This window comes from Agrobacterium sp. 22-214-1 (assembly GCF_053522465.1).
Map to the genome: position 1 here is coordinate 110,245 of NZ_JBNWCK010000001.1, position 110,481 is coordinate 220,725.

The following is a 110,481-nucleotide window of genomic DNA, read 5'->3' on the forward strand; positions in this document are numbered from 1 at the left end:
CGGGTTCGAAGACGATGCGGTCGCCCGGCGCGGTCATCGCCGACATCACGCTCATCACCGCCGCATGGGCGCCAAGCGTCGAAACGATGTTTTCCGGCTTCGGCGACCAGCCGTTCTGGGAAAGCCAGCGAACGCCCGCCATGCACCAGTTGTCGGGAAAAGAGCGGGCATAATTGGTAATGTCGTGGGGATGCTCTCTGGTCACCGCCTCGATGTGCCTGGCGATCAGCACGCTCTGGCCGACATCCGGCGCAGCGGTGGTGTTCAACCGGAATTCGGCGCTGGTATCGACGGCATGGCGCGTGCTGCCGAAGGCGGCCGTTGCCGGCTCCATGGGCAATGACGGGGCAGGGGTCTTGCGCTCATTGACATAGGTGCCGCGTCCGACCTCGCCGCTGACGAGGCCGCGCTCATGGATGAGCGCATAGGCCCGGCTGATTGTGCCGATTGTCACACCGAGATCGTAAGCAAGATTGCGCTGCGGCGGCAATTTCGAGCCGGCCTGCAGGATGCCGTCGGAAATCGCGCCTTCGATACTGTCGGCGAGCCGCAGGTAAATCGGGCCGTCGCCCTCGGTAATGTCGGGAAGCCAATTTGTCATGGTGACAATTTATGCATTGTATCTATCCTCAAGTCAATTGTATTTATTGTCTGCATTGAATGAGGCTAAACGCACGGAGACAATAGGTGCAATATGCGCAAGATGGATCAATACCTTTCGACAGCGGATACACTCTATCCTGATGGCTACGAACGGGAACGCGTGTTCCGCGATGCCGGCGACATGGTCGCACCGGCGCCCTTTCCGGCCACGATCGCCCGCACGCTTATTGGTCGCCTGATTGCGGGCGTATCCTCATGGCAGCGGAAACGTCAGGGACGTTTCGCTCTGCGGGAACTTTCGGACGATCTGCTGGACGATATCGGCGTTACGCGGGATGAAGCCTTGAAGGAGGCGGCGAAATCCCGGCTCTTTTCCTGGCCGCCGCGGCCGCTTTGATTTTTTGTCGGAGAGCGGCGCCTTCTTTCCCCGGCGCCAAGCAGCCATTCGGCAACCCGCCACGCCAATCCCAACCGGCGCTGGCGGGTTTTTTTATGCCGGCCGCGTTCTCACGGGGTGCCGGTGCCTGTGGATCAGCAGCCTTTGCCGCCGGTCGCCCAGCGCTTGACGTCGGTTGCGATGCGGCCGGAAAGGGCTTCGTTCATCACGGGGCCGAAAGCATCGAGCTTTGCCGGGTTGCCTTCTGCCTGAACCACCAGCATGGGGCGCGATTCCGGGCTGTTGCGCGGCACGAGCAGGATGCGCGGACGGCCGGAGAAGGAGTTGAGTTCCGGCGCCAGGCGATAGGCCTTGAACGCCGCGTCGCCCGATTTGAACCAGCAGGCATTCGCGCCAAGCGCGATCCGTTCCATGGTCGGCAGGGCCGCGCGGGAGACGGAGGAGGAAGGCTGCGGTTTCGGTTGGCAGGCTGCGAGTGCGGCGGCAGCGAGGATCAGTCCGGTGGCTTTAAAGGCATCGTATCGAAGAATGCGGGGCATCAGGTCATCCAGAAGAAAAGCCGAAACATAGCCGGAAGCCGGCATCAAAAAAGGCGGGCTTGAAACCCGCCTTGGTCTATCAGGCTGCGATGACGCCAAGCGCCGAAGCGAAGAGGCCGCGGCCGTCATTGCCGCCATGGGCGGCTTCGATCAGGTTTTCCGGGTGTGGCATCATGCCGAGAACGTTGCCCTTGGTGTTGATGACGCCTGCAATGTCGTTCAGCGAGCCGTTGGGATTGGTGCCCTCGGCATAACGGAACACCACCTGTCCGTTGCCTTCAACCGACTTCAGCTCATCCGCATCAAGGAAATAGTTGCCATCGTGATGGGCAACGGGGCAGCGCAGGATCTGGCCCTTGTCATAGGCGCGAGTGAAATCGGTGTCGTTATTGGCGACTTCGAGCTTCACTTCGCGGCAGACGAATTTCAGCGAGGCGTTGCGCATCAAAGCGCCCGGCAGCATGCCGGCTTCAACGAGAATCTGGAAGCCATTGCAGACGCCGAGAACCTTGACGCCCTTTTCGGCCTTTTCGCGAATGGCCTGCATGACCGGCATGCGGGCGGCGATGGCGCCGCAACGCAGATAGTCACCATAGGAGAAGCCGCCCGGGATGACGATCAGGTCGACGTCGGGAATATCCGTTTCCGTCTGCCAGATGGTGACGGGCGCGCTTCCGGAGATTTTCGTCAGCGCCGCGATCATGTCGCGGTCGCGGTTGAGGCCGGGAAGTTGGACGACAGCGGATTTCATCGGAGCGGCTCCTGGGCTTCAGAGGATGGCGATGGCGTAGTTTTCGATGACCGTATTGGCCAGAAGCTTTTCGCACATTGCCTTCAGGTCGGTCTCGGCCTTGGCCTTGTCGGCGCCTTCCAGCTCCAGGTCGAAGACCTTGCCCTGACGGACATGGCCGACGCCACCGAAACCGAGGCTGCCGAGCGCGCCTTCGATTGCCTTGCCCTGCGGATCGAGAACGCCGTTCTTCAGCGTAACAGTCACCCGTGCCTTGATCACCTGATCTTCTCCTGATTTTACCCTTGCGGTGTCGATATTATTTCACGAGGCCGATATTACTTCACGAGGACAGGGCCGGTGCCGCGGATCGGTTCGTTTTCATTGATGATGCCGAGACGGCGCGCGACTTCGGAATAGGCTTCGAGAAGCCCGCCCATGTCGCGGCGGAACAGGTCCTTGTCCATCTTTTTCTGGGTTTCGATGTCCCACAGGCGGCAGCTATCGGGCGAAATCTCGTCGGCGAGGATGATGCGCATCATGTCCCCTTCGAAAAGGCGGCCGCATTCGATCTTGAAATCGACGAGCTGGATACCGACACCGAGGAACAGGCCGGAGAGGAAGTCGTTGACGCGGATGGCGAGCGCCATGATGTCGTCAAGCTCGGCGGGATTGGCCCAGCCGAAAGCCGTGATGTGCTCTTCGGAGACCATCGGGTCTTCGAGCTCATCGGACTTGTAATAGAATTCGATGATAGAGCGGGGCAGAACCACGCCTTCCTCGATGCCGAGGCGCTTCGACAGCGAGCCGGCAGCGACATTGCGCACGACGACTTCGAGCGGGATCATCTCCACTTCCTTGATCAACTGCTCGCGCATGTTGAGGCGGCGGATGAAGTGCGTGGGAATGCCGATCTTGTTCAGATGCGTGAAGACGTATTCGCAGATACGGTTGTTCAGCACGCCCTTGCCGTCAATGACTTCATGCTTCTTCTTGTTGAAGGCGGTCGCATCGTCCTTGAAGAACTGGATAAGCGTGCCTGGCTCCGGACCCTCGTAGAGGATCTTGGCCTTGCCTTCGTAAATACGGCGGCGACGGTTCATAATTGCAGGTCTCTTGGTTGACGCCGATTCTGGTGGCGTTGCGTTTGGTCTTTGAAGCGGTCCCATAAAGGAAAAGAGTGCATTCTACAATGCGGCTCGCATATTTCCCTTCAATTCTTGTGACAGGCCGGGGAAACCGCTGCGCCTTGAAATGAGGCTTCCGGGGTTGATCGAAGGGGAGGCGGTCCGCAGTGCCGGCGCCGTCAGGGCTCGACAGCCTTCAGGCGGCTCAAAAACTGCGCGAAGACCATACCGCCTTCCGGCCACGGACCATGGCCCGACTCGGTGTTGATATGGCCGGACATGCCGGCGTCGATCAAAAGCGAGCCCCAGGCGGCGGCAATGTCATCGGCATGTTCATAGGAGCCGAAAGGATCGTTGCGGCTGGCGATGGTGATCGCCGGGAAAGGCAGCGGGTCGCGCGGGTAAGGCCCGAACGTCATCAGGTGCTTCGGCCGGATATCGGGATTGGCGACATCGGGCGGCGCGACGAACAGCGCGCCGGACACCTTCTTGCCGATTTCCGGCAGGGCGTGGATGACGGTCGGCACGCCAAGCGAATGGGCGACGAGGACGATGGGTCTGGTGGAGGCATTGACCTCTTCCACCAGCCGGGCGACCCAGTCTTCCTTCACGGGTTTGGACCATTCGGCCTGCTCGACGCGGCGGGCGGTGGAAAGCTTGCGCTCCCAGCGGCTCTGCCAGTGGTCGGGGCCGGAATTGGTATAACCGGGGACGATCAGGATATCTGCTTCTGAAACTTTCATGCGCCCATATCTGTGTTGTGATGCCGCCGCGATCAAGGTCGCGGCGGCATTAACTTCAAGGTCTCAAACTCAGTTCAAGTCTCAGGCGTTTCCGAAGACGCGGGTGAAGATCGTGTCGACATGCTTGGTGTGGTAACCGAGGTCGAACTTTTCGCGGATCACCTCTTCGGGAAGTGCGGCGCGCACTTCCTCGTCGCCCAGCAGTTCTTCAAGGAAATCGGCGCCCTGTTCCCAGACCTTCATGGCGTTGCGCTGTACCAGACGGTAAGCGTCTTCGCGGGAGACGCCAGCCTGCGTCAGCGCCAGGAGAACGCGCTGCGAATGCACGAGGCCGCGGAACTTGTTCATGTTCTTCAGCATGTTGTCCGGGTAGATCACCAGCTTTTCGATGACGCCGGCCAGACGGTTCAGCGCGAAATCGAGAGTGACAGTGGTGTCGGGGCCGATGGCGCGCTCAACGGAGGAGTGGCTGATATCGCGCTCGTGCCAGAGCGCAACGTTTTCCATTGCCGGGACGACAGACATGCGCACCAGACGGGCAAGGCCGGTCAGGTTTTCGGTCAGAACCGGGTTGCGCTTGTGCGGCATGGCGGACGAGCCCTTCTGGCCCGGCGAGAAGAATTCTTCCGCTTCCAGAACCTCGGTGCGCTGCATGTGGCGGATTTCGATGGCGACGTTTTCGATCGACGAGGCGATGACGCCGAGGGTTGCGAAGAACATGGCGTGGCGGTCGCGCGGGATGACCTGCGTGGAGACTGGCTCGGGAATGAGGCCGAGCTTGGCACAGACATGTTCTTCGACGCGCGGGTCGATATTGGCGAAGGTGCCGACGGCGCCGGAGATCGCGCCCGTGGCGATTTCCGCACGGGCATTAACGAGGCGTTCGCGGTTGCGGTGCATCTCGGCATAGAAGCGGGCGAAGGTCAGGCCCATGGTGGTCGGCTCGGCATGAATGCCGTGGCTGCGGCCGATGCGCACCGTGTTCTTGTGTTCGAAGGCGCGGGTCTTCAGCGCCGCCAACACCCGGTCCACGTCGGCGAGCAGCAGATCGGCGGCGCGCACGAGCTGGATGTTGAGCGTGGTGTCGAGCACGTCCGATGAGGTCATGCCCTGATGCACGAAACGGCTGTCGGGACCGACAAATTCGGCAAGATGGGTGAGGAAGGCGATGACGTCATGCTTGGTGACGGCTTCGATTTCGTCGATGCGGGCGACGTCGAAGGTGGCGCTGCCGCCCTTTTCCCAGATGGTCTGGGCAGCGGACTTCGGGATGACGCCGAGTTCGGCCAGTGCGTCACAGGCATATGCCTCGATCTCGAACCAGATGCGGAACTTTGTTTCCGGCGACCAGATGGCGACCATTTCCGGCCGGGAGTAACGAGGGATCATGGCAATGACTTTCTTTGTGGAGGAATTTTGCTGCCCGTTTAGCAAAGTGTTCCGGTAATCTCAATCTATCAAGCTACATGCCTCTGTTGCTCGTTGCGCACGTCGGCAGAGGATTGCGCCCGCAGGCAGGAGCGGAACGATGGCAAAGGGAAAATATAAGCCAGGGCCGAGAATGCAGAACTGGTAAATCGCGCCGAGCGATGTGAAGAGCTGCTGGAAAAACCAGATGCGGGAGAATGCCGGCGCGTGCCATTGCGCATAGAAAATACGGTACTCGAAAGCGAAAAACGCCGCCGCAACTGCCAGCGTGAAAAAAGCGATGGCAAGACAGGCCGCCGCAAAACGCAGCGGCAGGGCGGCGGAAGCAGGGAGGAAGTGCAGCGCCGCCATGGCCAGCAGCCAGCCGAAAAGGCCGCCCGCGAAGAAAAGCATGATGATGTCGGTGGCATGGTCGGTTTCCAGCCGGTTCCTGACATAGAGGCCGATGGCGGCGGCGGCGCTGGAACAGACGGCCCAGACAAGCGCGCCGAGCAGCGGAAACAGCGCTGCCGAAGCCGTGTCACGGAAACCCCGCCTGTCGCTTTCCATGCCGATCCCCCAACGCCTTGCCGTGCCCCCTTCGGCGGCGGCGATTATGTCCGCGCGGCTTCCGCTGCGTGGCGCAGTTGCGCGACCGTCTTGCGGTAGTCGGCAACGCCGTCGCCCTTGAAGATGGCCGAGCCGGCCACCAGCGCATTCGCACCGGCGGCAACGATCGCGCCTGCGGTTTCAGCCGTCACGCCGCCATCCACTTCGAGTTCGATCGGCCGGTCGCCGATCATGGCCTTTGCCGCGCGGATTTTGTCCAGCATGGCCGGAATGAACTTCTGCCCGCCGAAACCGGGGTTGACGCTCATGATCAGGACGAGATCGACGTCATCAAGCACGTTTTCGATGACCGAAAGCGGTGTTGCGGGGTTGAGCGTCACGCCGGCCTTTCTGCCGAGCCCGCGGATCGTCTGCAGCGAGCGGTGCAGGTGAGGCCCGGCTTCGGCATGCACGGTGATGCTGTCGCAGCCCGCCTTGGCGAAGGCTTCGAGGTACGGGTCGACGGGTGCGATCATCAGATGGCAGTCGAAGAACGCCATACTGTGCGGCCGCAGCGCCTTGATGACATCCGGCCCGAAGGAGATGTTGGGGACGAAATGGCCATCCATCACATCGAGATGAATCCAGTCCGCGCCCGCTTCCGTGACATCGGCGACTTCCTGTCCGAGCTTGGCGAAATCGGCAGCCAGAATGGACGGGGCTATGCGGATGGGCAGGGACATGGGGCAAACTCCTCTCGACGCGTTGCGTAAGCTGCCTTTAACACCAAGTATCGGGGTTTGAAACGGCCGGTCGCGCGGTTGCCGGCGGTTTTCAGCTGCGTTTCCTCGAATTTTCGGCGGCGCGGGTTTCGCCTATTGTCTTTCGGCCTTATCCGCCGGTTCGAAGCGCTGGCCGTTCCATCGCTGCAGGCGATAGGGATTGTCCGAAAGGTCATGCGACGGGTTGAAGCCGAGATCGCCGAGAACGGTTTTGAAAAGGGTGCCGCCCGCCAGTATCTCCGGCGCGCGTTTCGACTGCGCCTGTGTGGCTTCCGCAAGGGCGGCGGTGAGTTCCGCTGCCGCATAGGCCGGCAGGACGTAACCTTCCGGCTCGATACCGGCGCCGCGCAGTTCGCCGGCAACCGCCTGGGCCGATGGCAGGGTATCATAGGCCGGGCGGGTGACCGCCAGCACATTCGCGGCCAAAGGGACCGGATTGTTGGCCGCATTCATGGCATCGCCGCCCATGAGGGTGAGGGGAATGTTCTCCGACCCGGCGTCTCTGGCAATGATGGCGACGTCGTTGCGTTCCGCGCCGACGAAGACATGGGAAATGCCGGTGCGCGCCAGCCGGCGCACCAGCGCGACCTGCTGTTCCTGGTTGGGACGCATCGTATCGGCAAGGGTGGGCTTCAGGCCGTTTTCCTCGAGCGACGAGCGGATGCGGTCGACCAGCTCGCGGCTGTAGATCGTGCCGTCATCCACAAGTCCGATGGAATGTCCCTTCCAGTCGCGCAGGATGATCTCCGCGATCCTGTCCGATTCGGCCCTGTCGGACGGGGCGAGGCGAAAGAGCGGCCAGCCGTATTTCAGGGCGTCTTCCATCAGGATCGGCGCGCGGCTGGAAAGCGTGATGGCGGGAATGGCGGCCGCTTTCAGCGGCGGCAGAACATCCTGAAGCGTTTCGGTGCACAAGAAACCGATTGCGGCGCTGACCTTGGCGGCCACTAGGCCATCGGCAATGGCGCCGCCGCTGCCTTCTTCGCAGCTTTCATGGATTTCGACGACATCCAGCCCGAGCTTTGCCGCCGCCGCCTTCGCACCCTGCCGTACCTGCTGCCCCAGGAGTTCGTAAGGACCGCTCTGGGGCGCAACAATGCCAATCGATGCCGCGCTTGCTGAGCCCGCAAGGGCAAAACCGGCGATGATCGTTAGCAGGCGAAGTGAAAGCATGACGTGATAGAAATCCTGTTGTCCCGGCTTGATGTTTATCGGCAACAACCGGTTTTCCAAAGGAAAAATCGCCGATGCTCCATCATATTCGCATATCGCCATCCGGGGGACGGTGGATTTGCTCTGAAGTTGTCCGATTTGAGAGCGCGGGTCGTCGTCGCAGCTTGTAGTTGTTGCCGTTCGATATAATTGCGCACCATGTTTTTATTGAAGGATTATTTTTGCCGACCAGCAATTCGCTCCTGCGCCGGATGGGTGGAGAAGTATTTCACATCATTGTCGCGGCGGGCGTTACTTCATAAATCCATTACATGTGGCGTGTATAAGCACAGTTTAGAAAAAGTCGGTCCGCGTTTCTGCTTTTTAAAGTGCAGCACAAAAAGATGCACATTTTATTTTCATATTTGTAATTTATTGATATATAACGTAAATATATAAACCTTCCCATCGTTCACCTCTTTTCCGCCATGTTTTTTTCGCATTTGCGAGAAGATTTGCTTGACGGAAAGTAAATGATTGGCTTAGATATAACTGTTTCAGGGGACGACTGAAATTGGCCATAACAGGCCTCGGAAAGTGTTCCGATTATAAGCACTGCCAGACTATATTGAATTTCATATTCTATTTTTTTTATTACGTATAAACCGCTTCGGGAAACTGGGGCGGTTTTTTACATGTAGCTAATTTAAGCAATTTAAAATTGAATTAGAAAAGCCCCGCGCAAAGACGTTCTTTCATTCCTGAATTTACAGAAAAGATATCGCGCTGAGTGGGTGAAGCCGGCTCCGGCATATTGATCGCGTGGCTGTTTGAAAATGCCCGTTGACGGCTGTTGTCACCCGCAAGCGAGTTCGCCCAGCCGCTTTTGCGGCTTTATTTCAGGGCTGCGAGGGCGTCTCTTGCAAAGGCGGAGATGGGTTCGGGAAGCTTATCCGGATCGAACCAGCCGATGGCGGAAAGCTTGTCGGGTTCGGTCAGTGCCGGCTCACCCTGCGCATCGCGCGTGACGAAGATCAGCGAAACCCAGTGGTGACGGTCTTCCGTATCGATGAATTCGCTATGGCAGAGGAATTCGACGGTGCCGATCTTGAGCCCGGTTTCCTCTTCGGCCTCGCGGCGTGCTGCGGCGAGGGAGGTTTCAAGGTGATCGACCTTGCCGCCCGGAATGCTCCAGTATCCGGCTTCCGGCGCCTTCAGGCGCCGGCATAAAAGCACGCGGCCATCACGCATGATGGCGAGGCCGACGCCGACACCCGGAAAATCGAGACCTGGCCTGGCGGTCGGCGTCATGCTGTCCATTCCCGCGGTCAGGCCTTGGCGTTGGCCACGATCAGCATGAAAGCGGGGATGTCGTCGCCGAAACCAACCGGTGTCGGGCCATCGTCGTGGTCACGATAATGGCGGCGGCGGTCCCGGTTGTCGTCATTGGCGTGCAGCGGATTGCGGCTGTTGCGGTCGGAATTGCGCGGGGTCTTTTCCTGCTTGCGTTCTGCTTTCACCTTGTCGTCTCCATGAGCCGCGATGTCCGTGTCCGCAGCGGATTGTGCACCCTGATTGATGTTTTCGACCGGCGCTGCGTCGCGACGGTTGCGGTCGCGGCCCCTGCCGCCCCGTTCCTTGCCCCGGCGGCCGGAGTTGCTTTCAAAGCTTTCCATCGGCGCGGGAAGGGTGGAGAGGTCACCGTTCTGCCACTCGATCTTTTCGCCGATCAGCTTTTCGATCGCGTCGAGATACTTTGTGTCGCTCCTGGTGACGATGGTGAAGGCCTTGCCCGAGCGGCCGGCACGACCGGTACGGCCGATGCGGTGGACATAGTCTTCCGAATGAATGGGAATATCGAAGTTGAAGACGTGGCTGACATCGGGGATGTCCAGGCCGCGTGCGGCAACGTCGGAGGCGACGAGCAGCTTCAGATTGCCGTCCTTGAAGTTCTGCAGCATCGTGGTGCGCGAACGCTGGTCCATGTCGCCATGCAGCGCGCCGACGGAAAAACCGTGACGGTCGAGCGAACGGAAGAGGTCGGCCACATCCTTCTTGCGGTTGCAGAAGATGATGGCGTTCTTCAGTTCGGCTTCTTCGGCGCGGACGAGATCGCGCAGCACGGCGCGCTTTTCATAGTCCTTGTTGTGCGCGGCGACGATGCGCTGGGCAACGGTCTTTGCCGTGGAGGAGGGCTTGGCGACCTCGACACGAACGGGGTTCTGCAGGAACCGGTCGGCCAGCTTCTGGATTTCCGGCGGCATGGTGGCCGAGAAGAACAGCGTCTGCCGGGTGAACGGGATCATCTTGGCGATGCGCTCGATATCGGGAATGAAGCCCATATCCAGCATACGGTCGGCTTCGTCGATGACGAGGATTTCCACGCCGGTCATCAAAAGCTTGCCGCGCTCGCAATGGTCGAGAAGGCGGCCGGGGGTGCAGATCAGCACATCGGCGCCGCGCTCAAGCTTGCGGTCCTGGTCTTCGAAGGAAACACCGCCGATGAGAAGGGCGACGTTCAGCTTGTGATTCTTGCCGTATTTCTCGAAGTTCTCCGCCACCTGCGCTGCCAGCTCACGGGTCGGCTCGAGGATCAGCGTGCGCGGCATTCTGGCGCGCGCACGGCCCTTCTCAAGCAGGGTGAGCATCGGCAGAACGAAGGACGCGGTTTTGCCCGTGCCGGTCTGTGCGATACCGCAGATATCACGCTTTTCCAGCGCCGGCGGAATGGCGCCAGCCTGAATGGGTGTCGGCGTCGTGTAGCCGGCATCTGCAATAGCGGAAAGAACTTTTTGGCTCAGGCCAAGATCAGAGAATGTTGTCAAAGGAAGAACTTTTTCCGTTCTGGTTCGGTAAGAACACCTGCGTGCCGCGACGGCACTTGCAAAGACTTGGCGCGGGGATATGCCCAAATTGCCGGAAAGTCAAGGAAACAACGGGAAAAGCGCGCGAAACAGCGGGGTTCGGGCGGGGCATCTGGGCCTTTGGTGCAGATTTCAGCGATTTATCGTAAAAAGCGCAAAAAAAGCATTAAAATCGGGCTGCTATTTTAAATAGGTTTTGAGTTCCGTTCCGGCGATCAGGAACCGCATCGGATCGACCGGCGTATCGTTGCGGCGCACCTCGTAATGCACATGCGGACCGGTGGAGCGACCGGTGCTGCCGGCGCGGCCGATGACGTCGCCTGCCTCGACCCTGTCGCCGGCTTTCACCAGAATCGCGGAGAGATGGCCGAATCGCGTCGACACGCCCTGGCCGTGATCGATTTCTACCATATTGCCATAGCCGCCGGAATTTTCCGCGACCGTCACCTTGCCCGCGCCGGTGGATTTAACGTCGGCACCGGTTTCGGCGCGAAAATCGATGCCGGTATGCAGGGCCGGGCGGCCGAGAAACGGATCCATCCGGTTGCCGAATCGGCTGCTGATCGCCCGGCCAGGGGCCGGGTTGCCGAAGGGCAGGGTGGTCGCGGTTTCCTTGACGATGTCGAGCCGGTTCAGCGCGTTGTCGAGATTGGTGAGCGAGAGGTTGAAAGGATCGGTGTCACCGCGCTCGGGGTCGGCATAGGGGCCGCCTATGTCGTCATTGCCGTTCTCTTCGATTTTCAGGCCCGCCTGCCGGATGATGTCCTGCATCGCATTCGCCTTGTCCTCGGCGTCGCTGGTCAGTCTGGCGATGCGCGATATTTGCTGGCGTTCGATATCCTTCAGCGACAGGGTCACCTTGGAAAACACCCGGTCGGCCCGGTCGGATGGCGTTTCGCCGGATTCGGGTACATAGGCGGCGTGTCTGTCCGATGCGGTGGGCTTTTCCGTCTGCGGCTTGCGGGGCGTCATCAGCTTTTCAATGGCCGAAAGGCCGCCGGAGAGGTCAGCGCGTTTTTCCGGCGCCATGGCGTTTGAAAGAGACGAGGGCGCGGCCGGGGAGGCGGCGATGCCGGAATTTTCGGCGCGCTCCAGCAATTCGCTCATGCGGCCGTGCCGCGAGGTCAGCGCCGCCTGCTGTTCCAGCAGCTTTTCCACTTTCTTTTCAACGACCTGCTGATCGAGCAACTGCCGGGAGGTGACACGGTCCACCTGAGCTCTCAGCGCTGCAATGCGGTCTTCATAGTCGTTCTGCATGCGGGTCTGGCGGGCCATGGTCGCGCCGATCAGATCGTCGCGTAAAATGAGATAGCCTGTGGCTCCGAGATAACCGAGCGAGAAAAGGCCGATCGTGCAGCCGGCAAGCGCCGCCATCCACGGACGGATGGTCATGTGCCGCACCCTGTCGCCGCGCGCGAGAATGAGCACGTGCGGCTCACGCTTTTTGCCGAATACCCGGTTTTCCGCCGTATCAGTCACAATCTCTCTCCGGACTGGCCGATTTCTTAAGGGAAATCATAATTCGTTAAGGTTAACGAAGTTTTGCCGGAGAGGCCTTTTGGCGATGTCGGCTATTGGCTGACGGATGTGAGCGAGCGATAAAAGGAAGGCGTCAGGCCGGCCTCGGCGCGGGCAATATCGTTGAAGGGCGGTTTCAAAGGGCCGCGGAAATTGGCGCGCACCAGCTGCCTGAAGGTTGCGGCCGGGTCCTTCTTTTCACGCGCGCACAGGAACCGGAACCATTTCGCGCCGATGGCGACATGGCCCTTTTCGTCATTATAGATGATGTCGAGAACGGCGGCGCTTTTGAGATCGCCGGTCTCACGCATCTTCGCCTGCAGGGAAGGGGTGACGTCCAGTCCGCGCGCTTCCAGGATGAGCGGGACGACGGCGAGCCGCGCAGTGAGATCGTTGCGGGTGGAATGCGCGGCCTGCCAGAGCCCGTCATGGGCCGGGAGATCGCCATAGTCGGCGCCGAGGCTTCTCAGCCTGTCCCGTACCAGCCTGAAATGTTTCGCCTCCTCGAAGGCGACCTGCATCCAGCCGTCGAAAAAGGAATGCGGCACCGGCTCGCTGGCATAACGCGCGACGATATCGAGAGCGAGATCGACGGCGTTGAGTTCGATATGGGCTATGGCGTGCAGCAGCGCGATGCGGCCCCTGACGCTGTGTAGGGAGCGGCGTTCCACGGCGGTCGGCGGCACGAGTTCCGGCTTCTCGGGCCTGCCCGGCCGCTCAGGCAGCGGCGGGTCGAGAGGCGAGCGCAGCGACAGGCGGCGCTCGAACCAGCGTGTCGCCGTTTCCTGCGCGAGTGCGGTCTTTCTGTCGAGATCGGCGCTCACGATGGCATCCGTCGCGCCGCCTCGCAGCGAGATGATTTTGAACGGGGGCGTCACGACGGGTTGGTCCCTCAGAGCTTCTTCAGGGCCTCGAGAACGGCCTGGGCGTGGCCCGCGACCTTCACCTTGTTCCAGATTTCCGCGATTTTTCCATCCGGGGCAACGAGGACGGTCGTGCGTTCGACGCCCATGTATTTTTTGCCATACATGCTTTTTTCCTTCCAGACGCCATAGGCTTCCAGAACCTTCCTCTCCTCGTCGGAAGCGAGCATGACGGAAAGCGAATGTTTTGCCGCAAACTTGTCGTGGCTTTTGACGCTGTCGGGCGAAATGCCGATGACGACGGCATTGGCTGCCTCGAATTCGCCCCCCAGCGCGCTGAAGTCGATGGCTTCTGCGGTGCAGCCGGAAGTATCGTCCTTCGGGTAGAAATAGAGGATGACGGCCTTGCCTTGCAGTTTGGACAATGTCACCGTCCCTTCACCGTTGCGGGGCAAAGTAAAATCGGGAGCCGGGCCGCCAATCGTCAAGTCTGTCATAATCTACCTTTCTTTCGCCGGGATGTTGAGGAAAAGTCGCCACATTCGATATATAGCGAAACCGCGCGTCGTCCAGATCACTATTTAGATTTCAGGTCGAAACGATCTTAAATCTCAATCGTTATCCGGGCTAAAGAATTAAAGCGGGATTCCGGACGAAAACCGCTTACACTTTTCGCCATCCCGCTTCGGTGTTGCGGCGAAACAAAGCTATTCAAGGGCAAACACGGGCGTATGGCTGAAGTCAGGGGTGAAAAGGTCAAGTTCGGCAGACGCGATATCATTGCGCTGCACGATCTTCCTTCGGCGCAGGCCGAAGATCCCATCATCGTTCATTGCCCGGCGCCGCGCTCCATGGTGCGTGCCTTCATCAAGATTTTCGCAGCGCTTTTCGTGCTGGCCTTCCTGTCCATCGGCGGCATCATTCTTTCCGTCGAGACGGGATCGATCGATGCGACGCTTTCCAGCCAGGCGCAGCAGGCGCTGGAAAGGGCGCTCGGCCCCCATTACAGCGCGCGGATCGGCTCCTCGGCGATCAGGTTTTCCACCGGGCTGCGCCTTGCGCTGGTGGCGGAGGACGTGGATATCATCGAGAAGGAATCCGGCCAGCATATGAGCCGGGCGCGGGCAATCGGCATGGCGCTCGATCCGCTTGCGCTTCTTACAGGCCGCGTCTCGGTGGAGAGCCTCGAGGCCGACGGGATGGAGCTCGATACGGCGCTTTTGCCCAAGGGTAATGGGTTCGATCTCGCCAGCGTCAAGCTCGACGCCGTGCCGCAGCAATTGCAGGAGGCCTTCGGGCAGCTCGACAAGCTCGCTCAGGCTTTTCTGAGCAGCGGAACCGAGGAAATCGATATTTCCAGCGTTTCGGTTCACCTGCCGCCCGGAGAATTGGGCAAGCCGCGCACCGTCGAAGTGCGCGAATTGTCGCTGACGCCCGATCAGCAGGGCGGATATTCGCTCGATGGAGAAACGCTGTTTAACGGTGAAATTGCCAGCGTGTCGCTGCAGACTTCGGGATCGGGTGGTCGGATAGACGGTTTTGAAGCCCGCATCGACGGTTTCGATATCGGCCCGTTTCTTGAGAAATACGATCCCGACGGAAATCTCCATGAAGGCCTGAACGTCAAGACGGGTATCAATATTGTCGCTCGGCGCGCCATGGAAGGGCAGGAGCCACGGCTGGAGATTTCGCTCGGCCTCGGCAATGGAACGCTGATGATCGGCGGTGAGTCCCAGACCTTTACGGCTGGCAACGTCCATGCGCGTTATGACTTTGCCAAAAGCACCCTTGTCATCGACAATTCGCGGCTGGAGCTCGGGCGGACAATTCTTCCGGTCGCCGGTGAAATCAACGATACGGAGGACGGCTTCGGCCTTTCGCTGCGGATCGACAACGCCGTTGCTTCGTCCGAAGCTTCGGGCGAGGCCCCGGTTCCTTTCAGTCTGAAGGCGGACGGGCATTTTACGGCGGCGACGAAGCAGCTCGACGTTCCCTCGCTTTACGTGACAGGCCCGCTCGGAGACATGGCGGGATCGCTGAAAATCCGGTTCGGCCAGGGGTCGCCGGAAATCAGTTTCGGCGGGCAGATTCCGAAGATGGAGGCTACGGCGGTCAAGCAGCTCTGGCCGTTCTGGATGGCGCACAAGCCGCGCGACTGGGTGGTGTCCAATCTCTACGGCGGCACCGTCACCAATGGTTCAATCGCGATCTTCATTCCGCAGGGACGGATGTGCGGCCCCGGCTGCCCGCTGGTGCTCGGCGAAAGCGAAATGCAGATCCGTTTCGATATCGACGATACGCGTCTCAATACTACCGGCGACATTCCGCCGTTGCGCGATGTCGATGCGCATTTCGATCTCGTCGGCGGCAAGATGGCCGTCGATATCAAGCGGGGGACATCCTATTTCCCGTCGAACCGGTCGCTCGCGCTGGAAAACAGCCGTTTTCTCATTTCCGCTGTTTACGACAAGCCGCTGCTCGGCAATCTCGAACTGAACGTTTCGGGCTCGGCCGATGCCGTGGCCGAACTTGCGGCGCTCAAACCCATCAATGCGCTCAAGGATACGCAGTTCAAGCCTGAGGATTTCACCGGCGATGTCAAAGCCCATGCCAACCTGACCGTTGGCCTGCTTTCCAGCCATAACCCGCCTCCACCGGTGTGGACGGCCGATCTCGATCTGAAGAACCTGTCGCTGACCAAGCCCTTTGCGGGCCACAAGGTGACTGCACTCGACGGTTTCATGACGCTGGACGACCGCCAGCTCAAACTGGAGGGCAGGGGCCGCGTGGACGACGTGCCGATGGACATCGTGATGACGGAGCCGGTGCGCAAGAACAGCGATATCGCACCGACGCTGTCGCTGAAGGCAAGCCTGAACGAAACGCAGGTTGCCAAGCTCGCTCCGGAACTTTCCACGGTCCTCGGCGGCACGACGGCGATTGAAATCGACGGCGCCGACCCGAAACGCCAGGATATCCGGCTCGATCTGACCAAAGCGTCGATCATTCTGCCAGGGCTCGGCTGGAGCAAGGGCATCGGCATTCCCGCCAGCGCCACCTTCACCATGGAAATGGGAGACGGGCGCACGACGATCAGCGACTTTTCGCTCGACGGCGACGGCTTTGGCGCTGCCGGCGATATCGCCTTCAGCAAGAACGGGCTGATTTCAGCCGATCTCAGCCGCGTGCAGCTCTCGCCCTCCGATAATTACGCCGTTTCGGTCGCCGCTTCGAAGAACGGCTATATCATCAATGCATCGGGGAAATCCGCCGATGTCAGGCCTTTCCTCTCGAAGCTTCGCAGCTCTTCCGGCAGCGGCGACGGGACGTCGCGTTCGCAGCCATCCCTTGCCATCAAGACGCAATTCGACAAGGTCTATGGGTTCAACGATGAAATCCTTGCCAATGTCAGTTCCGATGTCAGCGTGCGGGACGGCAAGGTCCGCTCCATCGATTTCCGTGGCGTCACCGGCAACGGCCAGGCGGTGGTGGCGCAGACTACCAATCGCGGGGCGACGGGAACCGTGACGCTGACCAGCAGCGACGCGGGGTCGCTCGCCCGTTTCGCCAATATCTACAGCCGCATTCGCGGCGGCCTTCTCAACCTTGCGCTGACGACCTCCAATGGCAGCGACTGGAGCGGATCGCTCGACCTGCGCAATTTCGCCGTCGTCAACGAAGCCAAGCTGCAGGACATCGTCGCCACGCCGACGGGTGAGGACGGCAGGAGCCTCAACAATGCGGTGCGCCGCAATATCGATGTCAGCTCGGAAAAATTCCAGCGCGGTTTTGCCCGGGTCGTTTACGTCAACGGCTCGGTTGCAGTGGAAAACGGCGTCGTGCGCGGCGAGCAGATCGGCGCGACCTTCCAGGGCCTGCTGAAGGACCAGAGCGGCCGTATGGACATGACCGGCACCTTCATGCCCGCCTATGGCCTGAACCGGCTGTTCGGCGAGCTGCCCTTCATCGGCATCTTCCTCGGCAATGGCCGCGACCGGGGGTTGCTCGGCATCACCTTCAAGCTCTCTGGCCAGACGGACCAGCCGAAGCTGACGATCAATCCGCTGTCGCTGATCGCGCCGGGCGTCTTCCGGCAGATTTTCGAGTTCCAATAAAAAAGGGCCGCTTTCGCGGCCCTTGGTAACGGGTCTGGCGCGGGTGTTACGCCGGGCGAACCAGAACGTGCTTCTTCTTGCCGACCGACAGCTTGATGACGCCGTCGCCGGTGATTTCACCGGAACCAACCGTCTGGCGCTCATCCGAAACGCCGATGTCGTTGATCTTCACCGCACCGCCCTGAACGTGGCGGCGGGCCTCGCCGTTCGAGCCGGCGAGGCCGGCGCGGACGATGAGCGAGAGAACGCCGAGGCCGGTATCGAGTTCGGATGTCGGAACTTCGATGGAGGGCAGGTTTTCAGCGAGTGCGCCTTCCTCGAAAGTCTTGCGCGCCGTCTCGGCCGCTTCTTCCGCCGCCGCACGCCCATGCAGGATGGCCGTCACTTCGGTCGCGAGGATCTTCTTCGCCTCGTTGATCTCCGATCCGCCAAGCGCGGCGAGACGGGCGATCTCATCCATCGGCAGCGTGGTGAAGAGTTTCGCAAAGCGAACCACGTCGGCATCTTCGGTGTTGCGCCAGTATTGCCAGAAATCATAGACCGGCAGCAGGTCCTTGTTCAGCCACACGGCGCCGGAAGCCGACTTGCCCATTTTCGCACCGGAGGAGGTGGTGAGCAGCGGCGAGGTCAGCGCGTAGAGCTGCGGCGTCCCCATGCGGTGACCGAGATCGATACCGTTGATGATATTGCCCCACTGGTCCGAGCCGCCCATCTGCAGGCGGCAGCCGGTGCGCTGGTTCAGCTCCACGAAATCGTAGGCCTGCAGGATCATGTAGTTGAATTCGAGGAAGGACAGCGACTGCTCGCGGTCGAGGCGCGTCTTCACGCTGTCGAAGGACAGCATGCGGTTGACCGAGAAATGGCGGCCGACATCGCGCAGGAATTCGAGGTAGTTGAGGCCGCGCAGCCAGTCGGCATTGTTGATCATCAGCGCCGGATTGTTGGCGCGGTCGTAATCGAGGTAGTTGGCGAAGACATGCTTGAGCGAGGTGATGTTGTCCTCGATCATGTCGATCGTCATCAGCTTGCGGGCTTCTTCCTTGAAGGAGGGATCGCCGACCATGCCGGTACCGCCGCCCATCAGCGAAATCGGCTGGTGGCCGGTCTTCTGCATCCAGTGCAGCATCATGATCTGGGTCAGGTGGCCGACATGCAAACTCGAAGCCGTTGGGTCATAGCCGATATAGGCGGTCACGGTTTCCTTGGCGAACAGTTCGTCGAGACCTGCCTCATCGGAGATCTGGTGAATGAAGCCGCGCTCATCGAGCGTGCGGAGGAAATCGGACTTGAACCTGGACATAACCTTTTACTTTCTGGTTTGATCTTTGCGGCCATCGAAAACCAATGACCGTCGCGGCTTTATCATTGTTTTTTGAAATGTGCACCCGTTTCGGCCATGAATGTCGGGATTCACTTCGTGATGATTCGTGATTGCAGGGGAGCGGCAGGTGGGCGAGGTCAAAACGGCAATCGGGCTGATGAGCGGCACATCGATGGACGGCATCGATATCGCCCTTTTGCGCACGGATGGCGAGAGCGTGGTTCGGCATGGGCCGAGTGGGTATTTCCCCTATGATCCGGGCCTGCGAACCATCTGGCAAAAGGCGCTGACGACAGCCAAGTCCATCCGCGAACGGCGTGAGCGTCCGGGCGATCTTGATGAGGCCGAGCGCAAGCTGACGCTTGCCCATGCGGCAGCGGTGAAATCCTTTCTCCACCGTCACAGGCTTCAGCCCGGTGATATCGATCTCATCGGTTTTCATGGCCAGACGGTGCTGCACCGGCCGGATGAGGCGCTGACGGTGCAGATCGGTGACGGACCTTTGCTGGCCGAGGAAACCGGTATCGATGTGGTCTACGACATGCGTGCCAACGACATGGTGCATGGCGGGCAGGGCGCGCCACTGATCCCCGCCTACCACATGGCACTCTCCGCCAATCTGCCTGACGGGTTTGAGACGCCTGCGGTCTTCGTCAATATCGGCGGCATCTCCAACCTCACCTACATCGGTGAAGCTGGCCAGCTTGCCGCTTTCGACAGCGGTCCCGGCAATATGTTGATCGACCAGTGGATCGAAGCGCATACGGGCAAGGCTTTCGATAAGGGCGGCAGGACGGCGGCGGGCGGCAGTGTCGTTTCCTCGCTGGTGGAGCGATATATGGAAAGCCCGTTCTTTTCCGCCAATATTCGCCGTTCGCTGGATCGCGGCGATTTCGTGCCGCCGCAGAAGGGCGAGGTCTCTCTGGCGGACGGCGCGCGGACGCTGGCGCATCTGACAGGGGCTGCCATTCTGAAGTCGGCAAGTTATCTGCCGGAGGCGGCGAGGACCTACGTGGTCTGTGGCGGCGGGCGGTTGAACCCGGTGATCATGGAAGAGTTTGCTAACCTTGCCGCCAAGGTCGGTGCGCGGGTGATTGCGGCGGAGGAGGCGGGTTTTGATGGCGGCGCGATGGAGGCGGAGGCGTGGGCTTATCTGGCTGTGCGTTCGATGCGGGGGCTGCCGCTGACCTATCCCGGCACGACGGGGGTGCGGGAGCCGGTGACGGGCGGGGTGTTGGTGCGATCGGAATGACGAAGGAGGGTGGGGCTCACCCCCCTCTGCCCTGCCGGGCATCTCCCCCACAAGGAGGGAGATCAGCTAGACGCCTGCTCCTCGCCTGAAACTCTACCGTTGAATATGGCCGAAAGGTCGCCGCGATTCGATCTCCCCACCTGTGGGGGAGATGCCCGGCAGGGCAGAGGGGGGTAAGCCCCACCCGCCGGAGTTATCGAAGGGATATCAAAACTACCCTGCCAATGCTCGGCAAATCACCGAATACGCTTGGCCGCCGGTTCCGGCACCAGTTCACCATTCAGGCGACGATCAAGATAGTCCTCGCATTCGCCCATCAACTCATCCACCTTGCCGTTGAAGAAGTGGTTGGCGCCCGGAAGGGTGCGGTGGGTGATGAGGATGCCTTTCTGGGTCTTGAGCTTCTCAACCAGGCCATTCACATCCTTCTCAGGCGCAACCTTGTCGGCATCGCCATTGATGATGAGGCCGGACGACGGGCAGGGCGCGAGGAAGGAGAAGTCGTAGGTATTCGGCTGCGGCGCAATCGACATGAAACCTTCGATTTCCGGCCGGCGCATCAGAAGCTGCATGCCGATCCAGGCGCCGAAGGAGTAACCCGCCACCCAACAGCTTTTCGAATCGGGATGCAGGCTCTGCACCCAGTCGAGCGCCGAGGCGGCGTCGGAAAGCTCGCCCGCACCGTGATCGAACTCGCCCTGGCTGCGGCCAATCGAGCGGAAATTGAACCGGAGCGTCGTGAAACCGCGCTTCTGGAAAAGATAAAAGAGCTGATAAACGATCTGGTTGTTCATCGTGCCGCCAAACTGCGGGTGCGGATGAAGGATGATCGCTATCGGCGCGCTCTTTTCCTTGGAGGGTTGATAACGGCCTTCGAGGCGACCCGCAGGGCCGTTAAAGATGACTTCGGGCATTGGTACTCCGGTCGTGTTTTTTCATTCTCCAACCGCATTCTACCCATGAGAAGACTTGACGAACTGTGTCATCTTTTCTAGAACGCAGTTTAGAATAATTCGAAACTTTGCGTGTGCTTAAGCACTCGGACCGTGTCATAAGGCAAGCGCAACTGTAATTTCAAGAAAAATGCGTTTTTGCGCATGGAAGATTGGATAAAGCCTCACCGCCATGACGGTTTTGACGCGCACATATATGGACTGGAACGCCACGGCGCCGCTTCTGCCGGCCGTGCGGGACGTTCTGGTGTCTGCGCTCGACGTGGCTGGTAACCCGTCTTCCGTGCACCGCGAAGGCCGGGCGGCCCGCGCTGCCGTCGAGGCCGCTCGCCGCGATGTGGCAGCGCTTGTCGGTGCCGAGGTCGCCCATTTGACTTTTACCAGCGGGGCGACGGAAGCTGCCAATCTGGTGCTGACACCGGATTTCAAAATGGGGCGCAGCCCGGTCCGGGTGAGCCGTCTTTATGTATCTGCGATCGAGCACCCGGCTTTCCGCGAAGGCGGCCGGTTCCACAAGGATAACGTAACGGAAATTCCCGTCACGTCAGCGGGCGTTCTCGATCTCGCGGCACTTGAGGGGCTGTTGTCCTCGCATGATAAATCCGCTGGTCTGCCGCTGGTCGCCTGCATGCTGGTTAATAACGAGACCGGCATTCTCCAGCCCGTGACGGAAGCGGCGCGGATCGTGCATTCGGCAGGCGGCCTGATGGTTGTCGACGCTGTTCAGGCGGCCGGCCGTATTCCGCTCGATATCAACGCGCTTGATGCCGATTTTATTGTGATTTCGTCTCACAAGCTCGGCGGCCCGAAGGGTGCTGGCGCTCTCGTTTCGCGCGGCGAGGTGATGATGCCGAAACCGCTGATCCATGGCGGCGGACAGGAAAAGGGCCATCGTTCGGGTACGGAAAATACTCTGTCTGTTATTGGTTTTGGTGCTGCCGCCGCTGTTGCTGCTCGGAATGTCGAGGCCGAGGCGGCGCGTCTTTCCGCGCTACGGGCGCGGCTGGAAAACGGTATGCGGGTGAACGCGCCTGATGTGATCATTCACGGCGACGATGTCATGCGCGTCGCCAACACCACGTTTTTTACGCTTCCGGGCCTGAAGGCCGAGACCGGGCAGATCGCCTTCGATATAGAAGGTATCGCACTTTCCGCTGGCTCGGCCTGCTCATCGGGCAAGGTGGGCGAAAGCCATGTGCTGACCGCGATGGGGCACGATCCCAAGCTCGGTGCGCTCAGGATTTCCCTCGGTCACGCAACTGACGAGGCCGATATCGACAGGACGCTTGCGGCGTTTGCGAAAATTGCCGGACGGCGCAAGCTGTCCGGTCAGGCCGCTTAAAATGCGGCAAAGAATTGCGGAATAGCAATTTTCCGCTTGCCGGGATGTGTGAAAAGCGCCATCCCGCACCTACATGGGTATAAGCTCTGCCCCGGCCAACGGCTCGGAGCGATTTGCCCGAAGATGAATAAGGCGGCTTTCCGCCTTGATACGTTGACAAGCCACCGGACCTTGGCTCCGGCGAGATTGGAGAACGACATGGCAGCGGTTCAGGAAACGATCGATCAGGTCCGCCAGATCGATGTGGACCAGTATAAATACGGCTTCGAAACCAATATCGAAGTCGACAAGGCCCCGAAGGGCCTTTCGGAAGAGGTGATCCGTTTCATCTCGGCCAAGAAGCAGGAGCCGGAATGGATGCTGGAATGGCGTCTTGAGGCTTACAAGCGCTGGCTGACAATGGAAGAGCCGACCTGGGCGCGCGTCAGCTACCCCAAGATCGACTTCAACGATCTTTATTATTACGCCGCGCCGAAAAGCACGCCCGGCCCGAAGTCGCTCGATGAAGTCGACCCGGAGCTGCTCAAGGTCTATGAAAAGCTCGGCATTCCGCTGAAAGAACAGGAAATCCTCGCTGGCGTCGAAAAGCGTCAGGTTGCGGTGGATGCCGTGTTCGACAGTGTCTCCGTCGTCACCACCTTCAAGGCGGAACTGGCCAAGGCCGGCGTGATCTTCATGTCGATCTCGGAAGCCGTGCGCGAGCATCCGGAACTGGTGAAGAAATATCTCGGCTCGGTCGTGCCGACGACGGACAATTTTTATGCGACGCTGAACTCGGCTGTCTTCACCGACGGTTCCTTCGTGTTCGTGCCAAAGGGCGTGCGGTGCCCGATGGAGCTTTCCACCTATTTCCGCATCAACGAAAAGAACACCGGCCAGTTCGAGCGCACGCTGATCATTGCCGAAGAAGGCGCTTACGTCTCCTATCTGGAAGGCTGCACCGCGCCGCAGCGCGACGAGAACCAGCTTCACGCCGCCGTGGTTGAACTCGTGGCACTTGATGATGCCGAAATCAAATACTCCACCGTCCAGAACTGGTATCCGGGCGACAAAGAAGGCAAGGGCGGCATCTACAACTTCGTGACCAAGCGTGGCGATTGCCGTGGCAACCGCTCGAAGATTTCGTGGACGCAGGTGGAAACCGGTTCGGCCATCACCTGGAAATACCCGTCCTGCATCCTGCGCGGCGATGACAGCCGCGGCGAGTTCTATTCGATCGCGGTTTCCAACGGACACCAGCAGATCGACTCTGGCACCAAGATGATCCATCTCGGCAAGAACACGTCGAGCCGCATCATCGCCAAGGGTATCGCCGCCGGTTTCTCGGAAAACGTCTATCGCGGCCAGGTCTCGGCCCACCGCAAGGCGACCAACACGCGCAACTTCACGCAGTGCGACTCGCTGCTGATCGGCGACAAGTGCGGCGCTCATACCGTGCCTTATATCGAGGCGAAGAACTCCTCCGCGCACTTCGAACACGAGGCGACGACGTCTAAGATTTCCGAAGACCAGCTGTTTTATTGCCTGCAGCGCGGCATTCCCGAGGAAGCGGCGATCGCGCTGATCGTCAACGGCTTCGTCAAGGAAGTCATTCAGGAACTGCCGATGGAATTTGCCGTGGAAGCGCAGAAGCTGATCGGCATTTCGCTGGAAGGGTCTGTGGGATAAGTTTTCCTCGTCATCCTCGGGCTTGTCCCGAGGATCTGCTGCGGTGGCTGTTAGAATGAGTGGCTTCGTCTACATGATGTCTGACAAACCGCGCGGGGTAATTTATACCGGTGTCACGAGCGATTTATCGGGACGGGTGTGGGAGCATCGAAACGCTGAACGGAAGGGTTACACAGAAAAATATCAGGCGAAAAATCTCGTCTGGTTTGAAACCCACCCAAACATCGTTTTGGCGATCCAGCGGGAGAAATCGTTGAAGCGCTATCTTCGTGAGTGGAAAATCAAGCTGATCGAAGAGCTGAACCCAACGTGGCTCGATCTTTTTGAGCGCATTGATGAGATCGAAAACGCTTATGTGCCGCACCGGAATACGTTGGCGTCGGATGACTATAATTGACGTGATTAGATCCTCGGGACAAGCCCGAGGATGACGGATGTGAGAATTAAGAGCGACCCGCAAACCGGGTCTACGAGGCGGTCCTTGAAACCGCACCATGAACAGGAACAATACCATGCTTGAAATCATCGACCTGCACGCGAAGATCGCCGATACCGAAACCGAGATCATCAAGGGTCTCAACCTGAAGGTTGCCGCCGGTGAGGTTGCTGCCATCATGGGGCCGAACGGTTCCGGCAAGTCGACGCTGTCCTATATCCTGTCGGGCCGTGAGGACTACGAAGTCACCTCCGGTGACATTCTCTATAACGGCGAAAGCATTCTGGAACTGGATGCCGCCGAGCGCGCCGCCAAGGGCATCTTCCTTGCCTTCCAGTATCCGGTCGAAATTCCCGGTGTCGCCACCATGCAGTTCCTGAAGGTTGCGATGAACGAGCAGCGCAAGGCGCGCGGCGAGTCCGAACTGACGACGCCGGACTTCATCCGCCGTGTCAAGGAAGCGGCCGGCGATCTGAAGATCGACATGGAGATGCTGAAGCGTCCGCTCAACGTCGGCTTCTCCGGCGGTGAGAAGAAGCGCGCCGAAATCCTGCAGATGGCGCTTCTGGAGCCGAAACTCTGCGTTCTCGACGAAACCGACAGCGGTCTCGATATCGACGCCCTGAAGATCGTGGCTGACGGCGTTAACGCGCTGAAGTCGCCGGATCGCGCCACCGTCGTCATCACCCACTATCAGCGCCTCCTCGATTACATCGTGCCGGACAGCGTGCATGTTCTCTACAAGGGCAAGATCATCCGCTCGGGTGACAAGGCTCTGGCGCTGGAACTGGAAAACAACGGTTACGCCGACATCATCGGTGAAGCGGCCTAAGTCAAAGGCCAGGAGGTGATGTCCATGAACATTCAAGCTACCAACCGGCTGACGCCAGCGGAAACCGCGCTGGTCGACGCTTACACCGCCAAGTTCAGCGAATTGCCGGGCGACGGCGCTGTTGTTGCCGCGCGTGACGTGCTGTTCGACGATCTGAAGACCGGCGGTCTTCCGACCCGTCGCATCGAGGCGTGGCACTATACCGATCTGAAAAGTCTGCTGCGCGCCGTTCCGGAAGACCGGCCCGCGCCCGTTATCGAGAAGCAGGCGCCGACGGTTGCCGGTTCTCTGGTTGCCTATCTGCAGCACGGCACGGCCGATATCGGCAAGATCGAAGACATCCGCGTGTCGCGTTTTGCCGAAAGCCTGGCCGATGGTTCCGCCGCCGCCGGTCTTGCGGAAGCCAGCAAGGATGATGCGATCGGCCGTATCAACGGCAGCTTCGTGCGTGATGGTCTGGTGCTCGATATCCCTGCCGACGCCGAGATCGAAAAGCCGATCGAATTGCAGGCGGTCCATGGCGCAGGCCAGGTTCACAGCCGCTTCCCGGTTCGTTTCGGTAAGGGTTCCAAGGCGACTGTCATCGAACGTCACCTCTCGGTGGCCTCTGATGCAGCCTTCGTTTCTTCCGTTACTGACATCGTCGTTGAAGACGGCGCGGAAGTGACCTGGATCATCCTGCAGCAACAAGGTGCAGCCGATATCCATCTTGGCCAGCTGCGCATGAAAATCGGTGCGGATGCCAAGATTCGCCTGTTCATTGTCAATGCCGGTGGCAAGCTGGTACGTCAGGAGCTGCGCATCGACGTGGAAGGTGAGGGCACTGATCTCATCGTTCGCGGCGTCAACCTTCTGGGTGGCGAAACCCATACCGACGTGACGATGGTTCTCGGCCACAACGTGCCGAACACGACCTCGACGGAAGTATTCCGCAACGTGGTGTTCGACCGTGCAAAGGGCATTTTCCAGGGCATGATCCGGGTGGCGCCCGATGCCCAGAAGACCGATGCGAAGATGGCGTGCAATACGCTGCTGATGTCCGACGATGGCGAGTTCTCGGCAAAGCCTGAACTGGAAATCTTTGCCGATGACGTTCAGTGCGGCCATGGTGCGACGGTTGCCGATATCAGCGACAACCATCTCTATTACCTGATGGCGCGCGGCGTGCCGCGGGCGAAGGCACGGGCGATGCTCGTCAACGCCTTCGTCGCCGAGATCGTCGAGGAACTGGAAGAAGAAAATCTGGTAGAGGCGCTGGAGACGATCATCTCCGGCTGGCTGGAACATCATGCCTGAGAGCGAACGCGCCGCATTGGCGGCCCCTTATGACATCGAAGCCGTGCGGAAGGATTTCCCGATCCTGTCGCGCGAGGTCTATGGCAAGCCGCTGGTCTATCTCGACAACGGCGCGTCCGCTCAAAAACCGCAGGTGGTGATCGACGCCGTTTCGCATGCCTATGCCAATGAGTATGCGAATGTGCATCGCGGCCTGCATTTCCTCTCCAATGCCGCAACCGACGCCTATGAGGCGGCGCGCGAAAAGGTGCGCCGTTTCCTGAACGCCGGTTCGGTGGACGAGATTGTCTTCACCAAATCCTCAACGGAAGCGATCAATACGGTCGCTTACGGTTATGGCATGCCGAAGATCGGCGAGGGCGACGAGATCGTCATTTCGATCATGGAGCATCATTCCAACATCGTGCCGTGGCACTTCATCCGCGAGCGGCAGGGCGCCAAGCTCGTCTGGGTGCCTGTGGACGATGACGGCGCGTTCCACATCGAGGCTTTCGAAAAGAGCCTGACGGAGCGCACCAAGCTCGTTGCCATCACCCATATGTCGAATGCGCTCGGCACCATCGTGCCGGTGAAGGAAATTTGCCGCATTGCGCATGAGCGCGGCATTCCGGTGTTGGTCGATGGTTCGCAGGGCGCGGTTCACATGCCGGTCGATGTGCGCGATATCGATTGCGACTGGTATGTGATGACCGGCCACAAGCTTTACGGTCCCTCGGGCATCGGCGTGCTCTATGGCAAGGCTGACCGCTTGCGCGAGATGCGGCCGTTCCAGGGCGGCGGCGAGATGATCCTCGACGTTAGCGAAGACAATGTGACTTATAACGAACCGCCGCACCGTTTCGAAGCCGGTACGCCGCCCATCGTGCAGGCCATCGGCCTCGGTTACGCGCTCGACTACATGGACAATCTCGGCCGCGCCGCGATTGCCGCGCATGAGGCCGATCTTGCCGCTTACGCTGCCGAGCGTCTGCGAGAGATCAATTCGCTGCGCATCATCGGCAATGCACCCGACAAGGGCGGCATCTTCTCCTTCGAGCTTGAGGGCATTCACGCCCATGATGTTTCGATGGTGATCGACCGGCGCGGCGTTGCCGTGCGTGCGGGCACCCATTGCGCCATGCCGCTCTTGAAACGCTTCGGCGTCACCTCCACATGCCGGGCATCGTTCGGCCTTTACAATACCCGCGCCGAAGTAGACTCTCTTGTCGAGGCGCTGGAATATGCGCGCAAATTTTTCGCCTGATATCGGAATAAGAGATCAGGATTGAGGTTTAAGACCATGACTGCCGAAGCCACTGCAAAGACCCAGGATGCGACCGAAGCTCAGGAAAAGGTTTCGACCATTCCGCCGGATGAGCTGGCACGCCTCAGCGACGACGTGATTGCGGCGCTGAAGACCGTCTACGACCCGGAAATTCCGGCCGATATCTTCGAACTCGGCCTCGTCTACAAGATCGACATCGAGGACGACCGGATGGTCAAGATCGTCATGACGCTGACGGCGCCCGGTTGCCCGGTGGCCGGTGAAATGCCGGGCTGGGTGGAAAATGCCGTGGGCGCCGTCGAGGGTGTTTCCGGTGTCGTGGTCGAAATGACGTTCGATCCGCCATGGACGCCGGACCGCATGTCGGAAGAAGCACAGGTCGCTGTCGGCTGGTACTGACGTGATTTTGACGGGTGTCATCCCTTGATGACACTCTCAGGCGCTATTAGATTGAAATCCATAAGCATCGAGCCTTGAACTCGGTTGTCGAAGGAGAAATGAGCCCATGGGCTTTGCGATCATGACCATGACCGGAGCTGCCGCCTCGCGCGTTAAAGCAATCGTCGAAAATTCCGGACCGGATGCCAGGGGCGTGCGCGTCGGCATCAAGAAGGGCGGCTGCGCGGGCATGGAATATACCATCGACCTCGTGACCGAGCCGGATGCGAAGGACGATCTGGTCGAATTCGAAGGGGCAAAGGTCTGGGTTCAGCCTTCCGCCGTGCTTTATCTGCTCGGCACCCAGATGGATTTCGAAGTGACCAAGATGCGCTCCGGTTTCACCTTCAACAATCCGAACCAGACATCCGCCTGCGGCTGCGGTGAATCGGTCGAGCTGAAGCCGGCCGATCTGGCGGCGCTGGCAAAGCAGCGTGAGGCAGAGGCCAACGTTTGATTGGTTACGCTATCTCTGCGATGGAGAGACAGACCTTTCTTATGCACACAGCGCTCCCACAAACGCGACGTCATCCTCGGGCTTGACCCGAGGATCCATCCCCGTCAAATCGCTTGAGACGTTTGTAGATCCTCGGGTCAAGCCCGAGGATGACGGATGAGAGGTTTCAGATTCTTTTTCCGCAAACTGCGCCCCACGTAAATCAGCTTTCGAAGGATCATGACTGCTGTTTCAGCGTATCGATAAAATCCGCCAGCGGATGAATCGATGGTGTCGTTGTCAAAAGCGGCTCGAGAGCCGCCGCGATCTTCCCGCAATCCTCCCCGGCAAGTGATCGAAGACTTGAGCTGACTCTGTTGTAGTCGGGCGTTCCGCGTGACGCGAGGGAGCGATTGATCACAAACAGCTCCGTCTGTCCGTCAATCCGTTCGACGAAGAGGGCGAGCGAACCGCCGTCTGCGGCAGCGGCGCTGTCCGATACCGATTTGAACATCCAAACTCCATCCGGTAAACTCGAGGGCGAGCCTATCCGATTGACGCTCTGACGCAAGATCAGCAAGGATATCGGGTATTCTGCGAGGTTTGGCGGGAGGGAAGGAACCGCCTGCCGCCCATGCTGGAAGGCGTTTCGGACCGCCGGCGGGATTGATCGTGGGGAGTGGAGCGGAATGGACATCAGCAGCGCCTCGATTGATATCTGGACGATAGGGCTGATCGTCGCCAGCGTCGTGGCTGGCCTGACGCTGATTGCCGGTATTGTTTGCCTTGCGTTTTACTGGGAGGAGATAAAGGGATCTGCGGCATCCAAGGGTGACGCGTTGAATAGTCCCGCGCTCGAACGGACCGAGGGTGGAGACTGGCCGACAGTGCATGGTGACGGGAGTGGGGGAGCCCATCATTGAACAGGCAGACGATTTGATGAGGTCGCAACCCGATAATATCGCGAATGCGAAAGCCGCGGTGCGAGAGGCATTCGCGGGTGTTACGCTGGGCGGCGGCGTCGGCCTTTCCGAAGCGCAGGCGCTTGACGACTATGCGAGCCATGACGTCCGCGCCGCATGTCGCGCTGGCGATGAGAAGAGTGATTGGGCCGCGATCCCGCTGAAGGACCTCAACAGACATTCCGGCAGCCCTGCCTTCCTTGATGCTGAAGGAATGCGATTTCATCTGCCGTCCTATATGATCGCCGATCTCGATGGCGACTATAGGCACGAATTCGCACCCTATTTGCGCGGATGCCAGGAGAAATTTTCCTTACTGACCCCTTTGCAACGGAATGCCGTGGAAATGTATCTCCGCGCCATCAGTGAGAAGGAAAACCTGCCGTCCTGTCAGGACGACATAGAGCGCGCGCTCGAAGAGTGGGTGGATAGTGCACGCTACCCGGTGAGCGATTAAAAGCGGATCGGGTCAATCCCCGGCAAGAGGTTGTTACATAACGCCGGTTGCGGTTTGAACGCCGGCTTTCATTCATGCCGCAAGGCTTCTATCGGGCTCAGGCTCGCCGCCCGCCGTGCCGGGAAATAGCCGAAAATCACCCCGATGGCCGCCGAAAAGGCGAAGGCGAGGAAGATGATCGACGGGCTGGTGACGAAGGGCACGTTGAGATAACCGACGACGGCATAAGCGAGGCCGAGGCCGGTGAGGATGCCGACAAGGCCGCCAAAGGCCGACAGCATGACGGCTTCCACCAGAAACTGCGTCAGTACCTGTTTTTCCAGTGCGCCGATGGCAAGGCGGATGCCGATCTCGCGGGTGCGTTCCGTCACCGAAACCAGCATAATGTTCATGATGCCGATGCCGCCGACCAGAAGGCTGACGGCCGCGACCGCGCCGAGAAGCCCGGTCAGCAGCGTCGTCGTGCCGGTCATGGCCGAGGCGATCTGTGTCATGTCGTTGACGGTGAAATCATCCTCGCGGCCGATGCCGATGCGGCGGCGCTCGCGCAGCAGGTTCTGCAGGTCGCTCTGCACCTTGGCAGTCGAAACGCCATCCTGCGCCGAGACCATGATCGAGGAAATGGTAGTGGTGCCGCCGATGCGCCGCTGGTGGATTTTCAGCGGCATGATGATCGTGTCGTCCTGATCGTCGCCGAGGCCGGACTGGCCTTTCCTGCCCAGCACACCGATGACGGGGCAGGAGATATTGCTGACGCGGATCGTCTGCCCCACCGGGTTTTCCGCACCGAACAGTTCCTGCCGCACCGTTTCGCCGATGATGCAGCCTATCTGGCCGCCGCGATCTTCGGCGGGCTGGAAATCGCGGCCGAGCGCGATCGTCCAGTCCTGCGCGATCAGGTAATCGTTGGTGGTGCCGATGACGCTTGTCTGGTGGTTCTTGCCGCCGAAAATGACGGTTGCAGCGGAGCTGCGGTTCTGCGGTGCGACGGCGCGGATGCCCGATATCTGATTGCGGATGGCCTCGACATCGCGGTCATCGAAGCGCTTGGCTTCGGTGCTGGCCCTTCCGGGGCCGAACTGGCCGGGGCGTACGAACAGCATGTTGGTGCCGAGCCGCGACAGTTCCGATTTCACCTGTTCCGTCGTGCCGTTGCCGATGGTGACCATGGCGATGACGGCGGCCACACCGATGACGACGCCGAGCACGGTGAGGAAGGAGCGCAGCAGGTTGCGGCTGATGGCGCGCAGCGCAAGACGCGACGTTTCAAAGAACATCGGCGGTCTCCTTTTTGTCCGTTGCGCTGTCTGAAGCGAGGTGGCCGTCAACGAAACGCAGGAGACGTCCGGCATGGGCGGCGATATCTTCTTCATGGGTAACCATGACCACCGTGATACCCCTGTCGCGGTTGAGCGCGGTAATCAGTTCCATGATTTCGATGCTGGTCTTCGTATCGAGATTGCCGGTCGGCTCGTCGGCCAGAAGCAGAGCGGGGCGGGTAACGATGGCGCGGGCAATGGCCACGCGCTGCTGCTGGCCGCCGGAAAGCTCCTGCGTGGTGTGGTCCTCGCGGCCTTTCAGGCCCACCTGCGCCAGCGCCTCCATGGCGCGCGCGCGCCGCTCCGAGGCCTTCATACCGCGATAGATCAGCGGCAGCTCGACATTTTCCACCGCCGAGGTGCGCGAGAGAAGGTTGAAGCCCTGAAACACGAAGCCCAGCATATGCCGGCGCAGCAGCGTCAGATGTTCGTTGTCGAAGCCGCTGGTCGGCACGCCCTGGAACAGATATTCGCCTGATGTCGGTACATCCAGACAGCCGATGATATTCATCGAGGTGGATTTGCCGGAGCCGGACGGCCCCATGATGGCGACGAATTCCTTCTCATGAATGGAGAGGCTGACGCCATCGAGCGCGCGGATGGTCGCTTCGCCGCGGCCATATTGCTTGACGACATCGCGGAATTCGATGAGCGGCGGCTGTTGCATGGGCTTGTCCTCCGTCAGCCGGCGTTGCGGGCCGTTGCGTCGGTAATCACCTGATCGTCGGCTTTCAACTCGCCCGATTTTACCACGGTATGCTGGCCGTCGGTGGAACCGGTTTCGATAGCGACGGAGACTGGCGCGTTGTTGCGCAACACCCAGACCGTCCTTTTGCCGGCCGCAGCCGCCTGGCCGGCATCGCGGTTCTGCGAGCGGCCCATGCGCGGCGGGCGGAACAGGCTCATCAACCCGCCGCCACGGGAGGCGGATTCGCGCGGGGGCGTATAACGAAGCGCGGAATTCGGCACCAGCAGCGTATCCTTGATCTCTTCGACGATGATATTGGCGGTCGCCGTCATGCCGGGGCGCAGCAGCAGTTCCTCATTATCGACCGTCAATATGCCCTTGTAGGTCACGACGTTGGATACGGTTTCGGAGGCGAAGCGCACGGTCTCGATCTCGGCCGGGAAGCTGCGGTCGGGATAGGCATCGACGTTAAAATTGGCCTTCTGACCGGTCTCGACCTTACCGACATCGGCCTCATCCACCGAGACCTGCAATTCCATGTGGCGCAGATCGCCGGCGATGGTGAACAGCACCGGGGCATTGAGCGAGGAGGCGACGGTGGCGCCGGGATCGACGCTGCGGGTGAGGATGACGCCATCGATGGGCGAGACGATCTTGGCCTTGCCGAGATTGACTTCGGCAAGCCTCAGATCCGCTTCCGCCGAAAGCACGGTGGCCTCATTGACTTCAAGCGTCGCGGCAGCCGCATCATGGGTGAACTGCGCGGCGTCCAGATCCTGCTGGCTGGAGACCCGGTTCTGCACCAGCGATTTCAGGCGCTCCATGGAGGTTTTGGCCGAACCGAGATCGGCGTGCGCCTTCAGCACATTGGCCTTGGCGGAGGCAAGCTTGGCGCGGGCGCTCTGTACATCGGCTTCGAGCTTGTTGGTATCCAGCTCCGCCAATACGTCTCCCGCCTTGACCGGGCTATTATAGGTGACGTTGACCTTGCGCACGGTGCCGGAGAGTTCGCTCGATATATCGACCTGATCCGTCGGCTGAACCGAGCCGGTGGAGGTGACGATGACCGAGAGATCGCCCTGACGCGCCGCTTCCGTGGTATAGCTATAGGCGACACCTGCCGCGCGTGACTGGTAATAATAACCGAGGCCCCCGCCAATCAGCACAATGGCTGCTGCGGCATAAAGATACCGACGCGACTTTTTCTTGCGGCCGTTTCTGTTCGTTCCCAGAATCTCGCGCAGATCGGGCTGGCTGTTTTCGGTATCACTGCCACTCGTATTGGCGTCATTCATTCTCGTCACCCGCAAAGTTCAAAATACCACAGAGGGTTGTCGCCGCTCTCCGGTTTGTCCGTCCATCTGTCGCCGTTGTATTCTTCTGATTGTGGGAAGTGACATAGCTTGCCCCAAGGGTGAAGTGAAAACTTGGTAATATTTATGATAGTTCTGGTCTGCTAGAGATAAATCCGGGAAGATCGATGCCATAAACGCGGCTGAGCTCTCAGCAGCGATAGTCAGGACGAAGATAGAATGAACGACAATGTGGTGAAGTTCCGCAAACCGGTGCCGCCCAAGAAGCCACGCGAACCGCTGGGGCCGAAAGCGAAGAAGGCTCTGACGATTGCGGCTGTTATCGCGTTTTTCGTGGCGGTGTGGGGGTATTTCACGTTGATGGGGCAGGGGTAGGGCGAAAGCTTCCGCCGAAGCTGGCGTTCCTGAAAGTCATTATTCCAATGACTGCGATTGGCGGGTTACTGTCCGACCCACTACTATATTCATCGCTTGGATAAGGTCGTCACGACCTCGACGCTTGCTGTGGATAATACCTGTTTGCCCAGTTAGACTATTGAGCAGCAAGCCAAAACTCTCGGCCATTAAACCAAAGGGAACCCTCCCGGATGCACGACAGAATTCAAAGCGCCATCCCCCACTTAGTTCCTGAAGTAGTTGATAAGTTGGAAGCTCTCATCATTGAGGTTGTCACAAGCATCGACGAGGGACGAGATTGCACAGAGCAGCTTGCGGCGATTAACGCGTTTTCTGGCAATCAGGATTATGACAGAGAAACGTTTTTTAAGCTCTATAGTTGGACGAGTGAACGAGATTTCGCCGAGTTGATCTCGATGGGGCCTCCTCCTGAAATTCCCGACTTAACCGTGGACGAAATTACTGCGTGCTTGGATATTGTGAAAATCGCAGATGAGCCACGCGCAAGCTTTTGCCGTCGCATTTTGGAGCAAAACTTCCCTGCCGTTGCCATCATAGACATCGTTTACGATTCAGATGATGAACAAGATAATTATACGCTTGCTAAAAAAATACTCGACCAAGCGGCCAAGCCCGACATCATGCGGCTGTAATTGTCGAACGCAGTTGTCAACGCCACAAATAGTCATTGATTGAAAAGGCGAGAGCAGTGGCGACCCCTGCAGGACTCGAACCTGCGACCTACTGCTTAGAAGGCAGTTGCTCTATCCAGTTGAGCTAAGGGGCCGTCATGCCGGGCAATCGATACTCCGGCAAAAACTTTGATCGTCGTGTTTCAGTGCGTCCAGGGCTGGGTGCGGTTGAAACGGAAATTGTCGGTGTAGGAAACCACCTTGCGGGTTGCTTCCTTCGGCTGGATGACGCGGTATTCGATACCCTTGCGCTGGGCATAGGCTTCGGCCTGTTCCTGCGTCTCGAATGTCAGCTTGAGCTGCTGCTTCATGTCGGAACTGGAGGTGTAGCCCATGATCGGATCGATCTTGCGCGGAACCTCGGCGTCGAATTCCAGAACCCAGACATTGGTCTTCGCCTTGCCGGATTGCATGGCGGTTTTTGCAGGGCGGTAAATCTTCGCAGACATGTCGAAACTGCTCCGGTTGGACAGCGGGGCGAAACGCCCCGCATTATTCATCACGTACCTGAATAGAATAACCAAATCGTGTCAGGAACGTTGAATTTGAAATGGACTGACTTCAGGTGAGAGTCAAGACGATTATCCCCTTGCCGTCCGATCGTGCGCCGCCGTTTCGAGGTTACGTTTTGCTCATCGGGGCCGTGGCTGAACAAAGATGAATTTCCCTGTTGCGGACTGCGGGTGAACCGTGTATTCCCCAGCCATCGCCTCGGCGGAGTGTAGCGCAGTCTGGTAGCGCATCTGGTTTGGGACCAGAGGGTCGGGAGTTCGAATCTCTCCACTCCGACCATTTTAAAGCAAAACATCAGCTTTCCGGCGTAACTTCTTCCAAATAGCAGTGATTTATTCCGCGGACGGCCCGGCCAGAGTGCTCTCTGCCGTGCCTATCGTCATGACATTGCCGCGCCATGCCACCGCGCTGCCGATCCAGCTTCGCGCCCAGACGACAGGCATGATCATGTCACGGGCGATCATTGCCGGCAGCGTATGGAGCGATATCGGCCAGCGGTTGAGGGCTGCAAGCGCAAGTTCCGGCACATACATGAGGGCGAGGACGGCAAAGGCGGTTATGGCGAGGTTTACATCCATCATGGCGGCGGCGGCGAGCGCGAAGAGAAGCGGGGGAAGCGCGCCGGTGAGGATTTCCGGCGCGAAATATTGCGGGAAGGTCACGCGTCGCAACCGCGCCCAGCGGGTCTGGCGCGACCAGATCTCGCCGGCATGGCGCTGGCCGAGCGGCTGTTCGAAGGGGGCGCAGACCAGATGCACCTTGCTGCCGGCGCTTCGCACCAGCTTCGTCGAAGCGGCGTCTTCGGCGATTTCAGCGGCCAGCGCGCGAATGCCGCCATTATCTTCCAGAAACGGCTTGTTCCACAACATCGACTTGCCCTGCGCGAAGCCCATGCCGATGGCTTCCGCCGCATATTGCCAGCGGCCCTGCGAGCCGTTGAGGAAGGCGCATTCCACATGCGCCCAGAAACCCGCAGGTCTTGACCCGAGCGGCGGCGAGCAGACGAGCCCGCTATCCTGCCGCCAGGCCGACATCATGGTCGCAATATAGGATTTCGGCATCAGCACGTTCGAATCGGCCAGAATCACCCATTCATGCCGGGCGGCCCGCCAGCCCTTGACGCAATTGTTCAGTTTCGGATTGGCGCTGATGCGGTCATCGCCGATGAGCAATTGCATGGAAACCGAGGGGAAGGCGGCTTGCGCTTTGCGAACCTCCTCGATCACGGGATCGAATTCATCGGCGACGCAGAACAGCAGCTCATAATCGGGCCAGTTGAGTTCGAAGGCGCGCGACAGCGTCAGGGGCGTGAAGGTCTCCACGCCACGCAGCGGGACCACGAGCGAGACAGGCGGCTTTTGCCGGACAAGATCGTTTTCCGCGTCCCGTCTCGTCAGTCGCCAGCCGGCCAGAACGATGCCGAGAAGATTAAAGCCGAGGAGCAGAATTGCGCAAAGGGCAAAGACAGTTTCCATGCTGGCCAGTTCCACTCCCAAGCTTTTGGCGGTCTGCGCGCCAATCGATTCCATGGAATTCGTCTCTGCCGATTATAACGTTTGCGTGACAGTTACATGTCATCATCGGCCGGTGTGCAGGCTGCGCCGTGCATGGAAGCGTCGCATAGGCCGCGCGCAAAAGAAAAAGCCCTCCGCATAGAAGGGCCCAATCGTCATGACGGTCGATGAATTTTAATGGACGTTCAGGATATGGGCATGACTGCTTGCGATGAGAAACGATTCCCGTGCTTTCTCGATGTCGCATCTGCCGGCGATGGCATCGAGGCAGTTCCTGCGCGCCTCTTCATATTCCGGCCCGTGTTCCTCGGGCCAACGGTACATCAGCATGTCCAGCGCCACCAGCGGGCTGTAGATTTCCACGGCGACGCACAGCGGCAGGTGGATCGCCACCGGCTTCATCCACGAGGCGTGGTGACACGGCTCCGTTCTGTTAATCAGCATGTCATTCTCCTCCCTGTTTTACCTGCCTTGAAGGCCTTTCATTCTCCCATGCGCGAAATGCCCGCCTCACGAAATGGTTCCCGATCACCTAAAATGTGATCGATCAGGGGGTTCCAATTTTCCAAGATGAATGGAAGATGAACAAATAGATGAACCGGAGATGAACAAAACCGCCCTCAGGGCGTTGTTATGTCCATAAGAAGGAGAACGCATATGTTCAATTTGTCAGGCATTCAGGAAAGCTTCTTCGGAGACCGCATGGCCGGCGTATGCCAGGCAATCACGTCGGCTCTGGCCTTCGAATCGGGTCTCGAGAAGTCGCGTATTTCGGCAACCGTCGAAAATGATGTGATCTATCTGGAAGGCACGGCCGATTCGGTCGAGGCGATCGACATCGCCATCAACCTTGCCGCTTCCATTTCCAATTGCCGGATTCTGAGCCATATCGAGCCGGTCTACTGAATATTGCGCCAGCCGGGCGAAAGCTCGTCCGGCTCATTCAGACGCAATAACGCGGCAACGTCATTTCCGGTTGCCGATTTGCGCGCTGCGAACCATATCGCCCGGCTTGATGCCATAGCGCTTCGCAGTGCCGCCATTCAGTTCAAGCACAAATTTTACTGGCCCGCGGGAGCTGATGATCGCTTCCGAATGCGGAACCGCGTTTTCGTGAATATGGGTAATGCGGCCGTCACGGCCAATGAAAAGCATGTCGAGCGGAATAAGCGTGTTCCGCATCCACATGGCGACGTCACGCGGCTCACCGAAATCGAACAGCATGCCGTTTTCAAGCGGCATGCTCTTGCGGAACATCAGGCCCTGTTCGCGCTGGGCGTTGTTCAGCGCCAGTTCGGCAGTGAAATCGTGGCTCTTTCCCCCGGCGGTTTCAATCTGCAGCGGTTCGGAGGTGAAAGTCTGCTGTTGCTGAGCCTGGGCGGCGGCGGCCAGCGTGAAAAAAAGAAGCGCCATAACGGCGCTTTTCACCATATGGGGCAGGGCGGACATCAATGCGACATCCCGATGGAAACCGGGTTGTCTGGGTGAATTTCCGCCGCCATCAGGCCCTTGTCGCCATCGCCGTAACGCACCAGCACCACCTGGCCGGGGCGAAGCTCCGTCAGGCCGAAACGGCGCAGGGTTTCCATATGCACGAAAATATCTTCCGTTCCTTCGCCGCGCGTCAGGAAGCCGAAACCCTTTGTGCGGTTGAACCATTTGACGATGGCGCGCTCAAGCCCGCTCGAAGGCGTTACCTGCACATGGGTGCGCACCGGCGGCAGCTGCGAGGGGTGAACGGCGGTCGACTGGTCCATGGACAAGATGCGGAACGCCTGGAAACCGCGGTCGCGCCGCTGGATGAGGGCGACGATGCGCGTACCTTCAAGAATTGTCTGGTAACCGTCGCGGCGCAGGCAGGAGACGTGCAGCAGCACATCCTGCGTGCCGTTGTCGGGCACGATGAAGCCGAAACCCTTGGCGACATCGAACCACTTCACGACGCCGGTAATTTCGGTCAGGTCCACGGCATCGCCCGAAAGGTCCTCGACATCGACTATCGTTTTCGATGACATCCTATCAGCCATATCCTGCCAACCCCTCGATTACGCGCCATACACCGGTCAACTGATTCCTGTGCGCCAGATTAACATCTTGGTAACGGTTTCACGCAAGCCCTAGTTTTTGATTTACGCAGCTGCTTTTATGTCGCCGTCCTTGTCCGGGGCTTGCCATCATGCGTTTAACGGCTCCGGACCCGTGTAATGGAGAGGAAGAAAATGCGGTATCTGCACACAATGGTTCGCGTCAAAGACCTTGGCGAATCACTGAAATTCTATGGCGACCTGCTGGGTCTTGAGGAAATACGCCGAATCGAGAACGAAAAAGGCCGATTCACTCTGGTGTTTCTTGCGGCGCGCGACGACATTGCTGCGGCGAAGGAAAACAAGGCGCCGTGCCTCGAACTCACCTATAACTGGGACACCGAGGATTATACCGGCGGCCGCAACTTCGGCCATCTGGCTTACGAAGTCGAGAATATCTACGATTTCTGCGCCCGGCTTCAGCAGAACGGCATCGTCATCAACCGGCCGCCGCGTGATGGGCACATGGCCTTCGTGCGCTCGCCGGATGGTATTTCCTTCGAAATTCTGCAGAAGGGCGAAAGCCTCGCACCAGCCGAACCGTGGATATCTATGCAGAATACCGGTTCCTGGTAGGGATTTTCCGGTGAGCAGCGGCATTTTCGGGTGCTCTTGCCTTGTCCCGAGGGGATGAGGCATAGTCCGCGAATCGAAACGGCCAGTCCCGTTTTGGGGAAGCACACGCGCCCGTTCCCGTGCTGCTGTTGGAAATGTAAGATACGGAGGCCACCCATGACAACTGTCGAGAGCGCGAAAGGACGTCTGGTCCGTCAGCGTCTCGTCATCGCGGTTTCGCTGCTCGGGCTTTCCGGATGCGTTTCGGCAGTGACCGACGATGAGATGGCCGCCGCGACCAAAAAGCCGGAGATTTCCGCACAACAGAAGCCGCAGACCGCCGCTTCAACTGCTGCGGCCGGCGCGCAACAGGGACATTATGTGGATCCGGCCGTGGCATCGGCGGCCGGAGCGGCCGCGCCAGCCCAGCCGCAGGCATCGGGCGGCCCGGCGCAGGCCTATGGCGCCGCCCCCGATATCGGCGGATTGACGACGCAGCCGACGGCGATCTCCGCGGGGACGACAAGCATTTATTCCACCGCATCCGCAGCAGCAGCGCCCGCAGGGGCGCCGGGCATGGCCACTGCTGCGGGCGCTTCTTCCCAGAGAATCGTTCCCGCCGTCAGCAGCGTCTATTCGGCACCGGTGCAGGCGGCGCAGCCGCAACCGGTGGCAGCGCCGGCTCAGGTCCCGACAGCCGCACAGGCGCCAGCGGAACAGCACAGCGAAAATCGTCAGCCGGCATCCGTACCCGTGCCGCAGTCGGCATCGGAACAGCTCGCGGCCGTTGCCCCGCAACCAGCCGTGGACGCCAGGGCGGCGGGCGAGGGGCAGGAAAGCGAGGGTAAGGGCGTGACGCTTGCGGCATTTTTCGCCGGTGCGGCCAAAAAGCGCCTGCCGAAAATGATTGAAAGCGGCACGGCCGGCAATACGCAGGTCGCGGCATTGCCCGGAGTTTCGGACGGGACGATGGGCATCGCCCTTTCCGGCCGCTCGATGATGTCTGACGAATTCGACGACGCCCATCTCGATGAAGAGGATGACCAGCCGACCGGCCTGATGAAGCTAGCTTCGCTCTCCGGCCTCACCCGCGTCGCCCCGAACGGGCTTTTCCTGCAGACGGACCGCGTCGAAGTCGGCTGTTTCAAGCCGGAACTGGTGCGGATGATCAAGGATGTGGAGCGCCACTATAACAGCCCGGCGATCGTCACCTCGGGCTATCGTCCGCCGAAGGGCATAAGGCAGGGCTCCAAGCATTATACCTGCGATGCCGCCGACATCCAGATCAAGGGCGTCTCCAAATGGGAGCTTGCCACCTATCTGCGTTCCCTGCCGGAACGCGGTGGCGTCGGCACCTATTGCCACACCGAATCGGTCCACATGGACACGGGTGAGCCAAGAGACTGGAACTGGCGCTGCCGCCGTACTGCCGCGCGCAAATGATCTCCTGATTGGATTTGCGGGAATATTGGATCCCATGATTTCCGGGGCTGAGACTTCGGCCTTAGGAACTATCCCGAGCGATTGAAACGATTGCCCGGTCATGCCGGGGCGTTGGCGCCGAGCCGGTGACCCGTATTGCAGCGGCTGTTCTGAAACCCGGGCTTGCGGCGGATATCGCTATTTTACGCTTGAGGACTGCGGGCGAATCTTTTCCATTCCGCCGGAGTTCGGTCACCTTCGGCACTAACTCTTTGTGAAATATCAGAAAATTGTATTTGAAGGTGGTGAGAGCGCAGGGATTCGAACCCTGGACCTACTGATTAAAAGTTACTATTGGTGGAAGCGTTTTCAAGGCCGTAGCGATGGGCCTTTGTGGGACTTTTTCTTATATATGTGGAATGCCGCCGAACCTCAACAAGAGGAAAAAATATCCACCGCTACGGGTGGATATCTCTCTCAACCGACGGATCTTCTGTTGTTGATCCACCGACTGAGTGCCTGGATCAGGAGATCGGAAATCCACATTGCGCTGGCGCCCGTCAAAAATGCCGCGGCGTGCATGGTGGCGACAGGATCTTCCGGAAGCGGCCACCCGATCTTGTAGAAATAGTGCAGTACCGTTGTGGTGAGGTAGGCGGCGGCCAGCGCGCCACAGATCGGGGAGACAAATACCTCCCGTACGGTGAAGCTTTGCCGGGACAACGCGCGAAGTAGACCGCCGGCGAAACCGGCAATCAACACGCCCAGTTTGATCCCGATCGCATCGAGGAGATCCGTGAAGTTCATTTCAGCTCCAACATCCCTGCCGCTGTCCGTTACGGTCGTTTCCTATTACCCTTTCCGCGCCTGGCCGATCGGCGGCGATCAATGCCACCAGGCCGGAAGGGGAAAGGTTATTTTTCGTCCACCCCGCGCAGTTGCTCGCAGGCATCGACTGGCAAGCCGCTACTGCGAAGGCCAAGAACGCAAAGCTCATAATCTGTTTTGGTCTGCAGGCTCGCATCGTCACCCTTTCTCTGCATCTCGGCCTTGGCGGCATTGATGGCTATCGCCGCTATGGTGAGGTCAATGCCCTGCTGCCTCGCCGCCGGCACCATGATGAGCGCTGCCACGGCATAGGTGGCGGCGACACCGGCCGCCGCTCCGCCGATCGCCACCAGCGCGGTTTTGATCTTGCTAAGCATCGCCGATACCAAGGGCGCGGCGAACCGCCGGCATGGTGGCGATCGCGTAGATCGCAAAGCCGACTATGACGGCTAACAGTGCTATCTGTACGCGCCAATCAAGCTGGAAGGCTCCCAGCTTTTCGGTGATGGTCGTGCTCGATATGCCGCCCGCGAGCAACCAGGTCCAGAAGCGGCCGGATTTGCGCACGGATTTAGCCTTCCGCTCTTCGACAGGAGGCTTGGGCGGGTCTATCTTTTCCGCCGGCACAGGGGCGGCCGCATTACCATCGACACCCGGCTCCTGCCGGGAGGGTGCAGGAGAAATAGTTGCGGGCGCATCGCCGACCGTGACAAGCCTGGCGAGATCGAGCACATGGCGTAGGCGCGCCTCCACGCGTTCCGGCTTGACCAGAGACTTGTTGAGACCGTCGCCGGCGTAATAGCTCTGACCGCGCGTCACCTGCCGGTGAGCGCCCTTCGTGTCGGAAAGCACGGGAAAGCTTGCCCACTCCTGGGCGAGCTTCAGGCCGAACTGGACGAGATTGAGCTTGCCAGAAATGAAATCGGCATAGCCCCTGCGCAGCAGCAGGTAATATCCGAGCCTGTTCTGCAGGCCGCTGGAAAAAATTGTCCTGCCATCGATGGAGGGAACCTCCTTCGCGATGCCCTGCAGGGTGTCACGCATGAACTGATAACGGCCGGCGGCGCTGGACGCCGTGTCATAGCCCCAGTTTTTTTTCACCCACGTTTTGTTTCCCCAGTCTGCCTGCGCATCGATTATGTCTCCATAGGTCATCTGGGTGAGAGGAACGCGCAGTTTTCCCTGGCGGTTTCCAAAGATCGTATCGAACCCCTTGGGCGCTTCGATATCACCGATGAAATCCAGCAGGTTCTGGGCGTGAAGAGGGACGGTGTCAGGCAGCTTGGCGGGCATGAAAATGGCTCCGGTTTTTTCAATCGAGCCATGGTAAGCGCCAGCCTGTCGGGTCAAATGCAGGTTACGAACGGGTAACAAACAGGCTACCAACAGAATCAACCATAAATTGACGTTGACCGAAATACACGGCCTTATTAGGGTGACGGCTCATTCATATGTGCCGGGGGGCAATCAGGAAATGTCACTATCGAAAAGTGTAGCTCGGAAACTTCCGGGTGGTCGAGCTATTTGGAAAGAGCGTAACGACGCCCAGGAAAGAGCCGACCGGCTTTCCAACGAACTTGAAGCGGAACGACGCACCACCGCCGCGCTGCAGAAAGAGATTGAGGAACTCAAAAACCCACCAAAACCGTTCAAGACCGTTTCGCTCATGGGGCGGGAGATGAAGATCTTCGGCCGGCGTGGAGACAGCTATTTCGACAATCTCGACGAGGCACATACCAACGACTTTCTGGCGTTCGCCGCATCGAGGCTCGATCGCAACAATGCGGTGGCCTTTGACGTCGGCTCCAATATCGGGCTCATTGCATCCACCCTTTCCGGAGCATGCAGGGAGGTGCACTCGTTCGAACCCAGCCCGACAACGCAGCCATTCCTTATGCAGACGCTGGCTGCCAACAATGCATCAAACGTCACCGTCAACCAGGTGGCGGTCGCGGCTGAGAAAGGCGAGCTCCGTTTTTTCGATGACTACAATTCGACGTCGGCAAGCCACGTCATAACCGGCGACACGCTCGGCCGGATCTCGGAAGTCGTCGTTCCTGTTACGACGATCGACGCCTACGCCGGCGAAAAGAAAATCGATCGTCTCGATTTCATGAAGATCGATATCGAGGGGTTCGAGATCGACGCGCTGCGTGGCGGGGAAAACACGATCAAAAAGTTCAAGCCCAGCGTTCTCGTGGAATTCAACTCGTTTACGATGATCGGATTCCGAAACGTAAATCCGCGCGAACTCCTCGACTATCTGCGCGGCCTTTTCCCCCACCTTTACAAATGGGAAGGTGGGCAGCCTGTCGAGCTGAAGACGGACGGCGATGCTCTGGGGTTCATTCACAACAACCTGGTGCACCACGGTTGCGTCGATGACCTTCTGGGAACCTACTCTCCGGTTTAGGAGGGAGCGCAATCGGAAAACCGTTGCGCTTCCAGGGGGCGATGGAAATTAAATGAATGCTTCCCATGCAACCGTTCGGTCAGCGGTTGCAACGACACCGATATCGATCGTGAAGTTCGCTTGGGTTTTTGCCGAAACGCGGGGAAGGTTGGTGCCGGCGGCCTGGGCGCCAGCACCCTGAAGGTCGAAAGTGACACCACGCGGAATAACGTTCATACCGTGGCTGACAGTCACGCCGGAAGATCCGTTCGGAATTGTCGCAACGCCACACCGCCGGAGACCGGTCACAAGCCCGCCGTTGGTTTCCGAAGCCAAGGCGGCGCCACCGCCGGCTCCCAGATCGATCACATCCCCGAGCCTGATGATGGCTCCAGCACCGTCTGCCTGGACGGCCGGGAAGCCGCCTGCAGACCGATTGTAAATCCCCGGCTGCAGGCGACTGATGAGCGCCTCATTGCCTGCGCCTGAGGCGATAATCGCCTGGCCGCCCGTGTTGTTTGAAACCATCGTTCCGACATGGAGCCGTGCCGTAGTTCCCAGAAGGGCGATCCCCGGGGCACTTGCCGCTACCAGCGTTGATTGCTCATGGTACATGTTAGCGATATTGCCGGTAAAACCGATGCTCTCGGGTCCAGCCACAAGGGCGCTTTCGCCATAGTCCGAGCATAGATTGTCTATGCTGGCATGGTATGTGGTCCCGGCCGGCTCGTCGCCACCATTGCCAGCAAACCAGCCGACATAAATCGCACGTTTGTAACCGTAGGCAAAAATGTTTCCGAAAATCGGGTTATCGTTGCGGCGGCTTTCGATGGCATGGCCGTTAGCAAGGATGTAGGCGGCTACCCTCGAGTCCATCGACCAGAACCGCCAGAAGTGCATGTCTGCGATCCTGACCACGTCGTATGCATTGGTGATACGAATTCCCACGCCGAGCGGCTGCCCCCGGATCCGACCGATGTTCAATTGACCAGCGCGGCCGCGCTTCCAATCGATGCCCTTCGTCGGGTTCCACATGGTCAGATCGTCGATGTCGGCCGTGCACTGGGTGAAGTCGAAATCAAAATCATGCGCGGCCGGAGCCCATCCAGCGGCCGGAGCGGGTTGCGTGCGATAGCTTCCAATTCCCTTCAGGATGATATGGGTGTTTCCAACGATGTTACCTGCGCTGTCACGACCGTTGAATTCGAAGCCTTTCCCGCCGTGGTCAAAAAAGAACCACGATCCCGGCCCCCGATCGTTAATTTCGCCAACAGTATAGTCGTTGTTCTGATGAACTTCGACGCCGCCACCGATGAGCCGGACGGGTTTCTTGTCAATATTCACGACAGGCTCGGTAAGCCGAATTTCAATGTCATCGGGGACGAGAAGGCGACGGTTGCTCTGACAGGCCTTTTCAACCGCCCGTTCCACGCCAACCTGGTCGTTGGAGGAGCCGTTTCCGGTGATCTGGTCGGTGTCCGTGATCCACATCCAGCGACGATCGCGGGTGACGAGCGGAATGGGGAACGCGTCGAAATTAAACACATCGAATGGCGCGACGGCCGCCCACGGTTCAAGCCCGGCCCGGGCCTTCGGGAGAAGGGCCACAAGCCGCAGGATCTGAAACATCCGAATGGCCGCTGGTTCACGCAGGGCGAGGCGCTGGATTGGTCCAATGACTTTGTGCGGGCGTTGACGGCAGCGAAGGCAGAGAACGCGCCAGCGGCCTTTCCTGCGGTCCCGATCATGGCACGGAAGAAAGCGCCGGCGGTCTATCCGGTTTCGAAGCTGATGGACGAATGGTTGAAAAGCCCTCGTGTCCTCTGCAAGGCGCCGGCCACGATCAAGGACTACAAGCAGAAAACCCGCGTCATCGAGAACCATGATCCGGATCTATGGGCCGCCGAAGTGTTGGCGCTGGATCAGACCATTTGTTACGGCCTCTACGAAGATCTGTGGACTTCACGCGGCCTAGCGACGGCGCGCGGCGCGCTGGTTGTGCTTGGCATGGCGATCAAATGGGGCATGCGCTCCGGTCGCCTGAAGGGATTGAGCATCAACCCGGCCCGAGATCTGGACATGCAGCAGCCCGTTCCACGGGCGCGGTTCCTCACCAAGGAGGAGTTCGATTGCCTGGTCGCGACAGCCGAAGGGGCGAAGTTTCGGCGTATTGATATCGCGGACATGCTTTTCTGCGGCGTGTGGACAAGCCAGCGCCAATACGATCGGCTTCACCTGAAGCAATCGGCCTTTCGCAACGGCCGGTTCGTTCTCCGTCAGAATAAGACGAGTGCGATCGTCAATCCTCCGGTGGCAACCCCCTATCAGGCCAGGCTGGACGCCGCCCTTGAGCGCCGGCGCGCGAATGGTGTCATCAGCCCCTATGCGCATCTGAATGAAAACACCTGGAAGCCCTGGAACGATTACACCTACCGCAACCTGTTCAGCGACATCCGGGCTGCAGCGGCAAAGAAAATCCCGACGATCAAAACCGTCATGGAAAAAGACCTGCGCGCCACGGGCGTCACATGGATGGCTCTGGCCGGCAACACCCTGCCGCAGATCTGCGCGGTTTCCGGCCACTCGCTGCAGGGCGCGCACATGATCCTGAAGCACTATCTCGCCCTCCATCCGGAGATGGCGACGACCGCGATCGGCAACCTCGTCACCTGGTACGAGGGTGGCGGAAGCTCTGACCTGGCCATTTGAAAGGAGCCACAATGCGAAACAGTGAGACTGTTAGAATTAACGGCAGATTGTACCGCAAGTTCATTCCGTTTCCCGAGGAGGTAACGGATGGCACGTTGCGTTGTATCAGGTGCGGCCAGATAGATGAAGAGGAATACCACGACAACGATATTTGTGTTGCGGCATTCCAGCCGCTCGCTGGGCTGGACGCTGGACCCGAACCAGATCTGTTGCCTTGCCCGTTTTGTGGATCTCCGAACGTTGATCCTCGTGGGTGGGCAGGGAATGAGGGTTCGCATGGGCCTGCCTGCGATGATTGTTGCGGATCTGCTCAGACGGTCGATCTCTGGAATTCAAGGCCACTCGTTCCTTTGCCGGAAGACGTTGGGGAGGTGGCCTATTGTGAGGCAGATGCCTTCAGCGATTGGTTCGGGTGCGATAGCGAAAAGCGCGCGCGCCTTACTCAGGCTTTCGAGCAGGCGATACTTGCTGAGCGCATCCGGCACGAAGCCCAGTTGAGCGCGTGCAAGGCTGCGGTCGATGGATACAACGCGGCCTTGGACCGTCGCGAGCACGGCGGTATGGCGGCCTCACAATGCGTCCAGGCTGTTGAGAAGGTTTTCTACCCCGAGAAATTTCAACCTGTCGGCGCGTTGCGCCAGGCAAACGAGGAGAAGTGCAATGTTAGACATCGATATAAACGAACGCCACAAGCGCAGCGGTCGCACCATCGACCAGGAGATCGGCGCGGCCGTGCGGGACACGCGCAAGGCGCGCGGCATGAGCCAGACCGAACTGGGCAACTACATCCACGTTACGTTTCAGCAGGTCCAGAAATACGAAAAGGGCACCAACCGCATTGCGGTCAGCACCTTTCTTGATATTTGCCGCGCACTGGACGTGCAGCCGATCGACATTCTGACCGGCCTCATAGATCCCGACCAGAAAACCGAGATGAGTGATGTGCTTCAGGAGAACCGTGACCTGAAGGATCAATTGGCGAAGGTGCGCCGGTTGGTTTCGTAGACCAATTGTTTTCCTTTGGCGGCGTGAAGGCACAGAGCCCGAAGCGCCGCCGATAAACGGAAATCCCACGTGGGACTTTTTCCGTGTCCCAAAAATCCCACGGTCGCCGGTTTTAATAGTCTGGAAGCGCTGAAAAATATGGGGGTCGGTGGTGAGAGCGCAGGGATTCGAACCCTGGACCTACTGATTAAAAGTCAGTTGCTCTACCGGCTGAGCTACGCTCTCCCGTGTCGGGGCTTGGCTGCCCTTCGGAAGTGCGCGGAACATATGTAGAGCGATCCGTTCGGTCAACCCAAAAAAAGCGGTTTCGACAATCAATCCGGTTTTTTTTGTCGCACCCCCGAAAAGGTGATTGGAGAGAGGGGGCGGCTGGGGATAAAACCGGCTTCAGACATGTCGACCGAACGGGTGAAATCCTTTTGCAGCAATGACATGCACGAAAATGAAGCGTGAAGTGCCGGCGAAGCTCGAGAATCGCGGCGACTTTGCGGAATGCGGAGTTCTTTCTTGTCGATTGCCGATATTTCCCTGTTCAGCGCGCTTCTGGCCGGCGCTCTTTCGTTTCTGTCGCCCTGCGTTCTGCCGCTGGTGCCGCCTTATCTCTGTTATATGGCGGGTGTTTCGGTCGAGCAGTTCAGGACGGAAGATACCGCGCCGCGGCCGGAGATTCGCAGGGCCGTGCTGTTTTCGGCCTTCTTCTTCACGCTCGGTTTCGCCACGGTCTTCGTGGCGCTGGGGGCCGGCGCTTCGACGATCGGCACGCTTCTGCGGCAGAATCTCGATATTCTCGCCAAGATCGGCGGTTTCATCATCATTCTGATGGGTCTGAATTTTCTCGGCGTGTTCCGCATCGGCCTGTTTTCGCGCGAGGCGCGGTTTCAGGGGGCGGGCAAGCCGGCGACGCTGTCCGGGGCCTATGTCATGGGCCTTGCCTTCGCCTTCGGCTGGACGCCCTGCATTGGCCCGGTTCTGGGGGCTATTCTCGGCGTCGCCGCCGCGCGCGATACGGTTGGCGACGGTGCGGCGCTGCTTGCGGTCTATTCTCTTGGCCTTGCGGTGCCGTTCTGGATCGCGGCGGCGTTTTCCGGCTCCTTCATGCGCTTCCTCGTCCGCTTCCGCCGCCATCTCGGCCTCGTGGAAAAGCTGCTCGGCGTATTGCTGGTGCTGACCGGTCTCGCTTTCATGTCCGGTTTTATCACCAATGTGGCGATCTGGTTCCAGGAGACCTTTCCGATCCTGATGCAAATCGGCTAAGCCTCCCGCTGGAGTTGCTTGCGGGGGAAACATAGTGACGGATATCGTCGGATTGCTGTTACCGTTTTTCGGCCTGATCTTCATCGGCTACGGGGCGGCGCGCATCACGAAGCAGCCGGTCGAGGCGATGGGCTGGCTGAACACCTTCATCATCTATGCGGCGCTTCCGGCGCTGTTTTTCAAGCTGGTGTCGAAAACGCCGGTGGAAGAACTGGCGCGGATGGATTTCGTCGCGGCCAGTCTCGCCTGCACCTATGGTATTTTCTTGGCTGTGTTCCTGATCGGCCGGTTCGTGCGGAAAAACAGCGTTGCCGAAACCACGATCCAGAGTTTCGCGGCAAGCTACGGCAATATCGGCTATATGGGGCCGGGGCTTGCGCTTCTGGCGCTTGGTGAAAAGGCGGCGGTGCCGGTGGCGCTGATCGTCTGTCTGGAAAATGCCGCCCATTTCATCGTCGCGCCGGCGATGATGGCGGTTGCGGGCGGCGACAAGCGCTCTCCGGCAAGACTTGCGCTGGATGTGGCGCGCAAGGTCATCACCCACCCCTTCATCGTCTCCGTCATCGCCGGCTTTCTTGCCGCTTCGCTGTCATGGCAGCCGCCGGAGGCGGTGCAGCGGCTGGTGGATTATCTGGCGCAATCGGCGGCGCCCTGCGCATTGTTTGCCATGGGCGTGACGCTGGCGCTTCGGCCGATGAAACGGGTGCCGGTGGAAATCAGCTATATCGTGCCGGCAAAGCTGATCCTGCATCCGCTGGCCGCTTATCTCGTGCTCTCGTCGCTCGGGCGGTTCGAGCCGGTGTGGATCTATTCGGCCGTGCTTTTGGCCGCGCTGCCGACCGCGACGAATGTTTTCGTCATCGGCCAGCAATATCACGTCTGGCAGGAGCGGGCGTCGGCAACGATCCTGATCTCGACGGTGCTGTCGGTCCTCACGCTGACCGGCGTGGTGTATTTCATCCAGCCTTTTTGAAGCTGCCGAACAGCAGGGAGGGCAGGGCCTTCAGCCCGCGGCCCGGTTCGATGCCCTCGCGCATGACCATGCTTCTGAGCGTGCCGATGCCGGAAAGCACGTGAAGGCCCGCCGCGCGCGCCATCTGCACCGGCAGGAGATCGGAAAGCAGGGAGCGGTTCAGGAGATCGACGCTCAGCGTGCGGCTATACACATCCGCCCGCCGCCTGCGGTCGAAGCTGCTGCCGGCGTCGGCCGCAATCGGCCGGTCGGAGACGGCGCTCAGCAATTCCGTCAGCGCGATGATGTCGCGCAGGCTGAGGTTCAGCCCCTGCGCGCCGATGGGCGGAAAACCATGTGCAGCCTCGCCGATCAGGGCCACGCGGCCCTTGCCGAAGCGATGCGCCGTCATGGAAGAGAGCGGCCATGCCTGCACGCTGTCCTCGACGGTGACGGCTCCCAGCATGGATTGCATGCGCTCCTCGACCCGGAGGCTGAGCGCTTCCAGCGGCAGCGCCGTCAATTCCTCCGCCTGTTGCGGGGTGACGACCCAGACGAGGCTGGAGCGGTTGCCGGGCAGGGGAACCTGCGTGAAAGGGCCGGTGGGGATGTGGAATTCCGTCGAGACATTGCCATGCGACCGGCTATGGCCGAAGTTCAAAACAATGGCCGTCTGCGGATAGGACCAGGATTTGACGCCGATGCCGGCAGCATCCCGCACCATCGATTTGCGGCCATCCGCACCGATGAGGAAATCGGCAGAGAGCGTTTCCCCGTCCGCAAGCGTCACCGTCACGCGGTCGTTGCCGATGTCGATTGTCTCGGCGGACGTGTCGAGGCGGGTAATATTGTGTTCCTGCTCGACCGCTTCGCTCAGAACGCCGAGCAAAGCCTCGTTGGGGATGTTCCAGCCAAAGGCGTCCAGCCCGATTTCGGACGAACGGAACTGCACGGTGGGCGCACGCAGCAGGCGGTCGGTGCCGTCGATGATCTGCATGGTGGAAAGGCGTGCGGCTGACGGCGCGATGCGCGACCACAGGCCGAGACGGTCCATGAAGCGGATGGACTGGTCCATCAGCGCCGTGGTGCGCTGGTCCTTCCTGTTGCTGGAAGGTGCAATGAGCGCCACGTGGCGGCCCGCCCGCGCCAGCGCGATGGCCGCGATCTGGCCCGCAAGTCCCGCACCGGTGATGGCGATATCGAAGTGTCTCATGGTCCTGATCCGTTGTTATTTCCAAAGCATCATAAAGGCTTTGGTCGGGTAAATCCACTTCGGTCCCGGAACATCCGGTTGTGAAGATTCGTTGGTTGTGCCGCGATATTAGTCTTAGGATAAGCGGATTGAGCCGGTTGCAAAGCGTGGTGAATGGCCGCATACCGGAATGAACAGGCGGATGAAAAAACGGGGCACAGACGCTGACTATGAAAATTTTCAACTATAAGCGTGTTCCCTACGCGGAAATCCGCGCCTTTTCCGTCCATATGCTCACGGCCTCCGGCTCGTTCCTGGCTTTTCTCGGTGTGGTCGCCGCAGCCGAACACCGCTTCGTCGACATGTTCTGGTGGCTGGGGCTTGCGCTTCTGGTGGATGGCATCGACGGTCCCATCGCCCGCAAGGTCAGGGTGAAGGAAGTGCTGCCCAACTGGTCCGGCGATACGCTCGATAATATCATCGACTATGTTACCTATGTGCTGCTGCCCGCCTTTGCGCTTTACCAGAGTGGCATGATCGGCGAGCCGCTGTCCTTCGTGGCCGCCGGCATGATCGTGGTGTCGAGCGCCATTTATTATGCCGACATGGGCATGAAGACGGACGAATATTTCTTCTCCGGTTTTCCGGTGGTGTGGAACATGGTGGTGTTCACCCTGTTCGTCATGGACGCCAGCGCCACCACGGCGATGATTGTCGTTACCGTTTCGGTATTTTTGACATTCCTGCCGATCAACTTCCTGCATCCAGTGCGGGTGAAGCGATTGCGGCCGCTCAATCTCGCGGTGGTCTTCATCTGGTGCGCGCTTGGCGGTTATTCGCTGCTGATGCATTTCGAAACCCCGACCTGGGCTGTGATCGGCTTTGTGGCGAGCGGCATCTATCTTTATTGCATCGGTGGAATATTGCAGTTTTTCCCCTCGCTCGGCGCGAAATGAGAAAAGGGTAAAGCCGTTTATTGCTTGTGCAAATTGCATTTAAGCGGCTTCTTTTTCAGTTGTGCGCAGCAGCAAAACCGTTATCAATAAGTTCTGATCGCGTATCATTGCATACTTTTTGGTGCGGGATTGGGAACAATGACCGCAACCGTTTGAAACGCCTCGAAGAAGGCATGACGGTTGGTGAGAGAGGGAACTCGTGACTGGAACTTTGGCGCCGGAGGCCGTGCCTCTCCTGTCCGTTCGCAAGCTGACCAAGCTGTTCGGCAATTTCGCCGCCTGCAACGGCATCGATCTCGATATTGCGCCGGGCGAAATCCACGCGCTTCTGGGTGAAAACGGCGCGGGCAAATCCACGCTCGTCAAGATGCTGTTCGGCGTTCTCGCGCCGACCGAGGGCGATATTATCTGGCAGGGCCAGCCGGTTTCCGTAGGCTCACCCAGCGAGGCCCGCAGGCTCGGCATCGGCATGGTCTTCCAGCATTTTTCGCTGTTCGAGGCGCTGACGGTCGCTGAAAATATCGCCCTGTCGCTCGATCCGAAAATTTCATTGAAGGAAATCGCCGGGCAAGCGGAAACGCTGTCGCGCGCCTACGGTCTGCCGCTCGATCCCAATGCGCATGTGGCCGATCTTTCGGTCGGCGAGCGCCAGCGCATCGAAATCGTCCGAGCGCTTCTACAGAATCCGCGCCTCATCATTCTCGACGAGCCGACCTCGGTGCTGACGCCGCAGGAGGCCGACAAGCTGTTCGAGACGCTGGAGAAGCTGAAGGCCGAAGGCCGCTCCGTGCTTTATATCAGCCATCGTCTCGAAGAGGTGCAGCGTATCTGTGATCGCGCCACCGTCCTGCGTCATGGCAAGGTGACGGGCGCCTGCGATCCGCGCAGGGAAACGCCTGCATCTCTGGCGCGTATGATGGTCGGCAGCGATGTCGCGAGCGTTTCGCGGCCGATGGGAGCCGCGCTCGGGCAACCGCAGATCGAGGTCATGGGGCTTTCGGTTGCGCCACGCACGCCTTTTGCCGTGGCGCTGAAATCGATTTCGATGAATGTGCGCGCCGGCGAGGTGCTGGCGATTGCCGGCGTTGCCGGAAACGGGCAGGGCGAGCTGTTCGATGCGCTTTCGGGCGAATATCCGGTCTACAATAACGATGCGATCCATCTGCGCGGCAAGCCGGTCGGCCGCATCGGCATCAATGGCCGCCGGCTGATGGGCGCGGGTTTCGTGCCGGAAGAGCGCCATGGCCACGCCGCCGTTCCCGGCATGAGCCTTTCCGACAATCTGCTGCTGGCGCGGGCGCGCTCCGACCGCAAGGCGTTTCTGACCGGCGGTTTCCTGCGTATCGTGCGTGGTTCGGCCATCAGGGCGGCGGCGCGGCGTATTTCGGAAACCATGGATGTGCGCAAAAGCGGGGCAGATCCGCTGGCCGGTTCGCTGTCGGGCGGCAACCTGCAGAAATTCATCGTCGGGCGCGAGCTTGACCGCCAGCCTGCCGTGCTGGTGGTCAATCAGCCGACCTGGGGCGTGGATGCGGGCGCGGCAAGCCGCATTCGCCAGGCGCTTGTCGATCTTGCCAAGGCGGGTTCGGCCGTCATCGTCATCAGCCAGGATCTCGATGAAATATTCGAAGTCGCCACCAATATCGCGGTCATTTCCGACGGCAAGCTGTCAGAGACCCATCCCGTGGAAGACATGACGCTTGAAAAGATCGGCCTGCTGATGGGCGGCATCCACACACATTCGGGAGCCGCCCAGCATGCGCATTGAGCTTGAAAAACGGGCAGGGGTCTCGAGGCTTTTCACGCTGCTTTCGCCGCTTCTGGCGCTCACGCTGACACTGCTCGTCGGCGCCATCATGTTCGCCATGCTCGGCAAAAATCCGGCTCACGCGCTTTACGCCTTTTTCGTCGAGCCGCTGCTGGAAGTCTGGTCGCTGCACGAGCTGGCGATCAAGGCCGCGCCGCTGATCCTGATCGGAGTCGGCCTGTCGATCTGTTATCGCTCCAATAACTGGAATATTGGCGCGGAGGGGCAGTTCACCATCGGCGCGATCACCGGCTCCATCCTGCCGGTGCTTTATCCCGACTGGCATTCGCCGCTGCTTTTGCCTTTGATGCTGGTGATGGGCGCCGTGGGCGGCGCGCTTTATGCGGGTATTCCCGCACTTTTGAAGACGAAGTTCAACACCAATGAAATCCTAGTCAGCCTGATGCTGGTCTATGTCGCGCAGCTTTTCCTCGACTGGCTGACGCGCGGCATCTGGCGCGATCCGGGCGGCTACAATTTCCCGCAGACCAAGCCCTTCAACGACAGCGCCGTTCTGCCGGAAATGCTGGCCTCGGGCCGGGCGCATTGGGGTTTCGTTTTCGCCATCGTCGCGGCCATCGCGCTGTGGTTCATGATGCGCTACATGCTGAAGGGCTTCGAGGTTACCGTCCTCGGCCAGTCGGCGCGGGCAGGGCGCTTCGCCGGTTTTTCCTCCAGCCGCATGGTGTGGTTTTCGCTGCTGCTCTCCGGTGCGCTCGCGGGGCTTGCGGGCATATCGGAAGCCTCCGGTTCCATCGGCCATCTCCAGCCCAGCATTTCGCCGGGTTACGGCTTTACCGCCATCATCGTCGCCTTTCTCGGTCGTCTCAATCCGCTCGGCATCATCCTTTCCGGGCTGGTGCTGGCGCTGACCTATCTGGGCGGCGAGGCGGCTCAGCTTTCGATTGGCGTCTCCGACAAGGTGACGCGCGTGTTTCAGGGGCTGATGCTGTTCTTCGTGCTGTCCTGCGATACGCTGATCTTCTACCGCATAAGGGTGGTCTTTTCCGGCAAGGCGCATCGTAAAGAAGGAGCGGCATGATGGATATGCTTCAGGCCATTCTCCTCACCGTCATCACCGCCGCCACGCCGCTCGTCATCGCTGCTTCCGGCGAGCTGGTGACGGAGCGCTCAGGCGTCCTCAATCTCGGTGTCGAGGGCATGATGATCATGGGTGCGGTCTGCGCTTTCGCGGCCGCGCATATGACCGGGTCTCCCTATCTCGGCATTCTGGCCGGCATTGCCTCGGGTGCGGTTTTCTCGCTGCTCTTCGGTTTCCTGACACTGACGCTCGTTGCCAATCAGGTGGCGACGGGCCTTGCGCTCACCATTCTCGGCCTCGGCGTCTCGGGCATGCTGGGTGAAAGTTTCGTCGGCCTGCCGGGTGTGAAACTGCAGCCCATCGTCTTTCCGCTGCTATCGGACATTCCCTTCTTCGGTCCGCTGCTGTTCCGGCAGGATTTGATCTTTTACCTCTCCATCGCGCTTGTCGCCGGCATTGGCTGGTTTCTGTTCAAGAGCCGCACGGGCCTCAAAATCCGCGCCATCGGCGACAGTCACGCCTCGGCCCATGCGCTCGGCATCAATGTCATCCGCACCCGTTATCTCGCCGTCATGTTCGGCGGCGCCTGCGCGGGGCTTGCCGGTGCGCAGCTGTCGCTGGTCTATACGCCGCAATGGGTGGAAAACATGTCGGCTGGGCGCGGGTGGATTGCGCTGGCGCTCGTCGTCTTCGCTTCGTGGCGCCCATGGCGGGTGCTGGCGGGCGGTTACCTGTTCGGCGCCGTCACCATCGGCCAATTGCACGCGCAGGCCTTCGGCATCGGGGTGCCGTCGCAACTGCTTTCGGCACTACCTTACCTTGCAACTATTGTCGTGCTGGTCATCATCTCGCATAATCGCCGCACGACCTTGATCAACACGCCGGCCTCGCTTGGCAAATCCTTCGTGCCGGACAGGTGAAGCATTCTCACGTCTCCAAACCAACAGGGGTAAAAATGAAAAAACTGGTCATCGCACTCGCCGCTTCGGTTGCGGCTCTCGGCGGCGTCGTTTCCTCGGCGGAAGCCGCCGACGCCAAGAAGGTCTGCTTCATCTATGTCGGTTCAAAGACCGACGGCGGCTGGACGCAGGCACATGATATCGGCCGTCAGGAACTGCAGGCGCATTTCGGCGACAAGATCGAGACGCCTTTCCTTGAAAGCGTTCCGGAAGGCCCGGATGCCGAACGCGCCATCGAGCGCATGGCCCGCTCGGGCTGCGAACTGGTCTTCACCACCTCCTTCGGCTTCATGGATGCGACCGTGAAGGTCGCCCAGAAGTTCCCCAAGGTGAAGTTCGAACACGCCACCGGCTTCAAGACCGCCGAAAACGTCGCGACCTACAATTCGCGCTTCTATGAAGGCCGCTACATTCAGGGCCAGATCGCCGCGAAGATGTCGCAGAAGGGTCTCGCCGGTTACATCGCCTCCTTCCCGATCCCGGAAGTGGTGATGGGCATCGACGCCTTCGTGCTCGGCGCGCAGTCCGTCAATCCTGACTTCAAGGTGAAGGTCGTTTGGGCCAACACCTGGTTCGACCCCGGCAAGGAAGCCGATGCCGCCAAGGCGCTGATCGACCAGGGCGTCGACATTCTGACCCAGCACACCGACACCACCGCGCCGATGCAGGTTGCCGCAGAACGCGGCATCAAGGCCTTCGGCCAGGCCTCCGACATGATCGCGGCCGGTCCGAAGACGCAGCTTACCGCCATCAAGGACACCTGGGGCGCCTATTACATCAAGCGCACGCAGGCTCTTCTCGATGGCACCTGGAAGTCCGAATCCGTCTGGGACGGCCTGAAGGACGGCATCCTGACCATGGCGCCCTACACCAACATGCCCGATGACGTGAAGAAGATGGCCGAGGATACCGAAGCCAAGATCAAGTCGGGCGAGTTGCACCCCTTCACCGGCCCGGTGAAGAAGCAGGACGGTTCGGAATGGCTGAAGGCCGGTGAAAAGGCCGAGGACGGCGTTCTGCTCGGCCTCAACTTCTACGTCGCCGGCGTGGACGACAAGCTGCCGCAATAACGGGACTTTCCATTCCCGCTGATAACAGGCCGCGCATGAAATTCATGTGCGGCCTTTGTTATTTTCATATGTTTTACGCCGTGGACGAAGTTTGCCTTTGCTTTTCAGGCGACTTGATGTTTTTCACTATATTCTGACTTGAGATATACACGTCTGGCGCGATTTTTAAGATCGCCAACCGAACGGAAGGACATGGCACTTGCAGCGCGGAATGCTCGATGCAGCTATCGGTTTTCGAAAGCTGCGGACAAATCATGCACAGGTCGTTCACAAGCTCGGTCTCGATATCGTGTCCGGCACCTTCAAGACGGGCGATATCCTGCCGGGCGATGCCGAGCTGATGGAGCGGCTGAAAGTGTCGCGCACAGTGCTGCGCGAAGCGATGAAGACGCTGACCGCCAAGGGCATGATTTCCCCCAAAGCGCGTATCGGCACCCGGGTGACGGAGCGCGAAAGCTGGAACATGTTCGACAGCGAAGTGCTGCTCTGGCATTTCGAGGCGGGGGTCAGCGACGAATTTCTGCTGCATCTCTATGATATCCGTCAGGCTTTCGAGCCCTATGGCGCGGGGCTTGCCGCCATTAGGGCAAAGGACGCCGATATCGCCAAGCTCGCCGCTTACGCCAACGAGATGGGCAATACCGCCTATTCCAAGGAAAAGCGCGCGCTTGCGGATATGAATTTCCATGTCCTCATCACCGAAATGTCCGGCAATCCGTTCATGCGCACCGTCGGTTCGCTGATAAAGGCGGCTCTGGTGGGCATTTTCCGGATGAGCAACCCGGAAACCGATCCCAATGAGATTTCCGACGTCTCCGCCTCCCACCTGCGGCTCGTGGAGGCGTTTCGCCTGCGCGATGAGGCCGCGGCGCGCCGCGAGATGGAAAGGCTGATCGAAAACGGCCGCCAGCAGGTGCTGGAATTCACTGCCCGCAACCCCCGGCGATAAATCAGACCGCGGGAGCGGGATGCGATCCCGTTCCAATCACGTTTGATGAAAATCGGTGCGGAAATTTGGTGCAGATTTGCATGGTTTCTTAAGTGGGCCGCCGTTATAGCAATTCCGGAATGAAATTACCGATGCGCCCGTTCGTTTTGCCGGACGGCGTGAAGTCAAACATATGCCGCCGTCCTGGCCGCGCCGCGGCCGGTGACCGGGTGTTGGAGGTCTTATGGAGCGCAGCTCTCTAGCCGTTATTCTCGCAGCGGGCGACAGCACGCGCATGAAATCGTCGAAATCCAAGGTGCTGCATCCGGTCGCCGGGCGTCCGATGATCAGCCATGTGGTTGAGGCGGTGGCTGGATCTGGCGTCGGCACGGTGGCGCTGGTGGTCGGGCGCGATGCCGACAATGTTGCTGCCGCCGCAAGCATGAAGGGTCTTCAGGTCGAAGCTTTCCTGCAGACGGAACGCAAGGGCACCGGCCATGCGGTTCTTGCCGCACGCGCAGCCATCGAGCGCGGTTTCGACGATCTCATCGTTGCCTATGGCGATGTACCGCTCATCACTTCCGCAACGCTCGACCGGGCGCGTGAGGCGATTGCCGCCGGCGCCGATGTCGCCGTCATCGGTTTCCATACCGACCGCCCGACCGGTTACGGCCGGCTTCTGGTCAAGGATGGCGAACTTGTCGCTATCCGCGAGGAGAAGGACGCGACCGATGCGGAGCGTAAGGTCACCTGGTGCAATAGCGGATTGATGGCCATCAACGGCCGCAACGCGCTGGACCTGCTCGACCGGATCGGCAACAGCAATGTGAAAGGCGAATATTATCTGACCGATGTGGTCGAGATCGCCCGTTCCCTCGGCCGCCGCGCCGTCGCCATCGATGCGCCCGAAACGGAACTGGTCGGCTGCAACAACCGCGCCGAACTGGCCTTTATCGAGAAGCTCTGGCAGGGGCGCCGCCGCCACGAACTGATGGTGGACGGCGTTTCGATGATTGCGCCCGAAACCGTCTTCCTCTCCTATGACACGAAGATCGGTCAGGACGTTTTGATCGAACCGAATGTCGTCATCGGTCCCGGCGTCACCATCGAGCCGGGCGCCATCATCCATGCGTTTTCGCATCTGGAAGGGGCGCATGTCGCCGAAGGCGCAGCCGTCGGCCCCTATGCGCGGCTGCGTCCGGGTGCGAACCTGCACGCCAATGCCAAGGTGGGCAATTTCTGCGAGGTCAAGAAGGCGGAGATCGGCGAGGGCGCCAAGGTCAACCATCTGACCTATATCGGCGATGCATTCATCGGCGCGGGCAGCAATATCGGTGCGGGCACCATCACCTGCAACTACGACGGCTACAACAAGGCCGAAACGCGGATCGGTGCAAACAGTTTTATTGGTTCGAACTCGTCGCTGGTTGCTCCTGTCACCATTGGAGAGGGTGCCTATATCGCTTCCGGCAGCGTGATTACCGATGACGTGCCGGCCGATGCGCTAGCGTTCGGGCGCGCGCGGCAGGAGGTGAAACCCGGTCGCGCGACGGTGGTGCGCGAGCGGGCAAAAGCACTGAAGGAAGCGATTAAAAAGAAGTCCTGACGGACGTTACCAAACGATACCGAAAGTGACCGGCGCCATAATTGCGGATTGTTCGGGAACGGTTAGTAGTTTCGGCGAAGAGATCGCCGTCTGGAGAAATATATGTGCGGAATTGTCGGAATTGTCGGAACCCAGCCCGTTGCTGAACGGCTTGTCGATGCGCTGAAGCGTCTCGAATATCGTGGCTACGATTCAGCCGGCGTTGCAACGATCGACAATGGCGCGATGGACCGTCGCCGGGCGGAAGGAAAGCTGTTCAATCTGGAGAAAAGGCTTTCGGAAGAGCCACTGCCGGGCGTGGTCGGCATCGCTCACACCCGCTGGGCGACCCATGGCGTTCCGAACGAAACCAATGCCCATCCGCATTTCGTCGACGGCGTCGCCGTCGTCCATAATGGCATCATCGAAAACTTCGCGGAACTACGTGAAGAACTGACCGCCGGAGGCGCGAGCTTCACCACCCAGACCGATACCGAAGTGGTGGCGCAGCTTCTGGCGAAATATACCCGCGAGGGTCTCGGCCATCGCGAGGCGATGCTGAAGATGCTGAACCGCGTGACGGGCGCCTATGCGCTGGTGGTGATGTTCAAGGACGATCCCGGCACGCTTCTCTCGGCGCGCTCCGGCCCGCCGCTTGCCGTTGGTTACGGTCGGGGCGAAATGTTCCTTGGTTCCGACGCCATCGCGCTGTCACCCTTCACCAACGAGATCACCTATCTGGTGGATGGCGACTGCGCCATCGTGACCCGGCAGGGTGCGGAAATCATCGATTTCTCCGGCAAGCCGGTGAAGCGCGAGCGTCAGATTTCGCAGGCGACCGCCTATGTGGTCGACAAGGGCAACCATCGCCACTTCATGGAAAAGGAAATCTACGAGCAGCCGGAAGTCATTTCCCATGCGCTCAGCCATTACGTGGATTTTGCCTCGAAAACCGTGAAGCGGGCCGACACGGCCATCGATTTCGCCAAGCTTTCCGGTCTTGCCATTTCCGCCTGCGGCACCGCCTATCTGTCCGGCCTGATCGGCAAATACTGGTTCGAGCGTTATGCGCGTCTGCCGGTGGAAATCGATGTCGCCTCGGAATTCCGTTACCGCGAAATCCCGCTCGTTCCCACGCAGGCTGCGCTGTTCATTTCGCAATCCGGCGAAACCGCCGATACGCTGGCGGCCCTGCGTTATTGCCAGCAGGAAGGGCTGAAGATCGGCGCGGTGGTCAACACGCGTGAATCCACCATGGCGCGCGAATCCGATGCGATCTTCCCGATCCTTGCCGGTCCGGAAATCGGCGTCGCCTCCACCAAGGCCTTCACCTGCCAGCTTGCCGTGCTCGCTTCGCTTGCCGTTGCCGCCGGAAAAGCGCGCGGTACGGTCACGCTCCAGCAGGAAACCGAGCTGGTTCGCCATCTGACCGAGATGCCGCGTATCATGAGCAAGGTTCTCAACAGCATCCAGCCGCAGATCGAAGCGCTGTCGCGCGATCTGTCGCGTTTCAAGGATGTGCTTTATCTCGGCCGCGGCACCAGCTTCCCGCTGGCGCTGGAAGGCGCGCTGAAGCTCAAGGAAATCTCCTATATCCACGCCGAAGGCTATGCCGCGGGCGAGCTGAAGCATGGGCCCATAGCGCTGATCGACGAGAACATGCCGGTCATCGTCATCGCGCCACATGACCGTTTCTTCGAAAAGACCGTTTCGAACATGCAGGAGGTCGCCGCGCGCGGCGGCCGCATCATCTTCATCACCGATGAGAAGGGGGCTGCCGCTTCCAGGCTCGACACCATGGCGACGATCACGCTGCCCAATGTCGACGAGCTTATTGCGCCGATGGTCTTCTCGCTGCCGATCCAGCTGCTCGCCTATCACACCGCCGTCTTCATGGGCACGGATGTGGACCAGCCGCGCAATCTGGCGAAATCGGTAACGGTGGAATGATCATCCGGCCGGAGCGCCAGGGCGATGAAGAGGCGATCGGAGCGCTGACGGAAGCGGCATTCCGGGATATGCCGTTTAGCGACCAGACCGAACACCTGATCGTCGGCAGGCTGCGCAATGCGAATGCGCTCACCGTTTCTCTGGTGGCTGAGGATGGCGGGCAGATCGTCGGTCATATCGCTTTTTCGCCGGTCACCGTCTCGGATTCGGAAGGCCGCTGGTTTGCTCTCGGCCCGATTTCGGTCTCTCCGGAGAGGCAAGGTCAAGGCATTGGATCGCGCCTCGTGCATGAGGGGCTTTCAACGCTGGACCGGCTCGAAGCGGCCGGATGCATTCTGGCGGGTAGTCCTGCCTATTACGGCCGATTTGGATTTGAGCGTTTCGACGGCCTGCACAGCAAAGGCATTCCTGACAAATATTTGTTGGCCCTGCGCTTGCATGGTGGAACTCCATCCGGCATTGTCGGTTTTCATCCGGGTTTCGATGGCGACAACGCTTAATTCCGAACGGTAAATGACCGATATTCCAGTCAAAATTTCATTCGCAGCCCGCCTGCGCAATAGTTTCCTCACGGGCGTTCTGATCCTTGCGCCCGTCACCATCACCATGTGGCTGGTATGGAGCTTCCTGCAATGGGCCGATAGCTGGGTGAAGCCCTATATTCCGGCCCGTTACGATCCCGAGCAATATTTCGATGTGGCTATTCCCGGTTTCGGCCTGCTGATCGCCGTCATCGGCATCACCCTCATCGGCTTTCTCGGCAATAACCTCATCGGCAAATGGATTTTCGGCGTTGGCGAATCCATCCTCAACCGCATGCCGCTGGTGCGGCCGATCTACAAGAGCATCAAGCAGCTGTTCGAATCCGTCCTGAAGGAGCATTCGAACTCCTTCAAGAAGGTCGGCCTGATCGAGTTTCCGTCATCCGGCACCTGGGCGATGGTGTTCGTCGCCTCCGAGGCCAAGGGCGAGCTTGCCCATCGTTTCAATGAAATGGGCCAGCAGATGGTCGCCGTCTTCCTGCCGCCGACACCGGTGCCGACGGCCGGTTTCCTGCTGTTCGTGCCGAAAGACAAGATCGTCATGCTGGACATGACGCCGGAGGATGCAGCGAAACTGCTGATATCCGGCGGTCTGGTGGCCCCGGATTTCAAGCCGCCGAAGATGATTGCGCCGGTTTGAACGCTTTCGCAAGGCGCTAGATTCCTTCCTCCATTCTCACGGAGGATGTAAAGCCATACGGTTGACGAACCAATGTGGTTCACCAATAATCACAGTGAACCAAGAAGGGTTGCGATCATGACTGCATTCACTGTGCGTCTGCCTGATGAGGTTGCCGACAAACTCGACCAATTGGCGGAAAAACTTGATCGGTCGCGATCCTACATGGCGGCGCGGGCGATTGAGGACTTTGTCGCCCGCGAGGAGTGGCAGCTTGCTGAGATCGAGGCCGGTTTGGCGGAAGCCGATCGCGGCGAGTTCGGGACACCTGAGGATCTCGCAAACATTGTTGGGAAATATGTAAAATCCGCCCGGCCGTCATGAGTGACCGGCGAATTCGTTGGACCTTACGGGCACTGCGACGGCTCGATGAAATTGGTGCGCATATCGAAAGGGATAACCCAGCGGCTGCGGCCCGGGTGATTTCCCGCATTGTTTCTGCGGTTGATATGTTGATGGAGCAGCCGGCAATGGGACGGGTCGGGCGTATCAGGGGAACACGGGAAGCCGTGCTCCCCGACATTTCCTATATCATTGCCTATCGCGTGGGCGGGGATATCGAAATTCTGACGATCATCCACACATCGCAGCGTTGGCCTTCAGCACTTTAACCCAACAGTCTCCGGATTTCATGGTCAATCCTCGTCATCCAGATCATCCACTTCCGTCCCTGTATTGGTCGCGTGGAATACGGGAACGAAAAGCCGCATATAGACCAGCCGCACGCTCCAGCCTTCTTCCAGCGCCTGGCTCCAGGCCTTCTTGCGGCCGGGCTTCTTGAACGCCTTGCCGATCGCCTTTTTCTCGCTCTTCGCAAATGTCTCGGGCTGCAGGATATTCTGCGGCGAACAGAGCGCGTAGCCCTTGCGGAAGGCGGGTGGCGGGCGGCGGGGGTCGATCATGTTCATGGGCGTTCACTTTCAGCCGGCGTGCAGGAAGCGGATCGCTTCGTCGCGGCGGTGCAGGTAGAGCAGGGTGCGCAGCGCATTGCCGCGCGGGCCTGTGAGTTCGGGATCGCGTTCGATCACGTAAGCTGCGTCCTTGCGGGCGATTTCCAGAAGGTCGGCATGGGCCTCGAGGCTGGCGATGCGGAAGCCCGGCGTGCCGGACTGGCGGGTGCCGAGCAGCTCGCCTTCACCGCGCAGCTTCAAATCCTCCTCGGCGATCAGGAAGCCATCCTCGCTGTCACGCAGGATGGAGAGCCGGGCGCGGCCGTTTTCGCTGAGCGGGCCCTTATAGAGCAGGATGCAGGTGGAGGCCTCGTCGCCGCGCCCCACACGGCCGCGCAGCTGGTGCAGCTGGGCGAGGCCGAAACGCTCGGCGTGTTCGATGACCATGATTGTCGCATCCGGCACGTCGACGCCGACTTCCACCACGGTCGTCGCCACCAGCAGCCGGGTTTCGCCGTTCTTGAAGGCGAGCATGGCGGCGTCCTTCTCCGGGCCGCTCATGCGTCCATGGATCAGGCCGATATTGGCGCCGAGCATCTGCGAGAGAACCGCATGCCGCTCCTCCGCCGACATCAGGTCGGATTCTTCCGTTTCCTCCACCAGCGGGCAGATCCAGTAGGCTTTCTTGCCTTCCTTCAGCGCCGCGCGCAGTCGTTCCACGATGTCGCCGATTCGCTCAGTGGGGATCGTCACGGTCTGGATGGGCTTGCGGCCGGCCGGTTTTTCGGTGAGCTTGGAGACATCCATATCGCCGAAAGCGGCCAGAACCAGCGTGCGCGGAATAGGCGTGGCGGTCATGACCAGCATATGCGGCGTGATGCCCTTGGCGGTGAGGCGCAGGCGCTGGTGCACACCGAAGCGATGCTGCTCGTCCACCACTGCCAGCACAAGGTTCCTGTAACTCACGCTGTCCTGAAACAGCGCATGGGTGCCGATGACGATCTGCGCTTCGCCGGAAGCGACGCGCTCCTCGATCTCGCGGCGCTCCTTGCCCTTGGTGCGGCCGGTCAGCACTTCGACGGTGATGCCTGCTGCCTGAGCGAGTTTGGAGATGGTGGCGTAATGCTGCCGGGCAAGGATTTCGGTCGGCGCCATCAGCACCGCCTGTCCGCCGGCTTCCACGGCCGTTGCCATCGCCATCAGCGCCACCAGCGTCTTGCCGGCGCCGACATCGCCCTGCAGCAGGCGTAACATGCGGTCTTCGCCGGCCATGTCGGTCAGGATATCTTTCACCGCAGCGCTCTGGCTCGCCGTCAGCGAGAAGGGCAGTTGCGACAGGATTTTTGCGGCGACATCACCCTTGGCGCGGATCGGCTGGCCCGCCACCTTGCGCAGCCGCTGGCGCACCAGCGCCAGTGACAGCTGCCCGGCGAGGAATTCGTCATAGGCAAGCCGCCTGCGCGACGGGGCCTGCGGTTCGATATCGGCGCTGTCACGCGGGTCATGCAGCTCGCGGAAGCTTGAGGCGACATCGCCGAAGCCCTGCCGGGTCTTCAGCGTTTCATCGATCCATTCCGGAAAGACCGGCAGTTTCGACAGCCCGCCTTCAATGGCGCGGCGCAGCACCTTGGGCGATAGACCGGCGGTCATGGGATAGACCGCTTCCACCAAAGGCAGGTTTTCCGCCTCGGAAAGCTTCACCATGAAATCCGGATGCACCATGGAGGCACGGCCGTTGAACCAGTCCACCTTGCCGCTGACGAGAACCTCTTCATCGACGGGCAGGGCCTTGGACAGCCAGTCGCCCTTGGCGCGGAAGAAGGTCAGCGCCAGTTCGCCGGTCTCGTCATGCAGGAAGACGCGATAGGGCGCATTACGGTTTCCCGGCGGTGGCGGCTGGTGGCGGTCGACACGTCCCTGAATGGTGACAATGGCGCCGGGTGCTGCCAGCGCAATGCCGGGGCGGTTGCGGCGGTCGATGACGTTGGATGGCGCGTGGAAGAGGAGATCGATGACGCGGGTGTCGTCGGCACTTTCCCGACTGAGGAGCTTAGCCAGAAGATCGGCAAGTTTCGGCCCCACACCGGCAAGGGTGGAGACGGAGGCAAACAGCGGATCAAGAATGGCCGGGCGCATGGGTCAGCAAAATCGGGGAAGGGGGCGGCTTATGCAAGACTTCGCTCGCCACAAAGGCGGGTTATCACCGGCAGATTTTCACCGCCGTGGCATTATTTCGATAAAAACCGGTTCCCAAGCGTTCGCCTCCTGTTCTATAGGAGGTCGCAGTCAACATTCTGTTGAATAGCCAACCGAAAGGTGAATGCGATGACTGGACTGGTGCGCACGAGTGCCGACCTTGATCCGAGACGCCGGCGGATTCTTTACCGCTGCTGGCATCGGGGCATTCGCGAGATGGATCTGGTGCTCGGGCAATTCGCGGAAGACAATATTGCCGGGCTTTCCGATGAGCAGCTCGATGAGCTTGAGATCATCATGGCGGAAGAGGATAACGACCTCGTCAAGATGGTGACCGGCGCCCTTGCCATACCGAAAAAATTCCAGACCCCGCTGTTCGAGAAGATCGCCTCCTACCGTCCCGATTTCGATCTCGTCACCACTGACACCCTGAAAGCGTGAGAATATGATAGCCGGATTCGATGCAAAGCTGGTGTCGTCGGCCGATACGCCGCTGACCATCGGAAACGTGCCTTCCGGCATGGAAGCCCTTTTGCTTGCCGATATGGCGCGGGCCGGCACGTCGGTCGCCTATGTGATGTCGGATGGCCAGCGGGTCGCCGATCTCGAACAGATCCTCGGTTTCGTCGCACCTGACATTCCGGTGATGACGCTTCCGGCCTGGGACTGCCTGCCCTATGACCGCGTGTCACCGAGCGCCGATACCTCGGCGCGCCGGCTGGCGGCGCTCTCCGGTCTCATCTCTCACGCGAAGAAACCGCATCCGGCCATCGTGCTGGTCACCGTCAACGCCATGCTGCAGAAGATGGCGCCGCGCGACATTATCGAAAGCCTCGGCTTTTCGGCGAAGCCCGGCAACCAGATCCGCATGGAGGAGATTGCCGCGCGGCTGGAACGCAACGGTTTCGACCGGGTGGCGACGGTGCGCGAAGTGGGTGAATTCGCCGTGCGCGGCGGTATTCTCGATGTCTTCGTGCCGGGCACGGAAGAGCCGGTGCGGCTCGATTTCTTCGGCGATACGCTGGAAAGCATCCGCACCTTCGATCCGGCCAGCCAGCGCACCATCGGACAGGCGCGCTCGCTCGATTTGAACCCGATGAGCGAAGTGACGCTGACGCCGGATACGATCAGCCGTTTCCGCAAGAATTACCTGTCGCTATTCGGCGCGGCGACGCGAGACGATGCGCTTTATCAGGCCGTCTCCGAAGGCCGCCGTTATGCCGGCATGGAGCATTGGCTGCCATTGTTTTACGAGCAGCTGGAGACCGCTTTCGATTATCTGAAGGGCTTCCGCATCGTCACCGATCACACGGCGCGGGAGGCGGCGAAAGAGCGCTCCAAGCTCGTGCTCGATTATTACGATGCGCGCCGCAGTTCCGGCGAAACCAAGGGCTCGACGCAGGGTGCGCCCTACAAGCCGGTTTCGCCCGGCCAGCTCTATCTCGATGGAAAGAGCTTCGATGCCGCGCTCGCTGCCGTCAATGCGGTGCGTCTGACGCCTTTCAACGAGCAGGACAGCGAAGGCCGCCCGGTTGCCACGCTTGACGCCCATGTCGGGCCGCGCTGGGCGCGCCCGCCAACCGAGGGTGAGAGCGAAGAACGGGTCAATGTTTTCGATCTGGCGGTGAAGCACATTGCCGAGCGCCGCGCCAAGGGCTGGAAGGTGCTGATCACCGGCTGGTCGGAAGGTTCGCTCGACCGGCTGTTGCAGGTGCTGAACGAGCACGGGCTTGAGAAGATCAAGCCGGTTACCTCGCTGAAAGAGGTGGAGAAGCTTGGCAAGGGCGAGGCGGCCTCGGCGGTTCTGAGCCTTGAGGCGGGTTTCGAAACCGGAACGCTGGCCGTTATCGGCGAGCAGGATATTCTCGGCGACCGCATGGTGCGCCGCTCCAAGCGCCGCAAGCGCGGCGCGGATTTCATCTCGGAAGTGGCGGGGCTGGATGAGGGCTCACTGGTCGTCCATGCCGAACATGGCATCGGCCGCTTCGTCGGCCTGCGGACAATCGAGGCGGCGGGGGCGCCGCGGGCCTGTCTGGAACTGCATTATGCCGATGACGCCAAGCTGTTCCTGCCGGTTGAAAACATCGATCTTCTGTCGCGTTACGCTTCGGATGCGGCGGAAGCGCAGCTGGACAAGCTTGGCGGCGGCGCATGGCAGATGCGCAAGGCCAAGCTCAAGAAACGCCTGCTGGACATGGCAGACGAGCTTATCCGCATTGCGGCGGCGCGCCTGGTGCGCCATGCGCCGGTGCTGACGGCGCCGGATGGGCTTTACGACGAATTCGCCGCCCGTTTCCCCTATGACGAGACGGAAGACCAGTTGAACGCGATTGAGTCCATCCGCGAGGATCTGGGGGCCGGCCGGCCGATGGATCGCCTGATCTGCGGCGATGTCGGTTTCGGCAAGACCGAAGTGGCGCTTCGCGCCGCGTTCCTCGCCGCCATGAATGGCGTGCAGGTGGCGGTGGTGGTGCCGACCACGCTGCTTTCCCGCCAGCATTTCCGCACCTTCTCGGAACGTTTCCGTGGGTTGCCGATCCGGGTGCAGCAGGCTTCGCGCCTTGTCGGCTCCAAGGAACTGACGCTGACGAAAAAGGAAGTGGCTGATGGCAAGACGGATATCGTCGTCGGCACCCATGCGCTGCTCGGCGCGGGCATCAGCTTCGCCAATCTCGGTCTGCTGATCATCGACGAAGAGCAGCATTTCGGCGTCAAGCACAAGGAACGGCTGAAGGAGCTGAAGAGTGACGTGCATGTGCTGACGCTCTCCGCGACGCCTATTCCGCGCACCTTGCAGCTTGCCATGACCGGTGTTCGCGAATTGTCGCTCATCACCACGCCGCCGGTGGACCGCATGGCGGTTCGCACCTTCATTTCGCCCTTCGATCCGCTGGTGATCCGCGAAACGCTGATGCGCGAACATTATCGCGGTGGCCAGAGTTTTTACGTCTGCCCCCGTCTTGCCGATCTTGCCGACATTCACGCGTTCCTGCAATCGGATGTGCCGGAACTGAAGGTGGCGGTGGCGCATGGGCAGATGCCGGCCGGCGAACTGGAAGACATCATGAACGCCTTTTATGACGGCAAATATGATGTGCTGCTGTCGACCACCATCGTTGAATCCGGCCTCGATGTGCCGACCGCCAATACGCTGATCGTGCACCGCGCCGATATGTTCGGCCTTGCCCAGCTTTACCAGCTGCGCGGCCGTGTCGGACGTTCCAAGGTGCGCGCCTTCGCTCTCTTCACCCTGCCGGTCAACAAGGTGCTGACGACCATGGCGGAGCGGCGGCTGAAGGTGCTGCAATCGCTCGATACGCTGGGCGCCGGCTTCCAGCTGGCGAGCCACGACCTCGATATTCGCGGTGCGGGCAATCTGCTCGGCGAGGAACAGTCCGGCCATATCAAGGAAGTCGGTTTCGAGCTGTACCAGCAGATGCTGGAAGAGGCGGTTGCCGAAGTGAAGGGTGACGAGCAGGTGCAGGATAGCGGCTGGTCGCCGCAAATCTCGGTCGGCACCTCTGTCATGATCCCGGAGGATTATGTTCCGGATCTGCATCTGCGCATGGGTCTTTACCGCCGTCTCGGCGAGCTTGCGGATATAAGCGAGATCGATGGTTTCGGTGCGGAAATGATCGACCGTTTCGGCCCGTTGCCGAAAGAGGTGCAGCACCTCCTCAAGATCGTCTACATCAAGTCGCTCTGCCGCACCGCCAATGTCGAGAAGGTGGATGCCGGGCCGAAGGGCGTGGTCGTGCAGTTCCGCAACAAGGAATTCCCCAATCCGGCAGCGTTGGTCGCCTATATCGGCAAGCAGGGCACGATGGCGAAGATCCGCCCCGATCACAGCCTGTTCCTGACCCGCGACCTGCCGACGCCGGAAAAGCGGCTGGCGGGTGCGGGGATGGTCATGACACAGCTGGCGGAGCTGGCGCGTTCCTAACGCTTCGGGAGGTCGTCGACCCAAAGCAGACCGAGGCGCGTGGGGCTTACCCCCCTCTGTCCTGCCGGACATCTCCCCCTCAAGGGGGGAGATCGATCTGTGGCAAGGTCTCGCCCATCTGGAAGCTTGAAAATGAAGCGACAAAAGGGCCTCTTGCCGATCTCCCCCTTGAGGGGGAGATGCCCGGCAGGGCAGAGGGGGGTAAGCCCCACGCGCCTCGGTCCGCTGTTAATGGACAACCTCCCCAACGCCAACACCGACGCGGAAAGCGAAACGCAGCTTCCGGCCTTTGGCCGGTCGCTCGCGGCGCTCTGTTCAATGTCAGTGCATCCCTCGCCACTGGGCTGGCGTCACGCCTTCCCAGGTTCGAAACGCCCGATAGAACGAGCCTGTGTCCTGGAAACCCAGCAGGAAGGCAATCTCTTCAATTCCATTGCGTTTGTCTGAAAGCAGGTCGCGGCCGAGTTCCTGCCGTGCCTGCTCAATGAGCGCTCGATAGTTCGATCCCTGTTCGGTGATACGACGCTGCAGGGTTCTTTCGCTCATGCCGAGTTCGCGCGCCACCTCGGAAATCTCCGGCTTGCCGCTTGCGATGCGGCGTTTGATCAGAATCTTGACCTGCTCCGGCAGCGAGGATTGCGCCTCGATCTCCCCAAGGGAGGTCGCAAGCGCGGGCTCCAGTATAGCCAGCAGTTCGGGATTATGCCCGGCGAATGGAAGATCGAGATCGTCGCGTTTCAGCACCATGGCATTCTGCGGACAGCCGGTGCGGATGGGTGCGTTGAAATAACTCCGATGGACGTCGGAAGCAGGTTCACGGCGAATCATCTCCACCCGAACCGGGGTGACATGTCTGCCGGTGCCCCGCCGCCCCAGTTCCAGAAGGGCGGCGAAAGTGACGTCCGCCGCAGCGTCCGGCTCGGCCTCGTCAGTGTGCAACCATCTTACGGCGATCCGGGCCTCGCCGCCGCTTTCCGTTACCGAAAGCTCTTCCGGGGTGCACAGTCGCTTGAAGCGGGCCAGCCGGTGCAGCCCGTCGCGATAGTCGCGGGCGAAGAAGGCTGACATGGTGGCGGGTGGATGCATCGCCGTGTCTGTCTCGACCGTCATCCGGACGCCGATGGCCGGATCCTGCGACAGGTCCTCGACCGCCCGCCACAGGTCGAAATATTGCGCCGTGGTCAACCATGCGTCCGGGGCGATGTGCAGCGTTGCGGGAAGCTTCGCCTGCCGCAGCAGGGCCGGAGCGGGCAGCCCCATACGCTCCGCCGCCCGCCAGAAAGCCTGGGGCAGCCTGCACCTGTCGCTCAAATCCCTGCTCATGATCCGACCTCCGGCCTTCTTTCTACATCTGGCTTCTGATCAGCCTGTCGAAGGCCCGGTCGCCGAGCCATTTGCGCACGCCGATCATCAGCCGGGCGTATTTGCCGGCCGCATAACGTGTCTTCGGGCGGGCGGACCTGACCGCCTTGCTCACCACATCGGCAATGACCTCGGGATCGGTGCCCATACCCTTACCGTAGCTTCGGTCCATGGAAGCCGCAACGCTCTGCGCCATCTTCGCATAAGGGCCGTTTGCCGAGCGTTCGAGGAGACCCTGCGCTGCGGCCGCGCCGAAACCGGTCTCGATCAGGCCCGGCTCGACCACCACGACGCGAATGCCGAATGGCTCGGCTTCCAGCCGCAGACTGTCCGACCAGCCTTCCAGCGCGTGTTTGGTCGCGTGATACCAGGCACCCAGAACGGTGTAGATTTTGCCGCCCATCGAGGTGATGTTGACGATGGTGCCTTTGCCCCTTGCACGCATGGCCGGCATCAGGAGCTGGGTCAGGCGCGCGGTGCCGAAGACGTTGACCTCGAACTGGTAGCGCGCCTCGTTGAGCGGAATTTCCTCGACCGGGCCGTAGAGCCCGTAGCCGGCATTGTTCACCAGCACATCGACGCCACCGGATCGTGCGGTAATCGCGGCGACAGCGGCGACGATGTCTTCGTCGCTGGAGATGTCCATGCGCAGCGCAACCGCGCCGAGCTTTTCCAGGTCCGCCATCCTGTCTATGCTGCGCGCGGCGACATAGACGAGATAGCCATCGGCGATCAGGCGTTTGGCGATGCTTTTGCCCATGCCGGATGACGCGCCGGTAACGAGGGCGGTCGGTTGGGTTCGTATGTTCATGTCGGCACCTCTTGCTCTTGAATAGGGCCAACATAAGTCGCGCATCGTGCCATCGCAGTGGCGGAACACGCCATATTTATGGTGCAAGCCGCCAGGTCTCGTCTTTCAACCTTTGAGGGGCAACCTTATGAGGGGCAACCTCATGAGAGGTTTTCCGGCGTGATGCCAACGGCCACGTTCTGGTCAGTGGCGGCGATCGAAGCGGGCAGCGGCACCTTTCTCTGTTTCTCGCGGATCAGCGTCAACAGGCCGGAGCCGACGATGAGAGCGATGCCGACCAGCATCCAACCGTCGATACGGTCGCCGAAAATCAGGTAACCGAACAGGATGGCCCAGAGCATCTGGCTATATTGCGTCGGTCCGATCATGGCGGCGGGCGCATATTGGGCGGCATACATGACCAGCACGTTGCCAAGCGCGCCGAGCAGGCCGTATCCCGCCAGCAGCAGCCATTGCTCGCCGGCTGGCATGACAAAAGTCGGCACCATGGCGATGCCGCTGATAGTGAGACAGCCGAGCACACCGGCACCATAAAGCGAGACGTTCTTTTCCGACGGGCCCATGGCGCGGAAGATGACGATGCTGAGCGCGCCGCTGAAGCCGCCGATGATGGCGCCGAGATGGCCGACGCCGAGTTCGCGGAAGCCCGGACGCAGGATGACCAGCACGCCGAGGAAACCGATGATGACGGCCGACCAGCGCTTGATGCCCACCTGTTCCTTCAGGAACACCACCGACATGATGGTGACGAAGGAAGGGAGCAGGAAGATCAGCGCGAAGGCTTCCGCCATGGAAAGATGGGTGAAGGCGGTCACGCTGCCCACTGCGCCGGTCCCGGCTGCAAAAAAGCGGATGATCCACAAAGGGCGGTTCGTGGTTCTGACGATATCCACCCAGCGGTCGTTGCGCTTACGGATGAAGGGCAGGGCGGCAAAGCCGAAAAGGGCGCCGAAGAAGGCCGATTCGATCGGCGAGATCTGGCCTTCTATGAGTTTAACGCTTGCATCGCTCCAAGCGTAGGCAGCGAAGGCGGCAAAGGCGAGCAGAATGCCTTTCAGGGTCTGGTCGGACACGGAAACACCGGCGAAAAATCGAGTTGATGAAAACCGCCGGTGGTTTGACCGTCAGTTCATCGATCTATGCTCGTCCGCCTTGATTTTTGCAATATCCCGCAGTGCAGCAATCAATACATCCGGCGTTTGTGCACCGCTTATGGCGTATTTCTGGTCGATGATGAAGAAGGGCACGCCGGCGACGCCCATTTGCTGCGCCGCATCAATTTCGGCGATGACGGTGTCCTTGTCGGCGTCCGAGGCCAGAAGCCGGGCTACGACCTTGGCGTCCATGCCGGATTTTTCGGCCACATCGGTCAGCACCGCGTGATCGCCGATGTTGCGCCCTTCCTCGAAATTGGCCTTGAACAGGGCGGTGACGACCTTTTCCTGAACGTCGCGGCCTTCGGAATGCGCCCAGAGCGACAGCCGATGGGCGTCGAGCGTGTTCGGGCCGATCTTGATCGCATCGAAATCGTAATTGATGCCGACTTCCCTGCCGAGCTGTACCAGCGTGGCATGCGCCTGTTCCAGGCGTTCCTTGCCGAGCTTTTCCTCGAGAGCGGCTTTCTGGTCGACGCCTTCAGGCGGATAATCCGGGTTGAGGCGGTAAGGACGCCAGTTCACGTCGACGCTGATTTCGTCCTGCACCTCGGCAATGGCGAGATCGAGCCTTGCCTTGCCGAGATAACACCACGGGCAGACCATATCCGATACGACGTCGACAACGATGCGTTCCATGGTTTTATCTTCCCTTTTCTCTGCCGGGGATGGGTGGTGCGGTTTATTGCGCCCGCGCATCCCACCAGGTCTGTTTCTGATTGCCGGATATCGGCGTCATATCCGGGCGGTCGATATATTTCCAGCGGGCCACCCACTGCGCGCCGATATAATAGAGCGGAATGACATAGTGGCCGGCAACGAGAAGGCGGTCGTAACCGCGCACCGCCGCCTGAAAATCCTCCGTCGACCTTGCCTGCAGCAGGGCCTCGATCATGCGGTCTATATCGGGATTTGCGGCACCGGCATAGTTGAAGCTGCCCTGCGCATCCCGCGAGAGCGAACTCCAGCGGTTGAGCTGTTCCATGCCCGGTGAGAGCGAAGAGGGCAGGGAGCGGATGATCATGTCATAGTCGAAGCTGTTCGAGCGGGCCTGATATTGCCCGTCATCGACCGAGCGGATGCCCATGGCGACGCCGATCAGGTTGAGCGAGCGCTGATAGGCAAGCGCGATGCGCTCCTGCGCCGGGTTCTGCGTCATGATTTCGAAGGCAAGCTGACGGCCGTTGGCGTCGGACATCCTGCCGTTCTTGATGCTGTAGCCAGCCTCTTTCAGCTTGTCGACGGCCATTTTCAGAACTTTGCGGTCCGCGCCGGTGCTATCGGTGGTCGGCATGGCATAGGTTCCCGCCAGCAGTTCCGGCGGCATGGTTTTCGCCGCGTCGCCAAGCAGGGCAAGCTCGCGCTCGTCGGCGGCATTGCCATAGGCGCCGAGCGGGGAGTTCTGCCAGTAACTCTGCGTGCGCTTGAAGGAGCCGCCGAGGATGTTCTTGTTCATCCATTCGAAATCGAGCGCATAGGACAGGCCCTCACGCACCTTTTCGTCGGCGAAGACGGTGCGGCGGGTGTTGAAAACGAGGCCGAACATGCCGGTGGGCAGGCGCGGCTGGAAGACGTCCTTGACGATATCGCCGCGATGGACGGCCGGGAAATTGTAAGCCTGTCCCCAGTGGGAGGTATCGGAAGTGCCGTTGATGGCGTCGCCTTCAGGATAAATGTCGATATCGCCCTTCTTGAAGGCCTCGAACATGGTGGTGACCTGCAGGAAATAGGTGACGCTGATCTCGTCGTAATTGTCGAAGCCGACTTTGCCGGGAATATCCTTGCCCCAATAATCCGGGTTCCGCTCCCAGATGATTCGTTCGCCCGGCCGCAGGGTTTTGATTCGGTATGGACCCGAACCGACGACCGGACCGAGGCCCGCCTGCTCGAATTTTTCCGGATCGATCGCATGTTTCGGCAGGATCGGGGTGGAGGAGGCGAGAATGAGCGGCGTTTCGCGGTTCGCCTTGTCATTGAAGGTGAAACGCACGCTGCGATCGCCGATCTTTTCCAGCTTCGCCACGCCGTCGAGCCGGGTGTTGAAGGGCGGGCGGCCTTTTTCCTTCAGGAGATTGAAGGTGAAGATCACGTCATCTGCGGTCACGGGCTCGCCGTCGGACCATTTTGCCTTCGGGTTGAGGTTGAACTGGACGAAGCTGCGCTCCTCATCCCACTCCGCGGTTTCGGCCAGCAGGCCGTAAAGGCTGAAAGGCTCGTCGCTGGAGCGCAGCATCAGCGGTTCGTAAAGAAGATTGCCGAATTCCGGGTCCCAGACGCCGCGTGCGGTGGTACGCATTCCCTTGAGAACGAAGGGATTGAGGCTGTCGAAGGTGCCGACGACGCCATAGGAGATGCGGCCGCCTTTCTTTACGTCCGGATTGACGTAAGGGAGGTGGCGGAAATCTGCCGGCAGGGCGGGCGTGCCATGCATGGAAATGCCGTGAAGCGGCTGTGCCAGGGCGGTTCCGGCGGGAAGCAGGGATGATCCCAGAAGGAACAATGCGGGGATGAGGGCCGCAAGGTTGCGCATGTCACTATCCTGTCTCAACGGTCAGTCCGATATGTGGACCTGACCGGTTTATCGTCATGATTCTGGCAGATATGTAGCACACGGACATTGCATGACCCATGCAACGGCGGGAAATCTTGGGTCAGCTCAAGAAAAAGTTAAAGAAGTGCTGGATATCGCCGCGATCGGCATGTAACAGGGGGACCGGAAGAGACGGGTCACGCATTTGCCTCATTTAAACGACAGTTGAACGGGCAGAAGGATACCGCCATCGGCGAACAGGACCTCGCGGTTCTGTTCTGGCAGACATTCAGGAGACGGAACTCTTATGATGCACAAGGCAAACACATTCACCCGGACGGCTTTGTCCGCTCTGGTCCTTTCTCTCGGCGCAATGTCCGCTCCGGCCATCTCGCAGGCGCAGGATGCTGCTCCCGCCGCTCAGGGCGCTGGCGCTCCGCCGCTCGGCTGGTTCAAGACCTGCTCCAAGCAGGAAGACAACGATGTCTGCGTCGTGCAGAACGTGGTTCTTGCCCAGAACGGCCAGATGATCACCGCCGTCGGCCTCATCACCGTTGAAGGCAAGGTCAACCGCAAGCTGCTGCAGGTCTCCGTTCCGACCGCGCGTCTCGTTCCTCCGGGCGTGATGATGCAGATCGACGGCGGCAAGGGCCAGAAGCTCGATTACGCCGTTTGCCTTCCCGACAAGTGCACGGCCGAAGTTCCGCTGACGGACGCGATGATCGCTTCCCTGAAGAAGGGTAGCGAGGTGGTCTTCACCTCCATCAACTTCCGCCGCGCTCCGAACCCCATCAAGATCGCGCTCTCCGGCTTCACCGGCGCCTATGACGGCCCGGCGATCACCCAGTCGCAGCTTGCCGAAAGCCAGCGCAGCCTGCAGGAAGGCATGCAGAAGAAGGCTGAAGAGGCTCGCAAGAAGCTGGAAGCCGCACAGGACGCTGCCAAGGGCGCGCCGAAGCCCTGATCGCAGCGTAAGCTCCAAAAGTAGGAAAACCGGTCTGGCGACAGACCGGTTTTTTTATGCCCTTGGGAGGGAGGGGAGAAATTTGGCGGGCGTCAATGCGCCGTCGACATTTTCGGACGCCATTCGCCGTTCGGCGCCTTGTCGAAGATGCGGCCGATATTGGGATTTCGGAGCGGCGTCTCGTTTTCGTCGTGGACGAGGTTCTGTTCGGAAACATAGGCGACATATTCCGTCTCCTCGTTTTCGGCCAGAAGATGATAGAAGGGCTGGTCGCGATCCGGCCTGATTTCCGCAGGGATGGCGTTCCACCATTCCTCGGTATTGGCATATTCCGGGTCCACGTCGATCACCACACCGCGGAACGGAAACACCTTGTGGCGGACGATTTCGCCAAGCGTGAATTTTGCGTTTCTTTGTTTCATGGCATGTACTTCCTTTCCCAATACTAGTTGGTATCGGAATGCGAAATATCAAGACCTAGCGGTTTTGGCGCCGGTCTGCCGTCCGCGTTCAGCGCCTTCTGCCGATGGGCGCGGTGGCGATGATGACGCCACCGGTGACCAGCACGATGCCGATGGCGTGATAGGTCTCGAAAGTCTCCCCAAGGAACAGCGTGGCCATGAGGATCGAGACCGGCGGCATCATGTAAAGCGTGATGCCAGCCGTGGCGGGACCGAAGACGCGCACCGTATGGGTGAAGCAATAAAAGGCCAATAGTGAGGCGAACAGGATGATGCCGCCGATCTTGGCCCAGGCCATTGGCGTGGCGGGCAACATGCCGCCCTGCGCCAGTTCCAGAGCCGCCGGCGGCAGAAGCACGAGCGCGCCGGAAAAGGCGATCAGGCCGAAAAGGCTGAAAGAGGCCATCTGCCGTGCGGCGGGATCGCGCAGCAGCAGCGAATAGACCGCAAAGGCGATGGCCGCAGTCAGGATCGCGAAATCGCCAATGTTGAAATTCAGATGCCAGAGAGCGGACATATCGCCCTTGAGCACGATGGCCGCCACGCCGGCAAAGGCGATGACCATGCCCGCCACTTCCAGCTTCCGGATCGGGCGGCCCTGAAAGACGCGCTGGAACAGGATGATGAACAGCGAGGACGTGGTGTAGATCAGCGTGCCGTTGGCGGCCGTCGTCATGGTCAGCCCCCAATAGACCACGCCGCCGCAGATGCCCATGCCGAGAATGCCGAGGACGAGCCAGAGCAGCGTTTTGCGCCGCACGAAAGTCAGGCAATTGCGCCAGTCGGCGATCATGAAGGGGGCGATGATGAGGGTCGAGCCGATCCAGCGGATGAAGGCGGCGACGAAAGGCGAGACTTCGCCGACGACGCCACGGCCGAAAATGACATTGCTGGAAAAAAAGAACGGCACAGCCAGAAAGATGAGCCAGTCCGTAAGGCGGGTTTGCTGAGAGGCTGGCTTGTTCGACATTCTTTACGATACGGCTGGACTTCAAAAGAAAACGGCGGCTTTCCGGGGAAAACCGCCGAGATGGATCGAGCGCCCCAGTGGAGCGCTCGCAGGGCCGATCAGGCCGAGTAGTACATGTCGAATTCGACCGGATGCGGGGTCATTTCGAAACGCATGACTTCCTGCATCTTCAGTTCGATGAACGAGTCGATCTGGTCGTCGTCGAACACGCCGCCGGCGGTGAGGAACTTGCGATCCTTGTCGAGGCTTTCCAGCGCTTCGCGCAGCGAGCCGCAGACGGTCGGGATCTTCTTCAGTTCCTTGGCAGGAAGGTCGTAAAGGTCCTTGTCCATCGGCTTGCCGGGATGGATCTTGTTCTTGATGCCGTCGAGGCCGGCCATCAGCATCGCCGCAAAACCGAGATAGGGGTTCTGGGTCGGGTCCGGGAAGCGGACTTCGACGCGCTTTGCCTTCGGGTTGGAGCCGAAGGGGATACGGCAGGAGGCGGAGCGGTTGCGCGCGGAGTAAGCGAGCAGAACCGGCGCTTCATAACCCGGCACCAGACGCTTGTAGGAGTTGGTGGTGGGGTTGGTGAAGGCATTGATCGCCTTGGCGTGCTTGATGATGCCGCCGATGTAATAGAGGCAGGTCTCGGAAAGGCCTGCATATTCGTCGCCCGCAAACGTCGGCTTGCCGCCCTTCCAGATCGACTGGTGAACGTGCATGCCCGAGCCGTTGTCGCCGAAGATCGGCTTCGGCATGAAGGTTGCCGTCTTGCCATAGGCATTGGCGACCTGGTGCACGACGTACTTGTAGATCTGCATCTTGTCGGCGCTGGAGACGAGCGTGTCGAACTTCACACCCAGCTCGTGCTGTGCGGCAGCCACTTCGTGGTGGTGCTTTTCGACGACCACGCCCATTTCGGCCAGAACCGTCAGCATTTCGGAGCGCATGTCCTGGAGGCTGTCGATCGGCGGAACCGGGAAATAACCGCCCTTGACGCGCGGACGGTGGCCGAGGTTGCCGGTCTCGTAATCCGTGTCGTCGTTGGACGGCAGTTCGGACGAATCCAGCTTGAAGCCGGTGTTGTAGGGATCGGCCTTGTACTTCACGTCGTCGAAGACGAAGAATTCGGGCTCCGGGCCAACGAAAACGGTGTCGCCGATACCCGACGCCTTGAGGTAGGCTTCAGCCTTCTTGGCAGTGCCACGCGGGTCGCGGTTATAGGCTTCGCCAGAGACCGGGTCGAGGATGTCGCAAAGGACGACCAGGGTGGACTGGGCGAAGAACGGGTCGATATGGGCGGTGGCCGGATCGGGCATCAGCACCATGTCGGACTCGTTGATGGCCTTCCAGCCGGCGATCGAGGAGCCGTCGAACATGACGCCATCGGCGAACATGTCTTCGTCCACACAGACAACATCCATGGTGACGTGCTGCAGCTTGCCCTTGGGGTCGGTAAAGCGCAGGTCCACGAACTTGATGTCGTTATCCTTGATCTGCTTCAAGATATCGTTTGCGGTCGTCATTTAAACGTTTTCCTTGAGTGTGATGATGACGAGGTGAAAACCCAAGCCTCCCCGGCTCGGGACGTTCTTGATTATATGGCGTCCACGCCTGTTTCACCGGTACGGATGCGGATGACTTCCTCGACATTGGAAACGAAAATCTTTCCGTCGCCGATACGTCCTGTCTGCGCCGCATTGCGGATCGCCTCGATGACGGCTTCCGCATTCTCATCCGCCAATACGACTTCGACTTTCACTTTCGGCAAAAAGTCCACGACGTACTCTGCTCCGCGGTAGAGTTCCGTGTGGCCCTTCTGACGACCAAAGCCTTTTGCTTCCGTGACCGTGATTCCCTGAAGTCCGACTTCCTGAAGGGCTTCCTTCACTTCATCGAGCTTGAAAGGCTTAATGATCGCTTCGATCTTTTTCATGAGAAAATATCTCTCCGCTTCTCCCGTTAAAGCAGGTAACTCCCGCTCTGCCACAAGAATGCACGTATTGTGCCAGATCGGAAGCGGGCTTGAAGAAAAAACTTCGATCCCCCGGCTTTCCGACACAAAATGCATTCGCTTTTTGCGCTTTTCCAGCCAATTTCTCGCGGAAACCCGAAAAATCCATCAGCATTTCTGTGAATTTGTATTATTTTAGTTGATTTGAATATTTGGAAAGATGCGAACAGAGGAATGGTCGTTTGTTTATATTTTATGCATTTGTCTATTATTTGGACATGGCTATTTGCTTATTTTTGTATCGATTGCCTTTCCGGCGTTTTGAAGGGATGATCGGGACATGAAATCCCTTCCGCGCCTCTTCCTGATCGACCCTGTTGTCATGGCCCGCATCGATGCGGCGGCCGGGCAATCCGGCATTCCTCTTTATGACCTGATGGAGCGGGCGGGGCAGGCGGTTGTCGCCTCGGTGCTGCGTCATTATCCGCAGGCGCAGCGCTTCGTCGTGCTCTGCGGCTGCGGCAACAATGGCGGCGATGGTTATGTGGCGGCGCGGGCGCTTTTGCAGAGCGGGGTGGTCGTCGCGGTTCATCATCTCGGCGATGTCGGCGCGCTCAGCGGCGATGCGCGGACGGCATTCGAGCGGAGCGGCGTGACGCCGTTGCCGCTTGTCGGCTATGCGCCTCTTGCCGGCGACGTGGTGATCGATGCGGTGTTTGGGGCCGGATTGTCCCGCGATGTTCCGCAGGAGCTTATTCGAGTGATTGAGGCGGTCACGCGGGCGAAGGTGCCGGTTCTCGCCGTCGACCTGCCCTCGGGCCTCTGCGGCAGGCGGGGCGTGCCTCTCGGCGCATCGTTCAGGGCCGAGCGGACGGTGACCTTCATGGCGCGCAAGCCGGGTCATCTGCTGATGCCGGGGCGGGAGCTTTGTGGAACGCTCGAGGTGTTCGATATCGGCATTCCGTCCCGCATCCTTGACGCCCATGCGGGATCGGTGGCGGAAAATGATCCGCTGATCTGGCGGGATGCCTTGCCTCATGCCGATATGGAAACCCATAAATTCCGTCGTGGGCATCTGACCGTCTTTTCCGGCCCGGCCCATGCGACGGGCGCAAGCCGCATGACCGCGCTTTCGGCACTGAAGGCGGGGGCGGGCATCGTCACCATCGCCGCGCCGAGGCAAGCGCTCGATGTGCTCTCCGTCACGCTGACGGCGGTGATGAACGCAGCGGTGGACGATGCCGACGATCTACGGTCGTGGCTGGACGATGGGCGTCATGGCGCTTTCGTTCTCGGCCCGGGTTTCGGCGACCTCGAAAAGGCGCGGCAATTCGTGTCCCTGCTTGGAGACAGGGCTGTGGTGCTGGATGCCGATGCGATCACGGCTTTCAGGGATCATAAGGAGGCCCTGTTTGCGCGTGTCACGTCGGGCACGGCCAAATTCGTGCTGACGCCGCATGAGGGCGAGTTTGCACGACTGTTTCCCGATCTTGCCGCCGACAAGATGCTGAGCAAGATCGAGAAGGCGCAGGTCGCCTCGGCGCGCAGCGGCGCCATTCTGGTCTACAAGGGCGCGGATACGGTGATTGCCGCGCCGGACGGCCGGGCGCTGGTCAACACCAATGCTCCCGCGAGCCTTGCGACGGCTGGATCAGGTGATGTGCTGGCCGGCATCATCGGCGCGCTGCTGGCGCAGGGAGCTCCCGCCTTCGAAGCAGCCGCAGCCGGTGTTTGGCTGCATGGGGAGGCCGGCCATAGAGCAGGCGACGGCATGACGGCGGAGGACCTTGCTCATGCGGTTCGGCCGTTTGGGTGAATTGGTCTCATTGTGTTGGGGCAGGCCTGTGAACCGGGTCTTTGCTGGCCGCTCGCTGAACCTGCGATCTTACCACAGTTCCATCATCCGCACTCCGTCACCCCCGGATTCGGGGTCCAGCGCGATCAAGTCCTTGATCGCAGGAGACTCTTCTCACGGCGCAGACGCGCCTTGGCTGGATGCCGGATCACGTCCGGCATGACGAAGGAGAGGCTTATCCCTGGAGCAAGTCCGTCGCGTTTGCGGCATTCAGCCCGCATTCAATGCGCAGCCTTGCCTGCCTGGCTCGCCATCGCCATTCGCGATGCGCTGATAAGGAGTTTGCGTTCGGCGCGCTCCTGCTGCGGCGTGCGATTGTAGATTTCGCGATAACACTTGGAAAAATGCGAGGCGGAGACGAAACCGCAGGCGACGGCGACTTCGACCACCGGCATGGCCGATTGCACCAGCAGGTGGCGGGCGCGGTCGAGGCGGATTTCGAGATAATAGCGGGCGGGCGAGCGGCCCATTTCCTGGCGGAAGAGGCGTTCCACCTGCCGGCGCGACAGATCGGCGGCATCGGCTATATCGAGCAGCGACAGCGGTTCGGCAAGATTGCCTTCCATCAATTCGATGATCGAAAGGACCTTGCTGTTCTGCACGCCGAGGCGGGCGCGTAGCGGCAGGCGCTGGCGGTCATTGGGGCTGCGCACCCGGTCGGTCAATTGCTGTTCGCAGACGCGGTTGACGAGGTTTTCGCCGAAATCCTGGCCGATCAGGCTCAGCATCATGTCGAGCGAGGCCGTGCCGCCGGCGCAGGTATAGATGTTGCTGTCGACTTCGAAGAGGTCGGCATAGACTTCCACCTGCGGGAAGGCTTCGGAAAAGCCGGGCAGGTTTTCCCAGTGGATCGCGCAGCGCTTGCCGTTCAAAAGGCCCGCCTGTGCGAGAATATGGGCGGCGGTACAGAGGCTGCCGATGGCGATGCCGCGATTATAGGCTTCGCGCAGCCAGGCATTGACGGATTTGTTGATGTGTTGATCCACATCGATACCCGAACAGATGATCGCCATTTCAGGGCGGTTTTCGCCGTTGACGTACCGCCGCTCATCGGCAAGACAGGTGTCGGCCTCAAGACAGATGCCGCTTGACGACATGACCTTCTGGCCATCGAGCGAGGAGAGACGCCACTCATAGGCCTGATAGCCCAACATTCGGTTGGCGATGCGAAGCGTTTCAACCGCTGCGGCGAATGGCAGCATGGTAAATTGCGGAATGAGAAAAAAGACGATTGAGCGCTTCTTCTGGGAGTTTCTGCTCATTTGCCCGTGCTCCGTTGCGAATACGCAATTCCTCCCTTGGAATTGGTCTTCTGGATGTCCTGTTTACGACATCTTTAACGAAAAATACGCCGTGGAATCGGGGCTGTCAAAAAATAGCTTTTGAAATATGCAAATTTTGCGACAAGCCTTTAAAAAAGGCGGTGTGTCGCATGTAAAACAGGCAGGCTATTTTGCGCCCCTGTCCTTCCATTCGAAGGACGGGCAGGGATGGCTCGCACGTCTGGAAACGTTGCGAGCCACCGGTTGAATGTCATCTGCGGATGACGTTTATGCGGCTGTTGTCCGTCGTCGGCCATCCGATATCCTTCAATGTTTCAGGCGGCAATGCCTCCAGTGCGCGAAGCATTTTTTCGCGACGCCATGCGGCGTAACGGGCGGCAACATGGTCGGACAGGCGATGAAGCCAGCCGGTGGATGACGGACGGTTCGAGGAACGGTTCGCCACGGGGAGATAATGTATCATGGTCATGTCTTGATCCTTTCCTGAACCACGATCCTGTTTGCGACTTCGGTATGCGCTTGCCGACGAGGCTAAATCCGCCCCATCAATCGATGTCCCGGATGGTGCGCGCTTGTTGACATTCAATCAAACGAAATGATATCCATCTATAAATCAAAATATTTGAAGGTGCGTGCCATGACCGTGACTTTCCGCCAACCGCTGCCGTTGCTGGATAACGACATATTGAGAACCTTCGTCGCCATCGCGGAAACGGGAAATTTCTCCACCGCCGCGGAAGTGGTGTTCAGAACGCCGTCTGCGGTTTCCATGCAGATCAAGAAGCTTGAAGAGCAGTTGAAAACGACGCTCTTCCTGCGCGATGCCCGTTCGGTGACATTGACGGCTCATGGGGAGACGCTTTTGACCTATGCGCGGCGCATGATTGCGCTGTCCAACGAGGCCGTGTCGCGTTTCGTCATGCCGGAGCTTTCCGGCGTCGTCCGTCTCGGCGCGCCGGAGGATATTGGCGAGCGTGGCCTGCTACCGGGCATTCTCAAACGTTTTGCCGAGGCTTTCCCCGGCATCATGATCGACGTCACCATCGATTCCAGCTCCAATCTTTATAAGCGCATGGATGAGCAGAGGCTCGATCTTGCCCTCGTCAACTGTGCCTCCCATCCCCTTCGGGATACGGGCGAGGTGCTGATGCGCGAGCGTCTCGTCTGGGCGGGCGCCAAATGCGGCACCGCCTATCTGCGCGATCCGCTGCCAATCTCCATCTGGGAAGAGGGCTGCATCTGGCGCTCGGAAGCGATCCATTCGCTGGAAAAGCGCGGCCGCAATTTCCGCGTGGCCTATCTCAGCGGCCATACCATGGCGCAGCGCGCGGCGATTGCCGCCGATCTCGCCATCGCGCCGCTGCCGCGATCCTATGTGCAGAACGACATGGTCATTCTGGGCGACAAGGAAGGCCTGCCGGAACTTGGCTGTTTCGATATCCGCCTGATCATGGGTGACAAGGCGTCGCGCCCTGTTCTTGCCGTGGCTGAAAGCATTCGAAACGCCTTTGTCGAAGTCGCCAAGGCGGCCTGAGATATTGGAGGTGCGCGGCGGCCGTGGCCCGTCGCGCCGTTAGAATCGCGGTTTTAGCCGGCCATAGAATCCGGCGATGCCGAACTGTCCACTGCGCCGGTTTGCCAGCTACCGCGCTTGACCAGCCAGTCGGCCGAATTCTGCAATCCGCCGAAGGGGAAGACGTGAATTTGCCGGATCGGCCCTTGCGGATTGGCCTGCCAGTGCCGCTCGATCGGCCCGACGATGCTTTCCGGTGAATGGCCCTTGGCGAGCGTCGTCAGCGAAAGCGCATTTTTCTTGAGATAGGCGATGGAATTGCCGACGCCGCAGAGCGCGGCATATTTCAGAAGCGTCGTGATCTTGGCCGGGCCGGAAACGCCGATATGCACCGGAAGCTCGATGCCTGACGCCGCTAACCCTTCCGCCCAGGCGATAAAACGCGCGGGATCGAAACCGAACTGGGTGACGATGCGCATTGCGGCATCGCTTCTTTCGGCAAAATCGCGTTTCAGCCTGAGTGCGGCCATCGCCGTTTCGTCGTTGAAATCCGGGCTGCCTTCCGGGTGGCCGGCGATGGCGATCTGCCTTATGCCGCAACGGTCGAAAATACCAGTGGACAGCATGTCCATGCTGGATGCGAAGGGACCGGCCGGGCGGTCGACGCCGCCGCCGACAACCAGAATATCGGTTACGCCCGCTTCTCCGGCAAGCCGTTTTACCTGTTCTTCAAACGCTGCGCGGGAGGGGATGCGCCGCGCTGCAAGATGCGGCACCGGCTCGTAACCGAGATCGCGCAAATGTCCTGCGGCTTCAACGAGCCTTTCCTGCGAGGCGGCTCCAGTGTCAGTGAGATAGACGCGCACACCCTGCGGAAAGAGACCGGCAAGGTCGGTCGAGCCAAGCACCTGCGCGGGCGAGGCTTCGATGGAGGCGGGAATGATGGAAGCGGCGGAAATATCGGGCAATTTGTGCGTGATCCTTTTTATTATCATGCACCTATTTTGCGGCGAAGTCTGTGCCTGTTGCGGCAAGACAGGCTTGCATCTGCGACGAAGCTCGGCCCCAATCCCTGACGCGCGGCTTCACCAGATCCGTTTCGTCAGGCCGTTCCAAAGCCAGGTCCAGATGGTCGGCGGGAAACGCAGTACCGATTTGCCGGGTGAGGGCGGTTGCGGCGCAAGGCTGCCGGAAAGGGCGTCCTCGATGGCGCTGACGGCGATATCCACCGAAGCGGCGGTCAAAAGCAGCGGATAGGTGGCAATCGTGTCGGAAGGGGACGGTTTCAGCCGCTTCTCGTAGAGCGTGGCGCCGGTATCCACGCCCTTGTCGACCAGATGCACGGTCGCGCCGAAATTGCCGCGGTCTTTTTCCACCAGCGCCCAGTATCCGCCCATCTGCCCGCGGTAGGCAGGATTGATACCGGCATGGAAATTGATGACCGGGCATTGCAGGGCCTGAAGCGTGGTCGGCGTCAGCAGGCGGCAGGAAATGGTGAAGATTGCCGCCGGTTTCAGCAGATTGGCGGCCTTGCGGCATTCCTCATCGTTGAGCGAGGCGAATTGGGTGACGGGGAGACTGTGATGGAGATCGGGAGAAAGGCCGTGTTCGGCGATGATCGCATCGCTTCTACGAACCGTGAAGCGCTTGCCGAGCCGCGAGGCGATCATCGTCGCCATCTGGCCCGCAGCGACAATCCAGCCGAGCCGTCGCGCGCGTCGCCTGAGAATGACCGACTTGCTTTCCGGTTGCTCCATGAAAACATGGATGTCGGGAAATCGGGCCGCCAGCGCATTGATCATGACATTGGGGTTCACCCCGCCCGCCGTCATCACCAGAAGCCGATTGTTGATGTCAGTCATATCACCCACGGGATTTTCCTAAGCCATGATCCAGACGCCGAGTTTCACGCGTGAACTTCAAAACCATGTTAATTTTCATCGACAGGATTTTTTGAAATGCCGCTGGAACGGATTTTTGGGACTCACGTTATTGTGACGCATATCACATCGGTACTTGCCTTTGGACGGCAAGTCATAGGGGAGTAGTTTCACATGATCACACGCATTCTTTCGACCGTTTTCGTGGCTTTGTTGACCGTTGTCACCCTGAGTTCCTGCGGCAACACCATTCGCGGCATGGGTCGTGACACGGCGAACGCCGTCGACGCGACGCAGGATGCCGGCCGCAATGTGGACCGTGCCGCCCGTCGCTGACGACATCTCCCCTTAAAGGTCCGGCGTCATCCTGAAACACGGGTGACGCCTTTTCTTTGACCGAATTTTCCTGCGAATGTGCCCCGACGAGAATCACGGGGCGGGCATGAACGGATCGATGAAAAGACTGGCGAAGCTGCTGTTGCCTTTGCTGTTGCCATTTTCGGCTCAGGCCGGCGGCCAGGCGGATTTCTGCAGGATCATGGACCATGCCGGCGGTCGTTATACCGTCTGCAGTTTCGATCCGGCAAAAAGCACCATCCGGATTTACGACCGCGATCATGTCTCCGGCCATGGATATGGTTCCTTCGCCGCTCTTTCGTCGGCGCTGTGGCGGCAGCACATGTTCAGCGTCTTCGCCATGAACGGCGGCATGTACCATTCGGACTATTCCCCCGTCGGGCTCTTTGTCGAAAATGGCATCGAACGCTCGCCGATCAGCACCGGCGGCGGCTGGGGCAATTTTCATCTTCTGCCCAATGGCGTGTTTTATCTGAAGGAGGCCGCGGCCGGCGTGCTGGAAACGCAGGCCTATCTGGCAGCGGATCCCAAGCCGGACTTCGCCACGCAATCCGGGCCGATGCTCGTCATCGATGGCAAGCTGCATCCGCGCTTTCTGCCCGATAGCGACAGCCTGAAGCGGCGCAACGGCGTCGGCGTTTCCCGCGATGGCATGGTGCATTTCGCCATTTCGGAAAATACCGTGCGCTTTTACGATTTCGCCACGCTGTTCAGGGATGTGCTGGACGCGCCGAATGCGCTCTATCTCGACGGGACCATATCCAGCGTCGATATTCCCGCAATGAAAAGGCGGGACTCGCTGTTTCTGATGGGGCCGATCATCGCTGTTGTCGACAGGGTGCCGGATTAGCCCGAACGATCAGATCGGCGCCTTGGGATAGGCTTTTTCGAGACCGGCCGATGCCGTCAATCCCTTGCGGAAGGCGAGATAGGCGGGATGCTGGCTGGCCCTTGCGGTTTCCATGATGCGGATCTGCAGCCGGGCAGGGGCATTGCCGCCAAGCCATTCGCCGGTCGTTTCCAGCTTCAGGCTGTTGAGGAAGCGGGCATTGGTCTGCTGGTCGAGATAAAGATTGAGGCCAGCCAGCAGGTTCTCGTCCTGCAGGGCGTTTTCCATCAACAGCAGCACCCAGGCTTTATCCTCGCTTGCAAGCGAAGTGAGTTTCGATGCGACCGTTTCGCGATCGGGGAAGGAGGATGCCTGCTGCATGGGTGACTCGCATCGTTGCCGTTGCCATCGTCGATAAAGCACAGGTCACGCCCTTTCAAGGCGCAGTATTTCAGCCAAGGAAGTTCGACCGTAACGTGCCGGCGGCCGGGGTTTTCAACAGGCGTTTGTGCATAAGCTTTAAATAACAGTTACACTTTAGTCCAAATTGCGGCGATCGCCAAAATGGCGCTTATGCGGGCCTCACGCTAACACCTTGTTTTTTCACATACCTATGCACGGGGCGAATGGCAGCCTGTCGAAAACGCCTTCATTTAGCCGCTTTTTGCATTTGCCTTCGCCGCCGGATTTTAATAAATGCTTGCCTCAACGGGCCGGGTCTTGAAGATCCCCCGGAGAGTGAATAGCTGGAGTAATCATGGAAGAAACCGCTCAGAAATCCTGCTGGGGCGTCACCTTGCGCGCACTTGCAGGCTTTGCCGCTTTTCTCGCATTGACGTACATTTTTGGCAGCCCATAAGCATCTCTCCTGAATGACGGGTTTTGAAACGGCGCGGTTTTCCTTTGGAAACCGTGCTGTTTTCGTTTGAAGGCAATTATGTCGCAGCTGCGCAAACCGCTGACGCTCTTTTGTGGCGATCCGTTTCGGCTTTGGATATGATGGTGGTGGAATCCATTCTTATTCAAGGCGAACTTCATGTTTCTTTCGGTCTTTGACGTCTTCAAGATCGGTATCGGTCCTTCGAGCTCCCATACGATGGGGCCGATGACGGCAGCCAACCGCTTTCTGGCGCTGATCCTCAGCGATGAGTGGCCGCGGCCGGCAGGCGCGGCCGTTGCGCAGCTGAAGGTCAGCCTGCATGGCTCGCTCGCCTTTACCGGCATCGGCCACGGTACCGGGCGTGCCGTCATTCTTGGCCTCACCGGCGAACGGCCGGATATCGTCGATCCCGATGCGATGGACGCCATTATCGAGACGGTGGAAAAGGCCGGCACCGTGACGCCGCCCGGCCATCCGTCCTATGTGTTCCGCCCGGCCGAAGATCTGGTCTTCGACAAGAAGAACCCGCTGCCCGGCCACGCCAACGGCATGATCTTTTCCGCCTTCGACAATCAGGGCAGGCTGCTCATCAAGCGCATCTATTATTCCGTCGGCGGCGGTTTCGTCGTCACCGATACGGAGCTGGAGGCGATCAAGCAGCGCGGCAAGACCATCGATAACGGTCCGCGCGTGCCTTATCCCTTCGCCACCGCGCGGGAAATGCTGGATATGGCGGCCCGTTCCGGCCGCACCATCGCCCAGATGAAGCGGGCCAACGAGGAGACGGTGGTTTCCCGCGAGGAGCTGAACGAGCGTCTCGACCAGATCTGGGAGGCGATGAACGGCTGCATCGAGCGCGGTCTGAAAGTGGACGGCATCATGCCTGGCGGCCTGAAGGTGCGCCGCCGCGCCCGCTCCATTTACGAGAAGCTGAATGCGGAATGGCGCAGCAACCGGCTGAACCCGGTCATGGCCAATGACTGGCTGAGCGTTTACGCCATGGCGGTGAACGAGGAAAACGCCGCCGGCGGCCGCGTGGTGACTGCGCCGACCAACGGTGCGGCAGGCGTCGTTCCTGCCACCGTCAGATATTTCCGGCATTTCCATGAGGATGCGAGCGTCGATGACGTGCGCGACTTTTTGCTGACGGCGGCCGCCATCGGCGGCATCATCAAGCACAATGCTTCGATTTCAGGCGCGGAAGTGGGCTGTCAGGGCGAAGTGGGCTCGGCTTCCGCCATGGCGGCGGCGGGCCTTGCCGCGGTTATGGGCGGATCGCCGGAACAGGTGGAAAATGCCGCCGAGATCGCGCTCGAGCATCATCTCGGCATGACCTGCGATCCGATTGCCGGGCTTGTGCAGGTGCCGTGCATCGAACGTAATGCCATGGGCGCGGTGAAAGCGGTGACGGCGGCCTCGCTGGCGCTGAAGGGCGACGGCCAGCATTTCGTACCGCTCGATGCCTGTATCGAGACCATGCGCCAGACCGGCAACGATATGAGCGAGAAATACAAGGAAACTTCCACCGGCGGCCTTGCCGTGAACGTTGTGGAGTGCTGAACGGGCAGGGCGTCAGGCATGGTTGCCATGCTTGACGCCCGCCGCAAAAAGGCATTGATAGAACCATGCCTCTACATCTCATCAAACTTTGCGTCGGCGCGGATTCAATCCAGGACTTGAGAGACTGGGTCGCGCATCGTGCTCTGAGCGCAATTGCCGCAGGCCTTGAGCCGCACAGTGTCCACACCACCCGGATGATCCCGAAACGTGTCGAGGAGTTGCTCGAGGGCGGTTCGCTCTACTGGGTCATCAAGGGGCAGGTGCAGGCGCGGCAGAAACTTCTCGATATACGCTCCTTCAAGGGCGAAGACGGTATTTCCCGCTGCGATCTCATTCTCGGCCCGGAGGTTATCGAAACCTCACCTGCGCCGAAACGCCCGTTTCAGGGCTGGCGTTACCTTAAGGACGACGAGGCGCCCCGCGATCTCGGCGGCGGCACGGGCGGCGAGGATATGCCTTCCGATCTCAGGCGGGAACTGGCGGAGCTTGGGCTGCTCTGACGCTTAACGGATTTGAACATGAAAAAGCCGGCATCCTTGCGGAGCCGGCTTTTTCATTTGGGGAGACGGGTCGGTCGTGCGGTCAGTTGATGCCGCCGACCGCATTGGTGGCGCGACCATCCTGAATTTTCACCCAGCGGCCGGGATTGGCGGTGTCCTGGCGCTTCAGGTAGGTATATTCGGTTTCCGACCAGTTCATGACCTTGTTGCGCATGTTGTCGAGAACGAAATCGCCACGATCGGTGCGGACGGTCAGAACGGCGTGGCCTTCGCCATTCGGCTGCAGAACCACGGTGATCAACAGGTTGGAAGCGGAGAAGCCCTTGTTCATCAGCATCTTGCGCTTCAGGAGCACGAAGTCTTCGCAATCGCCGACCGTGGTGGGATAGGCCCAGCGCTCTTCGACGCCATAGATTTCCATGTCGGTCATCGGCGTGATGGTGGTGTTGACGGTGTAGTTGACGTCGAGCATCGTCTTCCAGCGCTCTTCGGTCAGCTTCATCGGGCCGTTGTCCAGCGAGGTTGGCTGGCATTCGCTCTGATAGGTCTGGCAGAATTCATAGTGGCCGATCGGCGGGTTGGCCTTGCCGATGACGCGCATGACGGCGGCCGGCGAGGCGCTTGCCTGATGCGCGAAGGCGCTGACGATGAATGCGATCAGAGTGAAAACGAAACGGTTGTTCTTGTTCATTGCTTGTCTCCCCGTGGTGAGGAGACATTCGCAGGTATATTTTGACCCGGCGGAAATTTGCGAAGCGCAATTTGAGCTTAAATTTCAGCAAATTAGCCGTTGTTTTGAACTGTATTCGAACTAGTTTTTATGCGTGTTTGAAGCAAATTTTATTACAATTTTACGCATCCTCGCTTTAGGCTTTTGGTAGCCATCTAGACCGCTGTATTGACAGCGGTTTTCCGTGTCCTGCGGTTTCCTTGGTCGCGCGCGGCCGGCTTGCGGCGCGTGGCGAAGAGGTGGATTTCCCGTTTTGGGATGGCTGTTTCAGGCTGGTACAGGCCGGAAAAAGCGACAAAAAAACTTCAAAAAAACTGCATTTTTTCTGGAAAAAAGTTTTGCAGAGCGATTTTCGTGCTGTTGATGATCTGGCCAAAGGCGCAACATGTTCCGCCGCGCTCATCCATTTTACCGACTATGATGGATCCAGGCCGGTCTGCCGCATGCGTCAGGGCATGAAAATGGAAGTTCGGTAGCGAGAAGTGGGAATAAAGCACCGGACGCCAGGAGCGGCTGGTGAGCCCGATATGGCCGAAGACGGAGCATAGCCCGCCAAGACGCCATCCGGGAATCTTCGCAATTATGCGATTGGGGCGAGCGCAAAATGCGCCGAAAATGCCGTACACATTCTTACGGGCGTAAAACCTGCCGTGTCCGGGTGGAACTATTTAGAGAAATTCGATCAGTGCGTCGGGCGACTGGACGCGGTCGAATTCGACGGCGACGCCTTCCATGAAGTGGCGCACGATCTTGCCGCTCATGTTCTTGCCGAGCTGGACCCGGCTTCCGAGCGGCGGCCGGTTTTCGATCTCGATTGCCGCACCCGACAGGGAAAGGTCGATCAGCCGGCAGGCGACGAGCACACCGTCTTCCAGAACGAGCTGGGCTCTCGCATTGCGCGGCGTCAGGCGGTCGTGGCGGCGGTCTTCCGGCAGGCCGAGCAATTGACGCTTGGCGATCCAGGCGAGCTGCGCGGCGAGTTTTTCCCGCTTGCGCTCCGGCGCGTTGATGGCGATGAGGAAGCCCGATGCGGTGAACGATGTCACCGTGCCTTCGATCCGGCCGATATGCTGAAGATAGGCGATGACGCGGTCACCGTAGCGGGCAATGCCCGAGCAGGTGAACTGCGCCCTTTCGGCGGTCATCTCTGTCGCGGTGCAATCATATTCTTCATGATCGGGCAACATCAGGCGGCCGGTGAAAGACACACGGACGGCGTCGTCGAGATGAGCTTCTTCAACCGGACGCAGGATTTGGGCGGTGTTGACCGAGCGGGACGAAAACATGGGCAGCGCAATTGTAATGAATGATGACGGTAAGTTTCTACCCTGCGCGAGTTAACAGACTGTATTGTTTAATCTCTACAATTTTTCTGATCGGCAATATCGTTACAGTTCTGACATATTTTTTTGAGATTCCGGTGCTGCCGGACCTCTCCCGGAGGGGCGGAGAGCGTTGGAACAGGTCCGTCAGCAGCTTTCGGCGCGCGGTGTATCCTCGGCCCCCTTGTTCACCGGATACGCTGCCGGTGCGATGTCCAGGCGCAGCAGGCGGCTGCTTTGCATGGACAGGCACTGGATGGGCGCGGCGAATTCGTGTCGCGGCCGCTCCGCAAGCAGCGCTCCGAGCAGCCTTGGGGCGGCGTCGGGATCGGTGCGCAGCGGCAGGAGCAGCATTTCGAATGCCAGCGGTGCGGCGCCATAGCTGTCCTCTGCCTCGACATCGAAGACCACGGGCAACTGGTGGTGCAGGATGCCGCGCGCGACGCGGCAGGGGAAGACGGCATTTGCCGGCTGCCACAATTCTGAAAACGGGCGATCCCGCAATTCCCGGCCGAACAGATCACAAAGACGAGTACCGGCAAGGCGGAAGAACGGGGTGTTCTCTCCCTTGTCCGTGAGGATAAAAAGATCGCCAAGGTGATGTTTCAGCTTTGCGGGATCGATGTCCTCGCGTCGCGGGGCCGATCGCTTGCCGCGCAGTTCATCCCAATAGGCATATATGTCCAGTCCGGCCATGCTCTTCATAGCATCTCTCCATGTTCGTTTTTGGGACATCATGTCCATCCGAACGTCTGTATCTGGAGGTGTAGCGATTTTCGTGCCAAGTGGATTTGTTAAGGTTAACAAAGGGTTGATATTGCCCGATGGCGATAGTCGTGGCATCGGAGCGGCCATGTCGGGGAAAGCTCCGTCAGCACAATTCGATGGCGTCGCCTGTTATTTTAAGGCGAGCCCGCAAGCCGGACCGCCCGCGGCCCGGCGTCCTGACCGATAGCGGTTTGGGCGTCGAGCGCTTCAAGGGCGGGACGGCTTTTTTTTCGTTCGGGCTTCCTATATTGCTCGGGGAACGCAAAATTCGACCAAGACAGGGATGGGATCATGTCCTACGGGGACGGCGAGCAGCCGCCGGTTTCGGAAACGCCGGAGCCGAAAGACGACACGAACAATCCCGTCTTCAACCTGCCATCGCTGCTGGTCGGCATCCTGGCCGCGCTGATCGTCGCTTATGTCGTTCCCGCCTATCTTCTGTCGGAGGAAGGCAATGGCTGGTTCATCTTCACCTTCGGCTTCATCCCGCTGCGTTATGCGGTGCCGTTTTCCCAGCAGGGGCTGGAATGGCTCTGGACGCCGGTGACCTATTCTTTCCTGCATGGCGCCATTGAGCACATTCTCTTTAACGGATTGTGGCTGATGGCCTTCGGCGCGCCGGTTCTGCGCCGGATCGGAACAGTGCGCTTCGTGCTGTTATGGTGCATTTCCGCCGCCGTTTCCGCCTTCGGCCATGCGGCGCTGAACTGGGGCGATGTGACGGTGCTGATCGGGGCGTCCGGTGTCGTTTCGGCGCTGATGGGGGCGGCCTGCCGCTTCGCTTTCCCGGCGCGTGGCGGATATAGCGCCTCCTTCGGTCATCTGATGCCGCGACAGAGCATTCTTGGGGCGCTTTCCAACCGCACCGTGCTGATCTTCACGCTGATGTGGCTGTTCGGCAATGTGCTGATTGCGGTCGGCGTGCCGCTGTTCGGCGATGTCGGCGGTGAAATCGCCTGGGATGCGCATGTCTTCGGCTTTCTGCTCGGCTTCCTGTTCTTCGGGCTTTTCGATCGACGCTTGGCCTGAGCCGATCACGCTCCTTGTCGGCCGTGGCGCAAATTTGCTTTCGCGCGTCCCATCCGGGATTGCATTCATGCGGACCTCAGCGCACCATATCCCATGATTTGCAACCGCCGGGGGAGACTGCGGCGCTGCGTATCGCTGAAAAGAGGAGGAAGGCATGCCAACATTCGTAAAGGATCTTCTCGACCGCAAGGGCCGGGACGTCGTGACTGTCGGTCCGGAGGTCAGCATCGGCGAGGCGGCGGGAACGCTGCACGCGCATAAGATCGGTTCCGTCGTCGTGACCGACGCCGATGGCGTCGTTCTCGGCATCTTCACAGAGCGCGATCTCGTAAAGGCCGTGGCGGGCCAGGGTGCCACTTCCCTCCAGCAATCCGTGTCGGTGGCCATGACCAAGAATGTCATTCGCTGTCATCACAATTCCACCACCGATGAGTTGATGGAAATCATGACGGGCGGGCGCTTCAGGCATGTGCCGGTTGAAGAGAACGGCCGCCTTGCCGGCATCATTTCCATCGGTGACGTGGTGAAGGCGCGGATTGGCGAGATCGAAGCCGAAGCGGAGCACATCAAGGCTTATATTGCCGGGTGAGTTCGTTCGCTGAGCGTCTCACTTCTCTCGTTCCTGTGCTTGCCGCAGGAACGAGGAGCGAGGAAATTTCGCCCTAGCGCCGGAACGCCTGCTGCATGCGTTCAAGCTCCGGAATACGCGACCGCGTCTCCTCATATCCCCGGTCGATGGCTTCGCTGGCGCGATGGAATTCCGAGAGGCCGATATCGTTGATGCGGGGATGCATCATCAGGTCGGGAGGATCCCCCGCCAGGCGCGAGCGCGAAATCCGGTCCTGAATAATGTTAAACGCCTGCACCATGACGCCCGGCAGGCCGGGGCGCGGCGGGCTTTCCACCGCCGGTGCTGCGCCGCCATGCGATGGCGAGGCGGCGTGCTTGACCACGGCGGAGCGGCCGAAGAGGTCGTAATTCAGATTGACGGCGACGACCAGCGCCTGCTCATAGGCCCGGCAGACCGAAACCGGCACGGGGTTGACGAGCGCGCCGTCGATCAGGGTGCGGCCGTTGCACTGCACGGGTTCGAAAATGCCGGGCAGGGCATAGGATGAACGCAGCGCGGTGACGAGGTCGCCCTGGTGAATCCACACTTCGTGGCCGGTGCGCAGCTCCGTGGCGACGGCAATGAAGGGATGGTCGAGATCTTCGACGCGCAGACCTTCGAGATGCTCCTGCATGCGCTTTGTCAGCCGCATGCCGCCAAAAAGGCCGCCGCCGCCGATTGTCAGATCGAGCAGACCGGCAATGCGGCGCATCGTCAGCGAACGGGCGAATTCCTCCAGCTCATCGAGCTTGCCGGCGAGATAACAACCGCCCACCAGTGCGCCGATCGAGGTGCCGGCGATCATGCCGATCTTCACGCCGGCCTCATCCAGCGCCCGCAGAACGCCGATATGGGCCCAGCCGCGGGCCGCACCGCCGCCAAGGGCGAGCGCTATCCGGTGTTTGTCGACGATCTGGGTGACGGGCGGCTCATTGCCGGTGGCTTCGGGATTTCCAGCCGCAAGTTGATTGTGACGATTTCCCCATCCCAACATGACCGCACTCCCTGCCAATTCTACGGTGCTCCGCCCTTATCCCCGGAGCCCGCTATATTGGTAGCAAATTGGTGCGGCCGATGGAAGGTGGCCGTTCAAGTTGCGGAATAGGTGGTCGCCGGATCGAAATGGCGGGTATCGTCGGTGATCTTCGTCACCGCCTGGCCATCGGAGAGTTCGACCGTGCGATAAAAACAGGAGCGGCGACCGGTGTGGCAGGTCGCGTCATGGCCGGCGACGGAGACCTTCAGCCACACGGCGTCCTGATCGCAATCGGTGCGGAATTCCTTCACCGTCTGCAGATTGCCTGACGTTTCGCCCTTCTTCCAGATCTTGTCGCGCGAACGGCTGTAATAGTGGGCGATGCCGGTCTCCAGCGTCAGCGACAGGGCTTCCGCATTCATATGGGCGACCATCAGCAACTCGCCGTCACGCGCATCGGTGACAACGGCGGTGACGAGGCCGTGAGCATCGAATTTCGGCGAAAAAAGACCTGCGTTTTCGAGCACTTCCTTATCCGCAGGGGCGGATGGAAAGGGAATGGACATGGTAACCCCGGAAAATCAACTGGCGGAACGGTGGGAGCGGCGAATAAACGGAGCTGCCTCCGCCACTCTGGATTTTCTTGCGCATCGGATTTTCCGAAAACCGCCTGACGGCCTTCGGTCCGGCGCCTAGCGGTTCCGCACCATGGTCATGAAGCGCACCTGTTCGGCCGGATCGTTCTTGAACGTGCCGGTGAAGCTGGTGGTCAGCGTCGTCGACCCCTGCTTGTTTACGCCACGCATGGACATGCACATATGTTCGGCGTCGATCATGACGGCCACGCCGCGCGGTTTCAAGGTTTCCTCGATCGATCTGGCGATCTGCGCGGTCATGTTTTCCTGCGTCTGCAGGCGTCGGCCGAAGATTTCGACGACGCGGGCGATCTTCGACAGGCCAAGCACGCGGCCGGCCGGAAGATAGGCGACATGCGCCTTGCCGACGATCGGCACCATATGGTGTTCGCAATGGGAGAAGAAGGGGATGTCGCGCACCAGCACAACATCGTCATAACCGCCGACTTCCTCGAAGGTCGTGCCGAGCACGTCCTGAACGTTCAGCTCATAACCGGCAAAAAGCTCGCGATAGGCCTTGGCGACGCGCTTCGGCGTATCCAGAAGTCCTTCGCGGGCGGGATTTTCTCCTGCCCAGCGCAGAAGAACGCGCACTGCTTCTTCCGCTTCGGCCTGGCTTGGGCGAGCTTCTGCCACGTCGGGTTTTGCGCCAGCGCCGGGGAAATTCTTCACGATCGCATCCATTCCGTCTCTCCCGATGCGGGTAAAGGCCGCACCTGAATTCGTTTTTCATCACGAACTCTTGTTCGCAGTTGCTGCTATCTGGTTGTTTTACAGCATTTTGGCAAGACCGATGCTGTTATTTCGGTATCGGAGCCGTTAATTTCATCACGGCTTGATGTCCAGAAAGCTCGTTAGCATATAATGAGAATGAAGGGCAGGAAAGCTTCACTGCGACAAACGCTGTGTTTGAAAAATTTGACCTGTCCTGTTTTTGGGCAATCTTGAGCGCGCCGGGCACCGACGATGGACGATATCTACAACAATCGCATTCTGGACTTTGCCGGGAATATTCCGCTCATCGGCGTTCTTGAGGATGCCGACGCCAGCGCCGAGAAACACTCCCGGCTGTGCGGCTCCAAGCTCAAGGTCTATCTGAAGGTCGAAGGCGGCATCGTGACGGCGTTTTCGCATGAGGTTCGCGCCTGCGCGCTCGGCCAGGCCTCCGCGTCCATCATGGCGCACCACATCATCGGGGCTTCCAGCGGCGAAATCCGGCAGGCGCGGGAAGACATGCTCGCCATGCTGAAACAGGACGGCGAGGGGCCGACGGGCCGTTTCGAGGATATGCGGGTGCTTCAGCCCGTCCGCGATTTCAAGGCCCGTCACGCTTCCACCATGCTGACTTTCGAAGCGGTGGTCGATGCGCTCGACCAGATCGAGGGACGGCCGGCTCTCAACGCCGCAGGTTAGGCGATGTGCGGCGAACCGGGCTGCCGGCACCAGCAGACGGCGGAAAAAGCGGGCCGATCCCGCAACTGGACGGGCAGCTTCGCCAAGACGCCGGGGCGGCTTCTGGGCGTCGGTTTCATCCGGCTTTATCAGCTGACGCTTTCCGGCTTCATCGGAAATTCCTGCCGCCATATCCCCACCTGTTCCGAATATGGGTATGAAGCCATTGCCCGACACGGGCTTTGGGCCGGCGGATGGATGACGCTGTTTCGCGTCGCGCGCTGCGGGCCGGGCGGCACCAGCGGGCTGGACCCGGTGCCGGAAGTGCTCGATGGCCGCAGGCGCTGGTGGATGCCGTGGCGTTACTGGAGCCCGCATCGATGAATGACTATGTGGCCCTGCTGCACAGCATCGTGCTCGGCGCGGGCAAGCGGCTCGTCATGGCTGATCTCAGGGCCTTGGCGGAAGAACTGGGATTTGCCGAATGCAGAACGCTGGTCGCGACTGGAAATCTGGTTTTTCGCACCGGGGCGGCACCTGTTCGTGAGATTGAGGACAGGCTGGAGCGCGCCTTCGAGGACCGCTTCGGCAAACATGTCGATATTCTCGTTCGTTCGGGGAGCGACTGGCTGAAACTGGCGGCGGACAATCCCTTTGCCCAGGGCAATCCGCCGGATGTCTGCGTTCGGGTGATGCGCGCGCCGCTGGACAACGGCGTCCTTGAATTGCTGGAGAAATACCGCGGGAGGGAAAAGATCGCTCTTGCCGGCGGCGATTTGTGGATCGATTTTTGCGGCAAGCCGAGCGAGAGCAGGCTGCTGTCCGTGCTGACCACCAAAAGGCTCGGTATCGGCACGACCCGCAACGCCAATACGGTCAATGGTCTCGCGCAAATGCTTCGCTGAGCGATCCTTCGCCTTTGACTGCAATGGCAAAAGCCTTTATCAGCCTGCCTGTCCGCGTGTCGCGGGCAAATCATTATTCCAACACCACCCGCATTCGTTGGCGGGACTGGACAGGAGATTAGACAATGTCTGAAGCTGTTTCCCTTACATTTCCCGATGGATCCGTGCGCAGCTACCCCGCCGGTACGACCGGCCGCGAGGTCGCCGAATCCATCTCCAAATCGCTTGCCAAGAAGGCTGTCGCCATTGCGCTTGACGGCACCGTGCGCGATTTGTCCGAGACCATCACCGATGGCAAAATCGAGATCGTCACGCGTGAAGACGGTCGTGCGCTGGAACTCATCCGCCACGATGCCGCTCACGTCATGGCTGAAGCCGTGCAGGAACTGTGGCCCGGCACGCAGGTGACGATCGGCCCTGTCATCGAGAACGGCTTCTATTACGACTTCGCCAAGAACGAACCCTTCACGCCGGAAGATCTGCCGAAGATCGAAAAGCGCATGAAGGAAATCATTCTGCGCAACAAGCCGTTCACCCGCGAAATCTGGTCGCGCGAGAAGGCCAGGGAAGTCTTTGCCGCGAAGGGCGAGAACTACAAGGTCGAGCTGGTCGATGCCATTCCGGCGGGTCAGGACCTGAAGATCTATTATCAGGGTGACTGGTTCGATCTCTGCCGTGGTCCGCATATGGCCTCCACGGGGCAGATCGGCACGGCCTTCAAGCTGATGAAGGTGGCTGGCGCCTATTGGCGCGGTGACAGCAACAATGCGATGCTGTCGCGCATCTACGGTACCGCCTGGGCGACGCAGGAAGAGCTGGACAATTATCTGCATGTGCTGGCCGAAGCCGAAAAGCGTGACCACCGCCGCCTCGGCCGCGAAATGGACCTGTTCCATTTCCAGGAAGAAGGCCCGGGCGTCGTGTTCTGGCACGGCAAGGGCTGGCGCATGTTCCAGACGCTGACGGCCTATATGCGCCGCCGGCTCGCCAATACCTATCAGGAAGTCAACGCACCGCAGGTGCTGGACAAGTCGCTGTGGGAAACCTCCGGTCACTGGGGCTGGTATCAGGAAAACATGTTCGCGGTGAAATCCGCCCATGCCTTCACCCATCCCGATGACGAGGAAGCCGATCAGCGCGTCTTTGCACTGAAGCCGATGAACTGCCCGGGTCACGTGCAGATCTTCAAGCATGGCTTGAAGTCTTACCGCGAAATGCCCGTTCGTCTTGCGGAATTCGGCACCGTGCATCGTTACGAGGCTTCCGGGGCTCTGCATGGCCTGATGCGCGTTCGCGGCTTCACACAGGACGATGCGCATGTCTTCTGCACGGAAGAGCAGATGGCGGCGGAATGCCTGCGCATCAACGATCTCATCCTCTCCGTCTACGAGGATTTCGGTTTCAGCGAAGTCGTCGTCAAGCTCTCCACGCGCCCGGAAAAGCGCGTCGGTTCCGACGATCTGTGGGATCGCGCTGAAAGCGTGATGATGGATGTTCTGAAGACCATCGAGGAACAGTCCGAAGGCCGCATCAAGACCGGCATCCTGCCGGGCGAGGGCGCGTTCTACGGGCCGAAGTTCGAATATACGCTGAAGGACGCCATCGGCCGTGAATGGCAGTGCGGCACGACGCAGGTGGACTTCAACCTGCCGGAACGCTTCGGCGCCTTCTACATCGACCAGAACTCCGAAAAGACGCAGCCGGTGATGATCCATCGCGCCATCTGCGGCTCCATGGAGCGTTTCCTCGGCATTCTCATCGAGAACTTCGCCGGTCACATGCCGCTGTGGTTCGCGCCGCTTCAGGTCGTGGTCGCGACGATCACCTCGGACGCGGATGATTACGGCCGCGAGGTTGCCGAAGCGCTGCGTGAGGCGGGCATGGCGGTCGAGACCGACTTCCGCAACGAGAAGATCAACTACAAGATCCGCGAGCATTCGGTGACCAAGGTTCCGGTCATCATCGTCTGCGGCCGCAAGGAAGCGGAAGAGCGCACCGTCAACATCCGCCGTCTCGGTTCGCAGAACCAGACGCCGATGTCGCTGGAAGATGCGATTACGAGCCTCGTCGACGAGGCGACGCCGCCGGATGTGAAGCGCAAGCTTGCGGCGAAAAAGCAGGTTGCCTGATAATACTTACGGCCCCTTCGGGGGCCGTTTTGTTTTGGGCGAAGTCTTGAAAGCTCTCTTCCGTCATGCTCGGGCCTGTCCCGAGCATCTGCAACGTCTCGATTGAATTGGACGTGATTAGAACCTTGGGACAAGCCCAAGGATGACGCCGTGCATAAGGCAGAGAAAAGACCCCAAAGGCGCCGAGGCTGTTGTGGAGCTTACTCGAAATCCCCGGTCATATCTTCCGGCGCCTGATCCTTCATCAGCACCTCCACATCCGAATCCCGGCCGGAGGTCACTTTGAAGTTGCGCTGGTAGACCTTGTCCTTGTTGCGGGCGATGGCGGTATATTCGCCTTCCGCCAGCACCATGGTCGAAAAGGCGCTGACGCTTTCGTTCACCACATCGCCGCCGCCGTTCAGCACCGACCAGGCCGTATCGGCAATGGCTTCGCCGCCTTCTTCGGAAACGAGCTTGAGGGTGATCTGCGCCGCCTGATGCTGGAGCGTCGCTTCCGTCAGCTTGCCGGCTTCCACCTGAATGTCGGCGCGCACCACCGCGTTGACGTTGCCATATTCGGAAACCACGTGATAGGTGCCGGCATTCAGCCGCACGATGGTGTTGGGCTTGATATCGGCCATGACGAGGCCGCGCTCGCCATCGGGGCGGGCGTCTGACGAATAGACGGAAAATTTGAGCTGGTTGCCGGAAATCTGCTTGTCGGAACCCGCAACCGCATTCAGCACGAAGCCGCCGGCATCGAGAATCAGCACCTGTTTCTGCACATTGCCGGAGGTCGGGACATTTAGTTTCTTGGTGACGCCCGCACGGCCGAACGCCACGTTGACGAAATATTCGCCCGGCACCAGATGGAATTCCGCCGAGCCGCCTTCCGAGCTTGCCAGCATCGGCAACTTGCCGTCAGCGCCGGGAATGGGGCTGAAGACGCGCCAGGACAGGCCTTCCTTCACCGCTTCGCCTTCGCTGGTCAGCTTGGCTTCCATGTTGATATCGCGGGCGGTGCTTTCCGGGGCGTTGGGTGCGGAAGGGGCGGTGAAAGCGTTCAGCTTCGGCATTTTCGGCGTGCCGCCGAGCTGCTTGAAGTCTTTGAAGGCGTCCTGCGAAAAAGCGGCTTGCGATAAAAGGCCAAGCACGGCACATGCAATGGTCAGACGTGCCGCGATTTTGATTGCCGACATTTTCGATACCGATTGACTTCTTGATTTTCCCGGATCACTTCAAAACCAATGCCGTGGCTATTTCAAGGCCCATGTTTTTGCGATGACAGCAGAATGGAAGATTTTTGATCATGACAAATGATATCAAGCTCCTCGATTATCTCAAGGTTCGCCGTTCCACGCCGGCCCTGCAACTTGCCGAGCCGGGGCCTTCGAAGGGGCAAATCGAGGACATCCTGCGCCTTGCCGTTCGTGTGCCTGACCATGGCAAGCTCGCCCCCTGGCGCTTCGTCGTCTATCGCGGCGAGGAGCGCGTGCGTCTCGGTGAGACGGCGCTGAGGATCGCGCTTGAAAAGAACCCGGAACTGGACCTGCAGCAGCAGGAAGCGGAACGCACCCGTTTCACCCGCGCGCCCGTCGTTATCGCCGTCATCAGCACCGCAAAGCCGCATTTCAAGATTCCGGAATGGGAACAGGTCATGTCCGCCGGTGCCGTGTGCCTCAACCTCATCTTCGCCGCCAATGCCAGCGGTTTTGCGGCGAACTGGCTGACCGAATGGTTTGCTTTCGATTCCGCATTTCTCGCGGAAATCGAGGTCGGCGCGGAAGAGAAGGTGGCCGGGTTCATTCATATCGGCTCGACGACATTCCCGCCGGTGGAGCGGCCGCGGCCGGAGCTTGCCGATGTCGTCACCTGGGTCGGGGACGTTTGATGTTCTACACCACGGACACCAACCAGCATGGCCTGCCGCATGATCCGTTCAAGGCCATCGTCGCACCGCGTCCGATCGGCTGGATCGGCTCGAAGGGCAGGGACGGTTCCCTCAACCTCTCGCCCTATTCCTTCTTCAACGCGATTTCGGACCGGCCAAAGCTTGTGATGTTCTCCTCCAGCGGCAGGAAGGACAGTCTGCGCAATGTCGAGGAAACCGGTGTCTTCACCGCCAATCTCGTCAGCCGCCATCTGGTGGACCGGATGAATGCGTCTTCTGCACCCGTCGGCTATGATGTCGACGAGTTCGCCCTTGCCGGTCTCACCGCCGTCGACGGGCGGGTGGTGGATGCGCCTTTCGTGGGCGAGGCGCTGGCGGTTCTGGAGTGCCGCGTGACCCAGATACAGCAGCTTAAGGACGTTGACGGCCAGCCGGCGGATTCGTGGATGGTGATCGGACAGGTCATGGCGATCCATATCGATGAAACGATCATTCGCGACGGGCGCATCGATATGGGGCTGTCGCGACCCGTGGCGCGCATGGGCTATATGGATTACTGCGATGGCGGCAGCGATGTATTCCAGCTGCAGCGACCCTCTACTGCGCCGTAAATATAGCCCTTCTTCGGCTACGGTTAATTTTTATGGTGAACCAAACGTAAACCATTTGCGCCTAGAGTTTTATACATGGTGGCGGCGATGATGCCGCCATCCATTGTTGCGAATGTTTTCGAGGCTCAGGTGATCGTACAGGCATTTCTTCGCTGGTCTGAAAAGGCTGGCTCGACCGAGCGGGCGAAAGCCGCCAATGCTCTCGGCCGTGCCTATCTTCAGTCCGACATGGCGCGCGAGAACCGCGATGCCGCCTATATGGCGATGACCTATCTGCTCGACGATCCTTCGCCGCGTGTGCGACTGGCGCTTGCCGAAGCGCTGGCGGATGCCGATGACGCACCGCGCGCCATTCTCGTTTCACTCGCCGAAGACCAACCGGAAATTGCCTGCACCGTCATTGCCCGCTCGCCGGTTCTCGGCGAGGCCGATCTGGTCGATCTCGCCGGGCGTGGAGAAAGCCTGACGCGATCCCTCATCGCCGCACGGCCGGGCCTGCCGCGCGGTGTCTGCGCGGCGCTTGCCGAAGTCGGCGACCTGCCGGAAACCATCATCCTGCTCGAAAACGACGATGCCTTCATCACGCCGTTTTCGCTCAGGCGTATCGCCGAGCGCCATGGTTCGGACGCCGATATTCGCGACCTCCTGCTTCGCCGCGAGGCGCTGCCCGCCGATGCGCGTCACCTGTTGATGGGCCGCATCAGCGAAGCTCTCGCCGGTTCCGCGCTGGTTCACGCGATGATCGCGCGCAACCGCGCCGACAGTCTTTTCCGCGAGGCGGAAGATTCCGCCACCATCCTTATCGCCGCCAGCGTCTCCTCGCCGGAGCTGCCAGCGCTGGTGGAGCATCTGCGCCAGCGGCTGGAACTGACACCGGCGCTGCTCATCCATGCCGTCTGTTCGGGCCGGCTGGAATTCTTCACGGCGGCCATGGTCAATCTCTCCGGTCTCGATGACCGCAAGGTGCGCGCCATTCTGGCGACCGGACGGCCGCATGCATTGAAGGCGCTGTTCCAGTCGGTCGGTCTTTTCGGCGATGTTGTCGACGTCTTCATCGAGGCGACGCTGATGTGGCGCCGTGCCGCCCGCTCGCAGCTCTCTGATGTGGCGGCCTCCGTCTCGGCGGAACTGCTGGCGCATTTCCGCGACGTCAACGGTTCCGAAACGCTGTTCGAACTGCTGCATGCCGTGCGCAAGCTCGCCATCGCCGAAGAGCGACAGAAGGCGCGGTATTATGCGGAAGCGCTGACGGTCGAGGCGGCGTGAGGTCCCAAGGGGTTTTACAAGACGCCGCTCCGATGTTTCGGGCAGGATCACTGCCATCCTCATTCCTGTGCTTGTCACAGGAATCCAGCCGACGCGCGTCTGCGCGGCGAGTAAAGTCTTTCCAGCCCAAAGACTTGGGCTGGCTAGATTCCTGTGACAAGCACAGGAATGAGGGAAGATCGGTTCCCCGCAATCACTTATCGAACCGTTTGGCGATCCACGAATAGCTGTTTTCAACCATCCTCACCGGTGTCCCCAAAAGATGCTTTATGCCTTCGGTGGAAGGCAGGATACGGCTGACGCGGCTGATTGCCTGTTTGGTGAGGCTTTCCTCCTCCTTCGGGGTAACCGCTGCCGTTGCCTGCGGTGCCGTGGCCGGTGCCGAGGCGGGAGGTTGCGCGCCGGCCGTCTGCGGGGGCTGTTCACCCGGTGTCTGGCACACGGCTACCACCACGGGGTAGGGCGCGTTGGCGTAACGCTCCAGCTCCTTTTCCGACACGGCGTCGCACAGTTCGATGCTCGTCCAGCGCTGCTGCGAGGTCGCGAGGTAATGGCAATCGGTGGCGCTGTCGTCGCAGCCAAGGAAGGTCATGAGAACGAGGGCTGTTTTCATGGTGTGTGTTGCCTCTGTCGGGATTTATGCTCTAGAAACTCATCTATCCCGATTGCAGTGACATTACGACGAAATACGCATTTTTATAGAGAAGGCAGGCATCGCATTGGCCACCGAAATCAAGCTTGAAACACCCCGGCAGGATGCGGTTCTGCGCCTCATCGACCTTTCCAACACCTATATGGCCTCGCTTTACCCCGCCGAGAGCAATCATCTGGTCGATATCGGCGCGCTCGAGCAGGACAATGTCTCGTTTTTCGTGGCCCGGCACGATGGCCGCGTCGTCGGCTGCGGCGCGCTGGTGGAGGCGGGAGACGGCACGGCGGAGGTGAAGCGCATGTTCGTCGATCCCGAGGCGCGGGGATTGCGGATCGGCAAGCTGATCATGGATACGCTTGTCGCGCGCGGCGCCGAGCTTGGCCTTTCCGCCATCCGTCTCGAAACCGGCATCAGCCAGCCGGAAGCGATCGGTCTTTACCGCAAGGCGGGGTTTGTGGAGATCGAGGCCTTTGCGCCTTATAAGCCGGATCCGCTCAGCCTGTTCATGGAGAAGGTGCTTTAAAGTCTACGGAGCAAGTTTGCCGTATCCTGCACGTCATTCTCGGCCCTGTGCCGAGAATCTAATCACGTATCGTAGATCAATCGGTGGCAGATGCTCGGGACAGGCCCGAACATGACGGATGCGCGGGTTTGAGGACTATAGGCACCAGCGTCGAGGCGTCTGCCCGCTGGCTTCACCGATCAAAACGCCGCTTTCCGAAACGCGGTCGTTTCCTCGCTATTGTCTTCGAGCGCGGCAACCTCATCGATGGCGTCTTCCTGCGTGGGCGGCGGGGGCGGAGCCTCGGCGCTGGCGGCGGCGGAGATTTCCACTTCACGCACCCATTCGCGCCAGATCGCGACCAGAAGCGCCATCAGCACCGGGCCGATGAAGAGGCCGAGGAAGCCCATGGTCTTCACGCCGCCGACAAGGCCGAAAAAGGTGGGCAGGAAGGGCAGTTTGATCGGGCCGCCGACGAGTTTCGGACGGATGGTCTTGTCGACGATGAAGAGCTCCACCGAACCCCAGACGAACAGCGCCAGCCCGTGGGCGGGCGAGCCGCTGGCGACCAGATAGATCGACACCAGCGTAAAGGAGAGCGGCGCACCGCCCGGAATGAGCGCCATGACGCCGGTGAGCACGCCGAGCGTAACGGGCGAGGGTACGCCGGCGATCCAGTAAGCGATGCCGAGGATGATGCCTTCGCCGATGGCGATCAGCGTCATGCCTGTGACGGTGGAGCTGATGGTGGCGGGCACGACGCGGGAAATGCGTTCCCACCGCGTCGGCAGAATGCGTTCGCCGACCAGATCGACCTGCCGGGTGAAGCCCGCGCCGTTACGGTAGACGAAGAACAGCGCGATCAGCATGAACAGCAGGGTCAGCACCAGGTGGAATGCGCCGTTGCCGGCGGCGAGGATCGCCCGGTAGATATTGCCGATATTGGCGCCGCTGACGAGCTGGATGAGTTCGCCGATGGCGCCCGGCGTGCCGATATATTTCACCCATTGTTCGCCGAGCCAGGGGCCGACGGCGGGCAGGGCGGCGATCCAGTCCGGCACGGGCGCGCCCGTCTTGTTGACATGCACCGCCCAGCCGAACCATTCGCGGATTTCGCTTGCCGTATAGGAGGCGGCGATGAAAATCGGCACCACGAGGAAGGCGAGGATGAGGATGATGGCGATGGTGGCGCCGAGCGTGGTGTTACCGCCCACCTGCCGCAGAAGCCGGGTGTAAACCGGCCAGCTGGCGAAACCGATGACGAGAGCGGCGAGAACGGGGACGAGAAAGCCGTGGAAGAAATAAATGCCGGCAAGGGCGACGAGAACGAGAAGCCAGCGCGCAGCCGAGATGGGCGGGATCAGGGCGATCCGCGTCGGGCTGGCGGGACCAAGCCATCTCGGTTCGCCACTGGGCTTACGGCTGTCAATGTTACTCACGGCAGGCTCTTTCTCGCATTCTCCCCGAAGGGTGCATTCACTCTGTCACACCGATACATATAATTGCAATATAATCGGATCACATTACCGTTGTGTGTTTATTGCTGAACCTATTGAACGATTTTGGTAAAAATAGAACATCGGTCTTGGCGCGCGCATCGAAATATGAGAATTGAACTCCGTTTTTCTTGCGGCGTAAGGTTGCCGCGCCCGATCTCCAGGTCATGCCATGCTCCGCCGTTTCTTCGCCTATTATCGCCCCTATCGCGGCCTGTTCATTCTCGATTTTTCCTGCGCGGTGTTGTCGGGCGTGCTCGAACTCGGCTTTCCCATGGCGGTGAAGGCCTTTGTGGATGTGCTGCTGCCCGGCGGTGAATGGGCCATCATCCTTGCCGCTTCGGTCGGGCTGCTGGTCATCTATGTGCTGAATACCGGGCTGATGGCGACAGTCACCTATTGGGGACACATGCTCGGCATCAATATCGAGACCGACATGCGGCGGCTGGCCTTCGATCATCTGCAAAAGCTCTCCTTCCGATATTTCGACAACCAGAAGACCGGCCATCTGGTCGGGCGGCTGACCAAGGATCTGGAAGAGATCGGCGAGGTGGCCCACCACGGCCCGGAAGACCTGTTCATCGCCATCATGACCTTCATCGGCGCGTTCCTTTTGATGCTTTCGGTCAATGTGCCGCTGGCGCTCATCACCGCCGCCGTCGTGCCCGTTACCGCCTGGGTGACCAGCCGTTACGGCGGCCGCATGACGCAGAATTTTCGCGCGCTTTACGGCCGGGTGGGGGATTTCAACGCCCGTATCGAGGAAAATGTCGGCGGCATGCGGGTCGTGCAGGCCTTCGCCAATGAGGATCACGAGCGCGCGCTGTTCGAGAAGGACAATCAGAAATACCGCCGCACCAAGCTCGACGCCTACAAGATCATGGCTGCCAGCACTTCGCTCAGCTATATGAGCATGCGCCTGACGCAGATGATCGTGATGATCTGCGGCGCCTGGCTCGTGCTGACGGGCAGCCTGACGGAAGGCGGCTTTGTCGGCTTCCTGCTGCTGGTGGGCGTGTTTTTCCGGCCGGTGGAAAAGATCAATTCGGTCATCGAGACCTATCCGAAGGGCATTGCCGGTTTCCGCCGTTTCACCGAACTGCTGGATACCGCGCCCGATATCGTCGATGCGCCGGATGCGGTGGAAGCGCCGCTGCTGCGCGGCAATATTGAATATCGCCATGTCGGTTTCGGTTATGCCGAGGGCAAGACGGTTCTTACCAATATCGACCTGAAGATCAGCGCCGGCGAGACGGTGGCCTTTGTCGGTCCTTCGGGGGCGGGCAAGACGACGCTCTGCTCGCTTTTGCCGCGTTTCTACGATGTCACCAGCGGCGCGATCACCATTGACGGCATCGATATCCGCAGGATGAAGCTTGCTTCGCTGCGCAACCAGATCGGCATCGTGCAGCAGGATGTTTTCCTGTTCGGCGGCACGATCCGCGAGAATATAGAATATGGCCGGCTTGGCGCTTCGGACGCGGACATCATGGATGCGGCGCGGCGCGCCCGTCTCGATGGCGTCATCGAAGCGATGCCGCTTGGGCTCGATACCGTCATTGGCGAGCGCGGCGTCAAGCTTTCCGGCGGCCAGAAACAACGTCTTGCCATTGCCCGCATGTTCCTGAAGAACCCGCCGATCCTCATTCTCGATGAGGCGACCTCGGCGCTCGACACGGAAACCGAACGCGCCATCCAGCAATCGCTGACGGAGCTTGCCAAAGGCCGCACCACGCTCGTCATCGCCCACCGGCTAGCGACGATCCGCGACGCCTCGCGCATCGTGGTGGTGGACCAGACCGGCATTGCCGAAACCGGCGCCCATGCCGAGCTGCTGGCCGCCAAGGGCCACTACAGCCGGCTGCACGAGGCGCAGTTCAGCGGGCACCTTGCGGGCCTGAGCTGATGAGCGGCGCGTTGGCGCCGCAATCTATCCGCCGTTCTCGGCTGCCTGTTCCTCCACGATGCCGGGGTTGGGCTCCGGCTTGCCGGGATGGCTGGTGACGAGATAACCCATGGCGACCGCGGCGGCGACGATGAACAGCAGCACGATGCCGCTGATCGTCATCAGCCAGTCGCGCGGCTTTCTATGAGCCATGATGTATTTCGGCCATCGGCTCGGATGGTTCACCAGGCTGAATTTGTGGCCCTGTCGCATGAACTTTCCCGCAATAGGTTGCTTCCTGAAAGATCAACGCAGGCGGGTGTGCGGCCGTTCCGAAATCGACGGGGCAGGGCGATGACAAGGCCGTGAGGCCCTCGAGATGACAGCGTCTCCGCATTCGCCGCCGCCCTTTTTCCCCCGACCTCCATCATCCCTGCCTTAGACGGAATCCAGCCGGCGCGCGGCGGGAAGGAGAGGAGGGCCAGCCATAAGCGCGTGATGGTGTGTCGGTTCGCGCCCAAACCGGGCACGCGCCTGCGGCATCGTGCGCCGATATCCGACCGCAAAACTCCCCTTGCCAGCCGTTGCCGCTTATGCGAATGATTTGCAATTGCACCAATTCAATCTCCCATTTGAAAGCGCAGAAAATGGACAAGCCAGTCTTTGGATGGCGACGGAACGGCGACGATCTCTCGTTGTCCGACGTTCACAGCTCGATCCGGGTCAAACCGAATGCCGGCACGTTTCGCCGGGCGATGGCCTTTTTCGGCCCCGGCTATCTCGTTGCGGTCGGTTACATGGATCCCGGAAACTGGGCGACGTCGCTCGCCGGCGGCTCCAGATTCGGCTACACGCTGCTCACCGTCGCGCTGGTTTCGAACATCATGGCGATCGTGCTGCAATCGCTCTGCGCCCGTCTTGCGATCGCCTCCGGCCGCGATCTCGCCCAGGCCTGTCGTGACGCCTATCCGAAACCGGTGGCCATGGTGCTGTGGCTGCTGGCCGAAATCGCCATCATCGCCACCGATATCGCCGAGGTGATCGGCACTGCCATCGGCCTCAACCTCATTTTCGGCATTCCGCTCGAACTCGGCGTTCTCATCACCGCGCTCGATGTATTCCTGATCCTTTATCTGCAGAAGCTCGGTTTTCGCTGGGTGGAGGCGCTGGTCATCACGCTGCTTGGCGTCATCGCCGTGTGTTTCGCCATTCAGGTGGCGCTTGCCGATCCCGACTGGGGGCAGGTGATCCTCGGTTTCGCGCCGACGACGGAGATCGTCACCAATCCGGACATGCTTTATCTGGCGCTCGGCATTCTCGGCGCCACCGTCATGCCGCATAATCTCTATCTGCATTCGGGCATCGTGCAGACCCGCGAAATCGGCGAGACGATTGCCGAAAAACGCGAGGCGCTGAAATTCGCGACGCTCGATT

General features: G+C 60.0%; 115 protein-coding genes and 3 tRNA genes (2 of these 118 cut by a window edge). 58 read left to right on the forward strand and 60 right to left on the reverse strand.

Annotated features, from left to right (window positions below; translation table 11 throughout):
* Positions 1-601, reverse strand: partial view of an aminotransferase-like domain-containing protein gene (locus ACQZ5G_RS00580; RefSeq protein ID WP_448736673.1) — the 5' portion only. It extends 818 nt beyond the left edge of the window; only the first 601 of its 1,419 coding nucleotides appear in the window; the start codon lies at positions 599-601; its stop codon lies off the left edge, out of view.
* A 93-nt stretch (positions 602-694) separates the two neighbouring features.
* Here ACQZ5G_RS00580 and ACQZ5G_RS00585 point away from each other — a divergent pair, with 93 nt between their 5' ends.
* Complete coding sequence (locus ACQZ5G_RS00585; RefSeq protein ID WP_425647174.1) at positions 695-1,000, forward strand: DUF1127 domain-containing protein; 306 nt, start codon at positions 695-697, stop codon at positions 998-1,000.
* Positions 1,001-1,134: 134 nt separating this feature from the next.
* On the opposite strand, the gene ACQZ5G_RS00590 is transcribed toward ACQZ5G_RS00585, so the two are convergent.
* The 14 genes from ACQZ5G_RS00590 to ACQZ5G_RS00655 form a co-directional block, all read right to left on the reverse strand.
* A complete protein-coding gene (locus tag ACQZ5G_RS00590; RefSeq protein ID WP_448736674.1) occupies positions 1,135-1,539 on the reverse strand; it encodes a hypothetical protein in 405 nt (134 codons plus the stop codon).
* 79 nt (positions 1,540-1,618) lie between these two features.
* Positions 1,619-2,290, reverse strand: coding sequence for a phosphoribosylformylglycinamidine synthase subunit PurQ (gene purQ / locus ACQZ5G_RS00595; protein ID WP_065655203.1), 672 nt, complete (start codon positions 2,288-2,290; stop codon positions 1,619-1,621).
* An 18-nt stretch (positions 2,291-2,308) separates the two neighbouring features.
* A complete protein-coding gene (gene purS / locus ACQZ5G_RS00600) occupies positions 2,309-2,551 on the reverse strand; it encodes a phosphoribosylformylglycinamidine synthase subunit PurS (RefSeq protein WP_003507918.1) in 243 nt (80 codons plus the stop codon).
* Positions 2,552-2,607: 56 nt separating this feature from the next.
* On the reverse strand, positions 2,608-3,372 hold the full coding sequence (purC, locus tag ACQZ5G_RS00605; RefSeq protein ID WP_003520440.1) for a phosphoribosylaminoimidazolesuccinocarboxamide synthase: 765 nt from the start codon (positions 3,370-3,372) through the stop codon (positions 2,608-2,610).
* Between the two features lie 203 nt (positions 3,373-3,575).
* Positions 3,576-4,139, reverse strand: a complete 564-nt coding sequence (locus ACQZ5G_RS00610; RefSeq protein WP_003520442.1) for an alpha/beta hydrolase — start codon at positions 4,137-4,139, stop codon at positions 3,576-3,578.
* Between the two features lie 81 nt (positions 4,140-4,220).
* Positions 4,221-5,528, reverse strand: a complete 1,308-nt coding sequence (gene purB / locus ACQZ5G_RS00615; protein ID WP_448736675.1) for an adenylosuccinate lyase — start codon at positions 5,526-5,528, stop codon at positions 4,221-4,223.
* Between the two features lie 60 nt (positions 5,529-5,588).
* The gene (locus ACQZ5G_RS00620; RefSeq protein ID WP_448736676.1) at positions 5,589-6,116 is read right to left on the reverse strand and encodes a hypothetical protein; all 528 of its coding nucleotides are present in this window, start codon (positions 6,114-6,116) and stop codon (positions 5,589-5,591) included.
* 44 nt (positions 6,117-6,160) lie between these two features.
* Entirely contained in the window at positions 6,161-6,838 is a 678-nt protein-coding gene (rpe, locus tag ACQZ5G_RS00625) for a ribulose-phosphate 3-epimerase (protein WP_003520447.1), read from the reverse strand.
* Between the two features lie 132 nt (positions 6,839-6,970).
* Positions 6,971-8,152 (reverse strand): branched-chain amino acid ABC transporter substrate-binding protein, encoded by a 1,182-nt coding sequence (locus tag ACQZ5G_RS00630; RefSeq protein WP_448736677.1) that lies wholly within the window; start codon positions 8,150-8,152, stop codon positions 6,971-6,973.
* A gap of 771 nt (positions 8,153-8,923) precedes the next feature.
* Positions 8,924-9,349 (reverse strand): NUDIX domain-containing protein, encoded by a 426-nt coding sequence (locus ACQZ5G_RS00635; protein ID WP_020810923.1) that lies wholly within the window; start codon positions 9,347-9,349, stop codon positions 8,924-8,926.
* Positions 9,350-9,357: 8 nt separating this feature from the next.
* Complete coding sequence (locus ACQZ5G_RS00640; RefSeq protein WP_003520451.1) at positions 9,358-10,854, reverse strand: DEAD/DEAH box helicase; 1,497 nt, start codon at positions 10,852-10,854, stop codon at positions 9,358-9,360.
* A 219-nt stretch (positions 10,855-11,073) separates the two neighbouring features.
* Complete coding sequence (locus ACQZ5G_RS00645) at positions 11,074-12,372, reverse strand: M23 family metallopeptidase (protein ID WP_448736678.1); 1,299 nt, start codon at positions 12,370-12,372, stop codon at positions 11,074-11,076.
* Between the two features lie 92 nt (positions 12,373-12,464).
* A complete protein-coding gene (locus ACQZ5G_RS00650; protein ID WP_448736679.1) occupies positions 12,465-13,289 on the reverse strand; it encodes a ferritin-like domain-containing protein in 825 nt (274 codons plus the stop codon).
* A 14-nt stretch (positions 13,290-13,303) separates the two neighbouring features.
* A complete protein-coding gene (locus ACQZ5G_RS00655; RefSeq protein ID WP_448736680.1) occupies positions 13,304-13,771 on the reverse strand; it encodes a peroxiredoxin in 468 nt (155 codons plus the stop codon).
* Between the two features lie 234 nt (positions 13,772-14,005).
* On the opposite strand from ACQZ5G_RS00655, the gene ACQZ5G_RS00660 reads away from it, so the two are divergent.
* Positions 14,006-17,389 (forward strand): hypothetical protein, encoded by a 3,384-nt coding sequence (locus tag ACQZ5G_RS00660; RefSeq protein WP_448736681.1) that lies wholly within the window; start codon positions 14,006-14,008, stop codon positions 17,387-17,389.
* Between the two features lie 46 nt (positions 17,390-17,435).
* On the opposite strand, the gene tyrS is transcribed toward ACQZ5G_RS00660, so the two are convergent.
* Positions 17,436-18,689 (reverse strand): tyrosine--tRNA ligase, encoded by a 1,254-nt coding sequence (gene tyrS, locus ACQZ5G_RS00665; RefSeq protein WP_448736682.1) that lies wholly within the window; start codon positions 18,687-18,689, stop codon positions 17,436-17,438.
* Positions 18,690-18,837: 148 nt separating this feature from the next.
* Between tyrS and ACQZ5G_RS00670 the strand changes: the two genes are divergently transcribed.
* Entirely contained in the window at positions 18,838-19,962 is a 1,125-nt protein-coding gene (locus ACQZ5G_RS00670) for an anhydro-N-acetylmuramic acid kinase (RefSeq protein ID WP_448736683.1), read from the forward strand.
* 236 nt (positions 19,963-20,198) lie between these two features.
* Here the strand turns inward: ACQZ5G_RS00670 and ACQZ5G_RS00675 are convergent, their stop codons facing one another.
* A complete protein-coding gene (locus ACQZ5G_RS00675; RefSeq protein ID WP_003495402.1) occupies positions 20,199-20,876 on the reverse strand; it encodes an alpha/beta hydrolase in 678 nt (225 codons plus the stop codon).
* A gap of 211 nt (positions 20,877-21,087) precedes the next feature.
* On the opposite strand from ACQZ5G_RS00675, the gene ACQZ5G_RS00680 reads away from it, so the two are divergent.
* From ACQZ5G_RS00680 to sufA, 8 genes are all read left to right on the forward strand, one after another.
* On the forward strand, positions 21,088-22,257 hold the full coding sequence (locus ACQZ5G_RS00680) for a cysteine desulfurase family protein (protein WP_448736684.1): 1,170 nt from the start codon (positions 21,088-21,090) through the stop codon (positions 22,255-22,257).
* A 198-nt stretch (positions 22,258-22,455) separates the two neighbouring features.
* Entirely contained in the window at positions 22,456-23,925 is a 1,470-nt protein-coding gene (gene sufB, locus ACQZ5G_RS00685) for a Fe-S cluster assembly protein SufB (protein ID WP_006698793.1), read from the forward strand.
* A 55-nt stretch (positions 23,926-23,980) separates the two neighbouring features.
* Positions 23,981-24,322, forward strand: coding sequence for a GIY-YIG nuclease family protein (locus ACQZ5G_RS00690; RefSeq protein ID WP_448736685.1), 342 nt, complete (start codon positions 23,981-23,983; stop codon positions 24,320-24,322).
* A 115-nt stretch (positions 24,323-24,437) separates the two neighbouring features.
* Positions 24,438-25,193 (forward strand): Fe-S cluster assembly ATPase SufC, encoded by a 756-nt coding sequence (sufC, locus tag ACQZ5G_RS00695; RefSeq protein WP_003522658.1) that lies wholly within the window; start codon positions 24,438-24,440, stop codon positions 25,191-25,193.
* Between the two features lie 24 nt (positions 25,194-25,217).
* Positions 25,218-26,489 carry a Fe-S cluster assembly protein SufD gene (gene sufD, locus ACQZ5G_RS00700; RefSeq protein ID WP_448736686.1) on the forward strand — a complete coding sequence of 424 codons (1,272 nt, stop codon included), beginning with the start codon at positions 25,218-25,220 and terminating at the stop codon, positions 26,487-26,489.
* Positions 26,482-27,732 (forward strand): cysteine desulfurase, encoded by a 1,251-nt coding sequence (locus tag ACQZ5G_RS00705; protein ID WP_425672459.1) that lies wholly within the window; start codon positions 26,482-26,484, stop codon positions 27,730-27,732. The genes sufD and ACQZ5G_RS00705 overlap by 8 nt, the downstream gene beginning before the upstream one ends.
* 36 nt (positions 27,733-27,768) lie before the next feature.
* Positions 27,769-28,152: an SUF system Fe-S cluster assembly protein gene (locus tag ACQZ5G_RS00710; protein WP_003522655.1), complete on the forward strand. Its 384-nt coding sequence runs from the start codon at positions 27,769-27,771 to the stop codon at positions 28,150-28,152.
* Positions 28,153-28,258: 106 nt separating this feature from the next.
* Positions 28,259-28,648, forward strand: a complete 390-nt coding sequence (gene sufA / locus ACQZ5G_RS00715) for a Fe-S cluster assembly scaffold SufA (RefSeq protein ID WP_003495415.1) — start codon at positions 28,259-28,261, stop codon at positions 28,646-28,648.
* 217 nt (positions 28,649-28,865) lie between these two features.
* On the opposite strand, the gene ACQZ5G_RS00720 is transcribed toward sufA, so the two are convergent.
* Positions 28,866-29,141, reverse strand: coding sequence for a hypothetical protein (locus ACQZ5G_RS00720; protein ID WP_448736687.1), 276 nt, complete (start codon positions 29,139-29,141; stop codon positions 28,866-28,868).
* Between the two features lie 175 nt (positions 29,142-29,316).
* Here ACQZ5G_RS00720 and ACQZ5G_RS00725 point away from each other — a divergent pair, with 175 nt between their 5' ends.
* Together ACQZ5G_RS00725 and ACQZ5G_RS00730 are read left to right on the forward strand one after the other, a co-directional pair.
* Complete coding sequence (locus ACQZ5G_RS00725) at positions 29,317-29,550, forward strand: hypothetical protein (protein ID WP_269827543.1); 234 nt, start codon at positions 29,317-29,319, stop codon at positions 29,548-29,550.
* Positions 29,519-30,046, forward strand: a complete 528-nt coding sequence (locus tag ACQZ5G_RS00730; RefSeq protein ID WP_448736688.1) for a DUF6714 family protein — start codon at positions 29,519-29,521, stop codon at positions 30,044-30,046. The genes ACQZ5G_RS00725 and ACQZ5G_RS00730 overlap by 32 nt, the downstream gene beginning before the upstream one ends.
* Before the next feature lie 68 nt (positions 30,047-30,114).
* Here ACQZ5G_RS00730 and ACQZ5G_RS00735 read toward each other — a convergent pair whose 3' ends face one another.
* The 3 genes from ACQZ5G_RS00735 to ACQZ5G_RS00745 are packed head-to-tail and all read right to left on the reverse strand — an operon-like array spanning position 30,115 to position 33,348.
* Positions 30,115-31,323: an ABC transporter permease gene (locus tag ACQZ5G_RS00735; RefSeq protein WP_065655182.1), complete on the reverse strand. Its 1,209-nt coding sequence runs from the start codon at positions 31,321-31,323 to the stop codon at positions 30,115-30,117.
* Positions 31,313-32,032: an ABC transporter ATP-binding protein gene (locus ACQZ5G_RS00740; RefSeq protein ID WP_020809904.1), complete on the reverse strand. Its 720-nt coding sequence runs from the start codon at positions 32,030-32,032 to the stop codon at positions 31,313-31,315. The genes ACQZ5G_RS00735 and ACQZ5G_RS00740 overlap by 11 nt, the downstream gene beginning before the upstream one ends.
* Before the next feature lie 14 nt (positions 32,033-32,046).
* Positions 32,047-33,348: an efflux RND transporter periplasmic adaptor subunit gene (locus tag ACQZ5G_RS00745; protein WP_448736689.1), complete on the reverse strand. Its 1,302-nt coding sequence runs from the start codon at positions 33,346-33,348 to the stop codon at positions 32,047-32,049.
* Between the two features lie 237 nt (positions 33,349-33,585).
* On the opposite strand from ACQZ5G_RS00745, the gene ACQZ5G_RS00750 reads away from it, so the two are divergent.
* Positions 33,586-33,741 (forward strand): hypothetical protein, encoded by a 156-nt coding sequence (locus ACQZ5G_RS00750; RefSeq protein ID WP_080707327.1) that lies wholly within the window; start codon positions 33,586-33,588, stop codon positions 33,739-33,741.
* Between the two features lie 212 nt (positions 33,742-33,953).
* Positions 33,954-34,415 (forward strand): hypothetical protein, encoded by a 462-nt coding sequence (locus ACQZ5G_RS00755; RefSeq protein WP_269827546.1) that lies wholly within the window; start codon positions 33,954-33,956, stop codon positions 34,413-34,415.
* 57 nt (positions 34,416-34,472) lie between these two features.
* On the opposite strand, the gene ACQZ5G_RS00760 is transcribed toward ACQZ5G_RS00755, so the two are convergent.
* Together ACQZ5G_RS00760 and ACQZ5G_RS00765 are read right to left on the reverse strand one after the other, a co-directional pair.
* Positions 34,473-34,549: transfer RNA gene (locus ACQZ5G_RS00760), tRNA-Arg, on the reverse strand.
* Between the two features lie 48 nt (positions 34,550-34,597).
* Positions 34,598-34,903, reverse strand: coding sequence for an ETC complex I subunit (locus ACQZ5G_RS00765; RefSeq protein ID WP_003507982.1), 306 nt, complete (start codon positions 34,901-34,903; stop codon positions 34,598-34,600).
* A gap of 266 nt (positions 34,904-35,169) precedes the next feature.
* Here ACQZ5G_RS00765 and ACQZ5G_RS00770 point away from each other — a divergent pair.
* A tRNA-Pro gene (locus tag ACQZ5G_RS00770) sits at positions 35,170-35,246 on the forward strand.
* A 53-nt stretch (positions 35,247-35,299) separates the two neighbouring features.
* On the opposite strand, the gene ACQZ5G_RS00775 is transcribed toward ACQZ5G_RS00770, so the two are convergent.
* Positions 35,300-36,442 (reverse strand): ceramide glucosyltransferase, encoded by a 1,143-nt coding sequence (locus tag ACQZ5G_RS00775; RefSeq protein WP_448737061.1) that lies wholly within the window; start codon positions 36,440-36,442, stop codon positions 35,300-35,302.
* A 213-nt stretch (positions 36,443-36,655) separates the two neighbouring features.
* Positions 36,656-36,925: a DUF982 domain-containing protein gene (locus ACQZ5G_RS00780; RefSeq protein WP_003522644.1), complete on the reverse strand. Its 270-nt coding sequence runs from the start codon at positions 36,923-36,925 to the stop codon at positions 36,656-36,658.
* 213 nt (positions 36,926-37,138) lie between these two features.
* Between ACQZ5G_RS00780 and ACQZ5G_RS00785 the strand changes: the two genes are divergently transcribed.
* Entirely contained in the window at positions 37,139-37,387 is a 249-nt protein-coding gene (locus ACQZ5G_RS00785) for a BON domain-containing protein (protein ID WP_003522642.1), read from the forward strand.
* A 60-nt stretch (positions 37,388-37,447) separates the two neighbouring features.
* Here the strand turns inward: ACQZ5G_RS00785 and ACQZ5G_RS00790 are convergent, their stop codons facing one another.
* Both ACQZ5G_RS00790 and ACQZ5G_RS00795 read right to left on the reverse strand, forming a co-directional pair.
* Positions 37,448-37,930: a DUF192 domain-containing protein gene (locus ACQZ5G_RS00790; RefSeq protein WP_059760314.1), complete on the reverse strand. Its 483-nt coding sequence runs from the start codon at positions 37,928-37,930 to the stop codon at positions 37,448-37,450.
* Entirely contained in the window at positions 37,930-38,508 is a 579-nt protein-coding gene (locus ACQZ5G_RS00795) for a cold-shock protein (protein WP_004442353.1), read from the reverse strand. Before ACQZ5G_RS00795 ends, ACQZ5G_RS00790 begins: the two co-directional genes overlap by 1 nt.
* A 192-nt stretch (positions 38,509-38,700) precedes the next feature.
* On the opposite strand from ACQZ5G_RS00795, the gene ACQZ5G_RS00800 reads away from it, so the two are divergent.
* The gene (locus tag ACQZ5G_RS00800) at positions 38,701-39,141 is read left to right on the forward strand and encodes a VOC family protein (protein WP_448736690.1); all 441 of its coding nucleotides are present in this window, start codon (positions 38,701-38,703) and stop codon (positions 39,139-39,141) included.
* Positions 39,142-39,297: 156 nt separating this feature from the next.
* Positions 39,298-40,563 carry a D-Ala-D-Ala carboxypeptidase family metallohydrolase gene (locus ACQZ5G_RS00805; RefSeq protein WP_448736691.1) on the forward strand — a complete coding sequence of 422 codons (1,266 nt, stop codon included), beginning with the start codon at positions 39,298-39,300 and terminating at the stop codon, positions 40,561-40,563.
* Between the two features lie 456 nt (positions 40,564-41,019).
* Here the strand turns inward: ACQZ5G_RS00805 and ACQZ5G_RS00810 are convergent, their stop codons facing one another.
* From ACQZ5G_RS00810 to ACQZ5G_RS00820, 3 genes are all read right to left on the reverse strand, one after another.
* Positions 41,020-41,349 (reverse strand): hypothetical protein, encoded by a 330-nt coding sequence (locus ACQZ5G_RS00810; protein ID WP_448736692.1) that lies wholly within the window; start codon positions 41,347-41,349, stop codon positions 41,020-41,022.
* A 107-nt stretch (positions 41,350-41,456) separates the two neighbouring features.
* Positions 41,457-41,747, reverse strand: coding sequence for a hypothetical protein (locus tag ACQZ5G_RS00815; protein ID WP_448736693.1), 291 nt, complete (start codon positions 41,745-41,747; stop codon positions 41,457-41,459).
* A complete protein-coding gene (locus ACQZ5G_RS00820) occupies positions 41,740-42,663 on the reverse strand; it encodes a hypothetical protein (RefSeq protein ID WP_448736694.1) in 924 nt (307 codons plus the stop codon). Before ACQZ5G_RS00820 ends, ACQZ5G_RS00815 begins: the two co-directional genes overlap by 8 nt.
* A gap of 181 nt (positions 42,664-42,844) precedes the next feature.
* Between ACQZ5G_RS00820 and ACQZ5G_RS00825 the strand changes: the two genes are divergently transcribed.
* Positions 42,845-43,783, forward strand: a complete 939-nt coding sequence (locus ACQZ5G_RS00825; protein WP_448736695.1) for an FkbM family methyltransferase — start codon at positions 42,845-42,847, stop codon at positions 43,781-43,783.
* 48 nt (positions 43,784-43,831) lie between these two features.
* Here the strand turns inward: ACQZ5G_RS00825 and ACQZ5G_RS00830 are convergent, their stop codons facing one another.
* Positions 43,832-45,106, reverse strand: coding sequence for a hypothetical protein (locus tag ACQZ5G_RS00830; RefSeq protein WP_448736696.1), 1,275 nt, complete (start codon positions 45,104-45,106; stop codon positions 43,832-43,834).
* Between ACQZ5G_RS00830 and ACQZ5G_RS00835 the strand changes: the two genes are divergently transcribed.
* Together ACQZ5G_RS00835 and ACQZ5G_RS00840 are read left to right on the forward strand one after the other, a co-directional pair.
* On the forward strand, positions 45,053-46,471 hold the full coding sequence (locus ACQZ5G_RS00835) for a hypothetical protein (RefSeq protein WP_448736697.1): 1,419 nt from the start codon (positions 45,053-45,055) through the stop codon (positions 46,469-46,471). The two genes, ACQZ5G_RS00830 and ACQZ5G_RS00835, sit on opposite strands and share 54 nt — an antisense overlap.
* A 660-nt stretch (positions 46,472-47,131) precedes the next feature.
* Positions 47,132-47,476 carry a helix-turn-helix domain-containing protein gene (locus ACQZ5G_RS00840; RefSeq protein ID WP_448736698.1) on the forward strand — a complete coding sequence of 115 codons (345 nt, stop codon included), beginning with the start codon at positions 47,132-47,134 and terminating at the stop codon, positions 47,474-47,476.
* 149 nt (positions 47,477-47,625) lie between these two features.
* Here ACQZ5G_RS00840 and ACQZ5G_RS00845 read toward each other — a convergent pair.
* Positions 47,626-47,701: transfer RNA gene (locus tag ACQZ5G_RS00845), tRNA-Lys, on the reverse strand.
* A gap of 282 nt (positions 47,702-47,983) precedes the next feature.
* Here ACQZ5G_RS00845 and ACQZ5G_RS00850 point away from each other — a divergent pair.
* On the forward strand, positions 47,984-48,730 hold the full coding sequence (locus ACQZ5G_RS00850; protein ID WP_003523449.1) for a cytochrome c biogenesis CcdA family protein: 747 nt from the start codon (positions 47,984-47,986) through the stop codon (positions 48,728-48,730).
* Between the two features lie 34 nt (positions 48,731-48,764).
* Positions 48,765-49,703: an AEC family transporter gene (locus ACQZ5G_RS00855; RefSeq protein ID WP_448736699.1), complete on the forward strand. Its 939-nt coding sequence runs from the start codon at positions 48,765-48,767 to the stop codon at positions 49,701-49,703.
* Here the strand turns inward: ACQZ5G_RS00855 and ACQZ5G_RS00860 are convergent.
* Positions 49,687-50,895, reverse strand: coding sequence for a UbiH/UbiF family hydroxylase (locus ACQZ5G_RS00860; protein ID WP_448736700.1), 1,209 nt, complete (start codon positions 50,893-50,895; stop codon positions 49,687-49,689). The genes ACQZ5G_RS00855 and ACQZ5G_RS00860 overlap by 17 nt on opposite strands.
* A 209-nt stretch (positions 50,896-51,104) precedes the next feature.
* Here ACQZ5G_RS00860 and pcsA point away from each other — a divergent pair, with 209 nt between their 5' ends.
* The 12 genes from pcsA (at position 51,105) to ACQZ5G_RS00920 (ending at position 63,003) form a co-directional block, all read left to right on the forward strand.
* Positions 51,105-51,830 carry a phosphatidylcholine synthase gene (pcsA, locus tag ACQZ5G_RS00865; RefSeq protein WP_304982734.1) on the forward strand — a complete coding sequence of 242 codons (726 nt, stop codon included), beginning with the start codon at positions 51,105-51,107 and terminating at the stop codon, positions 51,828-51,830.
* Positions 51,831-52,041: 211 nt separating this feature from the next.
* The gene (locus ACQZ5G_RS00870) at positions 52,042-53,598 is read left to right on the forward strand and encodes an ABC transporter ATP-binding protein (protein ID WP_448737062.1); all 1,557 of its coding nucleotides are present in this window, start codon (positions 52,042-52,044) and stop codon (positions 53,596-53,598) included.
* On the forward strand, positions 53,588-54,679 hold the full coding sequence (locus ACQZ5G_RS00875) for an ABC transporter permease (RefSeq protein WP_448736701.1): 1,092 nt from the start codon (positions 53,588-53,590) through the stop codon (positions 54,677-54,679). Before ACQZ5G_RS00870 ends, ACQZ5G_RS00875 begins: the two co-directional genes overlap by 11 nt.
* Positions 54,679-55,599 (forward strand): ABC transporter permease, encoded by a 921-nt coding sequence (locus ACQZ5G_RS00880; protein WP_003523440.1) that lies wholly within the window; start codon positions 54,679-54,681, stop codon positions 55,597-55,599. Before ACQZ5G_RS00875 ends, ACQZ5G_RS00880 begins: the two co-directional genes overlap by 1 nt.
* A 35-nt stretch (positions 55,600-55,634) precedes the next feature.
* On the forward strand, positions 55,635-56,708 hold the full coding sequence (locus tag ACQZ5G_RS00885; protein ID WP_003523439.1) for a BMP family ABC transporter substrate-binding protein: 1,074 nt from the start codon (positions 55,635-55,637) through the stop codon (positions 56,706-56,708).
* Positions 56,709-56,919: 211 nt separating this feature from the next.
* Positions 56,920-57,657 carry a FadR/GntR family transcriptional regulator gene (locus ACQZ5G_RS00890; RefSeq protein WP_059760295.1) on the forward strand — a complete coding sequence of 246 codons (738 nt, stop codon included), beginning with the start codon at positions 56,920-56,922 and terminating at the stop codon, positions 57,655-57,657.
* A gap of 223 nt (positions 57,658-57,880) precedes the next feature.
* Positions 57,881-59,242 carry a bifunctional UDP-N-acetylglucosamine diphosphorylase/glucosamine-1-phosphate N-acetyltransferase GlmU gene (glmU, locus tag ACQZ5G_RS00895; protein ID WP_448736702.1) on the forward strand — a complete coding sequence of 454 codons (1,362 nt, stop codon included), beginning with the start codon at positions 57,881-57,883 and terminating at the stop codon, positions 59,240-59,242.
* A 102-nt stretch (positions 59,243-59,344) separates the two neighbouring features.
* The gene (glmS, locus tag ACQZ5G_RS00900) at positions 59,345-61,171 is read left to right on the forward strand and encodes a glutamine--fructose-6-phosphate transaminase (isomerizing) (protein WP_448736703.1); all 1,827 of its coding nucleotides are present in this window, start codon (positions 59,345-59,347) and stop codon (positions 61,169-61,171) included.
* Positions 61,168-61,671, forward strand: coding sequence for a GNAT family N-acetyltransferase (locus ACQZ5G_RS00905; protein WP_448736704.1), 504 nt, complete (start codon positions 61,168-61,170; stop codon positions 61,669-61,671). The genes glmS and ACQZ5G_RS00905 overlap by 4 nt, the downstream gene beginning before the upstream one ends.
* A gap of 13 nt (positions 61,672-61,684) precedes the next feature.
* Positions 61,685-62,353, forward strand: coding sequence for a DUF502 domain-containing protein (locus tag ACQZ5G_RS00910; RefSeq protein WP_059760288.1), 669 nt, complete (start codon positions 61,685-61,687; stop codon positions 62,351-62,353).
* 114 nt (positions 62,354-62,467) lie between these two features.
* Complete coding sequence (locus tag ACQZ5G_RS00915; RefSeq protein WP_448737063.1) at positions 62,468-62,716, forward strand: CopG family ribbon-helix-helix protein; 249 nt, start codon at positions 62,468-62,470, stop codon at positions 62,714-62,716.
* Positions 62,713-63,003, forward strand: a complete 291-nt coding sequence (locus ACQZ5G_RS00920) for a type II toxin-antitoxin system RelE/ParE family toxin (RefSeq protein ID WP_035239674.1) — start codon at positions 62,713-62,715, stop codon at positions 63,001-63,003. Before ACQZ5G_RS00915 ends, ACQZ5G_RS00920 begins: the two co-directional genes overlap by 4 nt.
* Before the next feature lie 24 nt (positions 63,004-63,027).
* Here the strand turns inward: ACQZ5G_RS00920 and ACQZ5G_RS00925 are convergent, their stop codons facing one another.
* Together ACQZ5G_RS00925 and recG are read right to left on the reverse strand one after the other, a co-directional pair.
* A complete protein-coding gene (locus tag ACQZ5G_RS00925) occupies positions 63,028-63,300 on the reverse strand; it encodes a hypothetical protein (protein WP_003523431.1) in 273 nt (90 codons plus the stop codon).
* 12 nt (positions 63,301-63,312) lie between these two features.
* A complete protein-coding gene (gene recG, locus ACQZ5G_RS00930) occupies positions 63,313-65,418 on the reverse strand; it encodes an ATP-dependent DNA helicase RecG (protein WP_448736705.1) in 2,106 nt (701 codons plus the stop codon).
* 189 nt (positions 65,419-65,607) lie between these two features.
* Between recG and ACQZ5G_RS00935 the strand changes: the two genes are divergently transcribed.
* Both ACQZ5G_RS00935 and mfd read left to right on the forward strand, forming a co-directional pair.
* Positions 65,608-65,919: an FAD assembly factor SdhE gene (locus ACQZ5G_RS00935; protein ID WP_003523429.1), complete on the forward strand. Its 312-nt coding sequence runs from the start codon at positions 65,608-65,610 to the stop codon at positions 65,917-65,919.
* A 4-nt stretch (positions 65,920-65,923) separates the two neighbouring features.
* Positions 65,924-69,421 carry a transcription-repair coupling factor gene (mfd, locus tag ACQZ5G_RS00940; protein WP_448736706.1) on the forward strand — a complete coding sequence of 1,166 codons (3,498 nt, stop codon included), beginning with the start codon at positions 65,924-65,926 and terminating at the stop codon, positions 69,419-69,421.
* Between the two features lie 321 nt (positions 69,422-69,742).
* Here the strand turns inward: mfd and ACQZ5G_RS00945 are convergent, their stop codons facing one another.
* The 5 genes from ACQZ5G_RS00945 to ACQZ5G_RS00965 all read right to left on the reverse strand — a co-directional run bounded on the left by ACQZ5G_RS00945 (position 69,743) and on the right by ACQZ5G_RS00965 (position 75,278).
* The gene (locus ACQZ5G_RS00945) at positions 69,743-70,681 is read right to left on the reverse strand and encodes an AraC family transcriptional regulator ligand-binding domain-containing protein (protein ID WP_448737064.1); all 939 of its coding nucleotides are present in this window, start codon (positions 70,679-70,681) and stop codon (positions 69,743-69,745) included.
* Between the two features lie 85 nt (positions 70,682-70,766).
* The gene (locus ACQZ5G_RS00950) at positions 70,767-71,594 is read right to left on the reverse strand and encodes an oxidoreductase (protein ID WP_448736707.1); all 828 of its coding nucleotides are present in this window, start codon (positions 71,592-71,594) and stop codon (positions 70,767-70,769) included.
* A gap of 140 nt (positions 71,595-71,734) precedes the next feature.
* Entirely contained in the window at positions 71,735-72,667 is a 933-nt protein-coding gene (locus tag ACQZ5G_RS00955; protein ID WP_448736708.1) for a DMT family transporter, read from the reverse strand.
* Positions 72,668-72,718: 51 nt separating this feature from the next.
* The gene (locus ACQZ5G_RS00960; protein ID WP_065655161.1) at positions 72,719-73,387 is read right to left on the reverse strand and encodes a DsbA family oxidoreductase; all 669 of its coding nucleotides are present in this window, start codon (positions 73,385-73,387) and stop codon (positions 72,719-72,721) included.
* Positions 73,388-73,430: 43 nt separating this feature from the next.
* The gene (locus ACQZ5G_RS00965; RefSeq protein ID WP_448736709.1) at positions 73,431-75,278 is read right to left on the reverse strand and encodes an extracellular solute-binding protein; all 1,848 of its coding nucleotides are present in this window, start codon (positions 75,276-75,278) and stop codon (positions 73,431-73,433) included.
* Positions 75,279-75,585: 307 nt separating this feature from the next.
* On the opposite strand from ACQZ5G_RS00965, the gene ACQZ5G_RS00970 reads away from it, so the two are divergent.
* Positions 75,586-76,242, forward strand: coding sequence for an invasion associated locus B family protein (locus tag ACQZ5G_RS00970; protein WP_003523420.1), 657 nt, complete (start codon positions 75,586-75,588; stop codon positions 76,240-76,242).
* Between the two features lie 92 nt (positions 76,243-76,334).
* Here the strand turns inward: ACQZ5G_RS00970 and hspQ are convergent, their stop codons facing one another.
* The 4 genes from hspQ to ACQZ5G_RS00990 all read right to left on the reverse strand — a co-directional run bounded on the left by hspQ (position 76,335) and on the right by ACQZ5G_RS00990 (position 79,591).
* Complete coding sequence (gene hspQ / locus ACQZ5G_RS00975) at positions 76,335-76,664, reverse strand: heat shock protein HspQ (protein WP_003523419.1); 330 nt, start codon at positions 76,662-76,664, stop codon at positions 76,335-76,337.
* A gap of 88 nt (positions 76,665-76,752) precedes the next feature.
* Complete coding sequence (locus ACQZ5G_RS00980) at positions 76,753-77,673, reverse strand: DMT family transporter (RefSeq protein ID WP_003523417.1); 921 nt, start codon at positions 77,671-77,673, stop codon at positions 76,753-76,755.
* A 98-nt stretch (positions 77,674-77,771) separates the two neighbouring features.
* Entirely contained in the window at positions 77,772-79,181 is a 1,410-nt protein-coding gene (gene glnA, locus ACQZ5G_RS00985) for a type I glutamate--ammonia ligase (RefSeq protein WP_003523416.1), read from the reverse strand.
* 71 nt (positions 79,182-79,252) lie between these two features.
* The gene (locus tag ACQZ5G_RS00990; protein ID WP_003515720.1) at positions 79,253-79,591 is read right to left on the reverse strand and encodes a P-II family nitrogen regulator; all 339 of its coding nucleotides are present in this window, start codon (positions 79,589-79,591) and stop codon (positions 79,253-79,255) included.
* A 358-nt stretch (positions 79,592-79,949) separates the two neighbouring features.
* Between ACQZ5G_RS00990 and ACQZ5G_RS00995 the strand changes: the two genes are divergently transcribed.
* Positions 79,950-81,425 (forward strand): NAD(P)H-hydrate dehydratase, encoded by a 1,476-nt coding sequence (locus ACQZ5G_RS00995; protein ID WP_448736710.1) that lies wholly within the window; start codon positions 79,950-79,952, stop codon positions 81,423-81,425.
* Positions 81,426-81,685: 260 nt separating this feature from the next.
* On the opposite strand, the gene ACQZ5G_RS01000 is transcribed toward ACQZ5G_RS00995, so the two are convergent.
* Together ACQZ5G_RS01000 and ACQZ5G_RS01005 are read right to left on the reverse strand one after the other, a co-directional pair.
* Positions 81,686-82,726, reverse strand: a complete 1,041-nt coding sequence (locus ACQZ5G_RS01000; protein WP_448736711.1) for a GlxA family transcriptional regulator — start codon at positions 82,724-82,726, stop codon at positions 81,686-81,688.
* A 271-nt stretch (positions 82,727-82,997) separates the two neighbouring features.
* Positions 82,998-83,216 carry a hypothetical protein gene (locus ACQZ5G_RS01005; protein ID WP_196378641.1) on the reverse strand — a complete coding sequence of 73 codons (219 nt, stop codon included), beginning with the start codon at positions 83,214-83,216 and terminating at the stop codon, positions 82,998-83,000.
* Between the two features lie 126 nt (positions 83,217-83,342).
* On the opposite strand from ACQZ5G_RS01005, the gene ACQZ5G_RS01010 reads away from it, so the two are divergent.
* Complete coding sequence (locus ACQZ5G_RS01010) at positions 83,343-84,281, forward strand: LysR family transcriptional regulator (protein ID WP_020810641.1); 939 nt, start codon at positions 83,343-83,345, stop codon at positions 84,279-84,281.
* A 53-nt stretch (positions 84,282-84,334) separates the two neighbouring features.
* Here the strand turns inward: ACQZ5G_RS01010 and ACQZ5G_RS01015 are convergent, their stop codons facing one another.
* Together ACQZ5G_RS01015 and ACQZ5G_RS01020 are read right to left on the reverse strand one after the other, a co-directional pair.
* The gene (locus ACQZ5G_RS01015; protein ID WP_448736712.1) at positions 84,335-85,255 is read right to left on the reverse strand and encodes a methylenetetrahydrofolate reductase; all 921 of its coding nucleotides are present in this window, start codon (positions 85,253-85,255) and stop codon (positions 84,335-84,337) included.
* A 90-nt stretch (positions 85,256-85,345) separates the two neighbouring features.
* The gene (locus ACQZ5G_RS01020) at positions 85,346-86,122 is read right to left on the reverse strand and encodes a formyl transferase (protein WP_269828114.1); all 777 of its coding nucleotides are present in this window, start codon (positions 86,120-86,122) and stop codon (positions 85,346-85,348) included.
* Between the two features lie 192 nt (positions 86,123-86,314).
* On the opposite strand from ACQZ5G_RS01020, the gene ACQZ5G_RS01025 reads away from it, so the two are divergent.
* Positions 86,315-86,476, forward strand: a complete 162-nt coding sequence (locus ACQZ5G_RS01025) for an entericidin domain-containing protein (protein ID WP_003495552.1) — start codon at positions 86,315-86,317, stop codon at positions 86,474-86,476.
* A gap of 118 nt (positions 86,477-86,594) precedes the next feature.
* Entirely contained in the window at positions 86,595-87,347 is a 753-nt protein-coding gene (locus ACQZ5G_RS01030; RefSeq protein ID WP_448736713.1) for a phosphodiester glycosidase family protein, read from the forward strand.
* A 9-nt stretch (positions 87,348-87,356) separates the two neighbouring features.
* On the opposite strand, the gene ACQZ5G_RS01035 is transcribed toward ACQZ5G_RS01030, so the two are convergent.
* Together ACQZ5G_RS01035 and ACQZ5G_RS01040 are read right to left on the reverse strand one after the other, a co-directional pair.
* On the reverse strand, positions 87,357-87,707 hold the full coding sequence (locus ACQZ5G_RS01035) for a hypothetical protein (RefSeq protein WP_125146591.1): 351 nt from the start codon (positions 87,705-87,707) through the stop codon (positions 87,357-87,359).
* A 390-nt stretch (positions 87,708-88,097) separates the two neighbouring features.
* The gene (locus ACQZ5G_RS01040; protein ID WP_162935857.1) at positions 88,098-88,364 is read right to left on the reverse strand and encodes a hypothetical protein; all 267 of its coding nucleotides are present in this window, start codon (positions 88,362-88,364) and stop codon (positions 88,098-88,100) included.
* Here ACQZ5G_RS01040 and ACQZ5G_RS01045 point away from each other — a divergent pair.
* Both ACQZ5G_RS01045 and ACQZ5G_RS01050 read left to right on the forward strand, forming a co-directional pair.
* Positions 88,363-89,766, forward strand: coding sequence for an L-serine ammonia-lyase (locus tag ACQZ5G_RS01045; protein ID WP_174039234.1), 1,404 nt, complete (start codon positions 88,363-88,365; stop codon positions 89,764-89,766). The genes ACQZ5G_RS01040 and ACQZ5G_RS01045 overlap by 2 nt on opposite strands.
* 65 nt (positions 89,767-89,831) lie before the next feature.
* Positions 89,832-90,266 carry a DUF1489 family protein gene (locus ACQZ5G_RS01050; protein ID WP_003523405.1) on the forward strand — a complete coding sequence of 145 codons (435 nt, stop codon included), beginning with the start codon at positions 89,832-89,834 and terminating at the stop codon, positions 90,264-90,266.
* Between the two features lie 82 nt (positions 90,267-90,348).
* On the opposite strand, the gene ACQZ5G_RS01055 is transcribed toward ACQZ5G_RS01050, so the two are convergent.
* Positions 90,349-90,957 carry a transglutaminase-like cysteine peptidase gene (locus ACQZ5G_RS01055; protein WP_035260634.1) on the reverse strand — a complete coding sequence of 203 codons (609 nt, stop codon included), beginning with the start codon at positions 90,955-90,957 and terminating at the stop codon, positions 90,349-90,351.
* Positions 90,958-91,196: 239 nt separating this feature from the next.
* Between ACQZ5G_RS01055 and ACQZ5G_RS01060 the strand changes: the two genes are divergently transcribed.
* Positions 91,197-91,472 (forward strand): hypothetical protein, encoded by a 276-nt coding sequence (locus ACQZ5G_RS01060; protein WP_448736714.1) that lies wholly within the window; start codon positions 91,197-91,199, stop codon positions 91,470-91,472.
* Positions 91,473-91,664: 192 nt separating this feature from the next.
* Here ACQZ5G_RS01060 and ACQZ5G_RS01065 read toward each other — a convergent pair whose 3' ends face one another.
* Positions 91,665-92,282: a PilZ domain-containing protein gene (locus ACQZ5G_RS01065; protein WP_448736715.1), complete on the reverse strand. Its 618-nt coding sequence runs from the start codon at positions 92,280-92,282 to the stop codon at positions 91,665-91,667.
* Positions 92,283-92,465: 183 nt separating this feature from the next.
* Complete coding sequence (locus ACQZ5G_RS01070) at positions 92,466-93,023, reverse strand: PAS domain-containing protein (RefSeq protein ID WP_003523401.1); 558 nt, start codon at positions 93,021-93,023, stop codon at positions 92,466-92,468.
* A gap of 354 nt (positions 93,024-93,377) precedes the next feature.
* Here ACQZ5G_RS01070 and ACQZ5G_RS01075 point away from each other — a divergent pair, with 354 nt between their 5' ends.
* Complete coding sequence (locus ACQZ5G_RS01075) at positions 93,378-94,115, forward strand: rhomboid family intramembrane serine protease (RefSeq protein ID WP_448736716.1); 738 nt, start codon at positions 93,378-93,380, stop codon at positions 94,113-94,115.
* A 154-nt stretch (positions 94,116-94,269) separates the two neighbouring features.
* A complete protein-coding gene (locus tag ACQZ5G_RS01080; RefSeq protein WP_448736717.1) occupies positions 94,270-94,704 on the forward strand; it encodes a CBS domain-containing protein in 435 nt (144 codons plus the stop codon).
* Between the two features lie 73 nt (positions 94,705-94,777).
* Here the strand turns inward: ACQZ5G_RS01080 and ACQZ5G_RS01085 are convergent, their stop codons facing one another.
* The 3 genes from ACQZ5G_RS01085 to folE form a co-directional block, all read right to left on the reverse strand.
* Positions 94,778-95,719: a patatin-like phospholipase family protein gene (locus ACQZ5G_RS01085; protein WP_448736718.1), complete on the reverse strand. Its 942-nt coding sequence runs from the start codon at positions 95,717-95,719 to the stop codon at positions 94,778-94,780.
* A gap of 95 nt (positions 95,720-95,814) precedes the next feature.
* Complete coding sequence (gene hisI / locus ACQZ5G_RS01090; RefSeq protein ID WP_003523396.1) at positions 95,815-96,267, reverse strand: phosphoribosyl-AMP cyclohydrolase; 453 nt, start codon at positions 96,265-96,267, stop codon at positions 95,815-95,817.
* Positions 96,268-96,393: 126 nt separating this feature from the next.
* Positions 96,394-97,020, reverse strand: coding sequence for a GTP cyclohydrolase I FolE (gene folE / locus ACQZ5G_RS01095; RefSeq protein ID WP_003495569.1), 627 nt, complete (start codon positions 97,018-97,020; stop codon positions 96,394-96,396).
* A 282-nt stretch (positions 97,021-97,302) separates the two neighbouring features.
* On the opposite strand from folE, the gene ACQZ5G_RS01100 reads away from it, so the two are divergent.
* From ACQZ5G_RS01100 to thrS, 4 genes are all read left to right on the forward strand, one after another.
* Positions 97,303-97,749 carry an iron-sulfur cluster assembly scaffold protein gene (locus ACQZ5G_RS01100; RefSeq protein ID WP_003523393.1) on the forward strand — a complete coding sequence of 149 codons (447 nt, stop codon included), beginning with the start codon at positions 97,303-97,305 and terminating at the stop codon, positions 97,747-97,749.
* A 3-nt stretch (positions 97,750-97,752) separates the two neighbouring features.
* Complete coding sequence (gene yidD / locus ACQZ5G_RS01105) at positions 97,753-98,112, forward strand: membrane protein insertion efficiency factor YidD (RefSeq protein ID WP_448736719.1); 360 nt, start codon at positions 97,753-97,755, stop codon at positions 98,110-98,112.
* The gene (locus ACQZ5G_RS01110; RefSeq protein WP_448736720.1) at positions 98,109-98,633 is read left to right on the forward strand and encodes a DUF1697 domain-containing protein; all 525 of its coding nucleotides are present in this window, start codon (positions 98,109-98,111) and stop codon (positions 98,631-98,633) included. Before yidD ends, ACQZ5G_RS01110 begins: the two co-directional genes overlap by 4 nt.
* Before the next feature lie 125 nt (positions 98,634-98,758).
* Positions 98,759-100,762: a threonine--tRNA ligase gene (gene thrS / locus ACQZ5G_RS01115; protein ID WP_448736721.1), complete on the forward strand. Its 2,004-nt coding sequence runs from the start codon at positions 98,759-98,761 to the stop codon at positions 100,760-100,762.
* A gap of 200 nt (positions 100,763-100,962) precedes the next feature.
* On the opposite strand, the gene ACQZ5G_RS01120 is transcribed toward thrS, so the two are convergent.
* A complete protein-coding gene (locus tag ACQZ5G_RS01120; RefSeq protein ID WP_003523389.1) occupies positions 100,963-101,943 on the reverse strand; it encodes a hypothetical protein in 981 nt (326 codons plus the stop codon).
* A gap of 110 nt (positions 101,944-102,053) precedes the next feature.
* Between ACQZ5G_RS01120 and ACQZ5G_RS01125 the strand changes: the two genes are divergently transcribed.
* From ACQZ5G_RS01125 to ACQZ5G_RS01135, 3 genes are all read left to right on the forward strand, one after another.
* Positions 102,054-102,635 carry a nitroreductase family protein gene (locus ACQZ5G_RS01125; protein ID WP_059760236.1) on the forward strand — a complete coding sequence of 194 codons (582 nt, stop codon included), beginning with the start codon at positions 102,054-102,056 and terminating at the stop codon, positions 102,633-102,635.
* On the forward strand, positions 102,635-103,246 hold the full coding sequence (locus ACQZ5G_RS01130; protein ID WP_080816851.1) for a flavin reductase family protein: 612 nt from the start codon (positions 102,635-102,637) through the stop codon (positions 103,244-103,246). The genes ACQZ5G_RS01125 and ACQZ5G_RS01130 overlap by 1 nt, the downstream gene beginning before the upstream one ends.
* 75 nt (positions 103,247-103,321) lie before the next feature.
* Complete coding sequence (locus tag ACQZ5G_RS01135) at positions 103,322-104,512, forward strand: DUF2336 domain-containing protein (RefSeq protein ID WP_448736722.1); 1,191 nt, start codon at positions 103,322-103,324, stop codon at positions 104,510-104,512.
* Positions 104,513-104,705: 193 nt separating this feature from the next.
* Here ACQZ5G_RS01135 and ACQZ5G_RS01140 read toward each other — a convergent pair whose 3' ends face one another.
* Positions 104,706-105,125 carry a hypothetical protein gene (locus ACQZ5G_RS01140; RefSeq protein ID WP_448736723.1) on the reverse strand — a complete coding sequence of 140 codons (420 nt, stop codon included), beginning with the start codon at positions 105,123-105,125 and terminating at the stop codon, positions 104,706-104,708.
* A 106-nt stretch (positions 105,126-105,231) separates the two neighbouring features.
* On the opposite strand from ACQZ5G_RS01140, the gene ACQZ5G_RS01145 reads away from it, so the two are divergent.
* Positions 105,232-105,687 carry a GNAT family N-acetyltransferase gene (locus tag ACQZ5G_RS01145; RefSeq protein ID WP_448736724.1) on the forward strand — a complete coding sequence of 152 codons (456 nt, stop codon included), beginning with the start codon at positions 105,232-105,234 and terminating at the stop codon, positions 105,685-105,687.
* Between the two features lie 179 nt (positions 105,688-105,866).
* Here ACQZ5G_RS01145 and ACQZ5G_RS01150 read toward each other — a convergent pair whose 3' ends face one another.
* Positions 105,867-107,105 (reverse strand): AI-2E family transporter, encoded by a 1,239-nt coding sequence (locus tag ACQZ5G_RS01150; protein ID WP_020808949.1) that lies wholly within the window; start codon positions 107,103-107,105, stop codon positions 105,867-105,869.
* A 229-nt stretch (positions 107,106-107,334) separates the two neighbouring features.
* Here ACQZ5G_RS01150 and ACQZ5G_RS01155 point away from each other — a divergent pair, with 229 nt between their 5' ends.
* Positions 107,335-109,068, forward strand: a complete 1,734-nt coding sequence (locus ACQZ5G_RS01155; protein ID WP_448736725.1) for an ABC transporter ATP-binding protein — start codon at positions 107,335-107,337, stop codon at positions 109,066-109,068.
* 24 nt (positions 109,069-109,092) lie between these two features.
* Here ACQZ5G_RS01155 and ACQZ5G_RS01160 read toward each other — a convergent pair whose 3' ends face one another.
* Positions 109,093-109,320, reverse strand: a complete 228-nt coding sequence (locus ACQZ5G_RS01160) for a hypothetical protein (RefSeq protein WP_003523379.1) — start codon at positions 109,318-109,320, stop codon at positions 109,093-109,095.
* A gap of 374 nt (positions 109,321-109,694) precedes the next feature.
* Between ACQZ5G_RS01160 and ACQZ5G_RS01165 the strand changes: the two genes are divergently transcribed.
* Positions 109,695-110,481, forward strand: partial view of an Nramp family divalent metal transporter gene (locus ACQZ5G_RS01165; protein WP_198939163.1) — the 5' portion only. The gene runs 539 nt beyond the window's last position; the window shows 787 of its 1,326 coding nt (coding positions 1-787); the start codon lies at positions 109,695-109,697; its stop codon lies off the right edge, out of view.

Coding starts and splice junctions, on each gene's coding strand:
- glmS (WP_448736703.1), top strand. CDS start 59,345: ATGTGCGGAATTGTCGGAATTGTCGGAACCCAGCCCGTTGCTGAACGG.
- tyrS (WP_448736682.1), bottom strand. CDS start 18,689: ATGTCCAGGTTCAAGTCCGATTTCCTCCGCACGCTCGATGAGCGCGGC.
- ACQZ5G_RS00995 (WP_448736710.1), top strand. CDS start 79,950: ATGAAATCCCTTCCGCGCCTCTTCCTGATCGACCCTGTTGTCATGGCC.
- sufA (WP_003495415.1), top strand. CDS start 28,259: ATGGGCTTTGCGATCATGACCATGACCGGAGCTGCCGCCTCGCGCGTT.
- ACQZ5G_RS00590 (WP_448736674.1), bottom strand. CDS start 1,539: ATGCCCCGCATTCTTCGATACGATGCCTTTAAAGCCACCGGACTGATC.
- purQ (WP_065655203.1), bottom strand. CDS start 2,290: ATGAAATCCGCTGTCGTCCAACTTCCCGGCCTCAACCGCGACCGCGAC.
- purB (WP_448736675.1), bottom strand. CDS start 5,528: ATGATCCCTCGTTACTCCCGGCCGGAAATGGTCGCCATCTGGTCGCCG.
- ACQZ5G_RS01065 (WP_448736715.1), bottom strand. CDS start 92,282: ATGTTTTCGTCCCGCTCGGTCAACACCGCCCAAATCCTGCGTCCGGTT.
- ACQZ5G_RS01020 (WP_269828114.1), bottom strand. CDS start 86,122: ATGACTGACATCAACAATCGGCTTCTGGTGATGACGGCGGGCGGGGTG.
- ACQZ5G_RS00750 (WP_080707327.1), top strand. CDS start 33,586: ATGAACGACAATGTGGTGAAGTTCCGCAAACCGGTGCCGCCCAAGAAG.
- ACQZ5G_RS01080 (WP_448736717.1), top strand. CDS start 94,270: ATGCCAACATTCGTAAAGGATCTTCTCGACCGCAAGGGCCGGGACGTC.
- ACQZ5G_RS00765 (WP_003507982.1), bottom strand. CDS start 34,903: ATGTCTGCGAAGATTTACCGCCCTGCAAAAACCGCCATGCAATCCGGC.
- thrS (WP_448736721.1), top strand. CDS start 98,759: ATGTCTGAAGCTGTTTCCCTTACATTTCCCGATGGATCCGTGCGCAGC.
- hspQ (WP_003523419.1), bottom strand. CDS start 76,664: ATGAAACAAAGAAACGCAAAATTCACGCTTGGCGAAATCGTCCGCCAC.
- ACQZ5G_RS00840 (WP_448736698.1), top strand. CDS start 47,132: ATGTTAGACATCGATATAAACGAACGCCACAAGCGCAGCGGTCGCACC.
- ACQZ5G_RS01005 (WP_196378641.1), bottom strand. CDS start 83,216: ATGACCATGATACATTATCTCCCCGTGGCGAACCGTTCCTCGAACCGT.
- ACQZ5G_RS00785 (WP_003522642.1), top strand. CDS start 37,139: ATGTTCAATTTGTCAGGCATTCAGGAAAGCTTCTTCGGAGACCGCATG.
- ACQZ5G_RS00655 (WP_448736680.1), bottom strand. CDS start 13,771: ATGACAGACTTGACGATTGGCGGCCCGGCTCCCGATTTTACTTTGCCC.
- ACQZ5G_RS00860 (WP_448736700.1), bottom strand. CDS start 50,895: ATGAGACACTTCGATATCGCCATCACCGGTGCGGGACTTGCGGGCCAG.
- ACQZ5G_RS00805 (WP_448736691.1), top strand. CDS start 39,298: ATGACAACTGTCGAGAGCGCGAAAGGACGTCTGGTCCGTCAGCGTCTC.
- ACQZ5G_RS00705 (WP_425672459.1), top strand. CDS start 26,482: ATGCCTGAGAGCGAACGCGCCGCATTGGCGGCCCCTTATGACATCGAA.
- ACQZ5G_RS00675 (WP_003495402.1), bottom strand. CDS start 20,876: ATGCCCGAAGTCATCTTTAACGGCCCTGCGGGTCGCCTCGAAGGCCGT.
- sufD (WP_448736686.1), top strand. CDS start 25,218: ATGAACATTCAAGCTACCAACCGGCTGACGCCAGCGGAAACCGCGCTG.
- ACQZ5G_RS01160 (WP_003523379.1), bottom strand. CDS start 109,320: ATGCGACAGGGCCACAAATTCAGCCTGGTGAACCATCCGAGCCGATGG.
- ACQZ5G_RS00735 (WP_065655182.1), bottom strand. CDS start 31,323: ATGTTCTTTGAAACGTCGCGTCTTGCGCTGCGCGCCATCAGCCGCAAC.
- ACQZ5G_RS00905 (WP_448736704.1), top strand. CDS start 61,168: ATGATCATCCGGCCGGAGCGCCAGGGCGATGAAGAGGCGATCGGAGCG.
- ACQZ5G_RS00775 (WP_448737061.1), bottom strand. CDS start 36,442: ATGGAAACTGTCTTTGCCCTTTGCGCAATTCTGCTCCTCGGCTTTAAT.
- folE (WP_003495569.1), bottom strand. CDS start 97,020: ATGGATGCGATCGTGAAGAATTTCCCCGGCGCTGGCGCAAAACCCGAC.
- ACQZ5G_RS00825 (WP_448736695.1), top strand. CDS start 42,845: ATGTCACTATCGAAAAGTGTAGCTCGGAAACTTCCGGGTGGTCGAGCT.
- ACQZ5G_RS01040 (WP_162935857.1), bottom strand. CDS start 88,364: ATGAAGTTCGCCTTGAATAAGAATGGATTCCACCACCATCATATCCAA.
- ACQZ5G_RS00820 (WP_448736694.1), bottom strand. CDS start 42,663: ATGCCCGCCAAGCTGCCTGACACCGTCCCTCTTCACGCCCAGAACCTG.
- ACQZ5G_RS00660 (WP_448736681.1), top strand. CDS start 14,006: ATGGCTGAAGTCAGGGGTGAAAAGGTCAAGTTCGGCAGACGCGATATC.
- glmU (WP_448736702.1), top strand. CDS start 57,881: ATGGAGCGCAGCTCTCTAGCCGTTATTCTCGCAGCGGGCGACAGCACG.
- ACQZ5G_RS01025 (WP_003495552.1), top strand. CDS start 86,315: ATGATCACACGCATTCTTTCGACCGTTTTCGTGGCTTTGTTGACCGTT.
- ACQZ5G_RS00635 (WP_020810923.1), bottom strand. CDS start 9,349: ATGGACAGCATGACGCCGACCGCCAGGCCAGGTCTCGATTTTCCGGGT.
- ACQZ5G_RS00885 (WP_003523439.1), top strand. CDS start 55,635: ATGAAAAAACTGGTCATCGCACTCGCCGCTTCGGTTGCGGCTCTCGGC.
- ACQZ5G_RS01085 (WP_448736718.1), bottom strand. CDS start 95,719: ATGTTGGGATGGGGAAATCGTCACAATCAACTTGCGGCTGGAAATCCC.
- ACQZ5G_RS01110 (WP_448736720.1), top strand. CDS start 98,109: ATGAATGACTATGTGGCCCTGCTGCACAGCATCGTGCTCGGCGCGGGC.
- ACQZ5G_RS01100 (WP_003523393.1), top strand. CDS start 97,303: ATGGACGATATCTACAACAATCGCATTCTGGACTTTGCCGGGAATATT.
- ACQZ5G_RS00720 (WP_448736687.1), bottom strand. CDS start 29,141: ATGTTCAAATCGGTATCGGACAGCGCCGCTGCCGCAGACGGCGGTTCG.
- ACQZ5G_RS01070 (WP_003523401.1), bottom strand. CDS start 93,023: ATGAAGAGCATGGCCGGACTGGACATATATGCCTATTGGGATGAACTG.
- ACQZ5G_RS00990 (WP_003515720.1), bottom strand. CDS start 79,591: ATGAAAAAGATCGAAGCGATCATTAAGCCTTTCAAGCTCGATGAAGTG.
- ACQZ5G_RS00810 (WP_448736692.1), bottom strand. CDS start 41,349: ATGAACTTCACGGATCTCCTCGATGCGATCGGGATCAAACTGGGCGTG.
- ACQZ5G_RS00920 (WP_035239674.1), top strand. CDS start 62,713: ATGAGTGACCGGCGAATTCGTTGGACCTTACGGGCACTGCGACGGCTC.
- ACQZ5G_RS00620 (WP_448736676.1), bottom strand. CDS start 6,116: ATGGAAAGCGACAGGCGGGGTTTCCGTGACACGGCTTCGGCAGCGCTG.
- ACQZ5G_RS00780 (WP_003522644.1), bottom strand. CDS start 36,925: ATGCTGATTAACAGAACGGAGCCGTGTCACCACGCCTCGTGGATGAAG.
- ACQZ5G_RS00970 (WP_003523420.1), top strand. CDS start 75,586: ATGATGCACAAGGCAAACACATTCACCCGGACGGCTTTGTCCGCTCTG.
- pcsA (WP_304982734.1), top strand. CDS start 51,105: ATGAAAATTTTCAACTATAAGCGTGTTCCCTACGCGGAAATCCGCGCC.
- yidD (WP_448736719.1), top strand. CDS start 97,753: ATGTGCGGCGAACCGGGCTGCCGGCACCAGCAGACGGCGGAAAAAGCG.
- ACQZ5G_RS00755 (WP_269827546.1), top strand. CDS start 33,954: ATGCACGACAGAATTCAAAGCGCCATCCCCCACTTAGTTCCTGAAGTA.
- ACQZ5G_RS00740 (WP_020809904.1), bottom strand. CDS start 32,032: ATGCAACAGCCGCCGCTCATCGAATTCCGCGATGTCGTCAAGCAATAT.
- ACQZ5G_RS00945 (WP_448737064.1), bottom strand. CDS start 70,681: ATGGGGCTGCCCGCTCCGGCCCTGCTGCGGCAGGCGAAGCTTCCCGCA.
- ACQZ5G_RS00630 (WP_448736677.1), bottom strand. CDS start 8,152: ATGGCGATATGCGAATATGATGGAGCATCGGCGATTTTTCCTTTGGAA.
- ACQZ5G_RS01125 (WP_059760236.1), top strand. CDS start 102,054: ATGACAAATGATATCAAGCTCCTCGATTATCTCAAGGTTCGCCGTTCC.
- ACQZ5G_RS00610 (WP_003520442.1), bottom strand. CDS start 4,139: ATGAAAGTTTCAGAAGCAGATATCCTGATCGTCCCCGGTTATACCAAT.
- ACQZ5G_RS00880 (WP_003523440.1), top strand. CDS start 54,679: ATGGATATGCTTCAGGCCATTCTCCTCACCGTCATCACCGCCGCCACG.
- mfd (WP_448736706.1), top strand. CDS start 65,924: ATGATAGCCGGATTCGATGCAAAGCTGGTGTCGTCGGCCGATACGCCG.
- ACQZ5G_RS00875 (WP_448736701.1), top strand. CDS start 53,588: ATGCGCATTGAGCTTGAAAAACGGGCAGGGGTCTCGAGGCTTTTCACG.
- ACQZ5G_RS01010 (WP_020810641.1), top strand. CDS start 83,343: ATGATATCCATCTATAAATCAAAATATTTGAAGGTGCGTGCCATGACC.
- purC (WP_003520440.1), bottom strand. CDS start 3,372: ATGAACCGTCGCCGCCGTATTTACGAAGGCAAGGCCAAGATCCTCTAC.
- ACQZ5G_RS01120 (WP_003523389.1), bottom strand. CDS start 101,943: ATGTCGGCAATCAAAATCGCGGCACGTCTGACCATTGCATGTGCCGTG.
- ACQZ5G_RS01030 (WP_448736713.1), top strand. CDS start 86,595: ATGAAAAGACTGGCGAAGCTGCTGTTGCCTTTGCTGTTGCCATTTTCG.
- ACQZ5G_RS00745 (WP_448736689.1), bottom strand. CDS start 33,348: ATGAATGACGCCAATACGAGTGGCAGTGATACCGAAAACAGCCAGCCC.
- ACQZ5G_RS01055 (WP_035260634.1), bottom strand. CDS start 90,957: ATGAACAAGAACAACCGTTTCGTTTTCACTCTGATCGCATTCATCGTC.
- ACQZ5G_RS00790 (WP_059760314.1), bottom strand. CDS start 37,930: ATGTCCGCCCTGCCCCATATGGTGAAAAGCGCCGTTATGGCGCTTCTT.
- ACQZ5G_RS00925 (WP_003523431.1), bottom strand. CDS start 63,300: ATGAACATGATCGACCCCCGCCGCCCGCCACCCGCCTTCCGCAAGGGC.
- ACQZ5G_RS00730 (WP_448736688.1), top strand. CDS start 29,519: ATGGTGACGGGAGTGGGGGAGCCCATCATTGAACAGGCAGACGATTTG.
- ACQZ5G_RS01140 (WP_448736723.1), bottom strand. CDS start 105,125: ATGAAAACAGCCCTCGTTCTCATGACCTTCCTTGGCTGCGACGACAGC.
- ACQZ5G_RS01015 (WP_448736712.1), bottom strand. CDS start 85,255: ATGATAATAAAAAGGATCACGCACAAATTGCCCGATATTTCCGCCGCT.
- ACQZ5G_RS01045 (WP_174039234.1), top strand. CDS start 88,363: ATGTTTCTTTCGGTCTTTGACGTCTTCAAGATCGGTATCGGTCCTTCG.
- ACQZ5G_RS00980 (WP_003523417.1), bottom strand. CDS start 77,673: ATGTCGAACAAGCCAGCCTCTCAGCAAACCCGCCTTACGGACTGGCTC.
- sufC (WP_003522658.1), top strand. CDS start 24,438: ATGCTTGAAATCATCGACCTGCACGCGAAGATCGCCGATACCGAAACC.
- ACQZ5G_RS00935 (WP_003523429.1), top strand. CDS start 65,608: ATGACTGGACTGGTGCGCACGAGTGCCGACCTTGATCCGAGACGCCGG.
- ACQZ5G_RS00960 (WP_065655161.1), bottom strand. CDS start 73,387: ATGGAACGCATCGTTGTCGACGTCGTATCGGATATGGTCTGCCCGTGG.
- ACQZ5G_RS00965 (WP_448736709.1), bottom strand. CDS start 75,278: ATGCGCAACCTTGCGGCCCTCATCCCCGCATTGTTCCTTCTGGGATCA.
- hisI (WP_003523396.1), bottom strand. CDS start 96,267: ATGTCCATTCCCTTTCCATCCGCCCCTGCGGATAAGGAAGTGCTCGAA.
- ACQZ5G_RS00690 (WP_448736685.1), top strand. CDS start 23,981: ATGAGTGGCTTCGTCTACATGATGTCTGACAAACCGCGCGGGGTAATT.
- ACQZ5G_RS01000 (WP_448736711.1), bottom strand. CDS start 82,726: ATGAGCAGAAACTCCCAGAAGAAGCGCTCAATCGTCTTTTTTCTCATT.
- recG (WP_448736705.1), bottom strand. CDS start 65,418: ATGCGCCCGGCCATTCTTGATCCGCTGTTTGCCTCCGTCTCCACCCTT.
- ACQZ5G_RS01050 (WP_003523405.1), top strand. CDS start 89,832: ATGCCTCTACATCTCATCAAACTTTGCGTCGGCGCGGATTCAATCCAG.
- ACQZ5G_RS00835 (WP_448736697.1), top strand. CDS start 45,053: ATGAACTTCGACGCCGCCACCGATGAGCCGGACGGGTTTCTTGTCAAT.
- ACQZ5G_RS01135 (WP_448736722.1), top strand. CDS start 103,322: ATGGTGGCGGCGATGATGCCGCCATCCATTGTTGCGAATGTTTTCGAG.
- ACQZ5G_RS01075 (WP_448736716.1), top strand. CDS start 93,378: ATGTCCTACGGGGACGGCGAGCAGCCGCCGGTTTCGGAAACGCCGGAG.
- ACQZ5G_RS01155 (WP_448736725.1), top strand. CDS start 107,335: ATGCTCCGCCGTTTCTTCGCCTATTATCGCCCCTATCGCGGCCTGTTC.
- glnA (WP_003523416.1), bottom strand. CDS start 79,181: ATGACGACCGCAAACGATATCTTGAAGCAGATCAAGGATAACGACATC.
- ACQZ5G_RS01130 (WP_080816851.1), top strand. CDS start 102,635: ATGTTCTACACCACGGACACCAACCAGCATGGCCTGCCGCATGATCCG.
- sufB (WP_006698793.1), top strand. CDS start 22,456: ATGGCAGCGGTTCAGGAAACGATCGATCAGGTCCGCCAGATCGATGTG.
- ACQZ5G_RS00725 (WP_269827543.1), top strand. CDS start 29,317: ATGGACATCAGCAGCGCCTCGATTGATATCTGGACGATAGGGCTGATC.
- rpe (WP_003520447.1), bottom strand. CDS start 6,838: ATGTCCCTGCCCATCCGCATAGCCCCGTCCATTCTGGCTGCCGATTTC.
- ACQZ5G_RS00585 (WP_425647174.1), top strand. CDS start 695: ATGCGCAAGATGGATCAATACCTTTCGACAGCGGATACACTCTATCCT.
- ACQZ5G_RS00710 (WP_003522655.1), top strand. CDS start 27,769: ATGACTGCCGAAGCCACTGCAAAGACCCAGGATGCGACCGAAGCTCAG.
- ACQZ5G_RS00795 (WP_004442353.1), bottom strand. CDS start 38,508: ATGGCTGATAGGATGTCATCGAAAACGATAGTCGATGTCGAGGACCTT.
- ACQZ5G_RS00680 (WP_448736684.1), top strand. CDS start 21,088: ATGACGGTTTTGACGCGCACATATATGGACTGGAACGCCACGGCGCCG.
- ACQZ5G_RS00910 (WP_059760288.1), top strand. CDS start 61,685: ATGACCGATATTCCAGTCAAAATTTCATTCGCAGCCCGCCTGCGCAAT.
- ACQZ5G_RS00815 (WP_448736693.1), bottom strand. CDS start 41,747: ATGCTTAGCAAGATCAAAACCGCGCTGGTGGCGATCGGCGGAGCGGCG.
- ACQZ5G_RS00890 (WP_059760295.1), top strand. CDS start 56,920: ATGCTCGATGCAGCTATCGGTTTTCGAAAGCTGCGGACAAATCATGCA.
- ACQZ5G_RS00950 (WP_448736707.1), bottom strand. CDS start 71,594: ATGAACATACGAACCCAACCGACCGCCCTCGTTACCGGCGCGTCATCC.
- ACQZ5G_RS00800 (WP_448736690.1), top strand. CDS start 38,701: ATGCGGTATCTGCACACAATGGTTCGCGTCAAAGACCTTGGCGAATCA.
- ACQZ5G_RS01035 (WP_125146591.1), bottom strand. CDS start 87,707: ATGCAGCAGGCATCCTCCTTCCCCGATCGCGAAACGGTCGCATCGAAA.